General features: G+C 43.9%; 94 protein-coding genes and 5 pseudogenes (2 of these 99 running past the window's edge). 52 read left to right on the top strand and 47 right to left on the bottom strand.

Translation table 11 applies throughout. From position 1 onward, the window contains the following. Both MAS10914_RS0106370 and MAS10914_RS0106365 read left to right on the top strand, forming a co-directional pair. A protein-coding gene (locus MAS10914_RS0106370) for an HNH endonuclease (RefSeq protein ID WP_026082371.1) crosses the window boundary here: on the top strand, positions 1-277 show its 3' portion. The gene continues 242 nt to the left of window position 1, outside the view; only the last 277 of its 519 coding nucleotides appear in the window; the start codon falls outside the window, past its left edge; it ends in the stop codon at positions 275-277. A 16-nt stretch (positions 278-293) separates the two neighbouring features. Then, the gene (locus MAS10914_RS0106365) at positions 294-710 is read left to right on the top strand and encodes an alr0857 family protein (protein ID WP_017315074.1); all 417 of its coding nucleotides are present in this window, start codon (positions 294-296) and stop codon (positions 708-710) included. An 83-nt stretch (positions 711-793) separates the two neighbouring features. Here MAS10914_RS0106365 and MAS10914_RS0106360 read toward each other — a convergent pair whose 3' ends face one another. Next, positions 794-1,261 carry a hypothetical protein gene (locus MAS10914_RS0106360; protein WP_017315073.1) on the bottom strand — a complete coding sequence of 156 codons (468 nt, stop codon included), beginning with the start codon at positions 1,259-1,261 and terminating at the stop codon, positions 794-796. 147 nt (positions 1,262-1,408) lie between these two features. On the opposite strand from MAS10914_RS0106360, the gene MAS10914_RS0106355 reads away from it, so the two are divergent. From MAS10914_RS0106355 to MAS10914_RS0106330, 6 genes and pseudogenes are all read left to right on the top strand, one after another. After that, positions 1,409-2,197 (top strand): hypothetical protein, encoded by a 789-nt coding sequence (locus tag MAS10914_RS0106355; RefSeq protein ID WP_026082370.1) that lies wholly within the window; start codon positions 1,409-1,411, stop codon positions 2,195-2,197. A 44-nt stretch (positions 2,198-2,241) separates the two neighbouring features. Beyond that, positions 2,242-3,054, top strand: a complete 813-nt coding sequence (locus MAS10914_RS0106350) for an aminotransferase class IV (protein ID WP_017315071.1) — start codon at positions 2,242-2,244, stop codon at positions 3,052-3,054. A 113-nt stretch (positions 3,055-3,167) separates the two neighbouring features. Next, positions 3,168-5,012, top strand: coding sequence for an ATP-dependent zinc metalloprotease FtsH3 (gene ftsH3 / locus MAS10914_RS0106345; RefSeq protein WP_017315070.1), 1,845 nt, complete (start codon positions 3,168-3,170; stop codon positions 5,010-5,012). Positions 5,013-5,211: 199 nt separating this feature from the next. Beyond that, the gene (locus MAS10914_RS0106340; protein WP_017315069.1) at positions 5,212-5,466 is read left to right on the top strand and encodes a TIGR03643 family protein; all 255 of its coding nucleotides are present in this window, start codon (positions 5,212-5,214) and stop codon (positions 5,464-5,466) included. Positions 5,467-5,857: 391 nt separating this feature from the next. Further along, positions 5,858-6,391: a pentapeptide repeat-containing protein gene (locus MAS10914_RS0106335; RefSeq protein WP_017315068.1), complete on the top strand. Its 534-nt coding sequence runs from the start codon at positions 5,858-5,860 to the stop codon at positions 6,389-6,391. Between the two features lie 35 nt (positions 6,392-6,426). Further along, a pseudogene (locus MAS10914_RS0106330) lies at positions 6,427-6,798 on the top strand (hypothetical protein); the annotation flags it as partial. Between the two features lie 84 nt (positions 6,799-6,882). On the opposite strand, the gene MAS10914_RS35365 reads toward MAS10914_RS0106330, so the two are convergent. Beyond that, positions 6,883-7,287 carry a hypothetical protein gene (locus MAS10914_RS35365; protein ID WP_017315066.1) on the bottom strand — a complete coding sequence of 135 codons (405 nt, stop codon included), beginning with the start codon at positions 7,285-7,287 and terminating at the stop codon, positions 6,883-6,885. 2 nt (positions 7,288-7,289) lie between these two features. Further along, complete coding sequence (locus MAS10914_RS0106320) at positions 7,290-8,255, bottom strand: hypothetical protein (protein ID WP_017315065.1); 966 nt, start codon at positions 8,253-8,255, stop codon at positions 7,290-7,292. Positions 8,256-8,748: 493 nt separating this feature from the next. Here MAS10914_RS0106320 and MAS10914_RS0106315 point away from each other — a divergent pair, with 493 nt between their 5' ends. The 3 genes from MAS10914_RS0106315 (at position 8,749) to MAS10914_RS0106305 (ending at position 10,056) form a co-directional block, all read left to right on the top strand. After that, a complete protein-coding gene (locus MAS10914_RS0106315; RefSeq protein WP_017315064.1) occupies positions 8,749-9,105 on the top strand; it encodes a DOPA 4,5-dioxygenase family protein in 357 nt (118 codons plus the stop codon). A gap of 106 nt (positions 9,106-9,211) precedes the next feature. Further along, positions 9,212-9,610, top strand: coding sequence for a hypothetical protein (locus MAS10914_RS0106310; RefSeq protein WP_017315063.1), 399 nt, complete (start codon positions 9,212-9,214; stop codon positions 9,608-9,610). Next, the gene (locus MAS10914_RS0106305) at positions 9,610-10,056 is read left to right on the top strand and encodes an HNH endonuclease (RefSeq protein WP_017315062.1); all 447 of its coding nucleotides are present in this window, start codon (positions 9,610-9,612) and stop codon (positions 10,054-10,056) included. The genes MAS10914_RS0106310 and MAS10914_RS0106305 overlap by 1 nt, the downstream gene beginning before the upstream one ends. A 56-nt stretch (positions 10,057-10,112) precedes the next feature. Here MAS10914_RS0106305 and MAS10914_RS0106300 read toward each other — a convergent pair whose 3' ends face one another. The 5 genes from MAS10914_RS0106300 to MAS10914_RS0106285 form a co-directional block, all read right to left on the bottom strand. Continuing rightward, a complete protein-coding gene (locus MAS10914_RS0106300) occupies positions 10,113-11,684 on the bottom strand; it encodes an NAD(P)H-quinone oxidoreductase subunit 4 (RefSeq protein ID WP_017315061.1) in 1,572 nt (523 codons plus the stop codon). Between the two features lie 297 nt (positions 11,685-11,981). Further along, complete coding sequence (locus MAS10914_RS0106295; RefSeq protein ID WP_017315060.1) at positions 11,982-14,075, bottom strand: NAD(P)H-quinone oxidoreductase subunit 5; 2,094 nt, start codon at positions 14,073-14,075, stop codon at positions 11,982-11,984. A gap of 186 nt (positions 14,076-14,261) precedes the next feature. Continuing rightward, entirely contained in the window at positions 14,262-14,648 is a 387-nt protein-coding gene (locus MAS10914_RS0106290; protein WP_017315059.1) for a thioredoxin family protein, read from the bottom strand. A 151-nt stretch (positions 14,649-14,799) separates the two neighbouring features. Beyond that, positions 14,800-14,964 carry a hypothetical protein gene (locus MAS10914_RS35360; protein ID WP_232224119.1) on the bottom strand — a complete coding sequence of 55 codons (165 nt, stop codon included), beginning with the start codon at positions 14,962-14,964 and terminating at the stop codon, positions 14,800-14,802. Positions 14,965-15,256: 292 nt separating this feature from the next. Then, the gene (locus MAS10914_RS0106285; RefSeq protein WP_026082369.1) at positions 15,257-15,973 is read right to left on the bottom strand and encodes an NnrU family protein; all 717 of its coding nucleotides are present in this window, start codon (positions 15,971-15,973) and stop codon (positions 15,257-15,259) included. Between the two features lie 167 nt (positions 15,974-16,140). On the opposite strand from MAS10914_RS0106285, the gene MAS10914_RS32015 reads away from it, so the two are divergent. The 5 genes and pseudogenes from MAS10914_RS32015 to MAS10914_RS35355 form a co-directional block, all read left to right on the top strand. Further along, the gene (locus MAS10914_RS32015; RefSeq protein ID WP_017315057.1) at positions 16,141-17,163 is read left to right on the top strand and encodes a hypothetical protein; all 1,023 of its coding nucleotides are present in this window, start codon (positions 16,141-16,143) and stop codon (positions 17,161-17,163) included. Positions 17,164-17,291: 128 nt separating this feature from the next. Continuing rightward, positions 17,292-18,302, top strand: a complete 1,011-nt coding sequence (locus MAS10914_RS0106275; protein ID WP_026082368.1) for a LysR family transcriptional regulator — start codon at positions 17,292-17,294, stop codon at positions 18,300-18,302. Positions 18,303-18,399: 97 nt separating this feature from the next. Further along, complete coding sequence (locus tag MAS10914_RS0106270) at positions 18,400-19,821, top strand: serine/threonine-protein kinase (protein ID WP_026082367.1); 1,422 nt, start codon at positions 18,400-18,402, stop codon at positions 19,819-19,821. A gap of 324 nt (positions 19,822-20,145) precedes the next feature. Then, the gene (locus MAS10914_RS0106265) at positions 20,146-21,177 is read left to right on the top strand and encodes a PstS family phosphate ABC transporter substrate-binding protein (protein WP_017315054.1); all 1,032 of its coding nucleotides are present in this window, start codon (positions 20,146-20,148) and stop codon (positions 21,175-21,177) included. Next, positions 21,178-21,631 (top strand): annotated as a pseudogene (locus MAS10914_RS35355) (phosphate ABC transporter substrate-binding protein); the annotation flags it as partial. Here the strand turns inward: MAS10914_RS35355 and MAS10914_RS0106250 are convergent. Beyond that, positions 21,628-22,347, bottom strand: coding sequence for a Crp/Fnr family transcriptional regulator (locus MAS10914_RS0106250; protein ID WP_198015027.1), 720 nt, complete (start codon positions 22,345-22,347; stop codon positions 21,628-21,630). The pseudogene MAS10914_RS35355 and the gene MAS10914_RS0106250 overlap by 4 nt on opposite strands. A gap of 479 nt (positions 22,348-22,826) precedes the next feature. Between MAS10914_RS0106250 and MAS10914_RS0106245 the strand changes: the two genes are divergently transcribed. Beyond that, the gene (locus MAS10914_RS0106245) at positions 22,827-23,522 is read left to right on the top strand and encodes a DALR anticodon-binding domain-containing protein (RefSeq protein ID WP_332248795.1); all 696 of its coding nucleotides are present in this window, start codon (positions 22,827-22,829) and stop codon (positions 23,520-23,522) included. Positions 23,523-23,730: 208 nt separating this feature from the next. Here MAS10914_RS0106245 and MAS10914_RS0106240 read toward each other — a convergent pair whose 3' ends face one another. Further along, entirely contained in the window at positions 23,731-24,606 is an 876-nt protein-coding gene (locus tag MAS10914_RS0106240; RefSeq protein WP_017315050.1) for a Cof-type HAD-IIB family hydrolase, read from the bottom strand. A gap of 299 nt (positions 24,607-24,905) precedes the next feature. Between MAS10914_RS0106240 and MAS10914_RS33470 the strand changes: the two genes are divergently transcribed. Together MAS10914_RS33470 and polA are read left to right on the top strand one after the other, a co-directional pair. Further along, positions 24,906-25,049, top strand: coding sequence for a PEP-CTERM sorting domain-containing protein (locus tag MAS10914_RS33470; protein WP_017315049.1), 144 nt, complete (start codon positions 24,906-24,908; stop codon positions 25,047-25,049). A 116-nt stretch (positions 25,050-25,165) separates the two neighbouring features. Continuing rightward, the gene (gene polA, locus MAS10914_RS0106230; RefSeq protein WP_026082364.1) at positions 25,166-28,168 is read left to right on the top strand and encodes a DNA polymerase I; all 3,003 of its coding nucleotides are present in this window, start codon (positions 25,166-25,168) and stop codon (positions 28,166-28,168) included. Between the two features lie 234 nt (positions 28,169-28,402). Here the strand turns inward: polA and MAS10914_RS0106225 are convergent, their stop codons facing one another. Both MAS10914_RS0106225 and MAS10914_RS36605 read right to left on the bottom strand, forming a co-directional pair. After that, positions 28,403-28,678, bottom strand: coding sequence for a lipopolysaccharide assembly protein LapA domain-containing protein (locus tag MAS10914_RS0106225; RefSeq protein WP_017315047.1), 276 nt, complete (start codon positions 28,676-28,678; stop codon positions 28,403-28,405). Between the two features lie 66 nt (positions 28,679-28,744). Beyond that, positions 28,745-29,072 (bottom strand): annotated as a pseudogene (locus tag MAS10914_RS36605) (phosphoglucomutase/phosphomannomutase family protein); the annotation flags it as partial. Between the two features lie 310 nt (positions 29,073-29,382). Here MAS10914_RS36605 and MAS10914_RS0106215 point away from each other — a divergent pair. Beyond that, complete coding sequence (locus MAS10914_RS0106215) at positions 29,383-30,210, top strand: PD-(D/E)XK nuclease family protein (protein WP_026082363.1); 828 nt, start codon at positions 29,383-29,385, stop codon at positions 30,208-30,210. 145 nt (positions 30,211-30,355) lie between these two features. Continuing rightward, positions 30,356-32,536 carry a glycosyl hydrolase family 28-related protein gene (locus tag MAS10914_RS0106210; RefSeq protein ID WP_017315044.1) on the top strand — a complete coding sequence of 727 codons (2,181 nt, stop codon included), beginning with the start codon at positions 30,356-30,358 and terminating at the stop codon, positions 32,534-32,536. 89 nt (positions 32,537-32,625) lie between these two features. Here MAS10914_RS0106210 and MAS10914_RS0106205 read toward each other — a convergent pair whose 3' ends face one another. Next, on the bottom strand, positions 32,626-34,299 hold the full coding sequence (locus tag MAS10914_RS0106205) for a transglutaminase domain-containing protein (protein WP_017315043.1): 1,674 nt from the start codon (positions 34,297-34,299) through the stop codon (positions 32,626-32,628). A gap of 290 nt (positions 34,300-34,589) precedes the next feature. On the opposite strand from MAS10914_RS0106205, the gene MAS10914_RS0106200 reads away from it, so the two are divergent. The 7 genes from MAS10914_RS0106200 (at position 34,590) to MAS10914_RS0106165 (ending at position 45,316) form a co-directional block, all read left to right on the top strand. After that, entirely contained in the window at positions 34,590-37,514 is a 2,925-nt protein-coding gene (locus MAS10914_RS0106200; RefSeq protein ID WP_017315042.1) for a cation-translocating P-type ATPase, read from the top strand. Positions 37,515-38,016: 502 nt separating this feature from the next. Further along, positions 38,017-39,222, top strand: coding sequence for an AAA family ATPase (locus MAS10914_RS0106195; protein WP_017315041.1), 1,206 nt, complete (start codon positions 38,017-38,019; stop codon positions 39,220-39,222). Between the two features lie 26 nt (positions 39,223-39,248). Further along, complete coding sequence (locus tag MAS10914_RS0106190) at positions 39,249-40,112, top strand: GNAT family N-acetyltransferase (protein ID WP_017315040.1); 864 nt, start codon at positions 39,249-39,251, stop codon at positions 40,110-40,112. Beyond that, positions 40,099-41,064: a threo-3-hydroxy-L-aspartate ammonia-lyase gene (locus MAS10914_RS0106185; RefSeq protein ID WP_017315039.1), complete on the top strand. Its 966-nt coding sequence runs from the start codon at positions 40,099-40,101 to the stop codon at positions 41,062-41,064. Before MAS10914_RS0106190 ends, MAS10914_RS0106185 begins: the two co-directional genes overlap by 14 nt. 100 nt (positions 41,065-41,164) lie before the next feature. Further along, a complete protein-coding gene (locus MAS10914_RS0106180) occupies positions 41,165-42,247 on the top strand; it encodes a TIR domain-containing protein (RefSeq protein WP_017315038.1) in 1,083 nt (360 codons plus the stop codon). A 201-nt stretch (positions 42,248-42,448) separates the two neighbouring features. Further along, a complete protein-coding gene (locus tag MAS10914_RS0106170) occupies positions 42,449-44,332 on the top strand; it encodes a CHASE2 domain-containing protein (RefSeq protein ID WP_017315036.1) in 1,884 nt (627 codons plus the stop codon). A gap of 27 nt (positions 44,333-44,359) precedes the next feature. Continuing rightward, a complete protein-coding gene (locus MAS10914_RS0106165; RefSeq protein WP_017315035.1) occupies positions 44,360-45,316 on the top strand; it encodes a DUF928 domain-containing protein in 957 nt (318 codons plus the stop codon). A gap of 28 nt (positions 45,317-45,344) precedes the next feature. Here the strand turns inward: MAS10914_RS0106165 and MAS10914_RS0106160 are convergent, their stop codons facing one another. From MAS10914_RS0106160 to MAS10914_RS0106145, 4 genes are all read right to left on the bottom strand, one after another. Then, the gene (locus MAS10914_RS0106160; protein ID WP_017315034.1) at positions 45,345-48,209 is read right to left on the bottom strand and encodes a CHAT domain-containing protein; all 2,865 of its coding nucleotides are present in this window, start codon (positions 48,207-48,209) and stop codon (positions 45,345-45,347) included. After that, positions 48,194-50,263, bottom strand: a complete 2,070-nt coding sequence (locus MAS10914_RS29690; RefSeq protein WP_017315033.1) for a ShlB/FhaC/HecB family hemolysin secretion/activation protein — start codon at positions 50,261-50,263, stop codon at positions 48,194-48,196. Before MAS10914_RS29690 ends, MAS10914_RS0106160 begins: the two co-directional genes overlap by 16 nt. After that, positions 50,256-53,804: a two-partner secretion domain-containing protein gene (locus tag MAS10914_RS32005; protein ID WP_017315032.1), complete on the bottom strand. Its 3,549-nt coding sequence runs from the start codon at positions 53,802-53,804 to the stop codon at positions 50,256-50,258. Before MAS10914_RS32005 ends, MAS10914_RS29690 begins: the two co-directional genes overlap by 8 nt. A gap of 649 nt (positions 53,805-54,453) precedes the next feature. Next, the gene (locus MAS10914_RS0106145) at positions 54,454-55,824 is read right to left on the bottom strand and encodes a lipid-A-disaccharide synthase-related protein (RefSeq protein WP_017315031.1); all 1,371 of its coding nucleotides are present in this window, start codon (positions 55,822-55,824) and stop codon (positions 54,454-54,456) included. 151 nt (positions 55,825-55,975) lie between these two features. Here MAS10914_RS0106145 and MAS10914_RS0106140 point away from each other — a divergent pair, with 151 nt between their 5' ends. Together MAS10914_RS0106140 and MAS10914_RS0106135 are read left to right on the top strand one after the other, a co-directional pair. Next, positions 55,976-58,048, top strand: coding sequence for a BamA/TamA family outer membrane protein (locus tag MAS10914_RS0106140; protein WP_017315030.1), 2,073 nt, complete (start codon positions 55,976-55,978; stop codon positions 58,046-58,048). Between the two features lie 236 nt (positions 58,049-58,284). After that, on the top strand, positions 58,285-59,865 hold the full coding sequence (locus tag MAS10914_RS0106135; protein ID WP_017315029.1) for a serine/threonine-protein kinase: 1,581 nt from the start codon (positions 58,285-58,287) through the stop codon (positions 59,863-59,865). 376 nt (positions 59,866-60,241) lie between these two features. Here MAS10914_RS0106135 and MAS10914_RS29680 read toward each other — a convergent pair whose 3' ends face one another. Next, positions 60,242-61,255, bottom strand: coding sequence for an SGNH/GDSL hydrolase family protein (locus MAS10914_RS29680; RefSeq protein ID WP_017315028.1), 1,014 nt, complete (start codon positions 61,253-61,255; stop codon positions 60,242-60,244). Positions 61,256-61,499: 244 nt separating this feature from the next. Between MAS10914_RS29680 and MAS10914_RS0106125 the strand changes: the two genes are divergently transcribed. Next, complete coding sequence (locus MAS10914_RS0106125) at positions 61,500-61,712, top strand: helix-turn-helix domain-containing protein (protein WP_017315027.1); 213 nt, start codon at positions 61,500-61,502, stop codon at positions 61,710-61,712. 38 nt (positions 61,713-61,750) lie between these two features. On the opposite strand, the gene MAS10914_RS0106120 is transcribed toward MAS10914_RS0106125, so the two are convergent. From MAS10914_RS0106120 to psaA, 4 genes are all read right to left on the bottom strand, one after another. Then, the gene (locus MAS10914_RS0106120; RefSeq protein WP_026082362.1) at positions 61,751-62,659 is read right to left on the bottom strand and encodes a DNA-methyltransferase; all 909 of its coding nucleotides are present in this window, start codon (positions 62,657-62,659) and stop codon (positions 61,751-61,753) included. A gap of 224 nt (positions 62,660-62,883) precedes the next feature. Further along, on the bottom strand, positions 62,884-63,846 hold the full coding sequence (locus tag MAS10914_RS0106115) for a protochlorophyllide reductase (protein WP_017315025.1): 963 nt from the start codon (positions 63,844-63,846) through the stop codon (positions 62,884-62,886). 228 nt (positions 63,847-64,074) lie between these two features. Continuing rightward, positions 64,075-66,291 (bottom strand): photosystem I core protein PsaB, encoded by a 2,217-nt coding sequence (gene psaB, locus MAS10914_RS0106110; RefSeq protein WP_017315024.1) that lies wholly within the window; start codon positions 66,289-66,291, stop codon positions 64,075-64,077. A gap of 126 nt (positions 66,292-66,417) precedes the next feature. After that, on the bottom strand, positions 66,418-68,676 hold the full coding sequence (gene psaA / locus MAS10914_RS0106105; RefSeq protein WP_017315023.1) for a photosystem I core protein PsaA: 2,259 nt from the start codon (positions 68,674-68,676) through the stop codon (positions 66,418-66,420). 601 nt (positions 68,677-69,277) lie between these two features. Here psaA and MAS10914_RS0106100 point away from each other — a divergent pair. Continuing rightward, positions 69,278-70,816, top strand: coding sequence for a hypothetical protein (locus MAS10914_RS0106100; protein WP_017315022.1), 1,539 nt, complete (start codon positions 69,278-69,280; stop codon positions 70,814-70,816). A 6-nt stretch (positions 70,817-70,822) separates the two neighbouring features. Here MAS10914_RS0106100 and glsA read toward each other — a convergent pair whose 3' ends face one another. Continuing rightward, positions 70,823-71,740, bottom strand: coding sequence for a glutaminase A (glsA, locus tag MAS10914_RS0106095; RefSeq protein WP_026082361.1), 918 nt, complete (start codon positions 71,738-71,740; stop codon positions 70,823-70,825). A 379-nt stretch (positions 71,741-72,119) separates the two neighbouring features. On the opposite strand from glsA, the gene MAS10914_RS0106090 reads away from it, so the two are divergent. From MAS10914_RS0106090 to MAS10914_RS0106075, 4 genes are all read left to right on the top strand, one after another. Further along, positions 72,120-72,542, top strand: a complete 423-nt coding sequence (locus MAS10914_RS0106090; protein ID WP_026082360.1) for a KGK domain-containing protein — start codon at positions 72,120-72,122, stop codon at positions 72,540-72,542. A gap of 51 nt (positions 72,543-72,593) precedes the next feature. Next, positions 72,594-72,932 carry a DUF952 domain-containing protein gene (locus MAS10914_RS0106085; RefSeq protein ID WP_017315019.1) on the top strand — a complete coding sequence of 113 codons (339 nt, stop codon included), beginning with the start codon at positions 72,594-72,596 and terminating at the stop codon, positions 72,930-72,932. 152 nt (positions 72,933-73,084) lie between these two features. Beyond that, positions 73,085-73,273 carry a DUF4089 domain-containing protein gene (locus tag MAS10914_RS0106080; protein ID WP_017315018.1) on the top strand — a complete coding sequence of 63 codons (189 nt, stop codon included), beginning with the start codon at positions 73,085-73,087 and terminating at the stop codon, positions 73,271-73,273. Then, positions 73,270-74,658, top strand: coding sequence for an AtzE family amidohydrolase (locus tag MAS10914_RS0106075; RefSeq protein WP_017315017.1), 1,389 nt, complete (start codon positions 73,270-73,272; stop codon positions 74,656-74,658). The genes MAS10914_RS0106080 and MAS10914_RS0106075 overlap by 4 nt, the downstream gene beginning before the upstream one ends. Before the next feature lie 39 nt (positions 74,659-74,697). Here MAS10914_RS0106075 and MAS10914_RS0106070 read toward each other — a convergent pair whose 3' ends face one another. Then, positions 74,698-75,381, bottom strand: a complete 684-nt coding sequence (locus tag MAS10914_RS0106070) for a response regulator transcription factor (RefSeq protein WP_017315016.1) — start codon at positions 75,379-75,381, stop codon at positions 74,698-74,700. Positions 75,382-77,012: 1,631 nt separating this feature from the next. Here MAS10914_RS0106070 and MAS10914_RS0106065 point away from each other — a divergent pair. Continuing rightward, positions 77,013-77,360 (top strand): YbaB/EbfC family nucleoid-associated protein, encoded by a 348-nt coding sequence (locus MAS10914_RS0106065; RefSeq protein WP_017315015.1) that lies wholly within the window; start codon positions 77,013-77,015, stop codon positions 77,358-77,360. 54 nt (positions 77,361-77,414) lie between these two features. Beyond that, complete coding sequence (locus MAS10914_RS0106060; protein ID WP_071599801.1) at positions 77,415-77,900, top strand: low molecular weight protein-tyrosine-phosphatase; 486 nt, start codon at positions 77,415-77,417, stop codon at positions 77,898-77,900. A 153-nt stretch (positions 77,901-78,053) separates the two neighbouring features. Here the strand turns inward: MAS10914_RS0106060 and murB are convergent, their stop codons facing one another. Together murB and murC are read right to left on the bottom strand one after the other, a co-directional pair. Continuing rightward, entirely contained in the window at positions 78,054-79,055 is a 1,002-nt protein-coding gene (gene murB / locus MAS10914_RS0106055; protein WP_026082359.1) for a UDP-N-acetylmuramate dehydrogenase, read from the bottom strand. Positions 79,056-79,212: 157 nt separating this feature from the next. Next, entirely contained in the window at positions 79,213-80,676 is a 1,464-nt protein-coding gene (gene murC / locus MAS10914_RS0106050) for a UDP-N-acetylmuramate--L-alanine ligase (RefSeq protein WP_017315012.1), read from the bottom strand. Positions 80,677-81,018: 342 nt separating this feature from the next. Here murC and nadD point away from each other — a divergent pair, with 342 nt between their 5' ends. Continuing rightward, positions 81,019-81,639 carry a nicotinate (nicotinamide) nucleotide adenylyltransferase gene (nadD, locus tag MAS10914_RS0106045; protein WP_017315011.1) on the top strand — a complete coding sequence of 207 codons (621 nt, stop codon included), beginning with the start codon at positions 81,019-81,021 and terminating at the stop codon, positions 81,637-81,639. A gap of 115 nt (positions 81,640-81,754) precedes the next feature. Beyond that, positions 81,755-82,771 (top strand): type I glyceraldehyde-3-phosphate dehydrogenase, encoded by a 1,017-nt coding sequence (locus tag MAS10914_RS0106040; RefSeq protein ID WP_026082358.1) that lies wholly within the window; start codon positions 81,755-81,757, stop codon positions 82,769-82,771. A 49-nt stretch (positions 82,772-82,820) separates the two neighbouring features. Here MAS10914_RS0106040 and thiL read toward each other — a convergent pair whose 3' ends face one another. The 6 genes from thiL to MAS10914_RS0106010 all read right to left on the bottom strand — a co-directional run bounded on the left by thiL (position 82,821) and on the right by MAS10914_RS0106010 (position 89,127). Further along, on the bottom strand, positions 82,821-83,906 hold the full coding sequence (gene thiL, locus MAS10914_RS0106035; protein WP_017315009.1) for a thiamine-phosphate kinase: 1,086 nt from the start codon (positions 83,904-83,906) through the stop codon (positions 82,821-82,823). A 363-nt stretch (positions 83,907-84,269) separates the two neighbouring features. Then, complete coding sequence (locus MAS10914_RS0106030; protein ID WP_026082357.1) at positions 84,270-85,508, bottom strand: LL-diaminopimelate aminotransferase; 1,239 nt, start codon at positions 85,506-85,508, stop codon at positions 84,270-84,272. Positions 85,509-85,577: 69 nt separating this feature from the next. Next, the gene (locus MAS10914_RS0106025) at positions 85,578-85,907 is read right to left on the bottom strand and encodes a thioredoxin family protein (protein ID WP_026082356.1); all 330 of its coding nucleotides are present in this window, start codon (positions 85,905-85,907) and stop codon (positions 85,578-85,580) included. A gap of 165 nt (positions 85,908-86,072) precedes the next feature. Next, on the bottom strand, positions 86,073-86,849 hold the full coding sequence (locus tag MAS10914_RS0106020; protein ID WP_017315006.1) for a PspA/IM30 family protein: 777 nt from the start codon (positions 86,847-86,849) through the stop codon (positions 86,073-86,075). A 165-nt stretch (positions 86,850-87,014) separates the two neighbouring features. After that, positions 87,015-87,722, bottom strand: a complete 708-nt coding sequence (locus MAS10914_RS0106015) for a PspA/IM30 family protein (RefSeq protein ID WP_017315005.1) — start codon at positions 87,720-87,722, stop codon at positions 87,015-87,017. Positions 87,723-87,756: 34 nt separating this feature from the next. Beyond that, complete coding sequence (locus MAS10914_RS0106010; protein WP_017315004.1) at positions 87,757-89,127, bottom strand: superantigen-like protein SSL4; 1,371 nt, start codon at positions 89,125-89,127, stop codon at positions 87,757-87,759. A 122-nt stretch (positions 89,128-89,249) separates the two neighbouring features. On the opposite strand from MAS10914_RS0106010, the gene MAS10914_RS0106005 reads away from it, so the two are divergent. Together MAS10914_RS0106005 and MAS10914_RS35345 are read left to right on the top strand one after the other, a co-directional pair. Then, a complete protein-coding gene (locus MAS10914_RS0106005; protein WP_017315003.1) occupies positions 89,250-89,816 on the top strand; it encodes a DUF721 domain-containing protein in 567 nt (188 codons plus the stop codon). A 488-nt stretch (positions 89,817-90,304) separates the two neighbouring features. Beyond that, the gene (locus MAS10914_RS35345; RefSeq protein WP_071599800.1) at positions 90,305-90,604 is read left to right on the top strand and encodes a hypothetical protein; all 300 of its coding nucleotides are present in this window, start codon (positions 90,305-90,307) and stop codon (positions 90,602-90,604) included. A gap of 302 nt (positions 90,605-90,906) precedes the next feature. Here the strand turns inward: MAS10914_RS35345 and menB are convergent, their stop codons facing one another. Next, positions 90,907-91,740 carry a 1,4-dihydroxy-2-naphthoyl-CoA synthase gene (gene menB, locus MAS10914_RS0105995; RefSeq protein WP_017315001.1) on the bottom strand — a complete coding sequence of 278 codons (834 nt, stop codon included), beginning with the start codon at positions 91,738-91,740 and terminating at the stop codon, positions 90,907-90,909. Positions 91,741-91,845: 105 nt separating this feature from the next. Between menB and MAS10914_RS0105990 the strand changes: the two genes are divergently transcribed. Continuing rightward, a complete protein-coding gene (locus MAS10914_RS0105990) occupies positions 91,846-93,660 on the top strand; it encodes a KAP family NTPase (protein WP_017315000.1) in 1,815 nt (604 codons plus the stop codon). A gap of 63 nt (positions 93,661-93,723) precedes the next feature. Here the strand turns inward: MAS10914_RS0105990 and MAS10914_RS0105985 are convergent, their stop codons facing one another. Both MAS10914_RS0105985 and radA read right to left on the bottom strand, forming a co-directional pair. After that, the gene (locus tag MAS10914_RS0105985; protein ID WP_017314999.1) at positions 93,724-94,431 is read right to left on the bottom strand and encodes a Uma2 family endonuclease; all 708 of its coding nucleotides are present in this window, start codon (positions 94,429-94,431) and stop codon (positions 93,724-93,726) included. Positions 94,432-94,519: 88 nt separating this feature from the next. After that, positions 94,520-96,058 carry a DNA repair protein RadA gene (gene radA, locus MAS10914_RS0105980; protein ID WP_017314998.1) on the bottom strand — a complete coding sequence of 513 codons (1,539 nt, stop codon included), beginning with the start codon at positions 96,056-96,058 and terminating at the stop codon, positions 94,520-94,522. Between the two features lie 169 nt (positions 96,059-96,227). On the opposite strand from radA, the gene rpaB reads away from it, so the two are divergent. The 3 genes from rpaB to MAS10914_RS0105965 all read left to right on the top strand — a co-directional run bounded on the left by rpaB (position 96,228) and on the right by MAS10914_RS0105965 (position 98,271). After that, positions 96,228-96,956, top strand: coding sequence for a response regulator transcription factor RpaB (gene rpaB, locus MAS10914_RS0105975; RefSeq protein WP_017314997.1), 729 nt, complete (start codon positions 96,228-96,230; stop codon positions 96,954-96,956). Between the two features lie 93 nt (positions 96,957-97,049). Continuing rightward, complete coding sequence (locus tag MAS10914_RS0105970; protein WP_026082354.1) at positions 97,050-97,703, top strand: cofactor assembly of complex C subunit B; 654 nt, start codon at positions 97,050-97,052, stop codon at positions 97,701-97,703. A 49-nt stretch (positions 97,704-97,752) separates the two neighbouring features. After that, positions 97,753-98,271, top strand: coding sequence for a DUF456 domain-containing protein (locus MAS10914_RS0105965; protein WP_017314995.1), 519 nt, complete (start codon positions 97,753-97,755; stop codon positions 98,269-98,271). A 109-nt stretch (positions 98,272-98,380) separates the two neighbouring features. Here MAS10914_RS0105965 and MAS10914_RS0105960 read toward each other — a convergent pair whose 3' ends face one another. The 6 genes and pseudogenes from MAS10914_RS0105960 to MAS10914_RS0105930 form a co-directional block, all read right to left on the bottom strand. Next, positions 98,381-99,163 carry an LEVG family PEP-CTERM protein gene (locus MAS10914_RS0105960; RefSeq protein ID WP_017314994.1) on the bottom strand — a complete coding sequence of 261 codons (783 nt, stop codon included), beginning with the start codon at positions 99,161-99,163 and terminating at the stop codon, positions 98,381-98,383. A 503-nt stretch (positions 99,164-99,666) separates the two neighbouring features. Further along, entirely contained in the window at positions 99,667-99,831 is a 165-nt protein-coding gene (locus MAS10914_RS33950) for a hypothetical protein (protein ID WP_017314993.1), read from the bottom strand. 123 nt (positions 99,832-99,954) lie between these two features. Beyond that, entirely contained in the window at positions 99,955-100,389 is a 435-nt protein-coding gene (locus MAS10914_RS0105950) for a GNAT family N-acetyltransferase (RefSeq protein ID WP_017314992.1), read from the bottom strand. Positions 100,390-100,701: 312 nt separating this feature from the next. Next, the gene (gene nblB / locus MAS10914_RS0105940) at positions 100,702-101,367 is read right to left on the bottom strand and encodes a phycobilisome degradation protein NblB (protein ID WP_017314990.1); all 666 of its coding nucleotides are present in this window, start codon (positions 101,365-101,367) and stop codon (positions 100,702-100,704) included. A gap of 100 nt (positions 101,368-101,467) precedes the next feature. Then, the gene (locus MAS10914_RS0105935; RefSeq protein ID WP_198014964.1) at positions 101,468-101,938 is read right to left on the bottom strand and encodes a CBS domain-containing protein; all 471 of its coding nucleotides are present in this window, start codon (positions 101,936-101,938) and stop codon (positions 101,468-101,470) included. Positions 101,939-102,168: 230 nt separating this feature from the next. After that, positions 102,169-102,330, bottom strand: a pseudogene (locus MAS10914_RS0105930) (M42 family peptidase); the annotation flags it as partial. Positions 102,331-103,872: 1,542 nt separating this feature from the next. Here MAS10914_RS0105930 and MAS10914_RS0105915 point away from each other — a divergent pair. The 5 genes from MAS10914_RS0105915 to MAS10914_RS36110 all read left to right on the top strand — a co-directional run bounded on the left by MAS10914_RS0105915 (position 103,873) and on the right by MAS10914_RS36110 (position 110,783). Beyond that, positions 103,873-106,947: a peptidase domain-containing ABC transporter gene (locus tag MAS10914_RS0105915; protein ID WP_017314985.1), complete on the top strand. Its 3,075-nt coding sequence runs from the start codon at positions 103,873-103,875 to the stop codon at positions 106,945-106,947. A 74-nt stretch (positions 106,948-107,021) separates the two neighbouring features. Then, positions 107,022-108,587 (top strand): HlyD family efflux transporter periplasmic adaptor subunit, encoded by a 1,566-nt coding sequence (locus tag MAS10914_RS0105910; RefSeq protein ID WP_017314984.1) that lies wholly within the window; start codon positions 107,022-107,024, stop codon positions 108,585-108,587. 57 nt (positions 108,588-108,644) lie between these two features. Next, positions 108,645-109,427 carry a peptidylprolyl isomerase gene (locus MAS10914_RS0105905; RefSeq protein WP_017314983.1) on the top strand — a complete coding sequence of 261 codons (783 nt, stop codon included), beginning with the start codon at positions 108,645-108,647 and terminating at the stop codon, positions 109,425-109,427. A gap of 722 nt (positions 109,428-110,149) precedes the next feature. Beyond that, positions 110,150-110,431: a hypothetical protein gene (locus tag MAS10914_RS0105900; RefSeq protein WP_017314982.1), complete on the top strand. Its 282-nt coding sequence runs from the start codon at positions 110,150-110,152 to the stop codon at positions 110,429-110,431. A gap of 217 nt (positions 110,432-110,648) precedes the next feature. Continuing rightward, complete coding sequence (locus tag MAS10914_RS36110) at positions 110,649-110,783, top strand: hypothetical protein (protein ID WP_017314981.1); 135 nt, start codon at positions 110,649-110,651, stop codon at positions 110,781-110,783. A 428-nt stretch (positions 110,784-111,211) separates the two neighbouring features. On the opposite strand, the gene MAS10914_RS33945 is transcribed toward MAS10914_RS36110, so the two are convergent. From MAS10914_RS33945 to MAS10914_RS33450, 4 genes and pseudogenes are all read right to left on the bottom strand, one after another. Then, positions 111,212-111,421: a hypothetical protein gene (locus MAS10914_RS33945; protein ID WP_156818098.1), complete on the bottom strand. Its 210-nt coding sequence runs from the start codon at positions 111,419-111,421 to the stop codon at positions 111,212-111,214. A 47-nt stretch (positions 111,422-111,468) separates the two neighbouring features. Next, the gene (locus tag MAS10914_RS33940; protein ID WP_156818097.1) at positions 111,469-111,639 is read right to left on the bottom strand and encodes a hypothetical protein; all 171 of its coding nucleotides are present in this window, start codon (positions 111,637-111,639) and stop codon (positions 111,469-111,471) included. A 30-nt stretch (positions 111,640-111,669) separates the two neighbouring features. After that, a complete protein-coding gene (locus tag MAS10914_RS29675) occupies positions 111,670-112,530 on the bottom strand; it encodes a hypothetical protein (protein ID WP_017314979.1) in 861 nt (286 codons plus the stop codon). Between the two features lie 912 nt (positions 112,531-113,442). Next, positions 113,443-113,633, bottom strand: a pseudogene (locus tag MAS10914_RS33450) (insulinase family protein); the annotation flags it as partial. Between the two features lie 168 nt (positions 113,634-113,801). Here MAS10914_RS33450 and MAS10914_RS0105875 point away from each other — a divergent pair. After that, complete coding sequence (locus MAS10914_RS0105875) at positions 113,802-113,981, top strand: hypothetical protein (protein WP_156818096.1); 180 nt, start codon at positions 113,802-113,804, stop codon at positions 113,979-113,981. On the opposite strand, the gene MAS10914_RS0105870 is transcribed toward MAS10914_RS0105875, so the two are convergent. Next, positions 113,978-114,418: a hypothetical protein gene (locus MAS10914_RS0105870; RefSeq protein WP_017313973.1), complete on the bottom strand. Its 441-nt coding sequence runs from the start codon at positions 114,416-114,418 to the stop codon at positions 113,978-113,980. The genes MAS10914_RS0105875 and MAS10914_RS0105870 overlap by 4 nt on opposite strands. A 96-nt stretch (positions 114,419-114,514) precedes the next feature. Then, positions 114,515-115,343: the 3' portion of an IS1182 family transposase gene (locus tag MAS10914_RS0105865; protein ID WP_017313974.1), read on the bottom strand. The gene runs 824 nt beyond the window's last position; the window shows 829 of its 1,653 coding nt (coding positions 825-1,653); the start codon falls outside the window, past its right edge; its stop codon occupies positions 114,515-114,517.

Genomic DNA, 115,343 nt, shown 5'->3' with positions numbered 1-115,343 from the left:
AAATCGCCGGGAAGTTTTGCGGCGAGACCACCACAGTTGCCAGTATTGCGGTAGCAGCAAACATCTGACGCTGGATCACGTCCTTCCCCGTTGTAGAGGCGGTCAACATACCTGGGATAACGTAGTTGCTGCTTGTGAACGGTGTAACTCCCGCAAAGGAGACAGAACCCCTCAAGAGGTTGGTATGCCTCTGCGTACCAAGCCAAAAGCACCACTCCATCCGACTATTTCCTTTGCAGAACAGTTCTGGATAGATGTGCAAGCAAACCTGGAATAACAGGAGAGCATAAGGAATGTTGAAATTAACATACACCGAAACAAGCTTTTGCTTAGAGTGTTTAGCTCAATCGCTGGAAGAATGGGTGCAAGCGCGAGTGATTTTGTCACTGCGAGCGGGTCAATGTCTATGCGTTGAACCTAGCACTGCTTCCTTTTTGCTTCCTGTTAATTTGCCAGGAGTCGAGATGCTTAAGGCGCTGGTTCAAAGAGAGGATAGTGAAATTATTGCTTTGTGCGTTTGTGATAACGAGTGTGTGGAAGTAACTCTGCGGGGTTGTTGGCTATCAAATGGTTCTCAGGATGCTGATGGTGTGTTTGTCACGGCAATGAGCCATTCGCCTCAGGGCGATAGATCCGCCTCAGGCACTGAGTTCTTTCTCCACAAACTTTGGCAAGAAGCTCAACAGAAAACCTCTGTCATGAGCGAATGATGAGCTGTCAGCTATTAGCCTGGTTACTGATAGCTGACAGATCTCATTGATTTGTATTTTAGTCGTGAAGCGGCATCGCATAATCACGACTTAAGTCGAGTGGCAAGTTCATCTAAAATGTTTTCCACAATGTTTGTCAGCTGTTCGGTTTCTAGCTTTGGCAGTAGTCTGAGAATGAATGCCTCAATAGCTTCTGGTGATTCCGGTTCTAGTATCTCATCATCTTCATCGACTGGCTCAAGAAAGATTTCATCAGAGGAAAAGCTGTCTAGCCACTGATTCAAGTCTAGAGGCAAGTGGTTGTAATTATGTCTACCGTCTAAGATAGTCCGGTTAGAGGTAAAATCTAAAAAACAAATATCCCCATCCCCATCAAGGTATCCTCCCCAGTTTGTACCTTCTACTCCCCGAAGTTTAATAAGATACTGTGGCGAAGAGTTTTCTTCCCTTTGCTCAACATAAAACAAACCTAAGTCCCACCATTTCTCAGGCAAGTCAAAATCCACAAAGAATTTGTGTAGGATATCCCATTGAGTCATTGTCTCGGACATTGTTTAGCCCTCCAGTAGCAGCAGTAAAGATAGTCGCATAAAAGCTTTTTTATCTTTTGCACAATACAAGGAGAATCAGTGTTAATCTGGCGCGATTAGAGGGAACTATATACCTGTAGTACGGTGCTGATTTACTAATAAACCAAGATGTTCGCCCTATCTCGTCAAGGTGTCACTGCATCTTTTACAGCCTGTTTGTGTATGTTGGGAGTGAGCTTGCTCCAATTCCCAAAAATGCAAAAACTTCTTCACAGGAAAGAAATTGCTTCAATAGACACGATACAAAGAGAAATTAACTCAGAAAAGCTCCAGCTAAATTTCTTAAGAAAAATGCCATCGTTTGGTTACGATAATATCATTGCCAATTGGGTGTATCTCAATTTTGTGCAATATTTTGGCGATGATGAAGTTCGCGCTAAAACAGGTTACAGTCTTAGTCCAGAATATTTTGAAGTCATCCTGGAACACGACCCGCGATTTATACCTGCCTATCTGGGTCTTTCTAGCAGTACTTCTATGTATGCTGCTATGCCAGAACGTTCTATAAAATTAATGGAGAAAGGTTTAAAGTCTCTCTCTCCTTGGGTTCCCAAAAAGTCTTATTATGTGTGGCGCTATAAAGGAATTGATGAGTTATTATTTTTAGGAGAATCATCAATGGCTCAACACTCCTTTGAAATGGCAGCAGATTGGGCTAGCCACCATTCAGATAAGGAAAGCAAACAAGCAGCATCTGTTTCGCAGAAAACGGCTGAATTTTTGAGCCACAATCCTAACAGCAAATTTGCGCGAATTGCGACTTGGACAATGGTATTAAATCATCAAATTGATGAAAACACACGTCGGCGAGCAATCAATAAAATTGAAGCTTTGGGAGGAAAGATCATCACTAATCGTGACGGCACTCACAAAATTAAATTATCTGAAAATGATTAAATTGATAGGCTTGTAGTAAGCGCTTAAGCACTTACTACTAACCAATGCTCAGTGAGGTTGCGGTTATTTTCTGGTACAACGGTAAGTTAATCGAGTCTCAAACCCTAGAATTAGAAATAGATGACCCAGGGTTACTCTATGGAGCAACCGTTTTTACGACGCTGCGGGTTTATAATAATTCGCTTGATAGTAGGTTAACTTACTGGCGCTCCCACTGCGATCGCCTAAAATTTAGCTTGCAAACCTTTGGTTGGCGCATACCAGATGAAAAGCGACTGCGTCAAGGGGCACAAATTATCATGGCACACTTCCCCGTTCTCAGAATCGCCATCTTTCCTGATGGACGGGAGTGGATAACAGGCAGGTTTCTGCCAAATAACTTGACAAAATTACAAAATAATGGTATAGGAGCAATTCTTGCTGCGTCGGAATTTGTTCGCTGTCTACCCGCTCATAAAACGGGAAGCTACCTCAGTGCATGGTTGGCAAAGGCTAGCGCCCAAAAGTTGGATGCCCAAGAAGCGATCTTAGTGGATGCTGCGGGAAATTGGCTAGAAACGAGTACAGGTAATCTCTGGGGGTGGCGCGATGGCAGTTGGTGGACGCCGCCCTTAACAGGAGGAATTTTGCCGGGAATTGTACGAGGGCAGCTTGCAGACTGGCTGTTGAAACAGCAGGTAGTTCGAGAGGAACCCTGGACACCAGAGTTAGTCAAGGGATTTGAGGCAATTGCCTACAGTAACAGTGTAGTGGAAACCGTCCCGATTCATACCGTTATACAGCCTGTAGGAAAGCTAGAATATAATCCCCACCATCCCTGTTTTCAACAACTGCGGATGTTTTTTATAGCAGTGTAGGTGCAGAATTTGGTATACCTTAAGATAAGTTAACATAATTCTTAAAAAAGCCTTCTCTTTACAGAGACGCTACGCGAACGCAAAAGATAGAGATCTAGGAGGATTGACCGGGCGTGAATAACAAACGATGGAGAAATGCGGGGCTGTACGCACTGCTTTTTATTGTTGTCATTGCGCTGGGAACAGCGTTTTTTGACAAACAACCACAAAGCAGAGACACATGGCGATACAGCCAGTTTATTCGAGAAGTTCAAAGTGACAATGTAGAAAAAGTTAGTTTGAGTGCAGATAGGTCGACAGCTCTTGTGATGCCCAAGAACGACCCAAATAAGAAGCTGGTGACCTTGGTCAATGACCCGGATCTCATCAACACTCTCACCCAACATGGCGTAGATATTAGTGTTTTGCCGCAAACCGATGAAGGATTTTGGTTTAAGGCATTAAGTAGCTTATTTTTCCCTGTATTGCTTCTGGTTGGCTTATTCTTCTTGTTGCGTCGTGCTCAAAGTGGTCCTGGCAGCCAAGCCATGAACTTCGGCAAATCCAAAGCTAGAGTGCAAATGGAGCCGCAAACCCAAGTGACATTTAACGATGTGGCTGGGATTGACCAGGCAAAGCTAGAACTCAACGAAGTCGTAGACTTTTTGAAAAACGCTGATCGTTTCACTGCTGTTGGCGCAAAAATTCCCAAAGGCGTGCTGCTCGTTGGTCCTCCAGGAACTGGTAAAACACTGCTCGCTCGTGCTGTAGCAGGCGAAGCTGGTGTCCCCTTCTTCTCCATTTCTGGTTCTGAGTTTGTAGAAATGTTCGTGGGTGTGGGTGCATCCCGCGTCCGCGACTTGTTCGAGCAGGCAAAAGCCAATGCTCCCTGTATCGTCTTCATCGATGAAATTGACGCTGTAGGTCGTCAACGGGGTGCAGGTTTAGGCGGTGGTAACGATGAGCGCGAACAAACCCTCAACCAGTTGCTCACAGAAATGGACGGCTTTGAAGGTAACACTGGCATCATCATTATTGCGGCTACCAACCGTCCCGACGTTCTAGATGCAGCATTGTTGCGTCCTGGTCGCTTCGACCGTCAAGTCGTTGTGGATCGCCCAGATTATGCTGGACGGGGAGAAATTCTCAAAGTTCACGCTCGTGGCAAGACCTTGGCAAAAGATGTGGACTTGGACAGAATCGCCCGTCGTACCCCTGGGTTCACTGGTGCAGACCTTTCCAACCTACTGAATGAAGCTGCAATTCTGGCAGCACGTCGGAATTTAACCGAAATTTCGATGGATGAAATTAACGACGCCATCGACCGTGTGCTAGCAGGTCCAGAGAAGAAAGACCGAGTGATGAGCGAAAAGCGCAAAGAGCTGGTAGCATATCACGAAGCAGGTCACGCCCTTGTGGGTGCTTTGATGCCAGACTACGACCCAGTGCAGAAGATTAGCATTATTCCTCGCGGTCGGGCTGGTGGTTTAACTTGGTTTACCCCCAGTGAAGATCGGATGGACACTGGCTTGTACAGCCGTGCTTATCTAGAAAATCAGATGGCAGTGGCATTAGGCGGTCGCCTCGCTGAAGAAATCATCTTTGGTGACGAAGAAGTCACCACAGGTGCTGCTCAAGACTTGCAACAAGTCGCTCGTGTCGCCCGTCAGATGGTAACACGCTTTGGAATGAGCGATCGCTTAGGTCCAGTTGCCCTCGGTCGTCAGCAAGGCAATATGTTCCTTGGTCGCGACATCATGTCAGAACGCGATTTTTCAGAAGAAACCGCAGCTGCCATTGATGAAGAAGTCCGCAAGCTGGTAGAAACAGCTTACCAACGCTCCAAACAAGTGTTGGAGAATAACCGTCACATTCTCGACCTACTCGCGCAAATGCTGGTTGAGAAAGAAACTGTGGATGCTGATGAATTGCAAGAACTGTTGGCAAACAACGATGTGAAAACCGCAACGTTTGCTTAAATGTAGAGACGCGCTCTCATAAAAGCGTCTCTATACTAAATATTAAAAGTCAGGGTAATTCTGGAATTCTCCAAAGTTGCCCTGATTTTTTCTTATAACTATATCAGTATCAGTTCGTAGTTAGCGCTTCAGCGCTTATGACAAATTAAACTTATTCCTCAACTCAAAATTGACAGACTACCAAACTTATTAACTACCAATGAACTTACCAGAACTTAGTTCCGAAACAGTTAACCGCATCATTGAAATGGCATGGGAAGACCGAACACCATTTGAGGCAATAGAAAAACAATTCGGTTTGGAAGAAAAGCAGGTGATAGCCCTGATGCGCCGTGAAATGAAAGCATCCAGTTTTCGGATGTGGCGAGAACGTGTAAGTGGGCGTAAAACTAAGCATTTACAAAAGCGAGAGTTTACCGCAGGTCGATTTAAGTCAGACAATCAAAAGACTTGAAACTCCCTATTTGAGAAATGCTTAGGTCAGCGTCTTACAGCTTAGCTCTTTCTTTATGAGTATATCTATAGGCATAGTAGTAAGCATCGAAGTTCGTGCCAAGGTAAGAGGTGGATTGAGCAAGTGATGGGTGATCATGAACAGAATGCTTATTTAATCTAAAAGCAGCCAACTTAAATACTTGTCAATTCAATCTGGTTTAGATAAGACCAAAAGCGTTAGCAGAACACCAATGTAGAGACGTAATATGTTACGTTTGGACACATCAGCGAATCTCATCAAAAATCCTTAACTGAACCGTATTGAAATAGTAGTAAGAGGGATAATATGCCCTCAAAACGTCCCCTAATGTAGGTGGCAAAAGAAGTCTAGGTTTGTCGGAGGGGAAGCAATGAAAGCAAATGAACTATTGGCAGAATACGAGAAAGGCAAAAGAGATTTTACTGGGATAAATTTGAGTGAAGCATACTTGCAAGAAGCTAACCTGAGTGGAGCAATTTTAGACAAAGCCATTCTGGATGGAGCAGATTTAAGTAAGGTGAATCTTAGCCAAGCAAGCTTAATTGAGGCTGACTTAAATGGAGCAAATTTAAAGCAGGCAAATCTTACCCAAGCTAATTTGAGTGGAGCCATTCTAGATGGAGCTATTTTAGAAGGAGCCATTTTGGACGGTGCTAACTTAAGTCAAGCCGACTTAACGATCGCAAAGTTGATTGGCACTCAATTGCAAAATGCGGAACTGCAAGAGGCTAATTTGAATGCAGTTTCTCTAAATGAAGCAAACTTGAGCCATGCTGACTTAGCTAAAGCAGATTTAAGCCAAGCAGATTTGAGCCACGCCCAATTAAACGAGACTAACTTGAACCAAACTAACTTGAATGACGCAAATCTAGAAGGTACAATTCTCGACGTAGATAAGGCTTGATTTTTGGCAAGAAACTTTTGGTAGATTTTTTCAGTCTAAATCTCCAGTGGATCTTGCTACTGTATTTATCGCTACCCATGAACCTAAAAAATGTAGCGATCGCGGGTAGTATCTTCTTTGCTTGTTTGCTAAGTTTGACGTATCTGAGCCGCTTCATCAATCCTCAGTTCGCTTGGACTCTCATTTCGCTTGTCTTACTAGCATTGACATGGGGTTTAGGGTCAAAAAACCGCAGTGTTTCCCTAGCGGCTATTATTTGCACAATTTCTGGCGCTGTGCTACCTGTGTTTGGATTATTAGTTCCATTTAGTGGTCTTACCCTCAGCCTTACAGGTTTGCTTTCAGCTATTTGGCTTGGGGTGCGTCATTGGTACGGCTTGTATATGCAACCACAAGAGCGTAAATAATAGCAAAAGCCTACAGGCTGAAAGCCTGTGGCTATAAGAACAAAACCTGCCTACGCAGGTTTATTTAGTCACGCTGCTATCAAGTTAAAACGTCCATTCGTGGTTTGGATCATCCAGTGCGGCGCGGACAGAAGCTAAGTTAGCTAGTTCTTTAAATGGGCTGGCTTTAGCTATTTCTGTAATAGAATTCAAAGTAAGGGCTAGTTGTTCGTTATTGCCGGATGCGATCGCACTATCAACTACAGCAAATAAAGCACGAAAATTTTCTGCACGTTCATCAAACGAGCGTTCAAGATACGTTATCAGCCCTTCTCGCAGGGTATTAATTTTAGCTATTGTTGTTTTTTCCCAAGCCTCGATGTCACGTCGCTTTGTCTGTTCTTGTTCGGCAATTATCTTGTATTCTGAATAAGCTGATGTGATTTGCTGTAGGCATTCAGCAGGATTTACATTTTCAAGAACAAAAGCGGTTATTTTCTGTACTGACATCCCTAATTGCCTCCCAAAGTACGGTACTTGGCTTGGATGGTCGCAGTAGCTGGGTTTAGCTGCCCTTCACTATCCAAAACAGGAGTTTTCATAATTTCTGCAAGTGCCTTGACAAGAAGCGCTACCTGTTGAAACTTGCTAGCATCACGGTTACGCTCAAATGGTCGAGATTCCAAATTGTTGAGAGCTAAAACTGTACGAGTATTCAAATCTTCCACCAAACTGCTTAACTCAGTAATTCGCCGTCGAACCTGTCCCAGAAAATCTCTAGCAGTTTCAAGTTTCGCAATCTCACTATTGACCTGAGCTTCATATTCTCGTGCTTTTGTCAAAGCCTCTTCGCCTTTACCAGCAAGCATAAAGCCACCAACAGCTAAGGCTGGTCCAACCGTAATACCTCCTAGAACAAAAGTACCGAGTGCCATTCCACCCCCACCAGCAGCTAGTGAGCCACCACCAAGCCATGCCAAAGTGGCATTCGTAGCTGCAGCTCCACTAAGTCCTGAGATAGCAGCTCCCGTACTAGCAACTCCCACAGACGTGGCAAGACCTGTTGCAGTCTGACCTGCCGCCGCTCCTGCAAGGACTGCCTTAACTCCACCTTTGAAAAATTGTTCAGCTTCCGTAGCCGCAGCTTTATACTCTTGTAGCTTCTGGACTGATATTTCCAATCCTTCTAAAAACTGCATTTCACTTTGGGAGGCTCGCTGACCAATGTGTTCAATGAACGCCACAAATCGCTTAATTGTATGCATTTTGACATTCATCTGGAGTTGACCATAATTTTCTGCCAGCTTGTTTGTCGCTTCCCAGTCTGCTTTAAGCCTGTTGGCAGCATTCTCGTGCCAGTTTTGAGAACGCTTGCCAATCTCGTTTGCCTCATTCATATTGCTAACGCCTTCAGCGCCTTTTATAGCTCCGAAAGCAGCACTACCTAAAGCAACAGCACCCAGTATTAGTGGAATCATAAAATACTCCTGATTGTAATTAGTGGTAATAAGCTTCTACAGATTGCTAAACCAACTGTTGAGTAGCCTTATACACATACTTCCCTGTTATACGAAATAATCACCATTTTTTAAGTAGTAGAAATTTAAAACTTCTATGAATTTAATTACGAGTGTGCTTAAGTACTGTTTTTGTATGCGTCATTTATATTACATTGTTTGACATAGCCGATGCAGGTAGATTATGTACCCTACGGGAAACTGCCTAGAGAACGTCTACGTGTAGCCACGACTTCCAGTTATCGGGGTAAAAGTAAGCCCTCACCCGAACACCTTCACCCACACCATTGAGTACAATCGAGCTAGGCATAAGTTAATCCAGGTGTTCTATAACTGCACCAACAGAAATTCGCCAAAGAGCGATCGCGCAAAGCGCCCCTGTAGGCGTGGCGTAGCCATAGGAGCCGCCTCAGCTGTCAAAATAGAGTTAAAAGCGAAAAGTGGAGCGCAGGCAATGACACAAACTACTGTCAAGATTACTGGTTTTCATGCTCATATCTACTTCGATCCTGCCACTCGTGATGTAGCTGCGCGTGTCCGTGAAGGATTGGGCGCAAGGTTTAACGTGCAGCTTGGGCGCTGGCATGATAAACCCATTGGTCCACACCCAAAAGCAATGTATCAAGTTGCGTTCTTACCTGAGGAGTTTGCTAAGGTTGTCCCCTGGTTAATGCTTAACCGTGAGGGGTTAGATATTTTAGTTCACCCTGAGACGGGCGATGATGTCAAAGACCACATGGAAAATTCCCTGTGGTTAGGAGAGAAGCTAGAGCTTAATATAGACTTTCTTCAACGGATTGGAAAAACCTAGCAAAACAAGACAATGCGATCGCTGCATACAAAAAAGGGCAGGTACAAAAACCCAACTCATACCATTGAGTACAATCAAGCTAGGCATAAGTTAATCCAGGTGTTCTATGACTGCACCAACAGAAATTCGCCAAAGAGCGATCGCGCTAGTTGAAAAATTGCCAGCAGAAACTTTAACTAAAGCAGTTGACTTTTTGGAAGCTTTATGCAAAGAGACGAGCGAGGAGAGTGAAGCTACTCCTATCGCTCCACAAGAGGAAGCTTTGCTGCAAATCATCCAACGTCGCTTACCACCGGATGATCAAACCCGACTTGCTTATCTACGTCAGCGTAACGAAACAGGAGAAATCACTGAGGCTGAACATCAAGAATTACTCGCTTATGTAGACCGGGTAGAGCGTCAAGATGCTGAAAGAGCCGAAGCTCTGATAGAATTAGCTCGGCTCCGCAAGGTCGATCTGAAAACTCTACTTAACGAATTTTTACCAGCTAATACTAAAGCTTAATGCCATCTGAACGAGTTACTGAAGCGATTAGGCGTATTGTTGCAGCGCGAGCACAAAATTACTGTGAGTATTGTCGTTGTTCTGGTGAATTTGCGACTGAGAGTTTTACAGTTGAGCATATAAAACCCCGTCAAGCTGGTGGGGAAAGCACTTTGGAGAATCTAGCTTGGAGTTGCTTCGGCTGTAACAGTCACAAACACACAAAGACTGATAGCACTGACCCTATGACAGGGCAACAAGAACCTTTGTTCAACCCGCGTCAGCAATCTTGGAATGAGCATTTTAGCTGGAGTAGTGACTTCACTGAGGTTATTGGCAAAACGCCTTGTGGTCGAGCGACAGTAGAAGCACTCCGTTTGAATCGACCAGGGGTGGTAAACTTGCGTCGTCTGCTATTTATGGCTGGACTGCATCCACCAGAAAATAATGAGCCAACCACGCCATGAAAAAAGGGCAGGTACAAAACCCACCCTTAAAGTGATTTCGATTAGAAATCTACTACCTAATTGCCAATCTCTGGCGCACTTAAGGACAGCGCAGGCACTTTTTGCTCTGCCAAAGCAGGCACAGAGTCGCGCAGGCGCGCCGTGAGGTGTACAGTTGTCGCGTCATACACCTGAGTCAGCATCTTGGGATACAAACCAATCCCAATAATTGGCACCAACAAGCAGGCGATGATAAAGATTTCGCGGGGTTCGGCATCTATCAGGTTCTGGTGAGAAACTAATTCTTTGTTCTCTTCACCATAGAAAATCTCCCGCAGCATTGATAGCAAATAAATGGGAGTTAAAATGACTCCTATTGCCATTAAGAACACCACAATGACTTTGAAGGTTGGGTTATAGGCATCGCTGGTAGAAAAGCCAACGAACACCATCAACTCAGCAACAAAACCGCTCATTCCTGGCAAGGCTAAAGATGCCAAGGAACAAGTTGTCCACATGGCAAACATCTTGCCCATTTTCTTCCCAACACCGCCCATTTCATCCAGCATTAAGGTGTGGGTGCGGTCATAAGTTGCCCCTACCAAGAAGAACAAACTTGCCCCAATCAAACCGTGGGAAACCATTTGCAGCATTGCCCCATTCAAGCCTAAGTCGGTGAAGGAAGCAATACCAATTGCCACAAAGCCCATGTGAGAAATTGAGGAGTAGGCAATTTTTCGCTTCAGATTTCTCTGGGCAAAGGATGTGAGGGCGGCGTAGATGATATTCACAACCCCCAAAACCACCAAAACTGGGGCAAAATAAGCGTGAGCATCAGGAAGCATCTGGGCATTCATGCGAATCAGAGCATAACCGCCCATTTTCAGCAGAACACCTGCCAGCAACATATGCACGGGGGCTGTAGCTTCTCCGTGAGCATCTGGCAGCCAGGTATGCAACGGGAAAATGGGAAGTTTGACGGCGTAGGCAATCAAGAAGGCAGCGTACAGCCAAAGTTGGAGATTGAGGCTGAAGCCTTTGGCTGCAAGCGTTTGCATATCAAAAGTGATTGTATCACCATGAAACGCCATCGTCAAGCCAGCGAGCAAAATAAACAGCGAACCGCCTGCGGTGTACAAAATAAACTTGGTTGCTGCGTATTGCCGCTTTTTGCCTCCCCAAATCGAAAGCAGAATGTATATTGGCACCAGTTCCAGTTCCCACACCAGGAAAAACAACAGCATATCCTGGACGGCGAACACGGCGATCTGACCGCCATACATTGCCAGCATCAAAAAGTAAAACAGCCTCGGCTTGAGGGTCACGGGCCAAGCTGCTAACATCGCCAGCGTGGTAATGAATCCAGTCAAAATAATCAGGGGCATGGACAAGCCATCTGCCCCGACTGACCAATTCAAACCGATCTGTGGAAGCCAGCTATAACTCTCAAACAGTTGCAAATCTGGATTGGAGAAATCGTACCCTGTATAAAAAGCAGTGACAATCAGTGCAAAATCTAACAGCCCTATGGTCAGGGCATACCAGCGCACTGTTTTGCCATCTTTATCTGGAATGAAGGGAGTCAGCAGTGACGCCGCTATCGGAAACAGAATAATCGTCGTCAGCCAAGGGAAATTTGCTGTATTCATCACAAGTCGTTAGTCAGCAATATATAGTGTTCGGCTATCAACTACTAGCTATTTACTAGCAGTTTTTGCAGAGCTTGGTCTTCATTCTTAGGTTTATTTAATAAAAGTAAAGAAAGATGAAGGCAGGTAAATTCATTTACCTGCCTTCATACTCTGGCATAATTAGCCAGAAAACCACAAAAAACAACAGATTAACACCGATGTGTTTTTTCTATCTGAGTGCATCTGTACGCCAGTCGCCACAACGGGGGGAACCCCCGCAAGGCGCTGGCTCGTCCATCTGTGGTTCCATTTTTATCAAGTCACACCGAAAAAAATCACTAAGCCCAACACAGCCCCAAAGATAATCAAGGCATAGAATTGAGCGCGACCGTTTTCTAGGTATTTCAGACCTTCGCCACTGACAAGAGTGAAAAAGCCTGTGAGGTTAACAGCACCATCGACAACGCGGAAGTCAACTTCCATCACTTGTCTGGCTAAACGACGCAAGCCGAGGACAAAAACACGATGGTAAATGTCATCAAAGTACCACTTGTTCAGGGATAGCTCATAAAGCGGCTGGATTTTTTGAGCGATCGCCACCGGGTTAATCTTACCCCAGACATACATTAGGGAAGCTAGGGTAATGCCAATCAAGGAAATGCCCACTGAAGCGCCCGCCATAATGTAGAATTCATTCGGGTCGAATTCTGCGGCTTTTTCCACGACTTCGGCTAAGGTTTCGTTGGGTGAGAAGATAAACTCCTCAAAGTAGTTGGCAAAAGGTGTCCCTACCAAACCAATCAGCATCGAAGGAATTGCCAAAAGCGCTAACGGTAGAGTCATTGTCCAAGGCGACTCGTGAGGATATTCGCTATGACCGTGACCGTGGTCATCATGATGGTGTTCCTCGGTTGCTTCGAGTTCTCCTTTGGTCATCGCACCAGGACCAAAAGCAGGGGCAGTATCAAAACCTGCAACAACTCCCATTCCAGCTGGAGATTTGAGTTTTTGCCACATTCCACGTTGATTGCCCCGGAATTTTCCTTCAAAGGTGACGAAATACATCCGGAACATGTAGAAAGCGGTAATTCCGGCGGTTAGCCAGCCAACAGCCCAAAGAAATGGGTTCGCATTAAATGCCTTCCCGAGAATTTCATCTTTTGACCAGAAACCAGCAAAGGGCGGGATACCAGAAATTGCCACGCAACCAATGAAGAAGGTCGTTGCTGTCACTGGCATATACTTCCGCAGTCCACCCATCAACCGCATATCCTGCGCCAAGTTAGGGTCGTGACCGACGACTCCTTCCATGCCGTGAATCACAGAACCAGAACCAAGGAACAGCATCGCCTTAAAGTAGGCGTGGGTCATCAGGTGGAAAAGTCCGGCGCTGTATGCACCGACTCCCATTGCCATCACCATGTAACCGAGTTGGGAAATGGTGGAGTAAGCTAAGCCCTTTTTGATGTCGTTTTGAGTAATGGCAATTGTCGCGCCCAAAAATGCTGTAAATGCCCCAGTGAAGGCAATCACGTTCATTGCTGCTGGGACGTGTTCAAAGACTGGGTACATCCGGGCAATGAGGAAAACTCCCGCTGCCACCATCGTTGCCGCGTGGATCAGGGCAGAGATGGGCGTGGGACCTTCCATCGCGTCTGGTAGCCAGACGTGCAGGGGGAATTGGGCAGATTTGGCAACTGGACCGAGGAACACGAGAATTGCAAACAGCACGGCAAGTAAATTGCTGACAGCACCTGTTTGCACGAGTTCTGCTAGGCGGATGCCCATCACATCAAAATCAAAGCTTCCCGTTGCCCAAAAAAGTCCGAGAATGCCCAACAGCAATCCAAAGTCGCCTACACGGTTGGTCACAAATGCCTTTTGACAAGCATCTGCTGCTGCCTTGCGATCGTACCAAAAGCCGACCAGCAAGTACGAACACATCCCGACCAGCTCCCAGAAGATATAAATCTGTACTAGGTTGGGGCTGACCACCAGACCCAACATTGAGGAGCCGAATAAGCTGAGATAGGCGTAAAACCGGACATAGCCTGGGTCATGAGCCATGTAGCCATCGGTGTAAACCATGACTAAGAAGGCTACAGTTGTCACAATCACCAGCATTAGGGCTGTCAGGTGGTCAATAGTGTAGCCCATGCTCAGGTGAAAATTGCCTGCTGCTGCCCATTCCAAGGTATGGGTGTAAGGAGCGTGTCCTTGTATTTGACTCCACAGCAAGGCGATCGACAAACCCATTGCAGCTCCCATCAAGGAGATAATCAATGCCGAGTTTAGCTGCCGCAGGCTGTTTGTCACCTGATTCAACGAGATTAACCCTAGACCGACCAGCATTGCCCCAAGAAGAGGTAATACCGGAATCAGCCAGGCATACTGATAGATTACTTCCATCACTGACGCCTACTTTTAGAATTCTTGACTAATTTGTCGGAACTGTTAATAATTTTGACACACACCCTTTAGGATAAAATACCCCACCTGATGGTTATTCCGTGGGGTAATTAAGCTTGGTTTTATATTTGCTTATGAGTCAACACTCAATTGTCAAGAATCCAAAGTTTTTTGACTCTTGACTCTTCAGGCTGAACGACAGCCTAAATCCGCTGTTTTTGGGCTATGGTAAGTGTTAGGGCGGTTAGTATAGCTGAGTTTGATTTCTTCCAAAGCTAAGAGTAAATCTTCCCTTCCGCGAAAACCTTCCAAACGTACCCGGACTATACCATTTTCTATCAACACTAAAGTTGGCAGTGACTTGAGCCGATAAGTGGTAGCCAGTTTAAAATTGTCATCCGCGTTAACGCTAACTAATTTGATTTGGTCGCCGCATTGAGCTTTAAATTGTAACAATAAGGGCTGGATAATTCGACACAAGCCACACCAAGGTGCTCCAAAATTTACTAAAACTGGAATTGGAGATTCTAAAACTTCTTGAGAAAATGTCCGCTCACTAACCGACAACACCATGATGCCTCTAGAAATTATAAGTTTTTGATATCAAACTAGCTGTCAGCAGTAGGGAGTTATCTGCCAGAATTATGCTAAATTTCAGAGTTGATTGTGGCACTGACAAAAAAGCCAGCGCGACATTTTATGACAACCAACTTCTGTAGACTTTCTACTCCTGATAGCCGCTGCTGGAAAGGTTATTTTGATATAGCTGCCATTTACTGCTACGCAGAACTTCTCTATAAATGTCCATAACACCTATAGCGTCTACTTCCTGTGTCAACAAAGGATGCGTTTCCTTCTTTTCCACAGGCGTAACTTCGGAGCTAGCCACCCCTAAATATTTATTGAGACTTTTCTCAATGACTGGCTTAAGTTTGTTGGCTTGTTTTTCACCATTTTAACCAGCTTCAGTTGATTATAGAAAAGAAAAGGGCTACTTATCAAGTCTCTCCCTCATTTGGCAATTAAGGAGCAACTACCAAATATAAATTCTCAAAACAACTAAGCTGACCCCCACTGACAGATACTTCAATTCATCCTACATTGATTTGGTAGCAGTTGATGATATGAATTCGTCATCTCATTGTTCTTTCCTGTTACTGATAATTAGGAATGTGTCAAAATTACAACCTTACCTTAGTTGTTACCACCAGCAATAGGGGGTGTGACCACCAAAGCAATAACACAAAAACAGCGATCCCCAAATATGCTGGACGAAGAAATTCTTGCCATACGATAGATTGACGACCGTCGAACACAGCGGCAAAAGGCATGATAGAAGTGCGTTGTTTGACTTTTTCAAAGGCTTCTCCATAGCGGTAGCTCAAACGGCGATCGCCATGCCAAACCCCAAATAAATGGTGTAACACTAATCCTATTGAAGTGACAAGGGTAAAACTAGTACCCAACCAGAGAGTATGGGCAACACACCAGATGATCTGTCCCACCATCTGTGGATGGCGGGTAATCCGAATAATTCCAGATTCGTAGAGATGTACTTGGGGCTTTTGGATAGCGGCAATTTCTAGTAGATTGAAGGTAGAAGGATACAAAAACAAAAACGAAATAGCCGACAGCACCCAGACTAATTGCTGTACTCCCGGTACATTTTGGATGTACCAAAGTTGCAAACCATCGTAGCGGTGGTTAAAAAAGTAAATGATTAATATCACAGCCAACGGTAGGCTGGTTAGTGCAAAAAGAACGCGATAAAGCCTACATCCAATATGTTTTTCTGCCCAAGGGCGCAGGGCGGCACCTCCACTATGGACAAAGGCAAAACTAAATAGTAGTCCCAGCATGACAAAATGACTAAGGGTCAACCAAGCCGGCTGCATCATATACGCAAATGAAGTGAAGTATTTTAACGGAAACTTAATTTAGTACAACGAATACCACAAACTCTGTCAAAAAAATCTCTGGCAGGATATACTTCTTGGGGGCAGTATGTGCGTTAGAGGAACACCAGTTGATAACCTTGATCAGCACGAGAGAATAGTATCACCTGATGACAAAACTACCGTCTGATTTGAAGCAAGTTCTCACTGATCAGCTGAAGTTGATTGCGACTTCAGAAAAGGAAAATTTTTTACAGGAAATTACTCTTGCTGACCAAAGTTGTCTCAACTACACCTGGTGGGTAGGAATTGAGAACAGTAAACTGTCCTCAGATATTAGCTTACAAAAGCACCCATATCTCATCAAATCAGAAAAGGTGGTAACTCACAAAGCCTGTCGTTATCGCCACGAAAAAAAAACGCTACAGCACAAAGGCACTCCCTCTATCCAATGTAGACTAATGGCACGTTCTGGAAGAGGTAAAAAATTTACTACTGATATCAATAACCATATTACGAAACAAATTGTAACTTTCAAGCACCTCACCAACCTGGAGAAATTGACTTTATATTTGCGTATTTTACCTAATTATAGAAGTAAGGAAATATATAATAACAGGGGACAGATGACAGGGAAAAGGGGACAGTGCTGTCATCTGTTCGGTGTTCCTTATTACCTCAAGCGGCGAAAAGCAAATGTCTCTCAGTCCAAATGGTCGTATGCTGAATTAGATAACTTCATCCACTGTAAAGCTGTCATGAATAATTCTTCAGCCATAAGAGTGGATGCTGACTATTGCAGTCAGTTCCATCCTTGTTGTGGACATACAAATAAACACAACTGTCCAAACCAAGGATTAGCGATTCGCTGTAGTAGAAGTCGTGGGTTTGAGTTATGTGCAGATTTGGTTGGAGAACCAAATGTCACAATGAGAACGTTATTACTCCGGCACGACGGTTGTAATACGGGGCTTGTTGTAACAGCCTACTCCCCTAAAGTCTCCCTATTCCAGAGGAAAAACACCATTGTCTCCCCTTTGAGGGGAAACCGTAGAGGGGTGCATCGGATGCGTGAAATTAGAACTGAAAGGCTTTCAAGCTTTTTAAAACCAGGGTGGAGTTTAGACACAATTGCCCTAAAAATCCACTCATTAGGGCTGGAAAGTAAAAAAGAGGACTTTAGTCAACAATAATATGCTACTGTCTTTTTCGAGTAAAGCCTCCAAGTTTAAGATGCCATAAATCACGATCTGCCAGAAGGCTTATTACGCTGGTTTGTAGAAGACTGCCGCTCATGCTCAAAGTTTGTGGGTTTAGCCTTATGTCTGACCTTCCTTTCACTTTAGATCAGTTACGTATACTCAAAGCGATCGCCGCAGAAGGCAGCTTCAAGCGCGCCGCTGATAGCCTTTACGTCTCCCAACCTGCCGTTAGCTTGCAAGTGCAAAACCTAGAACGGCAACTAGATGTCCCATTATTTGACCGAGGAGGACGTCGCGCCCAATTAACCGAAGCCGGACATCTACTTCTAAGCTACGGGGAGAAAATTCTCACTTTGTGTCAAGAAACTTGTCGCGCTATTGAAGATTTGCAAAATCTCCAAGGCGGTACTTTGATTGTTGGCGCTTCTCAAACCACCGGTACCTATCTTTTACCCCGGATGATTGGGATGTTCCGACAAAAGTATCCAGATGTAGCAGTGCAATTGCACGTCCACTCTACCCGCAGAACCGCATGGAGTGTAGCTAACGGACAGGTCGATTTGGCAATCATCGGCGGCGAAATTCCTGCTGAATTAGTGGAATCTTTGGAAATTATTCCTTACGCCGAAGATGAACTGGCGCTGATTGTACCTGTAGCGCATCCCTTTGCCAAACTGGAAATGATTCAAAGAGAAGACCTATATAAACTACAATTCATATCTCTCGACTCTCAATCTACGATCCGCAAGGTCATTGACCAAGTGCTAGCACGCTGTGATATCGATACGCGGCGTTTTAGAATAGAAATGGAACTAAATTCCATAGAAGCCATTAAAAATGCCGTGCAATCTGGTTTGGGGGCTGCCTTTGTCTCGACTTCGGCAATTGCTAAAGAGTTACAAATGGGGATGCTTCACTGTTCCCCCATTGAGGGTGTCGTCGTCAAGCGGATGCTGAGGCTGATTTTTAATCCCAATCGCTACAGATCCAAGGCAGCAGAAGCGTTTAGTCGGGAAATTCTACCCCAGTTTGCTACACCTGGATGGAATATAGAGGTGTTAAAAACGTCGCACAAAGCCTTAGCGGTAAGTGCATTGGATGTAGGAACGCATAACTCTAATGAAGATTAAGATATAGTCATTTGTCCTTTGTCATTTGTCCTTTGTCATTTATCTAAGGATGAACGGCAAGGACTGATGACTCATGACTCTGGACTAATGACGAATCATGGAAGTTTATTGCACTCGTCCACACTGCCCTCGCCCGCAAAACCATTTTTCAGATTTAGATGATCATGCGACCATAAGAACGGTGCAGCAGAAATACTGCACTACCTGTGGAATGCCGCTGATTTTGGTGGGACGCTATTTACCAACAAGACTACTGGGACGGGGCGGATTTGGAGCAGCGTTTTTGGCACGCGATCGCCATACTCCAGGAATGCGGCTATGCGTGGTTAAGCAATTTCAACCAGCAGGCAATTTAAGTCCTACTCAACTGCAACTGGCGCAAGATTTATTTGAGCGAGAAGCAGTTGTTCTAGAGGAGATAGGACATCAACACGAGCAAATCCCTGACTTGTTTGCTTTCTTTGAGGTGACAGTTCCTAGCTTACAAGGTGGACAGCAAGAGCAGTTTTTTTATTTAGTACAAGAATATATTGACGGACAAGACCTAGAGCAAGAGTTAGCCCAAAAGGGCAAGTATTCAGAACAAGAAGTTTTGGAAATCTTGCGAGAAATTCTCAAGGTACTCAAGTTTGTCCACGAAAAAGGCATTATCCACAGAGATATTAAACCGTCTAACATCATGCGCCATCGTAATGGCAAACTTTACTTGCTAGATTTTGGTGCAGTCAAACTGGTCACAAACTCTCCAATTGGTGCCTCTGGCGCTTCCACTGGTATATATTCTATGGGTTTTGCGCCGCCCGAACAGATGTCTGGAGGTCAAGTCTTTCCATCTACAGACTTGTACGCTTTGGCTGTCACAAGCCTCATGTTATTAACGGGCGAAACACAGATAACTCAACTGTTCGATGCGTATAGTAACCAGTGGAAGTGGCGGGATCATGTGACTGTCAGCACACACCTTGCTGATATTTTAGACAAGATGCTCCTCAGCGCTGCCAATCAACGTTATCAGTCAGCGCAGGAAGTTTTAGATGCTCTCGACGCGCCTCAAAAGTCTACACCTCTTACACACATCAATCCCCGTCAGCCTTCTGTCACTCCACAACCACAGCCACAGCAAACACACACTCAACCGCAACAAAAGCAATCGATTTCTCGCACTCCGCTTGCACAGCAATTTTCCCTGGTAAAAGTATTAATTAGAGCAGCGTTTAGTGGGTTTGAAGGAGCATTGATTGCAATTGGTCTTTTCAGTTTGCTGAAATCGCCCATAATTACCTTGGCTGCTTCTTGTGTCATTTTATTCGGGTTGATTTTTGCCCAATGGAAGCGCTGGATTGGAGGATCTGATTTGTTCATTTTTCCGGCAATCACATTACCGATTGTCCTATTCTTGTTACGTGGAAGTCTTTCTATTGAACAAGTCGTTATCTTGTCTATTGCAGCTGCTTTAATAGCGATCGCAGTCACAGCAATCTTTCGTCTGATTTACAAATTGTTATCCTTGATACTTTAAAGAGAGTTTATAATTTAATTTGTTTACTAGAAGATATGGAATAAAACTGGAAGTTATCAAAGTTAATTATCTAGAGCGTAAGATGCATTTAAAGTAAGGCTTTATAGTTATTGCTAAATTATAATTCCTTCAATGAGGAACGAGAAATTATTCGTTAGAAATCTCTAAGTTTTGATTCAGAAGTTTTTTATTAAAAATAGGCAGTACGAATTAGTCTGAATTGGTGTCATCTTTATAAAAAAACGAGTTCACAATACAAAAGTTATAACCTAAAAAAATTATAGATACGCGAGATTTCTTTTAATTAAAAATAAAAAAAATATGATGTCACAAAAAAACGAAACTGCGGTTTTGGTTCTAACTTTGGTAATTACATTGGGATTAGTGGGTGCTTTCTATTGGTGGTTAAACCGTTCTGGTATTAATTTTGGTCCTTTAAGCAACAATCAATCACAACAAGTAGGACAGCCGAATATCGAACACTTTGCCCAACTACAAAATATCCCGTCTGGTTTATTTAGCTATGGTGGTAGCACCACTTGGGCACCCATCCGAAAAGAAGTTGATTCAGCTATTCAAACTGTTTTTCCTAAATTTCAACTACGCTACACCGACCCGACTTCAGGCGCACCTGGTTCTGGTAGTGGCATCAAAATGCTGTTAAATAACCAATTGGCTTTTTCTCAGTCATCGCGCTCAATTAAAGATGAGGAATACCAACAGGCACAACAACGGGGCTTTACACTCAAAGAAATACCTGTAGCGATAGATGGTATTGCGATCGCAGTGAACCCCAATCTTAACATAGCTGGTTTAACCATTGCCCAAGTCAAAGACATCTACACAGGTAAGATAACTAACTGGCAGCAGGCGGGCGGTCCCAATTTACCCATAATTCCTTACTCTCGGCGTGTAGAAGAGGGTGGCACCGTTGAATTTTTCAACGATAACATCTTAGGGGGTGAAAAGTTTGGGGTAAATGTACAATTTATTCCCACAACAACTGAAGCCTTGAGAGAAGTGGCAAAAAATACTGGCGGTATTTACTACGCCTCTGCTCCTGAAGTCGTTGGACAATGTACTGTTAAACCCCTGCCACTTGGAAAAATATCCGATAACCTGGTTCCACCCTATCAGGAGCCATTGGTTTCTGCTTCTCAGTGTTTACAAAAGCGTAACCAATTGAATGCCGTTGCTTTCCAAACTGGTGACTACCCCATCACGCGACGATTATTTGTCATTGTGAAACAAAATGGTCAAAGAGACCAGCAAGCAGGAGAAGCGTACGCTAGCTTACTGCTGACAAATCAAGGTCAGGAATTAGTTTCTCAAGCTGGATTTGTCAGAATTCGCTAAGTCAAACAATTTGTGCAAGACATCTTGGGTAGTCAAGCTTCCCTTGCTTGTTGTGGAGTTTATTTCCACGACCACCCAAGCGCTGCAAAAAAGTGGCTGGTAGTCCTACTAGCATCTACTACGCTTCTGCCCGGTGAGATTGTTCCTCAATGTTCAATCAAGTCTGTGCCCTTGGGGCAGATACAAGAGCAGTTCGTTGCTCCCTACCAAGAAACCATTGTCCTCCCGAATGTATATCTTGGTAAACGTAATAAATTGAACATTGAGGCTTTTTAATCCGGAAAGTACCCAGTTAAGTGCAATCTGTTTGTGGTGGTCAAACAGATTGGTCAAATCAAGCAGCAAGCAGGTGTCGCTTTCGCCAACTTACTGCAAAATCAGCAGGGACACCGAAGTGATTGCCCAAGTTGGGTTTGTCAAAATTCGCCCTCCACTGCATTCTGTGTTGCTTTAGCTGACTCTGTTAATAGACTCTGCTGGTAAGCAAATGAGATTATCGCCTTGAGTGAGAATTAAGCCGCGTTGACGTAATTTGCCCATCAAGCGGGTGACGGTGACACGGGTCGAACCGATCGCACTGCCAATTTGGGCATGGGTGAGGGGGAAGGGCAGGCAATAACCGCGAATTACGTCTGGATCGGTTTCGCTCATTGCCGGTTCTCCATATTCCTCAATCAACAATGTGAGGAATCCTAAGAGGCGGTCAATTGTGCGCCGTTGCCCCAAAGCACTCAGCCACAGCAGCTTGCGCTGGTGCTGATATCTAAAGGCATCCATAACTTCGCGGCGGAAGTGAGGCCAGTTATCTAAATCGTGCCAGTACATCCACAACACCGCTGTTTGGTCAACATGGGCGTAGGCCTGGAGCGTGAATGGTGACTGGGCAACAATTTCAAACGGTTGTCCTGCACCAACAAACCCTAAGAAAGCTTCTTCGGGCGTTCTGTTGATGCGTCGAGAGGTTAGCTGACTGGCAGTCGCACTAACTTGGGCGGTTCCCACCATGCGGATTGCACCTCTTTGCACCAAATACAGCAATCCAGGCCGGGCTGGAATGCGCTCATCTTTGCTAAAGGTGCGGCAGCGGTAGTGTTCCTGAGCCCAATCAAGAATTCGTTGCCAAGTCAAAAAAGGACGTGATGCCTCAGAAAAGGAGGATGGAGATTGCATAGGTAACAAAGAGCGTTCGGCTGAAGACAAAGACGTCAAAAAAAAAGGTGCAAGGAGTGTCTTCAAAGTTGGCACTTCAGGCATAAAACCTAACCGTGCCAGCCCTCCAAAAGGTAGAAAGCATAGCTCCTACTCTTTTGTTATACTTCTTACTGTACAATGATGGTAGTAAAATTTACCCCTAATTCATTAAATTTTGCACAATTCTAATTTTTCTCCCTGTAAATTAAACTTATATCGCAAGACAGATGACATGAAATCAAGATGTTCAGCAAAAGGTAGGTTGATCCGAGGATTATGTGCATCAAAAGTTACTGGTTAGTAAATACACAGCAATTAAGCAGTTAGTATACAGCAGATTGCTGACAATTATAAGTATTTATACTAGAGAGCAAGAGAGAGTATGCACAAGAAACATAAATATTCCTCTATCACAAGGTAGAGATGATATTAAAATTATTTATATTTCAGGTATAGCTTTGGGGCTGTCAAAATCTGAGAAATTTCCCCCTATAGACATAGCCCATGAGATTGTTTCTCATATATCAGCAAACTATGACAAAGAGTTCAAAATTCAAGTCGTTTCCCCTGGCTGGATTCATTTGGAAGTAACTCACCCGCTGTTGGCTGCTTGGTTGCAAGGTGTCGCTGTTGGGGGACTGGGGGGAGTAGGGGAAGCTGGGGGAGAAATGACTTCCTCATCCCCCTCCACCCCTTCGTCTTCCTTGTTTACCGTTCAATACGCTCATGCACGCTGCTGCTCACTGGTGCGGCTGGCTATTCAAGAGCGATTGATTCAACAGAATGATACTGAGAGTTCCAAGCAGGGGCATTTACTAGGCATTCTTACCCCCAATCCTATTCCTTGGCTCAACAGCGATGAAAAACTGCACTTCAATCACCCAGCTTCCTATAAGCTAATTAACGAGTTAGTACGAGCGGTAGACAGGCTAGAGTGTCCTGATTCTGGTCGCTCAGTTAACTGGGAAAAAGCTGCGTTGGATTTAAGTCGAGCCTTTGAAACTTTCTGGTGTAAATGCCGTATTTTTAGCGATGTGAAAACTGCCTCACCAGAACTAGCTCAAGCCAGAATAGGATTGGTCTTAGCTACACAGTCTGTGCTGAAGTTCCTGTTGGAAGAAAAATTAGGTATTTTTGCTTTATATGAAGTATAAACAATAAAAAAATAAAGTTTTTTAAAAACTATTGACTCGTCCAATCTACTAAAGTATAGTATCAAATGTGTGAGGAGCGAACCAGCAAGAGCACCGAGACGAAACACGGCCAGTCGTCGGTGCTCTTTCTGATTTTGTAGGTTGTTAGTAGAGACGTGGCATCGCACATCTGTCAATTTGTTGGTTCTTAAAAAGAACCACTAACCATTCAAGACAGCAAAAATTTTTCAATAGCCACAGCGGCTCCGTCTTGCTCAACGTCAGGAGCTACCCACTGAGCGATCGCTTGCACTGCTGCTGGTGCATTACCCATAGCTACACCAATACCAGCATACTGTAACATTTCCACATCGTTAAAATTATCGCCAATGGTCATGACGTTCCCTCCTTGCAGTCCCAGTAGTTCTTCGGCAAGGTAACGAACAGAGGCACCTTTATTGACAAAAGGGTGAGTCGCTTCAAAGAATGTGGCAACAGATGTGGTGAGATACAGTTCAGCTGGGGTGTATTGGCGGCGTAAATTTCCTAGTAACTGTTCAATGAGATCTGTGTCGTCGCACAAAGCCAAAACTTTTGTCGGTTCGTTGCTGGTGACTTGGCGTAAGTCTCCCACAGCAATCGGGGTAATTCCAGAACGTTCTGCGTAAAGTTCAGTTTCCCTTGTTATCTCGCGCACGTAGAGCTGGTCATTAATGTAGAAGTGAACGGATAACAGAGGTCGCAGTTCGGGTTGTTCAAAATATTCTAGAAGCTTGTGTGCCATTTCTCTAGACACAGGCAAATGGCGATGAATTTTTTGGGTAGCTGGGTCTTGAATCCAAGCTCCCTGGTAGGCTAACAATGGTAAGCTAGAGCCAATTTCTTGATGAAAACGCAAAGCTGAACGATACATTCTACCAGTGGCGATCGCCACCTGAACACCCCGGGAACGCGCCGCAACAATTGCCTGCTTCACAGCTGTGCTGATGCTGTTAGATTCTCCTGCGATTGTGCCATCGATATCTACAACTAGCAGTTGAATATCAAAAGTAGATACACCCTTAATACCAGGTGATGCCAATTCAGTGGTTGACACTTTATGCATAACTGATGAGTGATTATTGAAGTCCCAGTAAGAGATTAACAGGCTATCAGTCTGTAGAGAGTGGGAAAACCAATATTTATAAAATATGCCCACAGAGGCTACAGGGACGCTTGCCTGTTCCCGGGTGGCTTGGTTTGTGTGCCCGTAAACTCCCCACCACCTGCGGGTGACGGCTACTATTAAGCGAGAAGTATTGACCTACGACCTCCTACTTACTCGCAAATTCTGTAGAACTATTAGATAAAAAATTTATATCATTCTATCAAGTAGCTGATCGCGACTTCAACGACGTCGTTTTCTTGATTGATTTTGGTAAAGACAACATAGCTACTATTCCAGAACCTGCAAGTGCAATCGCTCTTATGAGTGTGGGAGCAGTTGGTCTAGTGCTGCGTCGCCGTCGCCAAAACCAAGATAAGGAAACAGTGACCACTGACCAGTGAACAGTGACCAAAAAACTGTCAATTGATAACTGGTAACTGATAACTGGTAACTGTTTACAGCTTAATTCTCTCTACAGCTTAGATTCGGAGTGGAAGTCGCTGGCTAGAATAGGTTTATGTCCCAAACAATACCTACAAACCAGTTGGCTTCCGATTCCTTGACGACAACACGCCCCACATTCATCGTAGTAGATGGGCACTCCCTCGCCTTTCGTTCGTACTTCGCCTTTGCAAAAGGAAGAGACGGCGGACTGCGGACAAAGACGGGGATTCCTACAAGTGTATGTTTTGGCTTTCTTAAATCCTTATTAGAGGTTATGGCAAGCCAACAGCCACAAGCAATGGCGATCGCCTTTGATTTGGGTTTGCCAACCTTCCGCCACGAAGCAGACGATACTTATAAAGCAGACCGTCCAGGGACACCAGAAGACTTTGTTCCTGATCTGAAAAATTTGCAAGAGTTGCTGGATGCTTTGAATCTGAAAATTGTCACTGCTGCTGGTTACGAAGCAGATGATGTCTTGGGAACTTTAGCACAAACAGCGACGGCTGCTGGATATAAAGTCAAAATTCTCACAGGCGATCGCGATTTGTTTCAACTTATCGACCCCGAAAAAGAAATCAGCGTTCTATATCTTAGTCCAGACGCGCTGAAGGGTTCCAGAGCAAATGTTACCGAATTTGGTCCAGAACAAGTTAAAGAAAAACTTGGTGTGACACCATCCCAAGTCGTTGATTTCAAAGCTCTTTGTGGCGATAAATCAGATAATATTCCTGGTGTCAGGGGAATTGGCGAAAAAACAGCCGTGCAGTTGCTGAACACCTATGGTTCCCTTAACCAAATTTACGACGCATTAGGTGAAATTAAAGGAGCAACTCAGAAAAAGCTAGAATCTGGGAAACAGGATGCTGAAAAATCTCGTTACTTAGCCGCAATCGTCCTTGATGTTCCCTTACAAGTTGATTTGGAAAATTGCATTCTCCAAGGCTTTGATACCAGCGTTATCACACCCATTTTAGAAAAGCTAGAATTCAAATCTTTTTTAGGCAAAATTAACGACCTCCAACAACGCTTTGGCGGAACAGTTGAGGAAAAATTAGACGCAGAAACACCGGAACCATTCAGCACTTTTGAGAGTGATGACTTGTGGTTTTTCAGTGCGGCTGATACAGCAGATCAACAGCAACCTACTGCATCTGTCATTAAACCACGCATCATTGATACTCCAGCTAAACTCACGAACTTGGTGAAGGTGCTGCAAAAATTTACCAACCCAGAGACACCCGTTGCTTGGGACACCGAAACCAGCGATTTAGAACCACGAGACGCTGAATTAGTGGGAATTGGTTGTTGCTGGGGAACAGAACCAGACGAAGTAGCTTACATACCCATTGGTCACAAAGTTGGGGACAATCTAGATAAAGACGTTGCGCTACAAGCACTACGCCCAATTTTAGAGAGTGCTGATTATCCCAAGGCTTTGCAAAATGCTAAGTTTGACCGCTTAGTTCTAAGGTTTCAAGGAATTAAGCTGGCGGGAGTCGTATTTGACCCCATGCTGGCAAGTTACATCTTAAACCCAGATAGTAATCATAATTTAAGTGAATTGGCTCTGCGTCACTTGGGTTTAACGGCGAAAAGTTATACCGATTTAGTTCCAAAAGGGAAAACTATCGCCGATTTGGACATTTCCAGCGTCGCAGATTACTGCGGTATGGATGTTTATGTCACATTCCAACTGGTGTCAAAATTGCGCGAGGAACTGGACAAAATTGATGTCCAGACGCGCCAAATTAATCATGTAGAGACGCGCCATGTAGAGACGCGCCATGGCGCGTCTCTACAAAAGCTACTGGTAGAAGTGGAACAGCCGCTAGAACCAGTTTTAGCGGAAATGGAATATACAGGTGTCCACATTGATACAGCTTATTTGCAAGAACTTTCGCAGCAGTTAGAAACAGATTTAGCCAAGTTTGAACAGAAAGTTTATGATATTGCTGGAGAAAAATTTAACTTGGGTTCTCCTAAACAATTGAGTCAGATATTGTTTGAAAAATTAAAGTTAAGCACTAAACATTCCCGTAAAATTCAAACGGGTTATTCTACAGATGCTGCAACACTGGAGAAACTGCGAGAAGTCGATACAAGTGGCATTATTGATGCCATCATCGAATATCGTACTTTATCGAAATTGAAGTCCACTTATGTGGATTCTTTACCGACATTGGTACGTCCAGACACTCAGCGAGTGCATACCAATTTTAATCAAACGGTGACATCTACAGGCAGGTTGTCTTCTTCTAATCCGAATTTGCAAAATATCCCCATTCGTACTGCTTTTAGCCGTCTGATTCGTAAAGCATTTGTGCCAGAATTAGGCTGGTTGATGGTAGCTGCTGATTATTCACAAATTGAGTTGCGGATTTTAGCTCATTTGAGTCAAGAACCTGTCTTGGTGGAAGCGTACCAAAACAATGAGGATATTCATACTGTAACAGCGCGGCTGATTTTTGAAAAAGAAGATGTGACTTCAGACGAGCGACGATTAGCAAAAACCATCAACTTTGGTGTCATTTATGGAATGGGTTCTGTGAGGTTTTCGCGTTCAACTGGTGTGGATAAAACCGACGCTGATGAGTTTATTAAGCGATTTAATAACCGCTATCCCAAAGTGTTTGAATATTTAGAGGGAGTCAAAAAGCAAGCGATCGCCCAAGGTTATGTAGAAACAATTTTAGGGCGTCGTCGTTATTTCGAGTTTACCAGCAATAACATACGCAAGTACAAAGGCAACAAACTCGAAGATATTAACCTGAAAAAACTTGGTAATTTAGGTGCTTACGATGCTGGGTTGTTGCGTGCTGCTGCCAATGCACCAATTCAAGGTTCCAGCGCTGATATCATTAAAATCGCAATGGTAAAGCTGCATGAAGTTTTGCACAGTTACCAAACGCGTCTTTTGTTACAGGTACACGATGAATTAGTATTTGAAGTCCCACCAAATGAATGGGAAGAATTACAACCGCAAATTAAGTCGGTCATGGAAAGTGCGGTATCGCTAAGTGTACCGTTAGTCGTGGATGTGCGTGTAGGGGAGAATTGGATGGAGACGAAGTAGGCAAGCGATAGTCAAATTTGCCTTTTCTACTTTCTTAGTACACGTCACCATAAGAGGGGGTTCGGAATTTGCCTGAGGGATGAATTATTATTGAGAGTTGTTAACATTTTGATTTCCGACCTCCATTAATGACGAGTTGTACTTAAGTGTTAGTAAATTCTTTTTGAGCAACAAAATATAAATAATTTTTACAATTTCATCCAAAATAATAAATAATTCTGAAAAAACTTACCCTTAAAACTCCTCATCCACAAAAAATTCGGTGTCGTCTTCTGATTCAGGATAACTTTGCCTAGAACCAGCAACACCCCAGAGGGGTTGTAGTATTGCTATGCCAATTATCCCCACGCCAGCACTGAAAGCTAGCACTAAACCGACTGGGATTTGAATGGACTCAAAAGTCAGAAATCTCAAAGAGACGGGTTCAGCGTTTTGTACTGAGAGGATGGCTATTCCCACCACCCATAAAGCCACAACTATCGATATCAGCAGATTAGCAAGAGTTTTCATGGCAGTTTTACACAAAGACACAAAGCAGTTTGTGGATAAGATTGTGCATCTAATGCACCTTCAGTAATTTGCCACAATAGTATCAGTAATTCCTGGAGTGGCTGAACCAGCATAGGTAGGAATATCTTTCATCCCACGATATAGTGCTCGATAGTGCTCGATAGTGGCTTGCGGTGAACATCAGCGTCCCAACTGAATTTAGGTGACGAGCATTGTCAGCAATGACTGGTGTGGGGCAATTTCGGTCGGTAATTTTTACCCCGTCCAACCTAAGTTGGTTAGGTCTTAGACTACTGTATGGGCAAACCGCAAGAGCTAGAAAGTCAGTATCGTAGACAACGAGAACAGGTTGGTCTTTTGTATAGGCTGTTTCAACGTGACTGGCGAGTGCGCGCAACGCAGCGTCCTTAGGGGCGATTAGGCGAGAGCGTGTCCCATCGGCGATGCTCGGATGAGGGAGCCACCCAAAAGGCGTTCGCTCATTTCACTTTTCACAACTTGGGGAAAGTGAAGTCATCGGCAATGATCGTTCGCCGTCCGTCAGTAGCCGTCGGTAGCAAATTTTCTCTTAGCGGAATTGCTACTGAAGCCCATTTTTGCTAATTTCCCTCATCTATTCTCAATACTACAAGCAAGAAGCTTTCTGGAAATAGAGTGTAGCCACAACTTTTCCCCATCGTATTTTCTCTCACCGATTCTGAACAATGTCAACCTCTGAGCAGCCCTTCGCCAGTTACCACCTTTGGTCTTTAGTTGCGCCATCTGTATGGCAACAACGTTGGCATTGCCAGATGAGAAGGGGTTTTGTTAAAGCACGACAACACGAACCACAAATCAAAGCGCTTTTGGCAAAAGCGACAGCATCGCAGCGCATTGGTTTACTGGCGCAAAAAGGCGTTTATGAATTTCATCACCATATCCATTTGTTGAACCAATCCGACGGCGTAGAAAAAGTTGGACAGCTTTTGAAATTAAGCAAATCAACTGATGAAGTTAAGCAGCGCGTACTGCAAATTTTGAAAAAATATCACGATGCTCCCTTGCTTTTAGACAAACACATTATCCTGTTAACTCGTGGCGATGAAGGTTTCCCCAAGCCGATTTTGATTTCACAGCAACATTATAGCTTTCGCCTCTATGCAGCTATGGACTGTGTATTTATTGAGTCCGATAGCACGTTGCATATTGTAGATTTTAAAACTGGTAAATCTGCTTTCGACCGACGACAGGCATTAGTTTATTTGCTTGCCGCTCGCTATCTTTATCCTAGACATCAAGCGATCGCTTCATTTTATAATTTGGAATTTCGGAAAAAATCCGAGATAATTAGCGTTACTAAAAGCGAATTAGATTCAATAGAAGGTGAGTTGGCTGAAATTGCCAGAAAGCACCAGTTGGATTTGCAAAAATATCAGGAAAAAAACAGTGACTTCAGCGAAATTTTTCCACCAAATCCAGGTTCTCACTGCCGATTTTGTCCATTTAACTCAATCTGCGAATTTTCTGCTTTTAAAGCTTTACCACCACATTAACAGCAGAGAATGACAGAACAATATAACCTGGCTAAAAAAATTATAAACAACAAGAAAATTTTTACCAAATCTTGACGTTTGGTATTTATCAGCGTAGTATCTGATACCAGGAACATCACATCACAAGATAAGGAAAGGGGATTCTATGGTGACTTCTTCTGAAGCGTTGCAGCAATTTTCTCCCCAAGCCTCAAACTCCACAGCCCTTGTTGGACTTGATGGGGGAACAAACCTGAAAGATTATGCGCGCATTCAGAAGGGAGCATCTACCAGTTTTGCTAATATCACCGATAGACTAATGGATACGAGCAACACGAGCAACCTTAATTCGCCCGTAAGCTCATCTATAGACCAAATAGGTCTTAGTAGGGTGTCCAATAGGAATCAGGGTCTGGTTCAAACTATTGCTCTATCAACTCAATCCAACAGCATCGATAGCATAGTTGGCGATAACAATAGACCAGTCGGTGATTTGAATGACTCTTTGCTCGCCAGCACCGCTTCTGTGACACAAGAGCCATCTCAATCTCAAACTATCGCATCAGCCTCAACATCACAAAGCGCTGACCTGATGACTTTTCCCACAGGGTACATGAAAAGCATCGAGGACTACGGGGCAAAGCCTAACGATGGTATAGACGATACTGCTGCTATCCAAAAAGCGCTTGACGATCAGCGGCGTGATGCTAACGGCAACTCCATATACGATGATTACTTTGGTCGCCCCAAAGCACTTTACTTCCCAGCCGGCACCTATGATGTGAGTAATACACTCAATTGGATCGGCAGCAGCGTGACCCTCCAAGGTCAGGGCAGTGGTGCGACCGTCATCCGGCTTAGGGATAGTGCATCTGGCTTTGACGACCCTGCTAACCCCAAGGCAGTCATTAAAACCCCGGATGGCAACACGTCTTTCCGCCAGAACATCTTCAACATGAGCGTCAACACTGGATATAACAACCCTGGTGCCATTGGCATTGACTACATTGCCAACAACGTGGGCGCGATGCGTGATGTGACAATTAAATCCGCAGACGGCAAGGGTTTTGCAGGTCTTGCAATGGATCGGCAATGGCCTGGTCCGTGTTTAATTAAGAATGTCGAGATTGACGGCTTTGATTATGGGATTCGGGTCTCATCTAGCGAGTATGGTCCGACTTTCGAGAACATCACTCTAAAGAACCAGGGGGTAGCTGGTATTAGGAACGTCGACGGCTCGCTAGCGATTCGTGGATTAAACAGTACCAACAGCGTACCAGTGATTAAGGGAACGAGCTGGGCTGGTATGGTTACCTTACTGGATGCCGACTTGCAGGGGGGAGCATCTGATGTTAGTGCAATTGATACAGCAGGCGAAGTCTACGTACGCGATGTCACGACTAGTGGCTACCAATCAGTGATTAAGTACAACGGCAAGATAGTTCCTGGCACATCGCAGACTGAGTACGCTACTAATGTTTACCAGTTGTTCGACGGTCCTAAACAGTCTCTCAAGTTGCCTATTAAGGAAACTCCAGAGTACCACGACAACAATATGGCTAACTGGGGACGCCTAGAACTTGGAACTCTTGACACTGGAGCCAAGGATATAAACCAGTTGCAGTCGGTGCTCAACTCGGGCAAGTCTACAATTTACCTCGACTTCGGTAAATACTTCTCTTACAACGAAACTGAGCTCACGGTTCCTGCAAGCGTTAGACGCATCATTGGGTTTTCATCAGTAGTCGATGGGGAGTCCGGTGGCATCAATGGCGGTGGCCTTAAGTTTAAGGTCGAGGGGAATAGTTCAGATGCTCCACTGATTATTGAAGGAATTGGCTATGGCGCGAAAGTGGAGCACGATTCATCACGACCGTTAGCGCTCAAGGATGGCTTCTACAACTACACTTCGACTGCTGATGCAGGTGAATTGTTCCTTGAGGATGTCAATATTGAACCCTTAAAAATTCAACCTAATCAGAAGGTTTGGGCACGACAGCTTAATAACGAATACGGTGGCGGTGCCAAAATCACCAATATCGGAGGCACTTTCTGGGTTTTAGGACTCAAGACCGAAGGTACCGGGACTGTTATCAAGGCGAAGAAGGGAGCAAACACTGAGGTGCTGGGAGGAGTGATTGTGCCAGCGCGACAATTCTCCGCTGAAGAAAAGCTGAAACCAGCCTTTATTAGCAAGAACTCAAAGACTTCGCTCATCTATCGGCAAATCGCCTACGATTCTAGCTACAACTATGACATTCAAGTGCAGGAAACGCGCAACGGAGAGACACGCAAGAAGATGAGTAGCGAACTCCCGCATCCGGTAACGCTATTCTCGGGATTTTAATCAAAACCTTTGATTAGGATGTACGAGTGTAAGGGTGTGAGGGATATTGTGAATTCTTATCCTTCCCCTTTTCCCCTACAACCCATCTTTCAAAGTGGCGGTAATTCTTGGAGGATCATAAACCGGATGTGATTAATTGCTAACTCCCCAATCGAGATATCTTCTTTTGTGAGCCGTAGACCCTTACTCGTCAAGGTTTCAAAGGAAATTCCTTTGCCAATTTCAATGTGATACCAGCATAAGCCCATAAAAAACCGTGTAGGATAAGGTCCACCGTTGCCGATATCATCAGGATTGGATTCCATTGGCAACCAACCAAAACCAGGTATGTAGAACTCCAACCAAACATGATTAAAGTCCGGTTGCAGAGGGACTTGCTGGTATTCGGCATAAGGGGGACATTTGTAGCGACCTACGGTACGACAGGGGATGTCATTTAAACGGCATAGAGCAAGCAAAACGCCTACATACTCGCCACAGGAACCAACTCCTCGTTCTAAAACAACATCTGGCGTGTCAATATGAGGTTTAATGCCGTAGGACAACTCATCGTAAACGTAGTTACGAATACCATACATTTTCCGCAGGAGATTGGTTTCAGTCCCAATGGCTTCACGAGCAGCGCGGCGGACAATGGTGGTATCCATTGCCAAATCATCATCATCCACCAGATAGCGACCTTGAAATTCTGGTGAGAGTTCGGATATATTTTCTACATCACTCGGTGTAATACGATACTTAATTCCCCGGACTTCCAAAACTGCTTTCCAGCCAAAAATATGCCGTTCGCCAGGAGTGAGGGCATCAAATTTGAACACAGCCACACGTTGCCCTTCTATCACTTCTTCTGTAAAAGGCAGACCAATAGGTTCAACGTGTTTGACCTTTTGGCGAGCAGTTTCCGATGGCAAGGCGATGCGCCATTCTACATCTGGTAAATAAACCTCTTCTAAGGGCGAAATTTCCTCCATATAAGACATCTCAACGAGATAGCCATTAGAGAGAGCATAGCGTTTATCTGGATTGTAATGGTAATTTAGCGGATGAATAAAGGTGCGATCGCGGTACGATAGTTCATGACTTGGGTCAGCATTGGGATTATCTCGGACATACGGTTCTTCAGAGGCGTAGGCAACGTAGAGAGTTTTTGTGCCCGTCTCACCATCTTTGTGTATTGTTATCCCCGTGGGAGAATCAAACGGCGTCAGCACGCTGAATTGAACTTCCCCAGTACCCCTGTCGATGCAGTAGACAGTTTGTTCCAATGTGTCGCTCACCCAAAGGGTTTCCTCGTCTACTACCAAATTTTCCACCCCAACCCCAGGTGCATAAAACTTAGTAATTTGTCTTCGTGTATCGCGATCAAAAATCAGAATGTCTCCCAGCTTTTGGCAACTGACATAGACAGTTGAATCCCAAACAGCAATGCCATCAGCCGGATAAGGCAAGGTGACAAAATGTTCCAAACCAAACGAACCCAGCTTGCATAAATAAACATTATTACCCCGAGTGACCCAAAGAGTATCTTCCCAGACCGCAAGACCCCTAACATCCATAAATTCTCTAACTTGATGAGGATTGAGAATTTTGGTGTTGTCAGAGTCAGGGTCAATTTGCAGCAGATGCCCTTTGGCTGTATCAATAGCGATGAGTGTATCTTTGATGAAGGCAATGCCACAGAGGGCGGCAGCACCAAGGGGTCGAATTGTCCTTTTCCCAAACATTTTGCTAGTGGATGGAAAACTGGGGAGTGCAAAAGTCATATTAAACTGATTTGGTCAACGGTGTAGCACGCCTAGAATCGAATGTGGAAGGTCTTGTGTGACAAAGTTCCCGACTTCTATTACTCATCATTATCAATATTTTGTGTGATGAAATTCTTCTTAAGTCGTAAGAACACCTATGTTAGCCGAAGGAAAAAACTGGGAAGCGTTAAGAATAACACCTGTCCTGTACAGCTGGGCGCTCAACCTAATGTAACTTTATATTGATGGTTTTCCAGCCATTGCTAAATTATGATCGAATTTTGTAACCATTCCCTGTGACCTACACGATGTCTGCTCATTCTCTACCTGAAAAAGCCGCCGCTGTTTGGCATAGTTTGGAAGTAGATAAATCATTAGAACTGCTCAACACAAACGCAGACACTGGCTTAACGCCTCAAGAAGTACAACAGCGGTTGCAAGAATATGGTCCCAACGAACTAGAAGAAACTGCTGGACGCAGTGCCTTGGAAATTCTGGTGGATCAGTTCAAGAACATTATGTTGTTGATGCTGATTGCCGTAGCCATAATTTCAGGGGTTTTAGACCTGATATCTTGGCAACAAGGCGACTTGAAACCTGGCGAGGTGCCCTTCAAAGATACAATCGCCATTTTAGCGATTGTTGTCCTCAACGGCATACTCGGTTATGTCCAAGAAAGCCGTGCGGAAAAAGCATTGGCAGCCCTGAAAAAACTCTCCTCGCCCAATGTGCGCGTCATTCGCGACGGCAAACCAGTGGAGGTAGTAGCCAAGGATCTAGTGCCAGGAGATGTAATGCTGGTGGAAGCTGGGGTGCAGCTCGCCGCAGACGGACGCCTAATAGAAGAGTCTAACCTGCAAGTGAGAGAATCGGCACTGACTGGTGAAGCCGAAGCAGTTAACAAACGGGCAAAACTGACATTGCCTGAAGAAACCTCATTGGGCGATCGCATTAATTTGGTATTTCAAGGAACTGAAATCGTCCAAGGACGGGCCAAGATTCTGGTGACCAATACTGGTATGCAAACAGAACTTGGCAAAATTGCCTCCATGTTGCAGGCGGTAGAAAGTGAACCGACCCCCTTGCAACAGCGGATGACCCAACTCGGTAACGTCCTGGTAACGGGTTCTTTGATACTGGTTGCAATTGTCGTTGTGGGCGGTCTTCTCCGTGGCGGTAATTTACAAGAACTGTTGGAGGTTTCCCTAAGTATGGCGGTAGCTGTGGTGCCAGAAGGCTTACCCGCAGTCATTACCGTGACTCTGGCATTAGGAACCCAGCGGATGGTACGCCAGAATGCTTTGATTCGCAAACTCCCAGCAGTGGAAACCTTAGGTTCTGTCACCACCATTTGTTCTGATAAAACAGGCACTTTAACTCAGAACAAGATGGTCGTGCAATCAGTTTATACGAGTGTTTCAAACCAGAATGGAAATTCAAACTTTCCGGATGCCAAAGCTACACAGCAATCTCTACAAAGTCCTAATAACCACTCGTTCAGCGTTACAGGTTCTGGTTACACCCCGACAGGAGAGTTTCAACTTCAAGGTCAAAAAGTTGACCCGCAAGCGAATCCAGAACTCCAGGTATTATTAGTTGCCTGTGCCTTGTGTAATGATTCGATTCTGCAACAGGAAAAAGGAGAATGGAGGATTTTGGGCGACCCAACAGAGGGCGCTTTGGTGACACTGGCGGCGAAAGGAGGAATAGAAAAAGACCAGTGGAACAGTAAACTCCCCCGTGTTGCCGAGTTCCCCTTCTCTTCGGAACGCAAGCGAATGAGCGTGATTTGTCAGGTTGAGGAAGTAAAGACAGGCGGATCGCCATTGACATCGATTGATCCTGTCCTCAGCAACTTGCTGCAATCTGAAAGATACTTGATGTTCACCAAAGGCTCACCAGAGTTAACTTTGGAACGTTGCACCCACGTTTATGTGGGCACTAGCTCAGTCCCCTTGAACGATGAACAACGCCGTCAAATTCTAGCCGAAAATGAAAGAATGGCGAGTAAAGGTTTGCGGGTACTGGGTTTTGCCTACAAACCCCTGAGCGAAATCCCGCCGGAAGGGTCAGATGAGACATCCGAGCAAGGGTTGGTGTGGCTGGGATTGGTGGGAATGCTGGATGCTCCCCGCCCAGAAGTGAGAGCAGCAGTGCAAGAATGTCGGGACGCGGGAATCCGACCAGTGATGATTACTGGTGACCACCAACTCACAGCACGAGCCATTGCTACCGATTTGGGTATTGCTCAAGAGGATGACCGTGTCCTCATCGGTCAAGAATTGCAGCGGATGAGCGACTCTGACCTAGAGCAACAGGTTGACTTGGTCAGCATCTACGCTAGGGTTGCTCCCGAACATAAACTGCGAATTGTCCAAGCACTGCAACGCCGAGGTAGATTTGTCGCCATGACAGGCGATGGCGTCAACGATGCGCCAGCCCTCAAACAAGCTGACATCGGTATTGCGATGGGTATCACTGGCACCGACGTGAGCAAGGAAGCCAGCGACATGGTGTTACTTGACGACAACTTTGCCACCATTGTCACCGCTACAAAGGAAGGTAGAGTTGTGTTTACCAACATCCGCCGCTTTATCAAATACATCCTTGGTAGTAACATTGGCGAAGTTATCACGATTGCCGCTGCACCCATAATTGGCTTAGGAGGGGTTCCCCTTAGCCCCTTGCAAATTCTTTGGATGAACTTGGTCACAGACGGTTTACCAGCGCTGGCATTGGCTGTGGAACCTCCTGAAGCAGATGTGATGAAACGTCCGCCCTTCAGTCCCCGTGAAAGTATTTTTGCTAGGGGATTAGGTTCTTATATGATTCGCATTGGCATTATCTTTGCCATTATCTCAATTGCCTTGATGTGGTGGGCTTATAACCATACCCATGCAGCTGGGTATCAAGGCGATCGCGATGCTTGGAAGACAATGGTATTTACTACCCTATGTCTCGCCCAAATGGGTCATGCTATAGCCATTCGCTCGAATACCCGACTGACTATCGAGGTGAATCCCTTCTCAAATCCCTATGTACTGGGGGCTGTTGTTGTGACAACGATTTTGCAGCTGATGCTAATCTACGTTCCACCCCTGAGAGCTTTCTTTGGCACTCACTTGCTTAATCTTACAGAGTTGGGAATTTGCCTTGGCTTTAGTGCCTTGATGTTTGTGTGGATTGAAATGGAAAAACTATTCTTACGGTTGATGGGTAAAAAAAGTATTTGATATCAAATCCACTCTCATTACCCACAATTCAGGCAAAATCCCTTTCATCTGAATGCAATTGCGGCTCGTAGTAAGCGCGTAAGCGCTTACTACAAACTTTTATCTACTACGAATTTATGCAATTGTGTACTAGGTGTTGAGTCTAAATAGCAGTCCTATTTTCATTCTCATTACTCAGGACTGATTGCTCATGACTCTATCAGGCTCAGGACTTTTTGCGAGAACTATTGCACATCTGAATAGTTTGTATTATACAATAATACAAACAGAACAAAGTATGGTTCAACACATTCCTGAATCGCATACTTCCCAGCGAAAAAGAGAGTGTGTCATCACTCAATTCCTTGAAGCCGCCCTAAGCATCTCTACGGTAAGCTTCCTTTCAAGTGATGGGCGATGAGTGTGGCAACTTGCACGCAAGTAGTTTATATTACGATAAAACTTTTGCCAACTCTCCTACATCGGGAGAGGATAACTCCACCACCCCTGCACAACTGACAATATGGACTTTGAATACTATAGAAACAACAACGAAGGCACTCCTGCCAATAGTAACCGTCAAAGCTTACTAGCAAGTGGCTGGCGGCCCTTTCATAGAGAGTTGGACTGGGGATTTGTTTGGCAACTGTTGTCTAACGATTCGCGGGAGTTGACACAAAAAAGTTTGAATTTAGCAAGTAATATTGCTGAGATTTTGGGGCGGAATAATTATACTTGGTGGGCTAATTTATTAAATATCGTATCTGATAATACGCGCTACGAAGTAGAAAAATTTTGGAATTACATTACACCCGATCCTCTGACACCAGACCATCGTTACAAAGACGTTTTAAGTACAGAAACGCCTATCGTCCAATTTGTCAGCCGTAACAGTATTCCAATTGATTATGTTCTTAATCGTCTGCAAGAGATTACTGTGTTACGAGTTTTGAATGTATTGGGGCGTCCTGACATCATCACTCAATATTATTTAGAAAGAGACTTTTATCTACCAGTAGAAAAGTTTGTGAACTGGGATCGTTTGGACGTTGTGAACACCGTCTATTCTTACTGGTCTAAGCATGACGTTTGGCTACAAATAGACTCCTTTGACAGGGGACGACGACAGTATACTTTAATGGCAAAAAATCTAGTTCCACTCATCAACAAAGCGACATACGACTTAGCAATTATGTTGAGTGGATATCAAAGTCGCGTGGGTAAAGTTCACAGTCAATTTCCCATTCGGAGTTTCCCTGCTGATATTCAAAGCTTTACTGACTCAGTCCAGCAGGCAATTCTTAATCAGCACCAGTTAGCGGTTTTAGTACATGGAGAACCGGGTACGGGTAAAACTGCATGGACGCAAGCAGTCGCAAAAGAAATTCTGGCGCCATTAGGGTATGTCATTTTTATTTTGGATCATGATGCGATCGCCAACTTTGTCCCACCATCATACTTAGAAAAAATTTGTATCATTATTAATGAAGCTGATAATTTAGCACAAAATCGTGCTTCTGAGGTAGCGCAATACAGTAACAAAACCGAACACATTCTGAGTTTGCTAGATGGCACTTTATACCAAAGTGTGATTGATGAGTCTGGTATTCAGATGCAGCAGCAGTTGGTTGTGTTGATGACGTGTAACACCACAGAAAGATTAGACCCAGCAATGCTACGTAAAGGTAGGGTGGATTTAATGTATGAGTTTACGCAGCGATTTGTTTGAAGGCGGCGAAGCTTCAGGAGTATGAGATGAAACTCCATCGGTTTGAGGATACCACCCAATTTTATCAGCGGGTGAAAAACTACTTGCTGAATCATGAAGCACTCCATAACATGCTGCTTGGACTTTGCAACGCCTTGATTCATAACCCCGAACGCTTCGACCAAAAGCCCTACTTGGCAACTGTTGAAGTAGACGGAGATATCGTTGCAGTCGTGATGAGAACACCTCTGCAAAACTTGCTGTTGTCAAAGATACAGGATTTTGTGGCTATTGAGGCAATCGCCCAAGACCTCCACCTGACCCAAGAGTCATTACCAGGAATCAACGCCCCTACCATTGAGGCAAAAGCCTTTGCAGAAGCTTGGCATTCCCTAACTGGTCAATCCTACCAACTAAAAATGGTACTGTGTGCTTTCCAACTGGAGCAGGTGCAAGCAATTCCCAAAGCTACAGGTTGCTTACGTATTGCTACCGAGAGTGACCGAGAACTTCTTATCTGTTGGTTTGAAGCCTTTGCCTTGGAAGCCTTGGGTCATGTTGAGCCAGGAGTTGAACGCACGGTAGAGCGCTATTTGCAGCGGAGTACTGCTTACATTTGGGAGGATGAAGTTCCTGTCTCGATGGCTTGCCGTGTTGGTGTCACGCCCAACGGTGCGAGGGTTAGTTTGGTTTACACACCACCAGAACACCGTAGAAAGGGCTACGCCAGTGCTTGCGTAGCGGCTTTGAGCCAAACCTTGCTCAATCAAGGATATCGATACTGCTTTTTGTTCACTGATTTGGCAAACCCAACTTCAAATCACATTTACCAGGCGATTGGTTACCAAGCTGTAGGTGATTTGTCTGATTACTCTTTCACCGAAAACACAGCCGTTGATGTCACAGCATAATTCCGTTACCATCACTGATGTAGAAGCCGCCGCCAAGCGTTTAGCTGGTATTGCTCACCGCACTCCCGTTCTGACTTCAAGAACTGTCAGCGATCGCACCAATAGCCAGGTGTTTTTCAAGTGCGAAAATTTCCAACGCACTGGCTCTTTCAAGTTTAGAGGTGCATACAACGCACTATCACAGCTAGCTGAAGAACAGAAGCAAAAAGGTGTTGTGACCTTTTCATCAGGAAATCATGCTCAAGCGATTGCACTTGCCGGACAACTGCTCAACATTCCTACTACTATTGTCATGCCAGACGACGCCCCAGCCGTCAAGCTAGCAGCAACCCGTGGGTATGGCGCTGAGGTGATTTTGTATAATCGCCAGCAAACCAATAGGGAAGAATTAGCCCAAACTCTATTAACAGAGCGAGGAAGTGTGATCATTCCTCCTTATGACCATCCTCACATTGTGGCAGGACAAGGGACTACTGCCAAAGAACTTATTGAGGAAGTTGGTGAACTAGATTTGCTGCTTGTTTGTTGCGGTGGCGGTGGATTACTTTCTGGTTGTGCCATTGCGACAAAAGCCGTTTTACCCAACTGTCGCGTGATAGGAGTAGAACCAGCACTTGCTGACGATGCAACACGCTCCTTTCACACCAAAACTCTGCAAACTGTAAACAATCCCGATACCATTGCTGACGGTGCGCGTACTCCTTATTTGGGTAAAATTACTTTCCCGTTGGTGCTACATTACGTCGATGATATGGTCACGGTATCTGAAGACGCGATTCTTCGCAGTATGTTCTTTTTGTGGGAACGTCTCAAAATTGTTGTTGAACCCACTGGAGTGTTAGCAGCTGCGGCTTTGTTGGAAGGAGTGGTGAAGGCACCAGGAGCTAGGGTTGGTGTCATTATCAGCGGTGGCAATGTGGATGTAGCGAAAGTTGGTAAATTGTTTATATAAGTTTTAAAATATTAATAGTATCAAAAGAAATCGCCTATCCTAGTTGGATTACGGATATACTTAATACATCTATAATAGCTAGATAAACAACGGTATTCCGATGAAAAAGGTGCTGATTCTAGCCGCAAATCCAAAAGGCACTTCACCATTGCGCCTAAATGAGGAGTTGCGAGATATTAAGGAAGGATTGCAACTTGCCAAACAGCGTGACGAGTTTAGTTTAGAAGAACAGTTAGCAGTCCGTACAAGAGATATTTACCGAGCACTAATAAACCATAACCCACAAATAGTCCATTTTTCTGGACATGGTGCAGGAGAAGAAGGATTAGTCTTTGAAGATGAAAGTGGGAAGCCCAAATTCGTTAGTGGAGATGCACTGGCTGGATTATTTAAACTATTTGCCAATCAAATTGAGTGTGTGGTGCTCAATGGTTGTTTTTCAATGGTACAAGCAGAGGCGATCGCTCAACATATCAATTATGTTATTGGCATGAGTCGGGCGATCGGCGATCAAGCTGCGATTGAATTTGCAGTGGGGTTTTATGACGCTTTGGGAGCAGGAAAGTCATTTGAATTTGCCTATGAACTCGGTTGTAGTGCTATCCAAATGGCGGGAATTGAGGAACACTTGACACCCGTGTTGCTCAACAAGACGGAAGTCGCAGATACTGCGACTCAGAAGAATTCCTGTGTAGAAACTAAGCCAGAACCTATGCCTCATCCTGAGAATAGAGCGATTGAAGTCTTTTTCTCCTACGCCCATGAGGATGAAAACTTACGCAATGAATTAGCAAAGCATCTCAAACTTCTGGAGCGACAAGGGGTGATTGAAGCCTGGTATGACCGCGATATTACAGCAGGAGATGAGTGGAAAACCGAGATTGAGAAGCAGTTGAACTCGGCTCAGATTATTTTGCTACTGATTAGTTCCGATTTTCTAGCTTCAGAATTTTGCTGGAGTGTGGAGTTAGAGCGAGCAATGAAACGGCATGAAGCTAAAGAAGCTCGTGTGATACCAATTATCCTGCGAGAGGTCGATTGGCACGAAGCCCCGTTTGGGAAACTACAGGCGTTACCCAGAAATGCAGAACCTGTAACAAACTGGGCAAATCGAGATCAGGCATTTACAGACATTGCCAAAGGAATCAGGAGAGTAGTAGAGGAATTAGTCCGAACATCTTAATCAATTTTTTCAATGGCAAGGGTATCAAACACATTATTATTCTCATTTGGCTTTCCAGCAAGGAAAGCAAACTGCATAAGTTCCATAGAGTTACACCTAATAATTCTGTAGTGCTAGTCTCATTAGGGACTATCGAAATAAAGATAACAGGAAAAGTCAGATATATTTTCTAATCTTTAAATACTAAGGGGTGTGACTAAGGTGGCACCAAATCAATCAAGTTCATCAATTGAAATTTTTATTTCCTATGCTCAAGAAGATAAGAAACTGTTGGAACAATTTACAGCACACTTGAGTAGCTTAAAGCGTGAGGGAGTCATCAATGCTTGGCACGATGGCGAGATTAATGCAGGAACAGAAGGTGCTAAACAGATAGAAGAGCATCTGAATTCAGCCGATGTGATTCTTTTGCTGCTAAGTTCAGATTTTATTGATTCAGAGGAACACTGGCAGCGTGATGTAACGCGGGCTATGGATAGGCACAACAAAGGGGAAGCTCGTGTTATTCCTGTACTCTTGCGCCCTTTTGATTGGAAAATTAAGCAGTTAGATGGTTTGCAAGCTCTCCCCAGAAATGGTGAAGCTATTACGAGTAAGAGTTGGTCAAATCATGATGACGCATTCAAAGAGGTTGCAGAAGATATCCGAAAGGTTGTTGAAGAATTAATTCCTAGGCAACTAGAAAAAGTTCCAGAAGAAACTTCTGATGCAGTAACAACAAGCATTCCCAAACCTCAATGGCTACCACTACTGCTAAAGCTACAGTCTTTTCATTGGCTCAGCCTGCTAAAGTTTTTAGGAATAAGCACAGGGCTTACTACTTTGGTCGTATTCATGCGCTTATGCGGAATATTTCAGGCATCAGAACTTTGGTTTTTCGACCAAATGATGCAATTTCAACCAACTGAATCGCAAGACGATCGCTTATTAGTTATTGAAGTCACTAAAGAAGATATTGATAAGCAGGAGGGAATAAAACGAGGCTCCCTAACAGACAAAACATTATTGACTCTTCTCAAAACACTGCTAAAATATCCGCAAAATCAACCTAAAACTATTGGGCTAGACATTTATCGTGATTTTGCAACAGAAACAAAGGAATTCTCTCAACCTGAAAACAAGAAATTATCTAATCTTCTCAAAACAGAATCTCGCATTATTGCCGTTTGTAACATAGGTGATCTCAGTCAAAACAATAAAGGTACTGCACCACCACCTGAAATTCCTACAAAGCGATTAGGATTTAGTGATTTCCTATCAGATAGTGAGGGAATTGTGCGTCGCCAAATTTTAAGCATTGAGACACCAAAAAGCTCCCCTTGTTGGTCATCTAAAGAGCCAGTGAGTAATGCCTTCAGCCTTGAGTTAGCTCAACATTATTTAGGCAAGCAGTATGAAGAAATAAAAGATAGAAGTATACGTTTGCGCTTAGGTGATACTACATTTGACTTGCTTGATGGTCGTCATCGAGGTGGATATTCATTCTGGACAGATTTAGAAGGGTATCAGGTACTACTAAACTATCGTGTTTCATGTTCAGAAAAGAAGAAAAACGATTGTTCTCCTCAATATGTTGCAGAAAGAGTTACGCTTGATGACGTTAACAAGTCTGATTTCCTGACAAAGTACTCTCTAAAAGACAAAATTGTTTTGATTGGAGTGAGTGATTATTCTTACGAAGCTCCTTGGTTCACTCCCTTTTCATCAAAAGGTCACGCACCAATACCAGGGGTTATTATACAGGCGCAGATGGTCAGCCAAATTTTAAGTGCAGTTGACACAAAGAATCCTCGTCCTCTATTAAGAGTTTTGCCTATTTGGTATGAGATACTTTGGATTTTATTTTGGTCACTGATTGGAGGAGCGATCGCTCTATTACGTTTTTCCAGTATCCCTCGGTTGCGTCTTTCAACCAAGGGTTTAATTATATCTGGAGGAGTTGTCTTCATTAGTTTGTACTGTTCCAGCTTAATTTATTTCATTACCCCTGTTAAGTATTGGGTTCCTTTTGTACCTTCCGCTTTGACTTTCCTTGGTACTGGAGGAGTAGTTTTGTATCGTGGGTTTAACCCTCAAAAATCGTAGTCCTCTTAACTTCATAAACTACTGATTATGTTTCAAAATTGGTCATCTACTATCAATTGGTCTTTCAAAGCTATTGTTAGTTTTATTCTTGCGCTTATCTTTTTTATCAGTTGTCCGTCACCAGTTTTAGCCCAAAACAAAAACCCATTTCAAGTTGTTTTAGAGGGAATACAATCTCTGTTTGCACCGCGAACGACAAAGGGAGCGCCTGTTGGGCGCGTGCGAGGAGGTGCAGGGCGGGGGCGCTGTCCTACGCTTGCTTCTCTCGAAAGTAACGAACCTGGAATTGATGCACTTCCGCTTTCTGCACTTGTACCTACAATCTCGAATCGTTTAAATAGAGATGTAGAACAATTAGCAAAATCAGTATCATCTGAAATTGTCTGGAGCAAGACAACTGAAGCCTATCCAAGCTTCTGGTTTTATATTCCCTATGTCTATGAAGAATCAGAACTTGAGTATGCAAAATTTGTCATCCTTGATGAGGACAAGCATATTGTTACTGGTCCAATATTTTTTCAGCTTCCTGATAAGACGGTTGTTGCAGGAAAACCCAGTCTTGCTAAATTTACTTTGCCAAGAAATGAGAAACCTCTAGTCATTGGCAAGCAATATAACTGGTATTTCTCAATTGTTTGTAATGAAAGAAAACCATCTCGTAACCCTAGCGTCACAGGCTGGATTCAAAGAGTTGGTTTGCGAATTCTAGCGCCAAAAGATTATATGTATTATGCCAAGCAAGGAATTTGGTACGATACTGTGACGCGTCTTGCAGAGAGTCGCTTGGCGACAACACAAGCTCAAACCGAAATCTTGTTTCCTAGCACAGAGAAGTCGCTAATAACTCCACAATCTGAAATTGAGGAAGATTGGGAGGCGCTTTTAAAATCGTTTCTGAAGTTGAGCGATGAGCAACTGAGCTATGAGATTGCAAATGCTCCTATGGTTGAGCTATCTCCTGTTTTAAAAGGAGAGGTACAGTAGCAACAATTTTGAACAGTCGGTACAAACCTCACAGCCAGTTCCCTAATAAAATGTAGGGCGCCCAATATCTTGGATGTTCTCGACCGTGTGAAGCCTTGAGTGCTTTTTGAGCTTCTTGCAAGGCTTTAGCTTTGGTCTGTCTTGTTTGGTTCGTCAGCTTAGTCAGCTGCTTGTACAACTCTCTGGTAAACTCAACGCTGATTTCATCATCCAGTGTCCATAAAGAAGCGATCGCACTTCGAGCACCCGCCCGGACAGCAACACCAGAAATTCCTAAAGTCGCGCGTTGATCACCAGCCGCAGTTTCACACGCACTCAGCACCAGCAATTCGATAGGTTCTGGTTGATTTTGTGCTTGCTTACGGAAGACGTTGTCAACTTCATTGACTTTAATCGGTTCATCTGAAGCCAAGATAAATGTTCTTTCTGGACTCGAACTGAACTCTCCATGTGTTGCTAAGTGCAGGACTTCAAAAATAGAACTATTAATCTTGTCTTTGAATTCTTCGACTTTAAACTCTTTATCCAAAAGTTGAGAAACAGAAACATTGAAACTTCCTACTTCTCTAATTGCGTCTAATTCTCTTTTGACATAACGCAACTTAGGAAATTGTCTTGGAGAAAATAGTTGTTGAGGTTCTTTTAATTCTGCTTCAGTTTGTTGTTGAGGTTCTTTTAATTCAGGTTCAGTTAGCCCAACTGCCAAAACTTTAAGTTTTTGATTTTGGATAATTTGAGGAGTTGGAATATCTAATCTGGGAGCGAGGGCGATCGCATACTTATCAACAAGATACTGGGGCGATTCTGATGTATCATCGTAAACCAGTGCTGCTAATGGGATATTTCGCAAAGTCGTATCTAGGGCAAACACCAATGTATCAATGTCTTTGCTGAGGTATTTTTCTGCACCTTCAATCAGCCATCCATACATCTCTCTTGCTTCGTGTCGAACATCATCAAACGTATACTCTTCTTCCAAGTCTACTTGCAACTTTCTGATTTTTTCTTCGACTGTCGCCCGATCAATACGCGTTCTGTAATGTTTCAGCCCTTTTGTCGGATCTTTCTGTGTTGGATTGGTAGGTAGTTTAACGATAGCTTCCACTCTATCATCTAAGAGAACTGGATAGAGAAAAGCCGCCTTATCATCAGGGGTGTTTGCTTGCTTATCAATAATTTCGTCAATCTGTTCTACATTATACTCTGGGCAGGCTTGACGCAGAAAGTTTTCGAGTTCTACCGCTTGCAGAGAGGCAAGAACTTCGCGAGCTTGAGACAGGTGTTCTATGGTAGGCTCTTCATCCAACAGAAGCAAATCAACATACTCTCGATAAATGCCGTCGATTTCCTCTAAAAAGGAAAATTGTGCATCAGAGCTACCACTTGCTAACTCCCTACGCAGAGATTCTAGGGTTTCAAATGCTCCGTTATAAGCTTTGCGTGCTTCTCCTAAGTCTTCCAAGTTGTTTTGTATGCTCTTTGCTTTCGCCTGTGCCCTTGTGATAGACTCAGGCTTGTAAATCCGCCCTAGTTGCCACTGCCACTGATACATAATTTCGGGCGCGGGAATGGATTGAGCTAGCAGCAGAGCTCGCTGAGTCTTTGTTTTCGCCAAATCCCATTGCTGAGTCTTTTCATAGAGCTTACCCAGATACCCGAGAGCGTAAGATTCTGCTCTTAAATCGCTTTGTTTTTGGGCTTGCTTGATTGTGGTATCGAAGAACGCTGCTATTTTTTGAGATTGATTAGATAAATCAAGACGTGCCAAGCTTTGGGCAAAGTTGATCCTAATATAAAGTGCTGTGTGACTTGGTGGTAACTGCTCAATTTGCTGCTGCAGATTCTCAATTTGTTGTGACTGAATCAGCGGATTTTTGTTTGACAGTTGCTGATAAAACCAATCACGAATCTCACCAGTAAATTGGAATTGAAAATTCCTCGGCTGATCCAATTTAGGATTAGTCAACTGGTTCCAGCAATTTTTTTCTTCATTAAGCAGAACTAAGCTACTCTTTCTAAAGAGCCGATCTAAGACATCGTTTTTTCCCTTCGTCTGTTGATTGATTTTACTATGCCAATCTTTTAAATCCAAAAGGAAGCTCACTTGGTTGAGCTGCGCCTGTATATTTATTGGAGATTGTAAGTCCAACGTTGATGCATTTCGATAGGCATCTGTCGCTGCGTAAGCATCTATAATTGCACAGATAATATTTTCCCGCTCTTGAGAGCGGTTGTATAAGTCCTGTTCCTTGTTGCTCAAAGCACGTCTGGTATTACCCACATCAAGCCAAATTGCTGCTTGCTCTCGCGGTTGAGTCATGTCCAAAGTTAGGAGCAAGACTTCATGAGACAAATTGAGTTCACCAAGTCCTCTCAGAACGTTGCCAAAGCTACGTAAGGCTACGATCTTGGCAGGAGAATTGACTTTTTCTTGTAGCTTCTCACGAAACTGATTACGCTTTTGTTCATCTTGTAGCAGTGTGGTGCAGTCTTCCTCACCATAAATTCGTATGAGCGTACTACAAGCACGTGGTAACAATCCTAGCGCTTGTTCGGCTTGCGCTTGATTAATTCGGTTATTTATGCTTTCAGTTTCATTTCCACTCTGACTGAAGGCAGTAGAGGCTTTTTGCCAGCAATCTATAGCTGTAGCGAATTGTCCTTGATCGTAACTTGCCCGACCCTGTATACTCAACTGTTCTGGGCTAAGTGTTGGTGTACTTGAGCAAATTAACTGAGGTGTAGTTGGCTCTTTGGCGATCGCCTGTTCTTTGGCAAATAAGTGAATGCCAAAGGCTGACATGAGTCCGATAACAGCTAACAAGAGTGTGATCACAAGGCGCTGATGCACCTTTTGCATCTGTGGAAAATAACGTTTTAGAAGGGGTTCCATATAACTGAAAAATATAAGCCGTTTTCTTGTAAAGTTCTGTCGTTTGAATCAGCAGATATAAGGGGAATTCCCCAATCAACGCGAGCATCAAGGCGATCGCTCATCTGAAATCGCAAGCCGAAACCAACAGATGCAAGCCAGCTAGGATCGGGGTCTGCACCTTCAAAGTTGTTCCAGCCAGTACCAACATCCACGAAGGGTATGAAATATAAAAAACTTCGGGCTTCACGGATACGTAAAATTGGCACGCGGAGTTCTATAGAGCCAAAGGCTCCATTGTCTGTCAGAATTTGATCCTGACGGTATCCTCTGACACTAGCGATGCCACCAACTCCAAATTGCTCTAAGGAGACGAGCCTTTGATCTGCCATTTGCACGTCACCACGGAGGACGAAAAGCATATCTGAGGGGAAACTACGCACCCATTGAGCTTGTCCTCGCCAAGCAAAAAAGGTGCTGTCAGGACCAACATCGTTAATTGTGGCTCCTAATGCACCAATGCCAAAACTGAATTGAGAACGGAGTGCCAGAACTGAAGTATTGCCTCGTTGAGTCCATTCCTGAAAAAAACGCACTGCGGTTATCCGAGTGCGTCCTTCGCTATCTGCTCCTGGTGAAATTGGATAGGCTCCAATATCTTGATATCCCAGAAAAGTTTGCGTTTTTTGATGTGAACCTGTGACTCCTACAGCGAATTCTTGCGTCGGAGTTTGAATAATTGGATGACGTAGGGTGATTAGGTATCTATTGGACTCCGAGATAATATCCAGTTCGTTAAAAGGTTCCTCAATAATATCGTTGGAGGTGTGACCGTAGCTGAAAGTCAAGGTTGTGTTTTGCGGCGTCAATGGTATGGTGTAGCTCACATCCACTTCATTGCTACCGTCTGTGTTGGCATAGAACAGGTTGACAGTATCACCAATTCCTAGCACGTTGTCTTGCCACAGTCGAACACTGCGCTGAAAACTACCGACACTGGGCGATCGGCTATTATCAAGGATGATTTGACCATGAAAAGTTCGGCTTTCGTCCACCTTCACTTCCAGCACGTTCGTCCCAAAGCGTGTACCAGCAGCCAACTCTGCTGATAAGCTATCGATACGGGGATTCTGTTGCAACAACAGTTGTAGTGCTTGGAGGAGGCGATCGCGCTTGAGAGGTGTTTTCCTAGCCTCTGCTAATCGACGACGAATATAGCTTTGCTTCAATCGCCGAGTTCCTGTGATTTTGAAGTCTTCTAAGGTACCTTCGACAATTTGAATCTTGACGACACCACCGCCTGGCGACAGGGTTTGTTCTGGAATCAACGCCCCAGAAGTGATGTATTCTTTACAGATATAAAGCTGCGTAATTGCCGAACGTGCCTCCAACAGTTGAGCAAACGTGAGTTCAACTGGAGGGTCATTCTCAGTTCTAGGCAGCTTGCGAGGTGGAGGCTGTTTCTCTAATTTATTTACGAGATCACATTTAGACTTTTCATCTAATTGTTCAGAACTATCGGAAGTATACAGAAACACTTCTATTGCTCGCAGGAGTTCTTCGTCCTTGAAGACTGTACTCCCCTTACCTTGTGTACCCCCGATAAATTCAAACTTGGTTACAAAAAATTTGTCAGGAACCACCGCAGGGAATTCTTGTTGTGGTTGCTGAGGCGGTTGGGTAGGGAGCAAATCTTGTGGAGAACGTGATGGTGCAGGGACTTCCTGTGGTTGAGGAGGTGGAGATGGTGGCGGTACGACATCGCGGGGAGGCGGTAGATTCGGAACATTTGTTCCAGGGACTTGAGCAACTTCCACAGCGTAAGCGCTGATTGGTATAGGTAGGCTGAGTACTAGTGTTGCGATGGTTAGTACCAGGCGACTGGAAGTCGCGGCTACACAGACAAAACTCGCCTGCGCGGGTTTCAAATTCCTAGTTTTCCGAGAGTCCGCGTAGGCGGACTTCGCTTGTATAGCCGCGTTCGCGTAGCGTGCGCTTTGCGCTTTTTCTAATCGCCAAGGCTGGGTGCAAGATCTGAGCAAACACTTATTATTCATTGCAACCTGTTTATTCATTGCAACCTGTGAATCTTTGCCAAGAGTTATAGGAACTGAGTTTGGATGGGTTCGCGGTGAGAATAATTTCACCTCTAGGTCCGATGGTCACACCTTGAGCTTCCACAGGGGTAGAACCTGTAGAATTGGTTTGCTCAAAGCTGTTATTTGGAGATGAGGATGCATTTCCTGCAAAAGCATCACCGCTGAGTGCAGAACTTGGGTTTGGTGGTAAACCGCCGCGTCCAGTGATAACAAAGCGACTCGCAGCTTGCGACACACCCACTGGACAACTTTGAGCAATTAATTTTGAGGAGTCACCTAAGTTTTCTGGTAATTGAATGATCCCGCGTTTGGGGTCTACGTCGGGTTGAGCGATTGACACAATGCCATCTGAACCTGTCGGTGAAGAGGCAGTGATATCATTGAACTTATTACGTTCTGCTTCATCAGAACTGATGTTTCGGAACTCGATATTATAGATGCCTAAAGGTCTAGAGTTGATTACGATTAAACCACCATTACCTGTACTATTGGCGTTCGCAGAAATGTCATTACCTCTGCTACCAGTTGGTGGAGCTGCAAGCAGCAGTCTAGTTTTTATGACAATGTTGCCACCATTCGCACTGTTATTAGCATTTGCCTGTATCAAGCTGTCATTTTCTAAAATCAGATAATTAAGACGAGAGCCAGGCACATTTTCGCCCCTTAGCTCACCCTTATTTAATTGTGAAGCTAATTCATTAATGTCATTCTGTAGTTGTTTACCATCCTCATTATTTCCTCTTAAAATAATATTCGCTCCCTCAGTTGGGGTGTCGCTTAGTTGTCCTGTTGTAGCAAGGATTTGCCCATTATTCAGACGAATATTATTTGCAAAAATTATAATGTCACCTGCCTGTCCATTTGGGCTCCTGACAGACACTTGGGCTCCATTCTCAATCCTCAGATCATTTGTCCTGATGGTTATGTTGCCAGCAACTGTACCTCCATTCTGTGCTTGAGCAAATATGCCTGTTGGAAATCTTTGACTTTTACCATTGCCACTCACACGTACAGAACGGGCATTTACAATTACATCCCCAGCGCTTCCTAAACTACTATTGGTAGTCGCACTGATTTGAGTTGAACTGTTAGATTCTGTAGAGTCTGTAATATTAACAGAACTACCTTTGATAGTGATAGTAGGAGTGAAATCAATCTTTTGTTGCGTTTCTTTTGTATCTTGCAGTACTCTAATGCTGATTGTGCTACCATTTTTGATGTCAATTGAGCCTTCAGCTATCAAAGATATAGAGCCAGGAGGCTCTTGTGAGTTAGTGTCCGCAGTCAGACTAGAAGTTTCAATTTGAATGTTTCCATTAGAGTTTATCTTAATACCAATCGGCGCAGGATCCAATTCACTGTTCACATTTCTAAGAACATTTACAGAGCTATTCCTAATAGTGACGTTGTCGGCAGATACCGTAGTAAGATCACGATTAATTCCTATAAAGACACGCCCACCCGCACCTTCGCTTTCAATATTACTGTTGTTAATAATCTGAATATCCCTGCCATTAATGAAGATATCGCCTGCATAATCAGAGCCAGTGTTAGTAGTACTTAATGTAACTCCATCTAAAAATACTGATCCTGTTGATGAGTTAAGTGTGATTGTGCTGAAATTCCTTGAATTACCACTACTACTATTACTAGAAGCAGTTATATCGCCAGTGCGAATATCGCGATCAGCAGTGAGAGTTACATTTCCAGCTACACCATTGCTAGACTCGGAGTTTATCCTCCCTCCAATTGTGATATTGCCCGTATTACTGGTGACTTGAATATATCCAGCATTTCCCTGACCGTTGCTATCTATAAAAGAAGTCAAACTGCCAGTATTTATATCACCATTAGCAGTAATAGAAATATTTCCTCCTTGGCCAAAAAATACTGTACTGTTAATGTCTCTTGTTGAGATAGAACCTATGCTACCGTTTGCCTCTAGTATGACGGTTAATGGACCACCAAAGTCAGAGATAATATCTCCATTAATAGTCAAATTTCCTGCTGAAGAAGGTGAGGAGGAGTAATTAACACTTGATGCGCCATCGAGAGGGTCAGGTTCTTGTACACTGCCAGAAAGAGTATCGTTGCCTGCTCGCAAAATCAAAGCTCTACCACTTGTCAAGGTTTGATAGTCTGGATCGTTAACGTCAATTGCAGCAGAAGTATCTGGGCTGTTGATTGTAATTGCACCAGTTGTAATATTCCCTACTGCCTCTATCTTGAGGGACGCCCCTGTATAATTACCAATGGTGACATCCCCGTCGCTTATGATAATCGGGTCATACAGACTCACAAAATTACCACCACTCCCAGATAAATTGAGAATCGAAAAATTGCCACCACTGGAAAAGTGAGCATCCCCAGAAATATTTCCATCGCTAATCAAACTTAGGTTTCCACCACTCACAAACGGTGTCTGTGAATGGTTCAAAGCTAAAATATCGATGCCTTTATTCCCTTGAATGGTCAAATTATCCCCGGCTTGAGCCACAAAGGGATTCGCCACGCTATCCCGCACTCGCACCGTATCCCCCGCCAGCAAATTCAAATCACCAGTCGTGTTGACCTGACTCTCCACCAGCGTCAAATTATGATTCGCTGTGAGTGTTGCAGTCTGGGCGGAAACATTCTTCGCCACTACATCGCCATCTACCACAGACAAGCCTGATCCCGTCAACTCGACTTGTCCGTCACTCTTCACCGTCAACCCGGAATACGACTTTTCATCAACACTTGTGAGTAACTCCCACAGAGACGATGTTCCACTCGCACCTGATGATGAAGTCTCAATATTGAGCAATTGTCCTGATGAATTCAAATTCACCACACTCTCACCAGGTACTGCTGCAACTGCAACCTGTCCTCCTGGTGCTGACAATTGCCCAGTACTCACAACCGTACCTCCCAGCAGCGTTAGGTTTTGCCCTGTCCCTACTGATAAGTTTGCTGAATTGACAATGGGGCTTGGCTGTGCTTGGTTAAATTGCACTCCGAAAGGAACTTTCACTGTGAGCAATGGTGCAGCGTTGGGATTGGTGGCGCTAAACTTTTGCCCATCCCCAAAATCCAAACTGTTCGCCGTACTAGCAAGAAACGATCCCCCAACATCTAACTTGGCGTTGGGACCAAAAATAATCCCGTTGGGGTTGAGCAAGAACAGATTTGCACTACCCAACACGCCGAGTGTCCCAGAAATATTTGAGGAATTGTTGCCTGTCACGCGGCTGAAAATGTTCTCAACCCCAGCCGGATTGCTGAAATACGCTCCTCGCCCTTCCCGCACGTTGAATTCCTGAAAACTATGGAAGAGGTTTGCACCGCGAGTTGTACCTCCATCAATGCGATCGCTCTGCAAACCCTTAATATCAACGTCACGCGTAACTTCAGTATTGAGGGTGCTATCAGGAACAATTTGTGCAACTGCACTATTGCAGTCAAAGAATGCTCCGGTAGTTGCTGCAAGCACAATCCCAATCTGCCACCACTTCCCATTTCTAATGTATGTTGTCATGACATTTGAATTCTCCAACACTTAACGGGAGTTTCATCAGGTTTTGTTTTGTATCTTTCCGGACAAAATGTTTCTACCAGATCACCGCATAAAATCCTGAAATAGCTTCTAAATATGCGGAATTTCTCTATTTTTTGAGTGATTTTAGAGACTTTTATGAGCTAGAAAATCTACTTTTTTCTGACCAAATTTACCTCTTAAGGTATAGGTAAAAATATGCCTTTAAAAAGTAGCGCCATGAGAAATATACCATCGGATGCCACAACTCGAAGGATAGAATCTATACATTTGTTATTAGTTAAAAAAAAATTAGCTTATGCACTTACTCAGAAATTGGTATAGTGCATCTGTACGATACGTAAGTCTTACAGCGTCTGTGCAAAAGTTGGCGATGGATTCCAGCCTTTAGCTTTTCTTGTAACCCAGAGGGATTATTCTGCTTGGCTTAATTTACTTGTGATTTCAATCACCATCACATCACCTCGCCGAAATCATGAGGGCGCAAATCTAATGAGCTAAGGATTCCACTAGATGCAGGCAGCATTTATTTTTGTTGAGCTTAAACCACAGATGGACACCAGTATTTATCTATGTCCATCTGTGTCCATCTGTGGTTCAAAAATTTATAAATCGTATTTTTACAAGAAGTCTAATACTCATTCCACAATAGCTCCATCAAATACTCAGCAATCCGTTTGGCTGCTCCTGGTTTCCCCATTCGCCGTATGCCATTTTCTGCAATGACTTGCACAGTGTCTGGGTTGGCAAGCAGTGACTTTAGCACGTTAGCAACTTGTGCTGGTTCTTCTACTAAAATCACAGATTGTCCTAAATGACGGCTTTGTGCTTCAGCAAAGGCAGGGGTAAACTGAGGACCTTGTCCGGGAATAGTAATTGCTGGTTTACCTAAACCCACAAATTGCTCTGTCGCCGTCCCTGCCATTGCGATCGCCAAATCTCCTAAATGCAAACAGTCGTTATAGGCATTTTGCGATACGATAAAATACGCATTTTTCTGCTTAAATGTCAAGGCATCTGGATCAGGAATTTTTGTTGGAGGTTCAGCGTGGGGACGCCAGCCTTGAGATTGGAGAATTTGACGTATACTCTCAAGGTGTAAGCTGGGTGCGATCGCAGCCAAAAACACGACTGTCCCAGAAGTGTGTCCGACTAAATCTCGCTCTCTCAAAAGCGCCATCATTGCAGATACAGCAATCATAATCTGTTGCCAGTTAGCATATGCTTCTGGGGGACGGGAGCCAGGGAGGAGAGTGATAATTAAAGGTCGAGCTAATTCTTGCTTTTCTACGTCAGCACTATAAAATCTTTGGCGTGGAATTGTTGGTTCCAAACCATCCATCATCGGGTTCCCCAAATCAAAAGCAGGGATGGGCCACCTTTTCAATATCTCTGTTGTCAGCGAGTCTCTGGGAAACACGACCTTGCAACGATGACGGCTCATCAACCAACGTTCCCAGGGGTGGTAAACTGAACCTGAAAAGCTTTCCCACCATGCGGCTCTATTTTTCCGTTTTAATAAACTGACTTCATCTCGCACGTAGTACTCTGATTTCGCTGTGCCTACGAAGCCATAGTTAGCACCACTCAACCACGCGAATAACAGTGGTACAATATCGCCCACCGCTAAGATAGCTGTCCTGTGTCCTGATTTTTTCTGAGTATTTATCCAGTGGCGTATGGCTTTAATTTGACTTGAGGTCAATTCTAACAAACCACCCTGTACATCTCGCACGAGTTGGCGTCCATCCATGTAAATAAAACCACCAGAGGGCATCGTGCGTACTGAACCAACCAGGGGAATATCCAACTGTTGGTAAGCATGTCCTTGTCCCACTAACGGCAAAGCAAAGATTTCCGGTGGGTTGGGTTGTTGCTGAAGTTCTTGCAAAATACGGACTGCGATGACATCCTCTCCATGTCCATTGCTTAAAACAAGTAACCGCAAGTGCGAATCTTTTGCGGAGTTAGAGGTTAGGGGGAACGGTGATGAATCACTCATGAGAAACAAAAACTCAAAAATAACTGTCTTTTGGCACAAGAGGAATGAATGGGGGTATCAATCGGCGAAGCTGCTGGAAGTTAGTATTATCCCCATTGCCTAACCTCAGTACGGAAGTACAAACTAACTCCCAGTTAATAAGACTACTATTATGCGAGTTTCTTCTGCTGCAATTTTTACTTTAGCGACTTTGGTCGCTGGCAATGCTAATCAGCAAGCATTGGCTGAACCCTCGAACACTCCTCATCAAGCTGAAACACCAGATACCTTGGTGGTGCCGGTGACTGAAGAAACACCTGCACGGATAGAGGCAATTTCCCCACCGGAAACAGTCGTTATTGGACAATTCTCCCAAAAATCGGGTAGCGTGCAAAGTAGTGGTAGCAATAATTCAGTCTTGATAGGTACGCAAAAGGAAAAGGGGAATTCTTCAGTAGTACTTCCTTCCTCTTCCACTCCCCCTCTCCCCTCCTCTCCCACTTCTGGTGACAGTGAATTAATAGTCACAGCTACAGAAGTGCAGATAGTAGGAGCCACTGAGGAATTGCAGCAGATCATTCGCGGCGTCATTAAAACTCAGGCTGGTGGAGAAACTAGTCAAAGTCAGCGACAGAACGATGTCGCAGCAATTTTGGAGACAGGTTTATTTACCAATGCTCGTGTGAATACTAGCACTACACCTGCTGGCTTAAATGTAGTGTATGAAGTACAACCAGTTGTTGTGCGCTCTGTGCAACTTTCAGGTGCTCAAGCGCTCACTTATCAAATCGCCTGGGAACGCTTGCAACCTCAAATAGGACAAGTCATCAGTCCCAATGCTCTCAAGGAAGCAGTACAACAAATTAATAAATGGTACGCTGACAATGGTTATAAAGTTGCGCGGGTGATATCAATCAGACCCAGCACTGAAGGCATCCTGACCTTGAATGTGGCTGAAGGTGTGGTGAACGATATCAAGTTTCGCTTTGTCAACGACGAAGGTAAGACAGTTGATGACAAGGGTAAGCTGGTGGAAGGACGCACCAAAACAGATTTCTTGCAACAACAGCTGAAGCTCAAGCCAGGACAAGTTTATCAAGAAAGTTTAGCAAAACAAGACTTACAGCAACTCTATAAGACAAGGTTGTTTGAGACTGTTAACGTTGCTTTTGAAGGAGATGCGACAAAACTGGATGTGATTTACGAAGTCAAGGAAATAGGGGCACGTTCTGTTAACGTAGGTGGCAATTACAATGCTGATCAAGGGATAGTAGGCACTTTAACTTATCGAGATCAGAATGTCGGCGGGGTTAACGATACTTTAGGTGTGAATCTTGAAGTCGGTAGGCGTGACTTTCAATTTGATTCCAAGTTTACCAGTCCTTACCGGGAAACTAATCCAGATCGCTTTGGCTATAGTGTGAATGCGTTCCGCAAGCGAGGACTTTCTGACACTTTTGATGGTGACATCAAACTGGCAAATGGCGACAGAGTGCGCGAAGGTCGAGTTGGGGGAAGTTTTAGCTTACAGCGCCCGATTGACGAGTGGGATACTTCCTTGGGATTCAACTATACCCGTGTCAGCATTCGCGATCGCGATGGGAAAATTACTCCAACCGATGAAAAGGGGAATTCTCTATCTTTGAGTGGGACTGGTATTGATGATCTGACGACTGTCTCCTTAAGCGCCACCAAGGACCAACGGGATAATCCCTTGAATCCGACTGCAGGTTCTGTTCTCAAACTCAGTACCGAGCAATCAATTCCCTTTGGACAAGGGGATATTTCGATGAATCGCATCCGGGCAAACTATAGCCAGTTTACACCCGTAAAGTTATTTGAATCTAAAAAACCACAAGTCTTTGCCCTGAATCTTCAAGCTGGTACAGTCATTGGCGATTTACCGCCTTATGAAAGCTTTAACTTGGGCGGTCCCGATTCAGTGCGCGGTTACGATGGCGGTGATATTGGTAGTGGTCGCAGTTATGTGTTGGCTTCAGCAGAATATCGCTTTCCTATCATCCAAGTTTTGGGGGGTGTGTTATTTGCTGACTTTGCCTCAGACTTAGGTTCTGGTGACACTGTATTGGGCGAACCTGCGGGAGTTCGTGGCAAACCAGGGACTGGTTTTGGTTATGGGGCGGGGGTGCGCTTTGACTCACCCTTGGGCTTAATTCGGGCTGACTTTGGCTTGAATGACCAAGGAGAAAGCCGTTTGCATTTCGGTATTGGTCAACGCTTCTAAATGTGCAGAGTGTTGAGTGGAGGGTGCTAAGTATATTATGGAGAGGAAAATCTTAAGAAGAGTTATCTGTGAGGTGAGGTCGTTTAAGAATGCTGAGTAATGAATCAGATGTGATATCTCTTAGGATTGGGGTTAGACTCAGGACTCAAGACTGGAGCTTTGAGGCTTTTAGATTCCGTTTATGACGCAGTCTCATTATAGATAGTTACTCAGCACTTCAATACTCAGGACTCTCTATGTTAGCTGGTAAAACTTTGCAGGGTGGGAAATATACTTTAGACCAGGAAATAGGTCGAGGCGGCTTTGGTATTACGTTCAAAGCGACTCATCATTTCTTGAATCAAGTGGTGGTGATTAAAACTCTTAATGAGAAGCTGCGGCAACATCCTGATTTTGTCAGGTTCGAGCGGCAATTCCAAGATGAGGCAAGACGATTAGCGACTTGTATCCACCCGAATATTGTCCGGGTGAGCGATTTTTTTATTGAAGATGCATTGCCTTACATGGTGATGGAATATATTCCTGGTGAAACTTTGGCAGAGGCATATATCTTACCCGGGATACCTTTACCAGAAGCGACAGCAATTCATTATATCCGCCAGATTGGAGCTGCGTTGCAGGTTGTGCATCAAAATGCTTTGCTGCATCGGGATGTGAAACCGGATAATATTATCCTCCGCCAAGGAACTCAGGAGGTGGTGTTGATTGATTTTGGCATTGCACGGGAATTTAACAATGGAGTCAGGCAAACTCACACAGGTATTGTTTCTGAGGGCTATTCCCCAATTGAGCAATACCTGTCGCAAGCAACCCGCACTCCTGCAACCGATGTTTATGGTTTGGCTGCAACACTGTATGCACTGTTGACAGCACAAGTGCCTATGCCAGCACTGCTACGCGATCGCGAACAAATGCCTTCTCCCCGCGAGTTGCAACCCCACTTAAGTGCTGCTGTCAATCAATCGATCATGCGTGGTATGGCAATTGAGGCTCGCTTTCGTCCGCAGACAGTTGCAGAGTGGTTGCTGCTGCTACCGGGGAATCTGGTGAGTGGTACACAGCAATCGGTGATCACAAAAACAGTGCCAACTATTAATTTATCTGCCCAAGCATACCCAAAAAATTTGCCTGGGGAAGTGGCGGCTGTCAGAAAAACGCCAACTCCATCACCTTTGGGAAATGTCAAGCTCAACAAAGTTGTGAACAAACTTTCATCACCTAAGGTGTTGATTGCTACAGGTGTAGCCCTTGTGGCTGCTACAGCAGGTTTTGCTGTCACAAGTGTGTTGACCAGAAATCAGCCACGCTCATTCCCTCAACCTGTTGTGGAAAAGCGTGATGTTAACGAGACACCTACAATAGATTTCACACCTTTGCCTTCAAATACAGAAACTAACACCACAGAAAAAGAGAATAGTGCATCGCAAGAATCTACACCTGCTTCTAGTTCAGTACGGCGTAGGCGTGTCCGTCGTGTTCCAACTGAACAATCTCCTGATAGCAATGTGACACAAGAATCGCCACAAACCAACTCCAGAAAATCCCAACCTCGCCAACCTCAGCAAGAATCGCAGGAAGCTTCTCCTTCGCCTAGCACTGCTTCCCCGCCGCCGTTAGTTGAGCGACTACGAGCAATACGTGAATCTCGCAGTACTTCCTCTTCACCGTCTTCTCGTGGTGCTTCTGAATCGTCGCCACCACCCAGTCAACCAAATAATTCTTCTGTTGTTGTACCAGCACAGCCGTCTACTGTGGAGTCGAATCAGTCAAATCCTCCTGCTGTCGTTGTCCCCACAATAGAACACTCCCCACAATAGAACACATGAAGCAAAATTCATCATCCGCTGAAACTCCAACCCAACTGCAACCTCGTCAGGAAGATTAAGGAGCAGGAAAAGCCACAAACTGATGACTAGTAGTCAATAGTCCAAAGTTTTTTGACTATTGACCGCAAGATTAAACTCAGAACACAGAACTCAGTAGTCAGTTAGCAGTGAACAGTGAACAGTGATAACTTATAACTCATAACTGATGTACGAGGAATACGGCGTCCTTGTTTAAATAAGCGCGCATTTATAGAGGTTTGCAATTGGGTAAGGTAGACAAAGAAATAATGAACCACAGATGCACACAGATGCACACAGATAAATTTGTACTTCATTCAAGTGAGAAGCGCTATATTTCTGGGGATGCTCAACTGAGTTCTGAGTTTTTACTGTGTGGTCTTCTAAAGACTCTTCTCGGATTGTGCTTGTAATCTACTTGATTTAGTACCGATTGCCAAACTTCATACCCTTCTCTACTCAGATGCAATCCATCTGTGGTCAATTCTTCTCGCAAATTCCCTTGAAAATCTACAAACCAATCATAAAGATTTAAATAATCAGCTCCTTCTTGTCTAGCAATGAGGGCAAGTTGATGGTTGAGATGACGAATACGGGTGTTGGGGATTTTTGACAAACGAGTTGGCAGAATCGATTGGATAAAAATTCTAGTTTTTGGATGAGTTTTTCGTAGCCTGCGAACAATCTGGATCTGATTGCGTAAGATAATTTCGTCTTTCGTACCTTTTCGCAAGTCGTTAATTCCAGCCATAACAAAAATGACATCTGGTCTGGTTTTAGAAAAAGCAGACAATCTTTTTAACACACCATTAGAAGTATCTCCAGATATTCCCTGATTCAGCCACAATCTACCTACAGGAAATTTTTCTCGAGGAAACCACAAACTTAAAGAATCACCCACTAGGATTTCCAGACGTTTGTCACCTTGACCTTGAGCCATGGCTTTGGCTTCCATAGCCAATAAGCTTTTCCAATCCTCATATGTAAGTTGAGTTTTCTTCGCAGATATCAATGATGACTTCATGTTGTCATCAGGTAAGCTGGGATATATCTGACCTGCTTTCAGGGCGGCTAACCTTTTGTAGTAGAGTTGGTTTCCAGTTATAATTTTGTGGGGAATTAGTTGAGTGTTTGAGTTGAGATATGGTTCTACTGGCTTTGACAACCCAGAATCCCTCAATTCTGGCGGAGAAATCTCCGCACTAGAGAATATTTTTTCACCTTTAGTTGGCTTTGTATCGTCTTTTAAATTCCAAAGGACTCCACTATTTTCTGACTTGACAATTGACAAATGTGGAAGAGTTGATGCTGGTATTACTAATCCTGTTAACAAGCCTGCTGCCAACAGATAAAGCTCCCTCATCTTGATATTTCTCCTCCACTTACTGCTTTTTCCTATTGACAGCATTGACTAGTTGAATTCAGGAAATTTTTTAGTTAGCTATCTCATTATTTTTATTGATCTACCTATTTCTGTAAAGCCTGGCACGACTGGATTTATAATCTCTTCAAGGTTTATGCATATTGCTTATAGCAGTTTTCATTGTTGTAAGAAATTAAGCTCATCACAAAACAATGATAAGATACTATCATTTGTCAAGTTGATTATGGGAATAGTAAGACTGCGGGTTAGGGAGTTTGCAGCCCAAAACGGGTGGACACTCAAGGAAGTTTCTGACCGTTCTGGAGTTGGTTACAGTACTGTCAGACATTATGCTCGCTGTCCGGGGATGTCAACAGTGGACTTTGTTTACCTACAAAAGTTAGCTCGCACCTTTGATGTCATGATTGAGGATTTGGTGGAAATTCTACAGGAGTAGGCGACAAGTTATTGTGTTTCTAAGTTGCTGATTTCAATTTATGAATCTTCAAATCGGTAACGACTGCCGATAATATAATCCTCATTCATTTCAAAAGAAATCCATTTACGTTGTAAGATTTCTGCAACGAAACCCGTTGTGTTGGAACCTGCAAATGGATCTAACACAATATCACCTTCATCAGTCAAAAATTTGATGAAGAATTCTGCAAAACTTTGAGGAAAACGTGCTGGATGTGGTTGAATTCCTGCAGCTTTACACCGTCGCAGGTAAGCACTATTAGATTCAGTATTGGCAAGTTCTAGTAAATTTGGTGGAATAGCGCCCTGATTATCCTTTTGAAATTTCTCAGAAATATCGTGACCACTGGGACGTATTTTTGCCTTATAGCCATTTTTAAGTAATTGTTTCATGCTTTGGCTATAAGGTTTTAAAACTTTTCTATTATCTGCTTTGGGGTGAGGTGTTTTGGACAACCACCAAACCACATTCACTGAATCTTTAACACGAATTCGCCTGATTGTCACCCACTCAGCAGGAGTTGGCAGTCGTGCAGGATTATAGTGATAAAATTCTTGAGCCAGAAAAAAGCCGACTTCCTTACACAACCTCAATAAAAGGTCATATTGGTAGATACTCCGCACAGGATGACCAGGAAGGTAAGCACCACCTAAATCTAAAATAAAAGAGCCATTCTCTGCTAAAACTCTTTTAAATTCGTAGGCAAAAGGAAGGAACCATTCTATATATTTTTCTGCACTTTCGTTGCCGTATTCTTTTTTGCGTGTCAGTGCAAAGGGGGGTGAGGTTAGGATTAAATTGATATTGTTGTCTTTGATAAATGTAAGTAGTTTTAGGCTATCACCTAAATATGCTGCCCCATTTTTTTGAAGATAGTAAGGTGTAAAATTTAGTGTTTTTTGTGGTGTTAGATGTTCTTGTGTCAAGAGTTCTAATGCTTCAGAAATAGGAGGACGACGGATTTGTGTCTGGATGTCATCTGCAACGACGAGGCAACCTTTCAAAGTTTCTAATGATTGCTTATCTATCGCGAGTTTCAATTGGATAGAATAGCTTCTGAAAGAATGCAGAACATAGAACCCAGAATAATTTCCAATTGCTGACTACTGAGTTCTGAGTTCTCGCTTATACTGGATAATTTGCGTGGGAGTTACGCAAGTCCAACCAACTTCGTACTCAGATCCCACATCCGCTCGGCTTTTTCATCATCGCGTGCTTGGGGAGAAACCTTTTGAACAAACGATTTGCCATCTTTCTTCTGTCGATTTCCCCAGCTCCAATAGACACCAGATTGATTGTATTCAGGATCAGCGACCACCGCCGCGACCCGCTCGCCAGACAACTCCTGGGACACGAAACCCCCAGTAATGTACTTCTGGAAAACTGGGAAGAGTTTCTGAAACAGGGGATAGTGGTTTCGGAATAGAGCCGTTGTTGCAACACACCCGGGGTAGAGAGAACTGAAGACGATGCCGGTTGACTCGTGATAGCGCCGATGTAGCTCCCTCATGGTCAGTACGTTGCAGACTTTGCTGTCTTTGTAAGCCTTGACAGGTTCAAACTTTTTGCCGTCAATCATCGCGATCGGCGCTTTAAAGCCCTCTGCAAAGCCCTTGAGATCACCCAAGTCTGGACGAGGCGGAATTTTGCCACCCAGTTCGTCCGGGTTGTGTGTCACGGTTCCCAAAATGACGAGCCTCCGCTCTGCAGCAGATGAATTCTTCAGATCCTCAAGCATGAGGTTACATAGGAGGAAATGTCCGAGGTGATTTGTGGCAACGCTTAACTCAAAGCCTTCTGGACTTCGCAACGGCTCCTTTAACAAAGGCATATAAATTGCAGCGTTGCACACCAAGGCGTCCAGGGATCTGCTGCTCGCCCTGAAGTTGTTCACAAACTGCCGAACGCTCTCTAAAGAGGCCAAGTCGATATGCATGATGGTGTAGCTGTCCTGCGGCATTCCCACCGTTTGGGCAGCTTTTTCCGCTTTCGATAAATCCCGACAGGCCATCACCACATGCCATCCCCTTTGGGAAAGAGCTTTTGCGGCTTGCAAACCGACCCCCGAGGAGGCACCCGTAATCACGACCGTTGACTTGCGACGTTGTTCCATTCTGTTCAAACTTCATTGACCGCCGTTGACTGTCTCCATGATCTCACACCACTGAGCCACCAGCTTCGCCAGTTTGACCTCAATTAACGGAAGCCCAAAAAGCCACTTTCAGATCATTGGGAGATCTGGAAGATTAAAGCAAGCTTTTAAGATTAACTGATCTAAAAAATCCCCCGCCTTGCGGCGGAGGATTTCAATGACTTACCTACTAAACTTCTAGTAGCCGAATTAACCGAACTTACCAGCAGTAGCAGCAATGAGGAACGCTGCGTAGGTGAGGACATAGCCAACAGTGAAGTGTGCTAGACCAACCAACCAACCTTGGACGATGGACAAAGCAACTGGCTTATCCTTCCAGCGAACTAGATTCGCCAAGGGTGTGCGTTCGTGTGCCCAAACTAGAGTTTCGATCAACTCTTGCCAGTAACCTCTCCAAGAGATCAGGAACATGAAGCCGGTTGCCCAAACTAGGTGTCCGAAGAGGAACATCCAGTTCCAGACAGACAGGTTATTCATGCCGTAGGGGTTGTACCCGTTAATCAATTGAGCAGAGTTAGCCCAGAGGTAATCGCGCAGCCAGCCCATGAGGTATGTAGAGGACTCGTTGAACTGTGCTACGTTGCCTTGCCAAATACCCAAATGCTTCCAGTGCCAGTAGAAGGTTACCCAACCAACGGTGTTGAGCGCCCAGAACAAGGCGAGGTAGAAGGACTGTTCCCAAGAGGAAGTTTGGCAAGTACCGCCACGACCAGGACCGTCACAAGGGAAGGTGAAACCGAAATCCTTTTTGTCGGGCATCAGCTTGGTACCACGGGCATCCAACGCACCTTTAACACAAATCAGGACAGTTGTGTGTATAGCCAGTGCGAAGGCGTGGTGTACTAAGAAGTCACCAGGACCAATGGTCAAGAACAAGGAGTTGGTGCCATTGTTGATAGCATCCACCCAACCGGGTAACCAAGGAGCGCCAGCGGTGGAAGCAATACTGTCAGGGTTGGACAGCAGAGTGTTCAAGCCGTACAGCACTTTACCGTGAGAAGCCTGAATAAACTGTGCAAACACAGGCTCAATCAGGATTTGCTTCTCAGGGGTGCCGAAGGCAACAACTACGTCGTTGTGGACGTACAAACCTAAAGTGTGGAAGCCCAAGAAAAGGGATACCCAGCTCAGGTGGGAGATAATCGCTTCTTTGTGCTTCAGTACGCGATCAAGTACGTTGCCCTTATTTTGGTCTGGATCGTAGTCGCGCACCCAGAAAATTCCGGCGTGGGCGAAAGCACCGACCATGAAGAACACAGCAAGATACTGGTGGTGGGTGTACAGACATGCCTGGGTGGTGTAGTCCTTAGCCATGAAGGCGTAAGGAGGCAGTGCGTACATGTGCTGCGCCACCAAGGAAAGAGCAGTACCCAGTGCTGCCAGGTGTATGGACAACTGGAAGTGCAGGGAGTTGTTATAGGTGTCGTACAGACCTTGGTGAGGCAGGTTGAACTGACCTTCGGTGTTGACGCCGAAGAAGTTCTTGGCATTCAGCATTTCTTTGATGCTGTGACCAATCCCGAAGTTAGTTCTGTACTGGTGACCGGCGATGATAAAGATAACCGCGATCGCCAGGTGGTGGTGAGCCATATCGGTCAACCACAGCGACTGAGTCTGGGGATGGAATCCACCCAAGAATGTCAGAATTGCAGTTCCTGCACCTTGAGATGTACCAAACACATGGTTCGCAGTGTCAGGGTTAGCAGCGTAAACGCCCCAGTTACCTGTGAAGAATGGTCCCAAACCTTCTGGGTGTGGCAGGGTTGTCAGGAAGTTATCCCAACCTACGTGCTGTCCGCGAGATTCAGGGATAGCAACGTGAACCAAGTGACCAGTCCAAGCTAAAGAGCTGACACCAAACAAACCTGCCAAGTGGTGGTTCAGACGAGGTTCAGCACTCTTAAACCAAGCTAAGCTAGGACGGTACTTGGGCTGCAAGTGTAACCAACCAGCAAACAAGAAGACCGCTGCTAACAGGAGAAGGAACACTGCTCCTTGATATAGGTCACCGTTCGTCCGCATCCCGATGGTGTACCACCAGTGGTAGACACCAGAGTAAGCAATGTTTACTGGATTGCTTGCGCCGCCTTGGGTAAAAGCTTCTATTGCTGGTTTACCGAAGTGAGGGTCCCAAATCGCATGGGCGATTGGGCGAATATGAAGAGGATCTTTAATCCACTGTTCAAAGTTACCTTGCCAGGCTACATGGAACAGGAGGCTGGATGCCCATAGGAAGATGATTGCCACATGACCGAAGTGAGTCGCGAAAATCTTTTGGTAAAGATTTTCTTCTGTCATGCCATCGTGGCTTTCAAAATCATTTCCCATAGCCATCGCATACCAGATCCGACGTGTAGTCGGGTCTTGTGCGAGATCCTGGTTAAATTTAGGAAATTTTGTTGCCATTGGTTTGATAAATCCTCTGACCTTCAGCCATCAGGGTTCTTAAAGTTCTGAGTTATGAGTTCTGAGCTGGTGAGTTTTTATCTCAAAACTCAAAACTCAAAACTCATAACTCGTAAAGCTAAATTTTTAGCCTAGTGAAATGATTCGTGCATGGAAGAACGCCCAGGTGGTGACAATTCCTCCCAAGAGGAAGTGAGCTACCCCAACAGCCCGACCCTGAATGATGCTTAGAGCGCGAGGCTGAATTGATGGTGCTACTTTCAGTTTATTATGCGCCCAAACAATCGACTCAATCAGTTCTTGCCAGTAGCCACGACCACTAAACAGGAACATCAAGCTAAATGCCCAGACAAAGTGAGCGCCTAAGAACAGTAGACCATACGCCGACAGCGCACTGCCGTAGGAGTTAATCACTTGTACAGCTTGTGCCCATTGGAAGTCACGCAACCAGCCGTTGATTGTGATTGCACTTTGGGCAAAGTTACCACCAGTGATGTGAGACACAACACCATCTGAGTCTACAGTGCCCCAGATATCAGATTGCATCTTCCAGCTGAAGTGGAAAATCGCAATAGAAATGGTGTTGTACATCCAGAACAAACCGAGGAATACGTGATCCCAACCAGATACCTGACAGGTACCGCCACGACCAGGACCATCGCAGGGGAACCGGAAGCCCAAGTTCATTTTGTCTGGAACCAGACGAGAACTGCGGGCAAACAGAAATCCCTTCAACAGAATCAACACCGTGACATGGATTTGGAAGGCGTGAATATGGTGGATCATGAAGTCCGCCGTACCCAGTGCCATGGGCATCATTGCCACTTTGCCGCCTACAGCTAGAATACCGCCGCCAAATACATAGCTAACGGGTTCCAGTGCATTGGGTGCGCTTGCACCAGGAGCGACCGTGTGCAAGTTTTGCACCCACTGGGCAAACACTGGCTGCAACTGAATTGCTGTATCCGAGAACATATCTTGGGGACGACCCAAGGCACGCATGGTGTCGTTGTGTATATACAGTCCAAAGCTGTGGAAGCCAAGGAACATACATACCCAGTTCAAGTGAGAGATGATTGCGTCTCTGTGACGAAGCACTCTATCTAGCACGTTATTCTGGTTCACCACGGGATCGTAATCCCGCACCATGAAGATGGAAGCGTGAGCACCTGCACCAACGATCAGGAATGCCCCGATCCACATATGGTGAGTAAATATGCACAGTTGGGTGGCGTAGTCTGTTGCTAAGTACGGATACGGAGGCATCGCGTACATATGGTGCGCCACGATGATGGTCAAGGAACCCAGCATTGCCAGGTTGACTGCCAACTGAGCGTGCCAAGATGTGGTGAGGTTTTCGTAGAGACCTTTGTGACCGTCACCAGTGAAGGGACCTTTATGGTTTTCCAGAATCTCTTTGATGCTGTGACCGATACCCCAGTTGGTACGGTATTGGTGACCTGCAATGATGAACAGTACCGCGATCGCCAAGTGGTGATGGGCAATATCTGTAATCCACAAGCCGCCTGTGACTGGGTTCAAACCACCTTTGAAGGTGAGGAAGTCCGCATACTGACCCCAGTTCAACGTCCAGAAAGGCGTTAAACCGTTGGCAAAGCTGGGGAACAGCTCGGTTATCAAGTCACGGTTCAAAATGTACTCGTGAGGTAACGGCACATCTTTGATGGAAACTCCCGCATCCAACAGCTTGTTAATAGGCGCGGATACGTGAATTAGGTGACCTGTCCACCCCAAGGAACCCAAGCCCAATAGTCCTGCTAAGTGGTGATTCAGCATCGACTCCACGTTCTGGAACCATTCCAGTTTGGGAGCACGCTTGTGATAGTGGAACCAACCAGCAAACAAGAACAAGCCTGCTAATACCAAACCACCTATGGCAGTGCAATATAGCTGGAATGAGTTCGTAATACCCCAACCACGCCAGATGTAGAAAAAGCCGGAGGTGATTTGAATACCATGGAACCCACCACCGACATCGGCGTTTAAAATTTGTTGACCAACAATAGGCCAAACAACTTGAGCGCTGGGCTTGATGTTGAGGGGGTCGCTCAGCCAAGCTTCATAGTTTGAAAAACGAGCGCCATGGAATATCATCCCGCTCAGCCAAATCGTCACTACGGCTAAGTGTCCGAAGTGTGCCGAAAATATCTTGCGGGATATGTCTTCTAAATCGCTTGTATGTGTATCAAAATCATGGGCGAGTGCGTGCAGGTTCCAAATCCATGTAGTAGTTTTGGGACCTTTGGCTAGGCTTCTGTCGAAATGCCCCGGCTTTGACCACAGTTCAAATGAGGTTGGTACCGGATCATTATCAACTATTACTCTTGCCTTTTTCTCCTCTCGCTCCGGAGGACTAATTGTCATTCGACCTCCCCTCTTTACCAGGATTGAGAAATCATGAATACCACATAGTGTCTTCGTAGCTTTGGTTAAGCTTTATCACATCCTCCAGAAATAGACTCTACTGGAGGAGCGACGAAGACGGTCTCGTGGAGATTGCTTTCTGTTGAATTATAAAGGCTTATCTCGTACACAGTTAGAGAGAAGTTAACAATAATTCAAAATCCTTGGATGAGTTGTCTAATCTACTTTTGGGTTTGAAATTTTTGGCAAAAAGTCAATACTTTCTTCATTTATTTTACAAACGGTAACAATTCGTAAATTTTCTGTGCTTACCACAAAAAGCTATTTTTTCGTTTTTCACTGTTTTTACTTAATATCACTTAATATATGGAGGCAATTTTGATTACCACACATATTTAAGCCTTAATTAAATTCTCCTCTAAAGATTTGTAAAAAATAATAGTAAGTACACCCCCATAACACGGGTGGATATTTATTTACGCTTAAGTACCTAGGGACAATAACTCTACGAAGATTTCTCCTTTTGGGCTATAGTGACCAGTGGACAGTTTGAGCCAAAATTATTCAGTCAGTTGTATAGGAGTATCACTGGGTGGAAAGCATGAACTTGTGGCGGAAGACCGCAATTGCTATCCTCAGGTTGCTGATGGCATCAGTACTTGTATTAAGTTTGACGAGTTGTGGAGAGAAAGCCGTTAGCCAAGAACCATATGGCAGCTTGCCAGAAAAAGCTCAACTTTCAAAGCAAATCTCAGAAGTTTCCCCACCACCAACAATCCAAGAACTGCGCCCAGCCTTGGAAATTTATCAGCCACAAGTAACAATAGTTACTCCAAAACCGGATGAAATTCTCCAAGACAACACAGTTACAGTCCGCTTTCAGGTTAAGGACCTACCTATCTTTAAAGACCCAGAACTGGATCTAGGTCCCCATTTACACGTCATTGTTGATAACGAACCTTATATAGCCGTATACGACCTAAATCAGCCCTTGGCTTTACCGGACTTGTCTCCAGGTACTCATACTTTACGTGTCTTTGCCTCGCGTCCTTGGCATGAAAGCTTTAAAAATGAAGGTGCTTACGCGCAGTCAACATTTCACATCTTGACTAAGACTGACGACAACAACCCCGGCCCAACCAAGCCACTTTTAACATACAGTCGTCCCAAAGGGAGCTACGGTGCAGAACCAATTTTACTGGACTTTTACCTAACTAACGCCCCATTACATCTAGTTGCCAAAGACAACCCCACTGACGACATAACAGATTGGCGGATTCGCTGCACAATTAATGGTGAAAGCTTTGTTTTAGACCGCTGGCAAGCCGTTTACCTTAAAGGCTTTAAGCCAGGGAAAAACTGGGTACAACTTGAGTTTCTCGACGAACAAGGAAACCCTGTGAAAAATGTCTTCAACAGCACAGTCAGACTTATTAGCTATGAACCCAAGGGGAAAGACACTCTATCTAAAATTGTTAGAGGAGAACTTTCAGCAGATCAAGTTCGCAGGATTGTAGACCCAAATTATACCGCCAAAGTACCAACTGCCGAACCTACTCCCACCCCAACTTTAACGCCTACTGTTGAAAAAACACCCCAAACACAACTGAAGGAAGAAAAGCAGCCCATTCCTGAACCTGAACCTACACCTACCCCAACCTCAACGCCCAGCGTTGAAAAAACACCCCAAACGCAACCTCAAACAGAAAAACAATCCTCTCCTGCAACTGAATCTCAACAACCGCCCCAAACACAGCCAGAAAAACCAAAATCAGGTGGCTATTTCAATCGTCGTGCAGGCAAGATATCAACGCCACAAACAACGGCTGAACCAACTCCTGGTTTAACTCCTACCTTACCAGACATTATTGAGACTCCGCAGCCAGAAACCACAGCAGAACCCAAACCAGAGGTTACGCCAGAAGCTGAAACAACATTACCCCAAAAAATTGCTCCCGATCCAGAAAAACCCGAATTAGGAAGATATTTTAACCGTCGTCAGTATCTGGATGCTGCGCCATCCCATACTTTGCCGCAAACCCCACCGAACGTCATTGAGCCTCCATCACCTCTTGAAACATTAGAAAAGGCAACCATACCCGAACACTCAACTGGGGAAACTAAAGACCAAAACGACTAATCATGACTATCCCCCAAAAATACTTAACTGTAACCCTCTAGATAAAGCCTCAACAAAAGCGATCGCCGCTACAGGATTGCCTATACTATCCAAAGCAGGACTGTAGCAGGCAACCGTCCCTTGATCTGGTACTATTGCAAGCAGTGCGCCACTGATACCAGATTTCATTGGCAAACCAATCTGTAAGGCATACTGACAAGAAGCCTCATACAGCCCACAGGTTAACATGAGCGAGTTAACAATACGACGGTGCTGCGGCAAAATCAATTCACTTTCAAAAGCCAAAAGTAAACCCAGACGGGCTAAGTCTTCCACGTGACCAGAGAGGCAGCATATTTCCTCATAAGTGTCAAGAGCTATCTCAGGATTCTTTATATACGCTGCATTGGTAAGATATTGCGTCATGGCTCGATTTACTTGGGAGCCAGCTGTTCGCACAGAAGCAAGCATAACTTCATCCAACTTGAGGTGACAACCTGCCAGTTGGTTCAACCATTGACAGAGCCGTTTACAGCGCTCTCTGGCGTTTTTTCCTGGCAACTTATCAGCAAGGGTAATTGCCCCACTGTTAATCATAGGATTGCGGGGTCGTCCATGATCAGCGACCAGTTGTTCTAGGGAATTGAAGGGAGCATCCGATGGTTCAACCCCAACCCATTGAAAAACCGTCTCTGCTCCCACTTGTTCTAATAGATACAGCAGTGAAAATGGCTTAATCGTACTCATCAGCGGGAAAATATAATCCGTATCGCCTTGGCTGTAAGTTTGCCCCGTTTCACAGCAGATGTAAACTGCAAACAAATGGGAATCAGCTAAAGCCAATTGGGGAATACGGTTAACAACTTGTCCTTGATATGCCAAGGCTTTGGCTTGTTGCACCCAAGCTGATAACTCAGTAGTGGTTAGTGTTTCCAGTCCGCCTATCACAGTTACTGACCCAAGCTATTTACAGGTAAGGTTATAGAAGGAAGAGAAAAATTGGGTAATCGCCTACCCTTAAGTGCAAAGGATACTGAATCCGCGCCGCATCACAGCGCCAGAACAACCGCAAAATACCTCTTAGTTTAACACTGAAAAACCCTTGTCTCTTCAACAACTTAAGGGTAGAGTCGTCATCTTGGACTTTTGGACATAGTGTTGTATCAATTGCTTGCACATCTTGACAGAAAGAAAAATCCGTTAGTACTTTTTATTATCAAGATTTTCACTAACTTGATGTCAGCAAATTGGCAGAATACGCTATGAAGTGAGGTTAAATTATAAGGTGGACATGACTCACTTGATAACTGAAACTGAAGTTGTTATGGATGAAAAATTTACACCACTAGAATGTGATGATGATGTCGTACTTCTGGGAAAAGATTCCTTTAAAGTTAGTAGATTAAAAGAGTTGATTGAGGAAGAAATTAGAAATAAGTTGCAGCAGCATATTTATGAATACACGAGCTTATATCCTGGGGTTTCAATGCTGGAATTTTTAAGTAAACTCTCTATTGGTCAAAAAAAGATAAATTTAAGGGAGATTCAACACAATTATGTGACAGATTGTCAGCTTCTAAAGGTTGCTGGGCATGCGTGGCAGAAAGGAAAACTGAAAATTCAGATATGTACATCATCAGTCACACCCTATCACAATAAACTCTATTTGGAATTTTGTCCTGATGAACCTATTGAGCATGACTTTCTTTTAGATGAAATTTGTAAAATTATACAATCTGATAAATAATGAGTAGGGTGGGCACTGCCCACCTTAAGAAAATGTATTACAAAAATCTCAATGAACCCTATCTTACACATCACCCAACACGAACAATGGGAACAAGCAAAATTCGTAGGAACATATCGCGGTGATACTCTAGAGTTGGAAGGTTTTATCCACTGTTCGACACCAACGCAAGTCATCAAAGTGGCAAATGACTTGTTTCCCAAGCAAAAGGGATTGATACTTCTTTGTATTGACTCGGAGAAAGTTCAACCGGATATTCGCTATGAAGGTGTCGAGGGAGGCGAAATATTTCCTCATATTTATGGTGCTTTGAATATTGATGCTGTGTTCAAGGTTATTGACTTTGAACCTGGCGAAGATGGCTTGTTTACATTGCCAGAAGAAATCTGAGTATACGAATGCAATTTTATAAAAAAAATAATTTTATATAACCCTAAAAAATAATAGGATAAAAACTATTGAAAATAACCGAAACTCTATTTAAATAGTGTATACATTCAGACATCCTCTAAGGTAGGACACGAAGGAAGAGAGGAGGAGAGATGGAAGAAAAGGGATTTGATGTGGGGGAATATGTGGATTTAATGGCTTTGTTGTTAGATTTGCAATTAAGGGATGAGTATCGAGATGGGGTAGTGGCAAATTTTGAGAGAATTAAAGTTATTGCCCAAGTTGTCAATGAGTTTCCCTTGCTAGAGACAATTGAAGCAGCGTCTGTTTTTGAGCCATGAATTTAGAACAAGCTGATGCAATAGCAATAGCTGCTGCTGTGCGGGAAGGTAAAGTTAGCGCGGTGCAAGTTGCCAAAGCTGCTTTGCAAAGAATTGCAGTACGGGACAATGAACTCAATTGTTTTACAACTGTAACTGGTGAAACTGCTTTGGCACAAGCAGAAAGAATTGATAGAGAAATTGCCCAAGGTAAAGATCCAGGTTCTTTGGCTGGTGTACCTTTCGCCGTCAAAAACCTTTTCGATATCGCTGGGTTAACCACTCTTGCAGGTGCAAAAATCAACGCAGAAAACCCTCCAGCAACTCAGGATGCAACAGCAGTCGTAAGGTTGAAACAAGCGGGTGCGGTACTGGTAGGCGCTTTAAATATGGATGAGTACGCCTACGGCTTCGTGACGGAAAATTTTCACTATGGTGCTACCCATAATCCCCATGATTTAAAGCGGATAGCTGGTGGTTCATCGGGTGGTTCGGCGGCGGCTGTTGCAGCTGGTTTGGTTCCGTTGACGCTAGGTTCTGATACTAACGGTTCCATCCGCGTCCCTGCGGCTTTATGTGGTGTTTTTGGCTTGAAGCCCACTTATGGACGATTATCTCGTGCTGGGGTAGCACTATTTTCCAGCAGTTTAGACCACATCGGAGCGTTTGCCCGTTCACTACGGGATATTGCTATCGCGTTTGATGTACTTCAGGGAGAAGATGAACGTGATCGAGTTTGTACGAAACACCCACCTATAGAGACATTGTATGCAACGTCTCTACACAATATTGATGGTATAAGAATTGCTATTGCAGGTGATTATTTCATCCAAGGGGCAAGTCCTGAAGCATTGGAAGCAGTACAAAAGGTCGGTGATGCTTTGGGCATAACTGAGTATGTCACAATACCCGAAGCACATCGCGCCCGTGCAGCAGCGTTTGTGATCACAGCTTGTGAGGGGGCGAATTTGCATTTGGAGAAATTGCGATCGCGTCCCCAAGATTTTGATCCGGCGACACGCGATCGCTTTATTGCCGGTGCTTTAATACCTAGTAGCTGGTACATTCAAGCGCAACGGTTTAGAAAATGGTATAAAGATAGAGTTCGGGAAGTCTTTCAAAAGCTAGATGTCATTCTTGCCCCAACGGCACCGATCTCTGCACCGTTTATTGGTCAACAAACCATGATTATAGATGGTGAAGAAATTCTCGTTCGTCCGCATTTAGGACTATTCACTCAACCATTATCTTTTATTGGCGTGCCTGTTTTATCAGTACCAATTCAGCGTCCAAATGCTTTACCTTTGGGCGTACAGTTGATAGCTGCACCATATAATGAAGCACTCATTTTACGAGTTGCAGCTGTGTTGGAGGCAAAGGGTGTCATCTCAGCAGTTGTTGTGTAATAACTCTGAACTCCTGAAGTACCACGTCTTTACAATAAGCTATTCCACCAAACCGTGCTTAATCGCAAAACGCACCAATTCCGCTCGGTTGCTGGTAACAGTTTTTCTTAATAAACTGCTAACGTACTTTTCTACAGTCCTGGGACTGAGATGTAACTGCTGACCCATTTCAGCATTAGAAAGACCATGAGTCAAAAGTTCTAGGACTTCCTGCTCTCTTGGGGTTAATTCAGAAAGCATTTGGGATTTCTGAATATCGGTCAACTGAGAGTGATGGCTATCTAGCGATTTTGTTGGGGTGGAAGTTCCCAAATTGTCTTGATGAGAAAAACGGTACTCCGATTGAATGATTTGCGCTCGCTCCAGAAGATTGCGAATTGCTGCTGCTAACTCTTCTAGTTCAAAAGGCTTGGGCAAGTACAAATCGCATCCTGACTGATAGCCTAGGATTCGTTCCTGGGTTTTGGTTCGCGCTGTTAGTAAAATGACGGGTAACAAACGGAACCCAGGTTGTTGACGCACTCGCCGCACCAGTTCATATCCATTCATTCGTGGCATGACGATATCAGTGACTATCAAATCAGGATGGTACTCCTCCACCATCGCCAATGCCTCTTGACCGTCATCAGCTGTAATCACCGAGTAGCCAGACAGTTCAAGATAATCGCTGATAGACAGACGAGTGCCCAAGTCGTCATCCACTACAAGGATCGTCAAGGGCATGGATCGTACACCCCTAGCATTTTTTACTAAGAAGTTTGCTTTTGTAAGCACTGTAACTAAACACAAGTAAGAATAGTACTCTTATGTCTCATACTATGACAGGATTACCAACTGATAACTCCCTAATAGCTGATTTAGAAAGTCAATGTTAAATCCCTATAGGTTAACAATATTAAACTCACCACCACCCGACTATACCTTAAGACACACCTAGCTGTATAATTAATGACATTTCTTGGTTAGAGTAGCATTGAATAGGATGTGAGTTGAAAAAAACCTAGATATAGAGTTTGGACAAATCAAAGATAGGACTTACGACGTGAGAACGAAATTGTGTGATTCTGAGCGTAGCAACAGTGAGGCGTAGGCATTAATGCTTAGATTTTCACCAAATGTTACCATACCCGACTCTTGCTTGAAGCCACGCTCCGCGCATCTATGCTACACGCAGCTTGCCTTCGAGTAAAGCGAAGGGTTTTGCTTAAAAGGACAATTTAGGTTTGTGTAAGTCAACAGAAACGACAAGAATCTATTTCTTATCGCTTTGAATGTTGTACATAAGAGGTAGCTCTGTCTTGTGAAAGTTTTTTCCTGGCTTTGCAAACCAACTATTGCTAATATCTCTCTAAAACTCTCTTGTTTACTACCCTCTATAGTCATATTTTGTGTTTTTCCTTAATAGTGTTCCAGTTGATCAACTTAAGAGATTTTGGATAGCTTTGTACATTCTGGGGCATAGGGTAAAGTAACAAAAGCTTTATGTCTCCCATGTAATCACTATAGCGGTTTGCAATTGGGTGAAGTACACAAAGAAATAATGAACCACCGATGGACGAGCCAGCGCCTTGCACAGAGAAGTTGCAAGGAGGGTTTCCCTCCTTTGCAAACTGAGCGCTTTGCGTACGCTGCGCGTTAGCAAAGCTCCTCCGCAGGATGCACGGGGGGTTCCCCCCCAACCCCCCGTTGTGGCGACTGGCGTACAGATGCACACAGATAAATTTGTACTTCATTCAAGTGAGAAGCGCTATATTATGTGGTTAAGACTCGCCTTTGTTTTACCGCTCCAAAATCGTTGACATGAAAATTCATGGATCGAAAACGCTGCTTGATATCAGTAGGCTATACCTTGGTAGGTGTGAGTTTATGAGTGCTTGGAAAAGCTACAAGATTTTTCTAAGTAAAGTTTCCCTCCTTTTATCAGCCGACAAGAAGATTACAAGGATAAATACTCATCGTTGTCAGAACAGAAATTCGGGATTAGCAACTTCTTCCCATATTTAACAGCAGGTGTATTATCGTCTCACCAAAATCAGAAAAGAGTGATATTTTTAGGTCAGACTGGGAGAATTTTCATAGCTTAAACTTTTATATGCTAAGGTTTTGAGAGTATTTCTCAATTGGCTACCCGACAAAAGTGTTCAGAGGTTGTCATCCTTGTAAAGCAAGCATTCTGAATTTTTTCATCACCAAAGGGACGCACAAAGGGATAACAAGATTGAGCTAGACCCGATCTGATAATATTTATGAAACTCCCCAGAGTAAATCACTTATGGGTAAAAAGTAGGCATTCTCCCCACCACATCTATAATTAAATGTGATTTGTCATTCAAAGCATACGTGGACAATAGATTATGACAGGAAAAGGACAGGGATTTGGCTTTGGCTTGGGAAAGATGAAAGAACTGGCTGACGCCTTTAAAAAAGCGCAGCAAGTTCAAGAAGGCGCAAAGCGACTCCAAGAAGAATTGGAGCAAATGGAGATTCAAGGAGAGGCTGGCGGTGGTCTAGTTAAAGTCATTGTTAGCGGTAACCAAGAACCTAGGCGTGTGGACATCTCTCCAGACGCATTAAACGAAGGAGCAGAAGTCCTTTCCGATCTCCTAACAGCAGCAATGAAAGACGCTTATAACAAGTCCACGACAACAATGCGCGAACGCATGGAAGAATTGACCAGTGGGCTGGAGCTTCCAGGATTTTAGTCATTAGTTATTTGTCATTAGTCTTATGCTAATGACAAAAGACTGTGAATATTTATGCCTTACAAGCTACTGTTTGTCTGCCTAGGGAACATCTGCCGCTCTCCAGCGGCAGAAAACATAATGAACTATTTGATAGAGCAGGCTGGATTGAGCGATCGCATTATATGCGACTCTGCTGGGACATCTAGTTATCATATTGGTAGCCCACCTGATTCACGCATGAATGCTGCAGCGCTTCAAAAGCTGCAAATTAAATTGCGTGGGAAAGCACGCCAATTTCAAAAGTTTGACTTTGAAAACTTTGATTTTATTTTGGCGATGGATCGAGAGAATTATGAGGCTATCCTCTATATTGACCCAACTGGAAAATATCACCAGAAAGTACACTTGATATGTGACTTTTGCACTAGGCACAACCTCAAGGAAGTCCCAGATCCTTATTATGGTGGTACAGAGGGATTTAATCTGGTGATTGACCTACTCGTCGATGCTTGTGAAGGTCTGCTAAGACACCTTTGTAGCCAACAATCGGACTTGTAAGAGCTTGCTGTTGGGATGAGAGGTTCGTTTTTGAATTTCCAAGGCAGGATATGACTGCACTCCTCTATAATCCCCCTTTTTAGGGGAGATTATAGAGGAGTGACCTTAGGGGTGTTATGGAAATTATCAGTAATTAATAGGACTTGATATTATTCAGCAAGCGGCTTGAAACTCTCCCATCATTTTCACTTCTGGCTCTAACACAATAGACCAACGTTCTTGTACCTGATGCTGGACGTGACGGATAAGATTGAAAATATCCCAAGCACTAGCCCCACCACAGTTGACGATAAAATTAGCGTGCCGTTGTGCAACTTGAGCTTTGCCAATTTGGTAGCCTTTAAGTCCCGTTTGTTCAATTAACCAGCCTGCGGCGTAAGGTTTGGGATTGCGGAACACGCTGCCACAACTGGGCAAGTGATAAGGTTGAGTGTTCAGTCGATGCTGTTTGTGTTGTTTAGTAGCTGCCAAAACTTTGACCGGATCTGCCCCTGGTTGGAGTTGAAAAGTGGCTTGGGTGAGTATGCGATCGCTTCCTTGCAGGCAAGAGGTGCGGTAGCTGTAGCTCAACTGTTCGCGGCTGAGAGTTTCCACTGAACCATTAGGTAAAACTACCTGAGCGTTGACTAAGATATCTGCGATACAACTATTGTGTGCTCCTGCATTCATAACCACAGCACCCCCAATAGTTCCAGGGATACCAACAGCCCACTCCAATCCTTGCCATCCCCGCTCTGCTGCCTCCCATGCCAAGGCTGGAATTGGTTCTCCTGCGGCTACAGTCAATTGACCTGTTTCTTGGTCAAAATGGCTATGGCGCAGATGACGAGTCACGATAACTAAACCTGGCATACCACAATCACTAACGAGCAAGTTAGAACCTGCTCCCAGTATTGTTACTGGTAATTCATGTGTTTGAGCATATTGAATACTTGCTTGCAGACCTTCTAGGTTTCGGGGGGCAACACACCACTGCGCCGGACCGCCAACCCTGTAGGAAGTATACGCTGCCAGCGAAACTTGAGATTTAATAACGCAATCAGTGCCTGATAAATAAATTTCCTTACTTTCGATGGAATTATTAGATGTTAGTTGTCTGCTGTTTGTCATGCCAGAAACTTTGCAGACATTTGCAACTGCCTGGGAGATAGTCATATTTTCTAAAATTAGCTGAATTTTGATGTTCATATGTCGTAAAAATACGACACTAGCGAGAAGCAATGTAACTATTGCTAGATGGACACTATGCAATTGAAGGAAATAATCTTGCAAAGCAAGCCCTACTCCCTCTCGCTCTTGTAAGAAACCTCCCTTAGGAAGTTGCCTTAGCTGGCGAGCATTGTGTCGCCATGACTTCGGGAATCACTTGATTGAGATTCCCCGCTCCCAGAAACAGCGCCAAGTCTCCATGATGCAGAGTTTGCTGTAAGTACTCGCAAACTGAGGCTAAAGTTGGTTGGTATATCACCTGCGAATGCTGTTTAGCAACTTCACTTGTTAGTTTTTCACCACTGACTTGCCCCAAATTTGGCTCGCCTGCACTGTAAATGTCAGTGAGGACAACTAAATCAGCATGACTAAACGACTGAGCAAATTCCTCTAGAAAGGTAAGCGTCCGACTATAGCGATGGGGTTGGAAGATGGCAACGACTCTCTGCCCTGGTCTTGCCTGTAGGCGTGCAGCAGCGAGAGTAGCGCGAATCTCACTGGGGTGATGGGCGTAGTCATCAATGAAAGTAATGCCATTGGCTTCACCCCGGAATTCAAACCGACGTCTTGCGCCTTCAAAGGTAGCAAGACCCTTAGCAATTTCTCCAAATTCTAAGCCCAATATCCGACCAACCGCCACTGCTGCTAGAGCATTGCTAAGGTTGTGCTTGCTAAGTAGGCGCAAGTTCAACACACCCATAGCCTTGCCCCTTTCCCATACAAGAGCTGTGGTGCCATCGGCTCTGTAGTCTACATTCGTGACGCTATAATCAGCGCCAGTATCAGGATATAGGCTATAGGTAATCGTTGGTTGTAAGCGATCGCGTACAGTCGTGCAATCAATGCTACCGATCAGAGTTTTACAGCCTTTTGCAAATGTCTGAAAGATTTCGACCACTTCTTCTAACGTACCGTAGTGGTCGGGATGGTCTAGTTCTATGTTGGTAATAATGCCTATTTCCGGGCTATGTTTGACCAGCGAACCATCTGATTCATCTGCTTCTGCCACCAAATATTGACTTTCCCCCAAGCGGGCATTCCCTTCCCAAGCTTTGACTTCTCCACCTACTAAAATTGTTGGATCAACACCAGCTTGGAGTAGCATATAGCCGATCATGCTACTTGTTGTTGTTTTTCCGTGGGTTCCTGCTACAGCAATGCTATTATATTCGGCAATTAAAGCTGCCAGTACATCAGACCGATGGAAAATTGGGCAACCTAATTCTAATGCAGCTTTGTACTCTAAATTAGTTGTGTTAATCGCTGTTGAACAAATAACTTGAGGTAGTTTTGCTTTATCAAAAGCAGGTAATTCTTCTTGAGTGTTTAATACTAATCCATTTGGCTGAGAATGAGGACGAAAGAATTCGAGATTACTTGCCTGTTGTTTACCAAAAATGTGAGTTCCGATAGATTCTAAGTGTCGAGTAATATGGTTTGGACGAAGATCCGAACCTGATACTGGCAAATTACGCTTTGTTAGCACATACGCTAAAGCAGACATCCCTATGCCGCCAATACCAATAAAATGAAACGGTCGACCGCTAAAGTCTACTATATTTTTCATTGATTTCTCCTCTATCACCACACCACACAATCATCTTAAATGACACGCGTATCATAACAGGAATTCGATTTTTACCGATACTGCCTCTGTATACCTTTCATAACTGATAAGTTGGTTTTTTCAATGTTGTTTTTCTCATTCAAATTGATTTTACCCTTGCTAGTGATTTTTTCTCTTTCTCAACAGATATTATGTTTATTCTGAAAATTTCTGCCAGATCGGGAAATAAATAAATGATTGTAATTGTAAATACATATTTTGACCTGCCTTGCCAAAATTAGCTACAATAGTCTATTGGTCGATAGACTTCTTTGAAATTGAATAAAGCTTAGGCGTGAGTGGATGCAGCGATTGGCAATTTTCGGTGGCACTTTTGATCCAGTTCATTGGGGACACCTGCTTGTAGCCCAGACAGCTTTAGAACAAGTCCCTTTAGAACAGGTCATTTGGGTGCCCTCACAAAATCCTCCTCATAAACAAGCGGCTTTATTTGAACATCGCGTAGAGATGGTGCAACGGGCGACCACCGACAACCCAGGGTTTAGAGTATCACACGTGGAAAAAAGTCGCTCTGGAGCTTCTTATGCCATCAACACCCTGATTGACTTGTCTGCTGATTACCCCAACACTCACTGGTACTGGATTGTTGGTTTGGATACTTTTCAAACCTTACCTCGTTGGTATCGTGGACAGGAATTAGCACAATTGTGTGATTGGTTGATAGCACCCCGGCTCCCAGGTGGTGAGAATATAGCTCAAACTGAGTCAATCTGCAAGCAAGTGGCACAAAAACTGACAAAGCAGACAGTTGACATACACTGGCAATTATTGAATATCCCTTTAGTAGGACTTTCGTCAAGTCTTATTCGTAACTTTTGCCGATCTCGTCAATCAATTCGCTACTTAGTCCCAGAATCGGTCAGGCTTTATATTAATAGTCAAAACCTGTATATAAACGGGTAGGAAGAAAATCTTGAGAATCTAACACTTTATAGTTATAAATACTCCCCCCTTTGCGGTATGATCTGGGTCATCAGTAGCATTTCGTAAGGTATAAATCTACAGAGGGCAAGACGCTGTGATTAGAGTTGCAATTAACGGTTTCGGGCGCATCGGGCGTAACTTCATGCGTTGCTGGTTAGGTAGAGAGAATAGCAATATCGACCTTGTCGCTATCAACGACACATCCGACCCCAAAACCAATGCTCACCTGCTCAAGTATGACTCGATGCTAGGGAAGTTAAAGGATGTTGACATTACTGCCGATGATAACTCTATTATCGTTAACGGTAAGACCGTTAAGTGTGTATCTGACCGCAACCCAGATAACTTGCCCTGGAAAGACTGGGAAATAGACCTTATTATCGAAGCAACAGGGGTCTTTACTGCTAAAGAAGGGGCAATGAGGCATGTCAAAGCTGGTGCCAAGAAGGTTCTGATCACTGCCCCAGGAAAGAACGAAGATGGGACTTTTGTGATTGGCGTGAATCATCATGACTATGACCACGAAAAACACCATATCATCAGTAACGCTAGCTGTACCACAAACTGCTTAGCTCCCATTGCTAAGGTGTTGCATGAGAAATTCAACATCATCAAAGGCACCATGACCACCACTCACAGCTACACTGGCGACCAGCGCTTGCTAGACGCTTCTCACCGGGATGTGCGACGGGCGCGTGCTGCTGCAATCAACATTGTCCCTACCTCCACTGGTGCAGCAAAAGCCGTGGCATTGGTACTGCCAGACCTCAAAGGCAAGCTGAATGGCGTGGCGCTGCGCGTACCCACCCCAAACGTTTCGATGGTGGACTTTGTTATCCAGGTTGAAAAATCTACCATTGCTGAAGAGGTTAACCTAACCCTCAAAGAAGCTTCCCAAGGTCAACTTAAAGGGATTTTGGATTACAGCGAACTACCCCTGGTATCATCCGATTATCAGGGTACTGATGCCTCTTCAATTATTGATGCCAACTTGACATTTGTCATGGGCGGCGACTTGGTGAAAGTTATGGCTTGGTATGACAACGAGTGGGGCTACAGCCAGCGAGTTCTTGACTTGGCAGAGTTAGTCGCCGAAAAATGGTCTAAATAGTCATTTGTCATTTGTCCTTTGTGATTTGCAAAGGACAAAGGACAAGGGACTAATGATTAAAATGTTGAAATCCCCGATCAAGATTTAGAACTTGGTCGGGGAATTCTTCTGTTTGGTCACGCAAAATTACGCTTGACCCATCTGTAATTGTTCCCACAACAGCCGCACCGTTGCCAAGCTGTTTCACAAGAGAATAGGCTGGTTCTTGTGGCAAGCACAGCACTAACTCAAAGTCTTCGCCACCATATAAGGCATATTCCAGCGCTTGTTCTTTTGTCAGCCAGTGATTGAATTGGGTTGGTAAAGGAATTGAAATGCGTTCAACGACAGCACCAACACCACTAGCACGACAAATTTGCACGACAGCATCTGCTAAACCGTCGCTGCTATCCATACCAGCTACGCGGATTTGGGATGGTGGAGACGCGCCATGGCGAGCCAGCGCTGCGGGAGGGTTTCCCGACCCAGGCGACTGGCGTCGCGTCTGTACAATTTCCCCAAGAATTGGTAACACATCTAATCGGGGTTGGGGTCTTTGGTGCGCGTGAATTAATGCTATGCGATCGCTTTCACTAAGGTTTTGCTCTAATTCGGGATGCAGCAGCAATTTTAAGCCAGCAGATGACGCCCCATGAACACCTGTGACAACTATGGCATCTCCCACCCTAGCTTGATTGCGGCGAATGACACGTAACGGGTCAACTTGACCGAAAGCACAGATGGCTATCGTGGTTGTGGGCGATCGCACGATATCCCCGCCGACAATTGGGGTGCTATACTTTTGCAGGCATTGTGTCATTCCCTGGTATAATTCTTCTACCCAACTTACGGCAACATCACCAGGGAGTCCTAGTCCCACAGTAATTCCCAATGGGAAAGCCCCCATTGCTGCAAGATCTGATAAATTGGCGGCGGCTGCTCGCCAACCAGCATCTTCTCCAGAAGTGGTAATTTCACTGAAATGGATACCATCCACTAATACGTCACTTGTGACCACTAAAGATTGCCCAGGTTCAGTAGAAAGCACAGCCGCATCATCGCCAATAATTTCTGGGGGACAAAAGCTTTGCAATCTTTTTAAAAGACCTTGCTCGCCAATATCTCTAACTTGCTGAGAAGATAATTCACTGTTCACACTAAACCTATCTTGAAAATATCAAGAGTAATCAAAATGAAACCACAGATTAACACCAAATCCACATGGATACAGCACCTTGCAAGTAAATGAAGTACAACGCTGTCGTCTAAAAGCCAGACAGAAAGCCCTTTTTACTTCTGAGTTCTGAGTTCTGAGTTCTGAATTCTGCTGTAATTTATCTGTGTTAATCGGTGTGCATCTGTGGTTTTAAATATCCTTATATGGCTTTTGCAAGAAGTCTAGTAGCCTTTCAAATTAGCACAATTTTTGTGATAATGTACTTTACACGTTATGATTAACGATACCGTTTAGAAGTCGGTTTAGTTAGCATGAATTTTCACTAAAAACTTGATAAATTTATTACAAAAACTTCGCTATTCTCTCTACGGCAGTTTCCAACACAGGTGTGTCATGCACCAAAGCAAAGCGGACATATCCTTCTCCAAATTTGCCAAAGCCGGCACCAGGTGAGGCGGCTACCCCTGTTTTTTGGACAAGCTGGGTACAAAACTCGATAGAATTTTGACTCCATCGTTCTGGTAACTTTGCCCAGACATACATTGTTGCCTTGGGCACAGGAACATACCAATCAATCTGATGCAAAGCGCTGACAAAGGCATCTCGGCGTTGGCGGAAGGTCTGAACAGTGGCTTTGATACCGACTTGTGAACCAGTCAGGGCAGCTATAGCGCCGTTTAAAATTCCCAGATACTGATTAAAATCAACAGCTGCTTTTATTTGACGTAAGGCACGAATCAACTCGGCATTACCGATGGCATAGCCAATACGAAAGCCGCCCATATTGTAGGACTTAGAGAGCGTGAAAAATTCTATTGAGACGCTTTTGTCTGGATCAGCTTGCAGAATTGAAGGAGCAAGGGATTGGGGAGATGGGGAAGATGAGGGAGTTTTTTCTTCCCCTAGTCCCCTAGTCCCCTTGTCTCCTATGTCCCTAATTCCCTCAAAGACCAAATCTACATAAGGGAAATCGTGAACTAAAACAAGATTGTGTTGCTGACAAAAAGCAACAGCTTCCTGAAAGAAGGACAAAGGTGCGATCGCGGCTGTGGGATTATGAGGATAGCTTAGGATCATCATCCGCGACTGTGCTAAGACAGGCGTGGGAATATCTGCAAACACAGGCAGAAAACCGTTTTCTGCCCGTAGTGGCATCGGGTAAATTTGACCGTTGGCTAAGTAGACTCCCCCTGCATGGGAGGGATAACCCGGATCAAGTAATAGGGCGAAATCTCCGGGGTTGAGGACTGCTAGCGGTAAATGTGCTGTACCTTCTTGGGAACCGATCAGGGGGAGTACCTCAGTTTCGGGATTGATGGGAACACCAAATTTTTGCTCATACCAACTGGCTACTGCTTGGCGAAAGGCTTGCGTACCGTGAAATAGCAAGTAGCCGTGGGTACTTCGGTTGTGTAAAGATTGGGCGATCGCCTCAATGACGTGCGTCTCGGCTGGTAAATCAGAAGACCCCAGTGACAAATCAATTAACTCTTGTCCAGCAGCCAAAGCTTTTGCCTTGGCTTTATCCATATCAGCAAACACATTTGATTGCAGGGGTTGTAAACGTTTGGCAAACTGCATTTTTAGTCCTTTGTCCTTTGTCATTAGTCATTAGTCCTTAGTCCGTTGCTTTTGACTAAGGACTAATGACTAATTTAGATGAGAATCTAAGATGCTGAGTAATTTCTCTTTGCTAATGACTCCCTCAGTAGATATCAAAAGTTTATCTCCTTCAATAAGCCTGAGGGCAGGTACGCCTTCTACCTGGTACTGCTTGACGGTGACTGGGTTAGGATCAACTTCCATTTTTACCACTTTGAGGCGATCGCCGTAGGTGGTGGCTGCTGAGTTTACCAGTGGCGACATCAATTGACAAGGTCCGCACCAAGAAGCCCAAAAGTAAATCAATACTGGTTGATTGGCTTGCAACACTTCAGTCTCAAAGTCAGCATCAGTTATGGATATAACACCCTTACTCATGGCTATCCCCATCAGGTGGCATCGTTCAAAGTAGGCATACAAAATACTTTATCCCAATCTGTTAGCAGTCAACTACCTCAATTGACGAGCTTAGTGATGACTCAGTAAGCAAAATCCCACAACCGAGTGGCGTGGGATTGGCGCAAAACTTGTTTAATAGAAATTCTACATTTGGTCCAATTGCTTGCGTAGCGTATCCAACTCGGCATCAACCACTTCATTATTATTTGATTTTGGAGCGGTTGTTTGTTGCGGTAGTGCTTGTTGATTGGATGTACCTCCTGGTAAAGACATCTGCGCTTTCAAAGCTGCCAATTCATCATCAACATCGCTACTACCTTCCAATTGTGCAAATTGGCTTTCTAAATCTGCACCCGCCAACTCAGCTGCTGATTGGGCGCGGGCTTCTTGCATCAGAACTTTGTCTTCCATCCGCTCGAAAGCAGCCATTGCACTGCTGGTATTCATACCACGCACTGTACCTTGGAGTTGCTCTTGAGCCTTGGCGGCTGTAATCCGGGCTTTGAGCATATCTTTCTTGGTCTTTGCCTCAGAAATTTTGCTTTCGAGCTGGATTAAGTTACGCTTAAGAGTTTCAACTTGAGCGCTTTGCTGATCTAGACTTGCTTTGAGCGCACTTGATGTGTCACTAAAAGTCTTTTTACGCTCCAGTGCTTGTCTTGCTAGATTTTCATCACCTTTCTGTAGTGCTAGTTGGGCATTGCGTTGCCACTTATTGATTTCGTTTTGGGCGTCATTGTACTGTTTCTCAGTACGTTTTTGGGCGGCTATTGCCTGAGCAACACCCTGACGGAGCTGTACCAAGTCTTCCTGCATTTCCAGGATAGCTTGTTCCAGCATTTTTTCGGGGTCTTCGGCTTTATTGACCAGGTCATTGAGGTTGGCACTGACAACTCGCCTAATGCGATCAAATAATCCCATAACTTTTGTTTTTCCTTCTTCGATTTACGCGCTTAATTGGGCAGTTACCTTTTTTACTATTTCGTGGCTACCTATTTCAATGTAATCGTTCCGGTTTGGATTCGTCTGACCTCACCAGTCCTTATTCTTTTAAGATACGCTCCAAATTCAGTCATTGCCCAATATTTATAAATCTGGAGGTTTGGGTAACGGGTACTGTTGTATTTTTGCGGAATCGCTGGAAAGCTGCGCTTTCATGGCTGCTATTTCTGCATCAACATCATTTCCCTCTTCCAAAGACGCAAATTGCTGTTGCAAATCATCTGTACTAGTCACAGCGATCGCTTCTGTTTGGGCTTCTAGCTGCAAAACTTTTTCTTCCATACGCTCAAAAGCTTTTATGTTATCTACGCTGGAAGTCCCACCCAACATTTCTTGGAGTTTATATGACGCTTCAGCAGAACGAGCGCGAGCAATATACATATCTTTTTTTGTTTTTGCTTCGGTAATTTTTAGCTCTAGCGTCCGCATATCCTTTTTGAGCCTCTCCACGACAGCGTTTTGTTGGTCTTTTTGAGTGGCAAGGGCAACAGATGTTTCTTGGTAGGCTCGGCGTTTGGTCAAAGCTTCCCTTGCTAGAGGTTCATTACCTTGTTGTAAAGCCAGTTGAGCGCGGCGATACCATTCTTGGGCTGTAGACTGAGCATTAGCCGTTTGTCGTTCGGTGCGCTTTTGGGTTGCGATCGCCTGGGCGACCGCTTGTCGCAATTGCACCAGATTCTCTTGCATTTCCAAGACAGTTTGTTCCAGAATCTTTTCTGGATCTTCCGTACCCACAACCAAACTATTGAGGTTTGCGCGAATTAAGCGCATCATACGGTCAATCAGTCCCATGTCGGCCCTCCCCTCCATTCATTTTCAACCGCTCTTAAGGCTTCTCAATCCTGGCTTTAATGCCTTCTGCTTGTATTTGTTCCAGCAGTTTTTGTGCTTTCTCTTTAGTCTTGAGGGCACCCAAATAAATTAATTTACCGTCGGGTGATAAATAAGCATCAGCAACGACGCGCCGTGCAGAGGCAAAACTGCGCTCTCCTTGATTATCTGTGATCACATGATAAAACCCATCTGCTGACGGTTTGATTTGCGGCTCCGGCGTTTGTTGAGTATCTGATCGCTTTTGAGGGGTTTTTGCCGTTGAGGGTGGCGCGGAATTCAGCCCTACTGGGGGCTGCACATTCGGTATTGTTATTGGATTGGTGGGGTTTTGATCCGTGAGTGGGTTAGGTTTGGGTTTAGGTTTTAAGCCAACAACATCATTTGGATCTCTCACCTCTGGAAACTCGTCAGTGGCTAGATTCGGATACTTAGGTATGGGCGTGAGATTGGGTTGCGCTACAGTTTTAACATTGTTGCCATCTTGTGCTGTATTTTCCGCAGTCGTTGGCGCATCTTTTTTAAACAATCTATCTAAACTAAATTGCGATAAGCTCTTGGGATTGAATACTACGTAGCCCAAGGTAAGACTTGCTAATAAGAGTAGTAGCATGGAGCCAATGCCCAAGGGTGATAGCAGACTGTCGTTAGAACTGGTTGATTTGTCAGTCTTTGGTTCTTCTTGTGCTAAACTTCGCAGCAGCGCTTCCGACGATTCCAAATAGTCATTTGGTTGTTTGCCTGTGTTATCTTCTGACTCTGTCAGATTTTCACTCTTACTCTGACTTTGTTCCTTTACTCCTGTAGGCACGATACTGGTACTTGGCGTTGGTGTGGTTTGTACTTCGGCAGAGTTGCTTAGGATTGAATCCTGATCAGGTTGCGGGTGTTGTGTTTTTGAGGAATCAGGTGTAAATGTCCTCTGTGAGGTTTGGGGTTGCAACAAAGTGTCCGGTACTGTAACTGATGCTGACACTTGATCTGGAGTCTCTACCACAGATTTCGGCGGATTGATTTTCGTTTCTGGGGTAACAAGAAGTTCCTCTTGCCCCAAAACACTTGGAGTGGAAGCTTTCGCCGTTGCTAACCCAAACTTCTGGGAACTACTTGCAAGAGTGTCTTCTATTGGTGAATGACTTCTGCCCCCTGTCGTACTCGTATCAGTTAATTGTTGAGGTTTACTACTGGTGGAAGTCCCTACACGGGGTTGGCTGAATGTTCTATATCCAGTTCGTGTGCGTCGGTATCGGGCTAACTCTTGATCTAGTTGTACTTCCAAACTAGCCAATGCTGCTGCTAGTGGTGGTTTCAACCCAGTTGTTTTGGAATATTTAGCAACCGAATCTACTAGGGGGTTTTGACTCATTGCCTGTCTGCCTCAAACCTAGACTGCCGGATTAATCTAAAAATATATTTGTGCCAATCCTAGCGAAAATTATCTTAGATATATTGCAGAAGCATACTGCAATTTTTGCCAAGGTTGGCTAGATGTCGTTTAAATCAGTTAATGATATTTTAGGTGTTCTGGAAACTCAGGCTAAATGGCAAGAGCAGCCATTTCAACGTTTGCTCAAGTGTTGGCCTGAAGTCGTAGGAGCAGTGATAGCCGTTCATACCCAACCGTTGTCAATTCAGCGCGATGTTTTGCGGGTGGCAACTTCGAGCGCAGCTTGGGCACAGAACCTGACTTTTGAGCGCCAGCGACTGGTTTTAAAGTTGAATGAAAAGCAGTCGCTTGGTTTAGTGGATATTCATTTTTCTACAGCTGGATGGCAGCGTCCTCAAAAAACTCACAAGACACAAGAAACAATGTCGCTGCGCGAACATCCTAGTTACGTGGGTGATGAGATGAAACTACCTCATGATCTTACACCGACAACTGGGAATGCCAATGGTGCTTTCCAAGATTGGGCTAGGACAGTGCAAGCGCGATCGCACGGTTTACCCCTTTGTCCTCAATGCCACTGTCCTACTCCACTAGGAGAACTTCAGCGTTGGCGTGTCTGTTCTCTTTGTGCTGCTAAACAATCTTCAAAAATTATAAGTGCAGAGTAATAGCACCTCATCAGTCTTAAGGCTTTCTTAAATTACTATCAAAATAGTTTTGCGATTAGTGTCTATATACACTAATTTCTTTTACCACTAACTTCCTCTTCTAAAGGATAGAAGAGTCCTACTTCTTTAGAAATTATCCACATTACTGTTCAATAATGTCAACTCTTTCAAAAGATACAGCCCATTGCGTCTGAAAAACTGTCCCTTAAGGCTGAAGTTGAAAGGCTAGTCAAATCGTTAAATTTGTAATTACCTTTGATCCCCATGAACTTTCAGGCAAAATTGGGTATGCTTAATCCAATGCAATTAATGTATCAGTTTGTTTACAAGAAAATTGAAAAATATGACACAAACATAAAAAAATTATAAAGTTAATTTTTTCCTTGGGATCGCCACAGCCTAGTAAATACAAGGTTTTTGGCGTAAATCCACAATTTATGTCTACACGCAAAATAAAAGAAGAAAATCAGCCCTAAACGCCAATAAATATGAAACAGATGAAATCACTGACTTCTGCCTGCAAATATTGTCGTTATTACAAGCCAGAAGGGCGTCGTGGCGGAGTCTGCCAACAGTTGGGAGCACCAGTTAGAGGCAATTGGAAAGCTTGTGCTTTGGCGATCCCACCGTTTGCTCCCTCGTGGGAAAGCTTGGAGGAAGTTTGGAGTTTGCCCAATACAACATCGGTCTTAGCTTCGGGTTTAAATAAACCTACGCCTGCTTCTGTGGAGGAAACAGCGACTACTTGCTCTTCTGAAAAGGTAAAAGCTAAGGCAGTACTAATATAGCCTTCTTGTGTTAAAACAGGAAAAGTCAAATTGCTGAAGCAACATTTTAATGCTGTTTTGAGCAAATTGGTTAAAGCCTCTTTTCATAGGAGCGAAATTAGACTTGAACCCTATAAAGCGCGAACATTTCACACTTCACTTTGTGAAAATGACATATATAGGGTGAGCTACCACTTATTACCAACTGACGAAAGCAGTTTCTCCAAAATAAAATTCACTTTTAATATTTATAGGTCTTAAAAAGACCTAGACATTTCAAATCAAAAATCGCACCTTTTATAAAAGGCGCGATTTTTGTGTTTCTAAGGCAGCCAGGGATATTGACGAAAGTTAGGTGGACGCTTTTCTAGAAATGCTTGTTTTCCCTCTCTTCCTTCTTCTGTCATGTAATAAAGTAAGGTGGCATTGCCAGCTAGTTCTTGCAAACCAGCTTGTCCATCACAGTCAGCGTTAAATGCTGCTTTTAAACAGCGAATAGCGATTGGGCTTTTTTCTAAAATCTCCTGCGCCCACTGGACACCTTCAGCTTCGAGTTGTTCTACAGGGACAACACAATTGACTAAGCCCATTTCCAGTGCTTGCTGGGCGTTATACTGTCGGCAGAGAAACCAAATTTCTCGTGCCTTTTTTTGCCCAACAATGCGGGCAAGATAGCTCGCACCAAAACCACCATCGAAACTGCCTACTTTAGGACCAGATTGTCCAAAAATGGCGTTATCAGCAGCAATGGTGAGGTCACAAATTAAGTGGAGGACGTGTCCTCCACCAATGGCATACCCAGCAACTAGGGCAATCACTACTTTTGGCATAGAACGAATCAGGCGTTGCAGGTCTAGTACGTTCAAACGCGGTATGCCATCATCATCTACATAACCAGCTTCTCCCCGCACGCTTTGGTCGCCTCCAGAACAGAAGGCGTATTTGCCATCAGTGTGTGGACCAGCACCAGTAAATAGGACAACGCCAATAGTGGTATCTTCGCGAGCGTCGCAGAAGGCGTCGTATAGTTCAAAAACTGTTTTGGGACGAAAGGCATTTCGTTTGTGAGGACGATTGATGGTAATTTTGGCAATGCCATCAGCTTTGTGATAGAGGATATCTTGGTAACTTTTAACTGTTTGCCAATTAATTTGCATGGCGACAAAAGAGTACTACTTCAGCTTAAAAATTCTATCCTTGGTAGGGCATATGCATACCTAATATTTGTGCCACGATTGCAGTACAAGTCAGAAAAGTTCCTCATGGCACAAACTAAGACTAATGATCACCTGCTGGATAATCCCTCAATTGATCCAGAAAAAGACCGACTTGGATATGCAACCTTTGCCCAGCATTTGGCAGACAGTATTTGCAAAATGACCGTTACTGAAGGGTTCGTGATTGCAGTCCATGGTTCTTGGGGTGCCGGTAAATCGACACTGTTGAACTTTGTCGTTCACTATCTCCAGCAAAAGCCAGATGAGGAGCAACCAATCATCGTCCCTTTTAATCCCTGGTTGTTTACTGGAAATCAAGACATTACAAGGCGCTTTTTTGACCAATTACAAAGCGTTTTAACTTCTCAAACAAATGTGCCGAGAGGCTTGAGAGAGCGAATAGCCAATTTTGGTAGAGTTATTTCTGAAATTCCCTTGCCTTATGCTCAAGCTGGCAAGGCAGTAGCAACAATATTTAACGATCAGGAAAAAGAAGCTTCCGAGTTAAAAGAAGACGTTCAAAACACTGTAGTGCAGCAGCAGCGGCGAATAGTTGTGGTCATTGACGATATTGATAGGCTTCCCTCAGAGGATATCAAACAGCTATTTCGCATTTTTAAAGCAATTCCGAATTTTACTAACGTTGTCTATGTTTTGGTTTTTGATAAAGAAGTTGTCAGCAAAGCACTTTCTGAAACTAAGGAGGCATCAGTAAAAACGTACTTTGAGAAGGTTATTCAACTTTCTTTTGAGTTACCTCCTACAGATAAAACATCACTCCGCAGACTACTTTTTGAAAAACTTGAAGGCATATTTGCTGATACACCAAAAGAACTCTTTGAGCCTACCTACTGGAATTGTGTTTACTTTCAAGGAATAGACCACTTTATTACTAACCTCCGCGATATTGTTCGTCTGACTGATGCCCTCACAGCGACATATCCGGTAGTGAAAGGTGAAGTAAACCCAGTTGATTTTATTGCCATTGAATCGTTGCGAGCTTTTTGCCCAACAGTATATGACATAATTGTTAAAAATAAAAATGCTTTTGTTGGAAAAGTAAATTCTTTAGACCAATTCAAACATTTTCATAACTCTTGGCTTGCTCAGTTGCAAGATGAAGACAAAGAACCTGTTAAAAGGCTTCTTATACAACTTTTTCCGAAGTTAGAATTTGTTTGGGGTAATAGTTTAGAAGAAAATGAAAAAGATTTAGAATCGTGCAATCAATTGCGTATATCCTGCCCTGAAACATTTCGCATTTACTTTCGTTTAACTTTATTAGAAGCTAATTTATCTAGTAATCAAATAAAAAATATCCTAGCTGTAGCTTGCAATGCTAAAGCGTTTGGGGAAAAACTTATAGAACTTGCTAATCAAATACGTCATGACGGCACAACCCAACTTAGGGAATTTCTGGAAAAAGTCGAAGATGATTTAGCAAAAGATATTCCAACTCGTTGTATTCCATCAATTGTGGAAGCTTTTTTTGAAGTTGGCGAAGATTTATTGCGTCCTGAAGATGAACCAAACAACAGGTTTGATGTTGGAAATGAAATAAGAATCCATCGTCTCATCGTAGAGTTATTATCTCGGCTTGACGAATCAGAAAGATTTGAATTATTAAAAACTTCGATGACTAAAGGAAAAGCATTATCAATAATTACAAGAGAATTAGAAAATTTAAATAAGCAACAAGGCGACGACAATTATAAATTTCAAGATGAAGGGTTACTTAACTCGCAACACTTGAAAGAACTTGAAGAAATTGTTGCTCAAAGAAAGCAGGCACAAAATGCAGAATCTTGTGAGGAAGCTAGTCCTACTGATAGCGATCGCGCACAAAGCAGGGCTGTATAGGGCATTCCACACAAAGCATGGAAATGAAAAACCCTTGTAAACAGACAAGGGTTTGGAGCTGAATCAAATTTCGGGTTCTATCCCTGCTGCTCGCAATTGTGCTGCTAGCCGTTCAGCACGTTGCCGTTCTTGTTCGGCTAATTCCGAACCCCACAGCAGCAATCCCTGTTCATCCCACCACCGCAACCAATATCCTGTGCGATTTTCACGGGTTCCTTGCCAAACACCAAGATAGAGGTTCATTTCTGGTATCCAGTGGTGGTGATTTTCGTCTGGTGCTTGCAATAAATACTGTCCGGTGTTATCAAATCGATAAGCCTCCAGACTGCCACTATCGGGTTCAAAGATGAAGTAGTTCGGTACTTTTAAGATGCGCTCGTAGAAAAACCATTTTCCAGGAGGATAGGTTGGTTTGATGGAATACTCTGTCCCATCTGTATCCGAAATAAATTCCATCACAACAACTGGCATATCTCCTTGCAGCTGTGGCGTGTAACTACGTTTTACTTCTTCCCGTGCAACGCGGATACTAGGCACATATGCCCAATCAGGAGCTTTGATGACAATTTTGCCATTTAAGGTAGCACAAATTCCGTAATTTGTTGGAGTCAGCGCATTATCAGGTAATCTGCCAGTTATTTCCAAACTTTCAGTTAAAGCTGCGGCTAGGGGAGGCTGGTTAATATTATCCACTGGATGATTTGGTAGTACGTAATCATCGGGTAATTTTTCCCAAGTTATCTGGTAATCCTGGGTAGAAGTGGCTATCATGGCTGATTTACCTCTTTGTATTTGGGGCTATTAATTCATTATTCGCCTATAACCCCTCTGTGCTTAGGGGGAGAGGCTTCAGGTAGAGTTACTCCTCATCCGGTGCCAAGTCTTCCTCCGTCAACCCCTGCTGAGGTATCGCCGCAATAATCGCATCTATGACCTTTGATACTGGCAAAATCTCAATGTCGAGGCTGGGGAATTTTTGCCCTTTTGGTACAATTGCCCTTTTAAATCCCAGTTTTGCCGCTTCTTTTAACCGCAGTTCCATTTGTGACACTGAGCGGACTTGTCCTCCTAACCCAACTTCCCCTATAAGTACGGTGCCGGGGTCAACAATCCGATCGCGGAAACTGGCAACAATTGCGATCGCTATTCCTAAATCCACCGCTGGTTCTCCCACATTCAACCCACCTGCGGAGGCGACGTAAGAATCCAGCTTGGACATTGGGATACCTACCCGTTTTTCTAGCACCGCCAAAATTTGCACTAAGCGGTTATAATCTATACCAGTGCCAGCACGACGCGGAGAGGGGTAGCTGGTGGGACTCACTAAGGCTTGCAACTCAACAACAATCGGGCGTGTCCCTTCACAAGCAACAACAATTGCAGTACCGGGAGCCGGATCGTCGCGGTTGCCCAAAAATAGCTCTGAGGGGTTGGGGACTTCTCGCAGTCCGTTGTCTACCATTTCAAAGATGCCGATTTCATGAGTTGCCCCAAAGCGATTTTTCACTGTCCGTAATAACCGATGGGATGCAAAGCGATCGCCTTCAAAATACAACACCGTATCAACCAAGTGTTCTAATACCTTGGGTCCGGCGATCGCTCCTTCTTTGGTGACGTGTCCCACGATTAACATGGTAATGTCCTCGTGCTTTGCCACCTTCATCAAAGCCGCTGTACATTCGCGCACCTGTGCTACAGAACCGGGTGCAGAGGTGAGAGCTGGAAAGAACACTGTTTGAATACTATCAATAACAGCCACATTTGGTTTGAGTGAGTCCATTTCCCGCAAAATTTCTTCCAAGTCTGTTTCTGGCAAAACGTATAAATCAGCACCTATGCCGTCAGTTTCTTCTACTTTAGGAGTTTCTTCGAGAGTTTTTATGACTACATTGTTATTACCGTTGTCATCGCCTACTAAACTCAAAGGTCTTCCCACTCCCAAGCGAGTGGCTCTCAATTTTACCTGTTGTCCTGATTCTTCTCCAGAAACGTAGAGAATGCGGTATCTCTGCGCCAGTTGATTCGATACTTGCAACAGCAGTGTAGACTTGCCAATTCCTGGATCGCCACCTATCAATACCATAGAACCGGGAACAACTCCTCCACCTAGTACCCGATCTAGTTCCTCATAACCAGAAGCCCAACGTGGGACTTGGCGATCAGTAATCTGGTCAAAGGTCAATGAGGCTCGTGGTTTGGCTGGTTTAGTTGCTGTAGGTTTGCTACCCGCCTGTTGATGCCATCCACTCATTCCGCGACTTGGTATATCGGTTGATGACTGAATAGCAATCTGCTCTTCTAGGGAGTTGTAGGTGCCGCAAGCTGCACACTTACCAAACCATTGGGGCGATTCTACACCGCATTCGTTACAAACGTAATATGTCTTCGGCTTTGCCATTCTTAATCTTATTAAATATTCTTAATTTTTGCTTAAGTTTTTGAGTAAACAAAAATCCAATAATCATAGTAGACGCAGGTTTTTTCCAATCAATTTGTGAAATGATATCTTAATAATATGGTAGTAAAAATTAATCATGAAAAAGTTTAGTTAAGGAGCGTTGAGAAACTTGGAAAGTCATAAAGAAAAAATCCTGGTGGTAGATGACGAAGCCAGCATTCGCCGGATTTTAGAAACGCGCCTTTCGATGATTGGCTACGATGTGGTTACGGCAGGTGATGGGGAAGAAGCTTTGGATACTTTTCGCAAAGCTGACCCTGATTTAGTGGTTTTAGACGTGATGATGCCGAAGCTAGATGGCTACGGCGTGTGTCAAGAATTACGAAAGGAATCAGATGTCCCAATTATTATGTTAACAGCCTTGGGGGATGTAGCTGACCGGATTACAGGTTTAGAGTTGGGTGCTGATGACTACGTTGTTAAACCCTTTTCGCCTAAGGAGCTAGAAGCCCGCATTCGCTCAGTGCTGCGACGGGTAGACAAAACAGGTGCCTCTGGTATTCCCAGTTCTGGAGTTATCCATGTTAGCACTATCAAAATTGACACGAATAAGCGGCAAGTTTATAAAGGCGATGAGCGCATCCGGTTAACAGGTATGGAGTTTAGCTTGCTAGAGTTGTTGGTAAGCCGCTCTGGAGAAGCTTTTTCCCGTTCGGAAATTTTGCAGGAGGTTTGGGGATATACACCAGAACGCCATGTGGATACCCGTGTCGTAGATGTTCATATCTCCCGTTTACGGGCAAAGTTGGAAGACGATCCTAGTAACCCAGAGTTAATCCTCACGGCAAGAGGTACTGGCTACCTATTCCAACGGATCATTGAACCAGGAGAAGAATGAAAAGATAGGGAGATAGGGAGATGAAGAGATGGACAGATGAAGAAAATACCCACTTACAGCTCTCTTCACTCAGCACTCAGCACAGTGAAAAGCATGACTAAATCCGATCCCAATAGAGTTTTACGGCGTCTACCCATCGTAGTAGGTGGTTTGGGCGCTGTACTTTTGCTGATTAACCGTTTACTAGCACCAGAAATCACACCATCCCAAGCGCGTGCAGATGTGCTGGGTGTTATTTTGAGTGCGGTGTTGATTTTAATTGGGTTAATTTGGCAGCAGGTACAACCGCGTTTACCTGAAGCGGTACAACTCATTGGCGAAGAAGGTTTTGTGCTTGCACCCGACTTGCCAGAAGTTGTGAAAACAGAACTAGCGTGGGCATCGCATTTGTTGTTAACTAATACGGTGACGCGATCGCTCGTAGTTTTCTATCAAGATAAAGTTTTGTTACGGCGGGGAATTTTAAGTTCTAAGTCACAAGTCCTACCAGGACCCATCTTAAAACGAGTGCTGGAAAAACAAAAGCCAGTTTATCTCGTAGATTTGAAAGTCTATCCAGGAAGAATTGAATTTGATTATCTGCCAGAGAATACTCAAGGTGTCATTTGTCAACCCATTGGCACAAAAGGAGTCCTGATTTTGGCAGCGAATGCTCCTCGTAGCTACACCAAACAAGACGAAAACTGGATTACGGGAATTGCAGATAAATTAGCTGTTACCCTAAAAGAGGGAATAGGTCATAGTTAGTGGTTAGCGGTTAGTAGTTTGTAGTAAAACCAACAACTCACGAATAATTATGCAAATTATTTACTGGTTACTTGTTGCCCTCATGGTTGTGGGTATTATTGGCGCTGTGGTTCCTGCGATTCCAGGAGCCAGTTTAATTTTAATTGCAATTATTAGTTGGGGATTTATTAGTGGTTCCTTCGCCGCTATAAAAATACCACTTATTGTGACAATAATTGTTTTATTACTGAGTGTGGGAATTGATTTTTTAGCGAGCTATTTAGGTGCAAAAAAAGCAGGTGCTAGTCAGTGGGGACAAATTGGTGCAATTGTTGGGTTTGTGGTAGGTTTTTTAGGATTATTGCCAACATTACCTGTTGGTGGTCCATTATTAGGAATGTTACTAGGACCACTTCTGGGTGCGATTATCGGTGAGTATCTTTACCGACGGGATTGGAAGGTGGCTATTAAGGCAGGTATTGGAATTGTAGTAGGTACACTCGTTGGAAATTTGATTCAGGGGTTGCTGGCGATCTCAGCTGTTGTTGTTTTCCTAGTAACAACTTGGCCACAGGTATTTGGGGCTTAGAATTACGTATAAACAGATAAAACCCGCCTTCGCGGGTTCCATGAAGCTTGCTGAAGCAGGCTTTTTTTGTTTAGCTCTAGACTTCTAGCCTATGAACACTTAACTTACATTAACCCAGTTGTGAAACCTTTTTACGTTGACGCAAGCCAAATAAACCAGCTACCGCCAACATTCCCAAGCTTACAGTCGTTCCTGGTTCAGGTACAGTTACCCCAGACAACCTGACACCATCACCAGTTTTGTCAAATGTACTGTCGGGACCAGGCTTACCCAACTGAACGACGAAAGAACTTACATTTTTCAATGTTATTGATTTAGTGTTACTGTTAGATTCCCCTGCAAGCAGCTGCTCAACTGGGGTTCCATTGACTTCTAAAACGCCGCTAACATCGCTATCTTCCACATCAAAGAAGTCTAATGTGACTTCTGAATAAGTGCTACCCAGATCAAATAAGAACCGACCTACTTCCAACTGACCATTTTCTGCTGCAGTACTTGTTGCTGTGGGGGCAGCATCTGCTGATGTAGCCTCGTAAGCTACAGGACGATACGAATATTCATTAGCAGGTGGGTTGGTTCCTGGATCTTGGATGCCAAATTTAATTCCAAAACCCCAATCGTTTTCTGTCACGCCCTCATCAACAAACAAACGGCTCAGTCCGTACTGTGGTTCTTTACTATCAAAGTCATACGCTAGACTTGTCACTTTAAAACCAAAGTCTTTCTCTAAGTCTATACAAGTGCTGGCAATGCAATCTATGTTGGTAAGTTGAATTTCGCCTTCTTGCTGAGGAACCAGAGAACTAGCATCAGCAGCAGGCATACTAGTAACTACACCTAAGCTCATGGTTGTTCCTAAAATTGTCGCCGCTACAAAATTAAACTTTCGCATGACTTGCTTCCTTCCCATTTCTGATATTTAAGGCAGCAATCACAATTGTTTTTGCCTCTGCCTTCATCACTACTTTATTTACTCTTTACGGATTCTGGGAGTCAAAAAAATCAGAATTGATACAATCTTAATTTTGATGATTCTGAAGCTATTTTTATCCGTATAAATATTGAATGATTGACTAAGAAATAAGAATGCAATATTCAAAATAATTTTGATATTTTTACTGAGAGTAAGTGAATTAAAAATTTTTTTAATGAATTTTGATAAAAATCCAATAATAATTTAAGTAAAAGCACTGAAAACAGTCATAATTTTTATCAGTAAAATTCCTTAGTTTCTCAAGAGTTGCTACATACAATTCTCCAGTACGGATATTTTCCCAACGAGAGAATGAGAAATCGTTAAAATCAGGAAGCTTTGGGGTGACGCGGCATCAGAATATTCTTAATACTCATTTCCAAGAAGTTAACCCAAGAAAATCTGCCACTGTCCCTGACTGTCTAATTAATATAGCGCTTCTCGTTTGGATGAAGTACAGGTAAGAAAACAGGCTTTAAGTTTCCTTTAAAGCCTTCCAATCTTTTTTTTTCAATTGCCAATAAGTTTTCTTCCACCCACTCGCCGCGCTTTTGAAAACCCTGTGGGATATAGCGAACAAATTTCATCCCAATCCTTTTTAATACTTTCTCGCTACCTGTATTCCATAAGGCGTGGTACGCTTCAATGCGGTCGGCTTCTAAGGCACTTACCAGTAAATAAATATCCAGCCGTAGTATGGTGGGTTGCGACTACGACGAGAGATCTAAGTTTGACGGCTGGATATTTATTTTTATGGATCTCCCTAAAACTGTGAAACCAAACTCGACAATAGCAAGAGCCGCCTCTGTCATGTAACCTTTGCGTTGGTGTTCTGGGTGTGTCCAAAACCCAAGATTCCAAACATGGTCTACTTTGTCATGTTTTCTGATGGAAATTCTGCCGAGAAATGTACCAGTATTGGCGCATTCAATTGTAAATGTATAAGCAAAACCGGACTCCCAAGTTTGAAGATTTCGTTGAAGGGGTTCGTGAAGTTCTTCGATGGATTGTGGAGCTTCCCAAAGCATACCATCGTTAAACCCCTGAAACCGTGTAGCTGAAAACACGTATGGAATATCTTGTTCGCAAGGGCACCTCAGGATACAGCGTTCAGTCTTAATTCGGTATATCCAAGGTATTCTCATGTGTTCAAACAGCAACTTACTTTGCTCTTGCTTGCAACAAACGCAGCGCCGTTCATTGTTTGGACAGTTTTTCTCATGTACCAGAGCTTACGAGTAACTAATGGACTGCCACAATGGGCACACTCGTTTAGCTCACATTCCACAATTATTGGTTTGGCGTCGGGAAAGTACCGTTGTGGAGGGCGACGAGGTTTCTTTTCTATCAAGGACTTTTTGCTGCTGGTAGGATACTTTTTTCAGCTTCCCTGCAAAGCGTACTAATTAGATAGTCAGGGGTCAGTGTTGGTTAAATTCCCAGTAAACCCTGACTTTTTAAGCTTCGTTTAGACAATTTCTGGCTTCAATTGCAACAGCCTCTACTTCATCATTCGCCAAACTTTCTAATATGGATTTGGTCTGTGTACCGCCTAAATGACTCAAGGCTTGCACGAGTCTATAGCGAACTTGCCAATCTGGATCTGCTGCATAGGGAGCTAAGAGGGGGATAGCCTGAGTATCTCCCAACTCGCCGAGAGAACTAATGGCTGCAGTCTTAACTAAGTCATTGTCTGAAGAGAGTGCTTGTTTTAGTAACTCAAAGGCTCTTGGATCAGCTAACTCTCCTAATGTAGCAATAATGCTGAATTTTACAATCCACTCGTTGCTGGTTTGGTAAAGTTGTTGTAAATCTTCAAAAGCCTCATGCAGTTTAAGAGCACCCAAACAATCTGCTGCTGCTGCTTGCACGTCAGCTTCGGGGTCATTGAGCAAGCGATCGCGCAATATATTTAAAGATAAGTCTAAATTTTGTCCGCCTAAAGTATCCAACTGGCTCACAGCCGAGTACCGCACGCGGGAATTACTATCATTAATAGCATTTTGAATCAACTCAAAACCTACAGATGGTTCTAGTTGACGGATTTGATTAACTGCTCGCAAGCGATCGCCTAAATCTTGGGAATTAAGCAGTTGCTTTACAGATTCAGGAGTAATACTCATTTGATTATCCCAATTTTCAAAGATTTAAAAAAAAACAATCAACAATCAACTGTCACTAGTCACATACGCGACTAATGAGTCATAACTCATAACTCATAACTTATGACTCATCTTGGCTGGCTGCCATTGCCCGAATTATGTCACCACGGGTGAGAAGACCAATAACTTGACCCTCGCTGTCAAGTACTGGCAAGCGGTGAACGTTGCGATCATGCATCACTCTAGCAGCTTCTGTGACAGTTTTGTCAGGAGTAATGGTGATAGGGTTTTTGCTCATGACTTCGCCAACAGTTTGCCCTAGGGCTTTGTGCAGCCCACGTTCATACTCGGCGGGATTTTGCAAATAAATAACGCTATCAAGAAACATGATGTAAGCCGGAGGAGTCACACCAGTTTCTTGCCACATCAAGTCCGTTTCCGAAATAATCCCTACTAGGTTACTACTATCATCTACAACAGGTAGCCCACTGATGCGCCGTTCTGCCAAGATTTTAATGGCTTCCTGTAGAGGAGTTTCAGGTCGGACGACAATCGGGTCATGGCTCATGATGTCGGCAACGGTCTTAGGCATTGGCTTGCTGTCACCTTTTATAAACCTATCTGGGATTATTGTAAAGAATTGCGGGTATGAACCTGATAAGGTTCATACATTGTTACCAAAAAAGAACTCAGAACACAGTTGTCAGAACTCAGAATAAAAAACGCGCAGGCGTTGGTCGGTATAAGTTCTGTACAACTGGGTGAAGAGTATTGGTAGAAAGCCGAATATATTTATTTATGGATCAAAAAAGAATTCTTTTTAATTTTAGCAATGATATTGTCGGCACGGTCTTGCCAAACTTCCACTTCCAACGCCGCAAATTGCTGCATCAAGAATTGGTTAATTTCTGCTTCTGCACCACTAGGAGAATGGTGCATAACCAATTGTTCAATTGTTGTGAATAAGTGGTCGTAATTCCACATTAGTTATTTTAATTTAACCAAAAATCTTACTGGCTTTTTTATCTAAACAATTATATATAGCAATCCTTTCAGAAATTGTGAATTTATCGTTAAGGCAAGTCTTGAGTCCAGAGTCACTTTTGACAACCCAGACCGTGGGTTTCACAATTTAAATAGGACTGCTATATCAAGACTGTATTATCCAACCTTTAGTGCTGTAGGAAATTTGTTTGCAGACTTATTTTTAGTTCGATAGTTCCAGATTATATATAAAAAATTGTAAATTCTTAATAGTAGTTTGGATGAAGACTATTCATACGGCTGAAAACAAGATTTTGATACAAAAGTTAATGTTAATATTTAATGAGCTAATTATGAATTTTCTATGAAGATTTAATCTTATGTGGAAAAAAATTGACAGAATACTAATATATAAGTATTGAATTAAAGATTACTGAATATTCAGTAATCTGTGGAAGTTAGGATGTATTGCTCAGGATTTGAAATTATCTTCTAGGTAATTTCATATTTACAGCAGTCTCCTGATTAGAAAAGAGCTAGTATCAAACTAATGCAACAAGTAGGAATTGCATTGACTCTTGAAGTTAGCTACGAAGTAGGTTTCCAGCCATCAGACAGGTTTCTCATCTTTCTACAAGCCAATTCAACCAAACTGAAAATTTTGAGGTTAAGTTAGTTATTCGTTTGGCAAAGTTCATTAAAATTATCAACTATATGTTGATTGCCAAAAGGTTCCTGTGAGTTTTACGATTTTTATCAGGTTTAGATAAAATAGTATAAAACGATACTATTTCTCTAGACAAAAGACAAAGGCTTGGAATACTCTAATTAACCATTGACAAGTTCACTGCTTTTAATAGCTTTGCCAAATACTGTTGTTTATCATGGACAAAAAAGCCATGCTGCACGCAGAATTCACCAGGGATGCTTACTACCGCTTGGTAACTAAGTACTATGATTTCTTGAGCACAAAATTCCGAATACATATAGATTTTCCTGATCTTATAAAATCAACAAAGACGTGATGTACCTGCAACTTTTTGATGACCCAGTTCTCTAAAATTTGGAGAACTAAAGTCTCGTAAGACTTAAGAATCGCCCCCCTATACTCCTAAAACACTAGGGGGAGTTTCCGATGGTCTAAGATAACCCAGGAATCACCCCCTTATACTCCTAAAACACTAGGGGGAGTTTCCGATGGTCTAAGATAACCCAGGAATCACCCCCCTATACTCCTAAAACACTAGGGGGGATACTTCCAGGGCTAGTTGCACATCACTTATCAACTTCGCAGCTGTCAATCCTTTACGCTTGGGATTTTGCCAACAGCTGCGACGGACGCATTCGCCCACGTTTTTATGACGCCAACTGGCAACAATTATGTCACACCAAACGAGTCAACAACAAGCTTCTGTTAAGCCGCTACTTCATAAGCAGCAAGCTTTGGTGGCATCAATCGGTAATCCAACCGAGAACTAATTTTCATTGGTCAACAAATTTTAGTTCAGACCAAAGACGAATTGTTTCGGTGGAGGAGAAGTCATGCCATCAGAATTTTCGCAACAGAAGCTATATCAACTACTCATCACAGCTTTAGGTGAGACAGTTTCACAACAGGAACTGGTAAAGTGGAGCGCACACGCAGAAATCGTGGAACCAGCACCCACAAAGCAGTTTTGGCAAACAACAGATAGTCGAGCCGGAATATATTTAGTTCTTCGTGGCAAGGTCAGACTGTTAGACAGCGCAGAGAACTTAATCACAACTCTAGGTTCAGGCTCCTGGTTTGGAGAAGCAACACTGTTTGCACAAGACTTTGTGCCATACGCCGCCAAAGCTTCGAGCCACCTCAAGCTTTGCTATCTCAAACAAGAGATACTGCAAGCATTGATGGACAAATACCCCAGCATTTACGCTCACCTACTGCGACGCGCACAACTGTGGGATTTACTACTGTTATGTCGGCAACACTCGCAACTTGAGTGCCAGCCATCGGATGTGCCAGGGATGCTCGCAGCCTTATCGCTATTTGAGCAGCACCACCTAGACACCAATGAGGAAATATCTCCACTACCAGATGGTAAAGTGTGGCTGCTGCACAAGGGACAACTGCGACATACAGATGGTCAGTGTCTAACACCAGGCAAAATTTATTCAGACCTAAAACAGGGTCTTTGGCAGGCGACACAGCCAACCATTGCTTACATTCTCCGCTCTTCACATTGCCAAACAGCCTGGGAACACTGGCAGCAGCTAGGGGAATTGGTCGCACCTCAACAGCGGCCTTTGGTATTGGAAGACAGCCAGCGATACCCTAGCAGGTCTAGACCAGAACGAATAGCCACTTCTGGAAACGTCATTCCTTTTCCCCAACGAGACTCTGCATCTAAACAAAAGCAAAAAAAATCACGACCTTACTTTCCCAGTCCTCAAGTCCGAGCAGGGCAAGTGTTGGGACGCTTCACCAAGCGCTATCCATTCTTCGCACAACAAAGCGCCTCTGACTGTGGGGCAGCCTGCTTAGTAATGATTGGTCGCTATTGGGGCAAGCGCTTGAGTGTAAATCGCCTGCGGGATTTAACCAACGTCAACCGCAGTGGTGCATCACTGCGTGCTCTAGCAATAGTGGCAGAAAGTATTGGCTTTGTAACTCGACCTGTGAGAGCCAGCTTCGATAAATTGGCAGAACAACCCTTGCCTGCCATTGTTCACTGGGAAGGCAAGCACTACATTCTTGTCTATGAAATTAACAAAAAGCAGGTCATTGTAGGCGATCCTGCCATCGGTCAACGCATCCTTACCCCTGCTGAATTCAAAGAAGGTTGGACTGGGTATGCATTGTTACTGCAACCCACAGCCCTACTGACAGAAGCCCAAGAAGAAACTACAGGCTTTTGGAAGTTTTATGAGTTACTCAAACCTCACTCTTGGGTACTGCTAGAAGTCTTCTTGGCTTCGGTGCTCATTCAGGTGTTTGGACTGGTCACGCCGCTATTCACCCAGCTGCTGCTAGACCGAGTGATTGTGCAGGGTAGCACCTCCACATTACACGCTGTCGGTGTGGGGTTAATAATTTTTGGCTTGTTCAGCATTGCTGTGAGTGGAGTGCGCCAATATCTTTTGGCTCACACTGCTAACCGTGTCAGCGTTGCTCTGCTAGTAGGTTTTATTAAACATACCTTCCGCTTGCCCTTATCGTTCTTCGAGTCCCGCTACGTCGGGGACATTGTTTCCCGGATTCAAGAAAACCAGAAAATTCAGCGCTTCCTCACCGGCGAGACACTGTCAATCATTCTCGATTTGCTGACAGTGTTTATCTATGTGGGATTGATGTTCTGGTACAACTGGAGTCTGGCATTACTGGCGCTGTTGATTGTGCCACCATTTTTTATCCTGACGCTGGCTTCCACAAATATCTTGCGCCGTATGTCCAGAGAGATTTTCAATGCAGGAGCAGAACAAAGCAGCTATCTGATTCAATCCCTCACAGGAATTCGCTCTATCCGCTCAATGGCAATTGAACACACGGTGCGCTGGCATTGGGAGGAACTGCTGAATAGTTTGATTAAAAAAACCTTTACCGCACAGGTGATTGGCAACAACTTGCAAGTGACTAGTGCCGTCATCGACACCGTGATGAATACAACATTGCTGTGGTATGGCTCATGGTTGGTGATTCACAACGAACTCACCATTGGACAATTAGTTGCCTTCAATATGTTGTTGGGCAGAGCGATCGCTCCTTTCAAGCGACTCTCAGTAGTGTGGAATCAATTCCAAGAAATCGTCATTTCTACCGAACGCATTAATGATGTCCTTGAAGCCGAACCAGAAGAAGACTTCTACTCGTCACCCCGCAAGCCTCTACGTAAACTTCACGGTCACATTCGCTTTGAGAATCTCACTTTCCGCTATCACCCAGAAAGCGAGATAAATGTCTTAGAAAATCTTAGCTTTGAAATCCAGCCCGAACAAACAGTAGCGGTCGTAGGGCGGAGCGGTTCTGGGAAAACCACCCTTTCTAAGTTAATTTTGGGTTTATATCCCGCCACCGAGGGCAAATTGCTGATTGATGGTCACGATGTCAGTAGTATTGCCTTGCGATCGCTTCGGTCTCAAATTGGTGTGGTAGACCAAGATACCTTCTTATTTGGCGGCACGATTCGGGAAAATATTAGTATTGCTCACCCAGAAGCCTCTCTAGAAGAAATTATTGAGGCAGCTCGTTTGGCAGGAGCAGACGAATTTATTCAGCAACTACCAATGGGTTATGAAACCCAAATCGGTGAAGGCGGGGGAATGCTGTCTGGTGGACAACGCCAACGCCTAGCCATCGCCCGTGCTTTGCTAGGTAATCCGCGATTTTTAATATTCGATGAAGCGACCAGTAACCTGGATGCGGAATCTGAACGCATCATCCAGAACAACCTAAAAACAATTCTCAAAGGGCGGACAAGTCTAATAATTGCCCATCGCCTCTCTACTGTGCGTAATGCTGACTTGATTCTAGTTCTAGACCGAGGAGTCTTGGTGGAAAGCGGGACTCACGATGAATTAATCGCCAAAAAAGGGCATTACTACTACCTCAACCAGCAACAACTCGCTCATGCAGGTTGAGTTAGGGAAAACTCAAGAGTCAAAAGTCAAAAGTAACTTATTTCCCCCTCACTCCCTATTCTTGAAATGGAATTATGCCAAACCAATCTCACAATTCATCATCCACACTCCCCAAACCGGAGCCGGATGAGGAGCAAAGTTATCTTTCTGCTGAACCTCAAGAAGTCAAAGAATCTACTGATCTGGAATATCAAAAAGACACACAAGAAGCAAAAGATTGGTTCTACGGAACCGAAGAACTGCTCGATGCCTTACCGCAAGCATGGACGCGCTCGTTGCTGTATCTGTTGGTAGGCTTTGTAGCCATCGCCTTACCATGGGCAATGCTCTCGAAGGTGGATGAAACAGGAAGCGCCAGAGGGCGTATCGAACCATTAGGCGCAACCCAAAAACTGGACACTCAAGCCGAAGGCAGCGTTGTTGCCGTCAAGGTCAAAGAAGGCGAAACCGTCAAAGCTGGGCAGGTGCTGCTCGAACTCAAATCAGATGTGTTGAAAACTCAACTCGAGCAAGTGCAAGAAAAACTCGCCGGGCTGCAAAATAAGCGGCAGAATTTAGAACTGCTGAAAAATCAATTGTTGCTGAGTGTGCGTACCCAAGAGCAACAAAACCAAGCTCAACAATTGGCAAAACAGTCTCAGGTGCAACAAGCGCAACAGAACCTCGATGGTCTCAAAACTACTCTTAACTTACAAAAACAAGAAAAACTAGCGAAAGTTAACCAGATGCAGCAAGCTCTCGAGTCCAGTCAAGCTGCACATCAGTTAGCACAAGTTCGTTTACACGCCGCTCAAGAAAAAGTCCCACGCTATCAAAAAGCCTATGAAGACGGTGTGATGTCACTAGACCGCTTCAAGGAAGTGGAACAGTCTGCTAAAGAAAACCACGAACGCCATGTGCAAGCTCAGTCTGATATTTCTCAGGCTCACTCTAGCTTGCTTGAACACCAGAGCAATTATCACAAGAGTGTTGAGCAAGCTAAGTCTGATATCGAGCTTGCACAACTGCGTTTGCAAGAGGAACAACGCAGCTATCAAAGCCTGATTCATACTGGTCAACTGGCTTTGTTAAAAAGTCAAGAACAACTTAAAGATATGCAAACACAAATCAACTCCCTGCAATCGGAAATTGCTCAAACACTCAGCCAAATCACATCCTTAAAGATTCAGTTGCAACAACGAGTGGTGCGTTCGCCAATTGATGGTGTGATTTTTGAGTTGCCGGTGACTAAGCCTGGCGCTGTGCTACAAGCCGGTAACAGAGTTGCCCAAATTGCACCTAAGAATACTGAGTTAGTACTTAAGGCTCAGATGCCTAGCCAAGATAGTGGTTTCTTAAAAGTGGGGATGCCTGTCAAACTCAAGTTTGATGCTTATCCTTTCCAGGAGTATGGCATTGTCTCTGGGCGTGTTAGCTGGATTTCTCCTGACTCTAAACTCACTCAATCTCCTCAAGGTAACATCGAAAACTTTGAGTTAGAAATCACCCTAAATCAGCAGTTCATCCAGAATGGTGACAAACGTATCTCCATCACTCCCGGTCAGACTGCTACTGCTGAGGTTATTGTCCGCCAGCGCCGCGTTATTGACTACATTTTAGACCCGTTTAAGAAGTTGCAAACCGGCGGTTTAGAGCTTTAATAAAAATTCCATTATCTCAAATCCAAAATCTAAAATTATCAGAAGAATTGCATACATATGTCAAACCGTTTGACCATTTCCTACGAAGATATCATTCGCAACCTTAAACTTTCTTGTCAGATTCCTACTGTCATGGAAGCTATAGCAACTCAAAAAATTATTACTGAGGCTGCTCAGAAAGCAGGAATTAAAGTTTCGGACGAAGAACTACAGCAGGAAGGAGATAGACTACGATTCGCTAAAAAGCTCGTAAAAGCTCAAGACACTTGGGCTTGGCTAAAAAAACATCATCTTGCTCTAGATGAATTTGAAGAGTTAGTCCATGACAGCATTCTTTATAAAAAGTTAGTTAATCATTTATTTGCGGATAAAGTTGAACAGTTCTTTTACGAACATCAACTTAATTACGTCGCTGCTGTCACCTATGAAGTTATCTTTGATCAAAGAGACTTAGCTTTGGAATTATTTTATGCCTTGCAAGAAGGTGAAACCAGCTTCCAAAGTATCGCTCGTGAGTATATTCAAGAACCGGAATTGCGTCGTTCTGGTGGATATCAAGGAACGCGACGCCGCACAGATTTTCGACCGGAGATTGCATCCGCTGTATTTGCAGCCAATCCACCAAACATTCTCAAACCAATTACGACTCCAAAGGGAGTGTATTTAATTTGGGTAGAAGAAATTATTCAACCTAAATTGGATGAGCAGTTGCGTGCCACGATTCAGCAAGAATTGTTTTCTCTATGGTTAAAACAACAAATTCAAACAATGGAAATTATCACACAGCTAGATTTATTTCATAATTTACGAACATCTAAAGAGTTACGAAAAAAGGCTTAATTATGTTATTAAATAAAAACCAGGCTTTCAAAAGAAATAACCAATTTTTGTCATAGATACTCCTCCTGCTCAAAGAGAGGATATAAGGAATTGTTGGGGTTCAATAATGTTTAAAAAATACATTTTGTTAAGAAGAATTGGTAATCAGTAGGAAGTAAGCTGTTACAGCACATTGCAAGTAAATGAAGTACAACGCGCTTTGTCTAAAAGTCAGACAATGAGCCAATTTTACTTCTGACCGGAGGCGGAGCATCTGGTGGCTCCGCTTCTGACAACTGACGCCTTTATTCTGCTGTATGCACTTTTTGTAGGCTGTAGTCCTTACATCAAGGCTATCGGGCAGGAAAACCCTATAACCAACAGCTTAACAGCATGACAAACTTGAGTAATATTTTCTCTATTTAAAAATGTCGAGGTGTTTTTTATGGATATTTTGAGCTAATTAAAAGTTGATGTAATAATATCTTTTACAGTAGTCAATATAAAGTTTTGTATTGATTAAATCCTCATATTTTTTTATTTAAAAACTGACTAAATATAAGTCACAAGTCACAATTATCGAAATGCAATATTAAAAATATTTATCAAAAAAATACAAAATAATCTTGTTTTTTAAAGTAAATATTGTATATTGGTAAATGTAAGCAAAAACAAAAAGCTTACATCAGTAATTCCCAAACCAAAGTGAAAAGTAAAAACAAGTAAATTCCCAGGAGAAACCTATGATTATCTCTGATTTGAATCTTTTGGAATCTGTTGAAGGCGCAGATGTTGTAGGAGGAGGAAGTTTTGACTTTTACAAAGATATAAAGGTCGATAAAGATATAAAGGTCGATATCTACAAGGATATCTATGCTAAAGCCAAAGTATATGGCAATATAGCTGAAGCTGAAGCAGCAGCTGAAGCAGTTGGTTACGATTCCTTCACCAACACTTTGACCGCTACTTATACCGACTATTATTCGTCTGTTTCTCTCTCTGAATCAGACTCTGCAACCTACTAATTCCAATTCAATAACCTCTTTGTATGAAGTGATTTGTAAAGTTTTTTCATCTCGTTATTGATGAGATGAAAAAATTACAAAAAAATACTTCAAAAGGTTGCTAAAATCGCCGAAATCTTTTTAAAAGATTTCGGCGATATAGGTTTTTACCATGGTTGTGTCATGAGTAGATTGAAAATTTGTGACCTGAGTTTTTGTAAAGCTGAACTTTCTAGTTATGGGGAAGTGCCAGGATGGCGAAAGCAGTGGTAACTATGGATATGTGCTTTCAAATCAAGAGGACAATGTTGTAGCAGGTACAACTGTTGGTGACTTGAGAATGGTGGTCAATATGCCACAAGTTTTTCAATAGTTAGTTAGCACCTAGCAGTTCCTTAAGCTTCGATAAAAATGATAGGTGGTAGCAAAATGGCTCGTTATCAACTTATCATCAAAAGGATAGTCTCGCTAGATGACAAGATTATTGCTGAAGCAAAAAGCATCTGGCAATAACCAAAGTCAAGTTAATCAAACCGTTTCAGTCAATATTTCTTCTGGCAACAGTGGTAGGGGTCACTCAATATCTAACTCTATTAGTTATCCCAAGTGGGAGGGCAAAAATTAAACGACCAGACGCTATATTTCATTGCGTCTGGTCACTGCTAATATAGCGGTTCTCAGTTGAGTGCAATACATCAAGAAATAAGAACCACAGATGGACGAGCCAGCGCCTGGCGGTGAACCAGCGCTATGCAGGAGGGTTTCCCGACCTAGGCGACTGGTGTAAGTCCTGCGGACAGGCTACGCCAACGCCGTCAGGCGTGCCGCAGGCATACCCGGAGGGGGGTCTCCCCCCAACCCCAACGCCAGTCCGCTCAAGTCGGGAGACCCGCCCACGCGGCTGGCTCCTCCGTGGGGACCCCGAAGCCCCCCGTTGTGGCGACTGGCGTACAGATAAACACAGATAAATCTGTACTTCATCCAAACGAGAAGCGCTATAGTTAGGGGCACGGGAAACCCGCCGGAGAGCGCTTACTCACCGCAACTCACTGGGGAGGCTACACAAACAAGCGTCCGCAAGGCAAGGACTGATGTTGAGCCAGCGTCAGCAGGCTTTGTTTTTGTAGCCCCAGACTTCCAATCTGAACGCGAGTGCGTGCGCTGTCTTCGCAGGGCGATTCGCCTTCAGGGGATGCTCCCTCTATGGAGTTAGGCGACTCGGCAAGCACTGAACATCGCTCACTGAAAAGTATTAGGTCTCAAACCTCAGTGGCTACGATTCTACCTAACAAGCAAACTGAGGTTTTTTCTTTGCGTTTACCTTTTAAAACAATCCCTATGACGCTACTAGAAAAGAGTATAGCTAGGCAAGTTGAACAATTAGAAGGTTCAGGTACTGTAGCCACTCTAGCCTGATTCCTCTTAACTTCAATTAAGGTTAGATTTGTTGTATTAGCAAAAGAGCTTTGTAGAGATCCCTGAATAGAAACTGTGGCAGATTCCTGATTTCCTTCAAAATCAGACGTAGTGACAAGATTGCTCAATGTAATACTATCACTTTGTTGGTATGCGATAAAGTCGTCATCACCTGGGGTGTTTAAATTACCTGTGAGGTTGAAGAAGTCCAAAATACTATCATCAGCGTTATTGATTAACGCCAAACTTATATCTCCAGCTGCTCTGGCATTTTCCTCTGATGGATTATCTGTTGATGTTGCTAGGGTTAAATCAGCTGTAAAGTCAAAAGAAAAAGGTGTACCTGCATCTACATCAAAGCTACCGATAACTGTAGCCTCACTTTCTGCTAATCCTAAATAATCTCTACCTTCACCAAAGCTGAGGCTCAAAGATGAATTGGATGCTGTTGGTGAAGTCACTATAAAAGTTGCTTCTGCGTTGGCAAAAGCATCTACCATACCATCATTGGCTATGGTCACGGTGTTACTGTCAGTTTCAGTCCCAGTGACTGAAGGGTTTTGACTCAATCTTGTAAGCTCTACTTCTCCTTCAGATAGTGCCAAGCTAGCAGCCTGACTGGGTGACGCTGCTAACAGTGAGCTAGCTATCCACGGAGTAAGCAGTAGTAAGAAGCGCTGGGTAAATCTCTGATATTGCTTCATAAACAATCCTCTTTTTATATTTTTTTTATACTTGTCCCGTTTTCAGCCCATTCACTCACCTAACTGCTTAGATGAGTACAAAAATTAACAGCAGACATGACATACATCGGAAATCTCCCAATCTACTTTTGCAGTGCTGAAAGAAAATTTCTTCTTCAGTCACAGAGGAAGCTTTTAACCGTTTTGGCAAACAAAGATCCCTAGTCATCGCATCAGTAATGTTGCGATAACTCTCTAGCAGGTAAATTATTACCCAAGTATCAATACTAAGACTCTTTTGGAAGATTTTTTGCCAATTTGTGTAAGCCATCGTCAAAATTTAACATCATACGATACTTTAATGATAAGATTGCAAGTATACGCAGTTTTACTAGATGTAATTACTATAAATACGCTATTATACAAAATTAACTTACAGCAGTTTTCATGTATTTGAACCACAATCGAACGTAAGGGCGAACCGCCGTTCGCCCTTACAGTGTGGTCTATTTACCTGAAAATAGCTGTAAATTTGGTGCAAGCACTCATCTTACCCTTGCGTGTTCTATTTGTAAGGCGATTCAGCAGCCTTGTTGAGCCTTAATCTAATCCTCTTTGCCATACTTGTTCTGAGAACAAACGACAATGAAAGTCTAGCTGGTTTGTACTAATTCTCGCGGTTAGCATTTCCCTGGCTCAACACCAGGAAACGAAATATTACTGTAGCATCGGAGCGCATTTGTGCCCTATCAATGAATACTTCAGGGTAGTCATGGTGGAGACTCGAGACACTCTATATCGAATAAGCTAGACCTTGGTGGGGCGGCTCCTCCAGAGGAGCATCGCCTCAAGGGTGGTGTGCTGCACGCAATCGTACTTGATTAAACAAGCCTCTGCCAAAACCATGCAACACATCCAATTGCAGATATCTTAGTCGTAGCCAATCACCTGAGCTTGTAGGGATGAACTTTATGAGCAGTATCAATAAACTTCTCTAACATCAGTCCAATGGGCAAGTTTTCCACCCGCAGGTGTCGCTCCTCCAAAATCCGCTCTTTTTCTTTATAAAAGCAAAATATAGATTCCAGAAATTGATCTAACTCCAGCGGCATCCACATTTCTAACTAACTTATTTTATTTAAGAGTCACGGCTATAACTTTAGAAGGAACTCAGGTTTCTAGCAACTTACGAATTACCTTATTATTTTCCTACTTTATATAGTTATTAATACAGTAGGTATTTTAAAGAATTCTATATGTATAGCAATCCTATTTGATTTGTGAAATTTTTCGTGTTCGCGCAGCGTCTGGGGCAGGAGAAGGCTGTCCTTAGTGAGCCAGCGCAGCCAAGTTGGTTTCCTTCTGTCACGGCGACTGGCGTAAGCGCAAAGCGTGCCGCAGGCATAGGCGTAGCCTCTCCAAAGGAGATACCCAATAGCCGGATACCGTTGGCGAATTCCCAAAACATCTAAACTGAACGGGTCAGTTCAACAATGAAACGATTGAGAGCTTTTTGAGCAGTTTTATACCCAGGTGCTTGTTTACCTAACTTCAGTTCAGACAAAACACGGTCACGTAAAATTTCAAGTTCTGCAACCATTGGCAGAGCAATAGACTGTTCTGTAATAACGGGATTAGATGTTTGATGAAAATCCTCTTGTCGTGTATTACACGGAGGAGGTTCGTTTTCTGGTCGAGTCTGAGTGAAATTTTCTGAGTCTAACCGTGTAATACTCGGTAGATTCTTATGCCTAGTAATGTGTTCTAAATAATCAGCCCTGGTTAAGCCTAAGCATTCAGAAGCAATACCAATAGCCTTCCAGGTTTCATCAGTTAATCTCAATGAACGAACTAGACGATAATCTTCATTCTTGAGAGCAAATTTCCCCTGAATATCTCGTTTTAGCATCCCAACTTCCGTGTATGACACCGTCTTAGTTTAACCTGAAAACCAGGTCTCTCACCGAGTAATACACGGAAAAAGCAACAGATTATTTCGTAGGATTTAAATGTTTGGTTCTGCCAGAAGCGCAAAGTGTGAGGAGCGAGTTTTAGCCCGTGGTATCTCCTCCAACCAAGCGAAAACTCGACCTAGATTGATAGCGGCTGCCGTCAGGATATGCTGTAAGTGAGTTTTAGCTAGCCCAATATAACGGCAGTCGCGCATTTCAAATGCTCGGATTCCTTGAGAGATAGTTCCTTCAATACCTGAGCGCAGCCCATACTGTTTTTGAAACTGTTCAGTTTTTTGTCGTTCCCTGGCTTTTTGAAGAGCTTCGTAATCGGATTGCACCTGTATGGTTAACCCACGAGGGTTTGTTTTTGCACGAGTGCATTGAGACCGAACCGGACACGCTAAACAATCACGCTGCCGAAACTCGACGTAAATTACGGGTTTTCCATAAACGTCTTTATTCTTTTTCCAAAGGTAACTACGCTTACCTTGAGGACAATATACGGCTTTATGCTCCCAATCTATTTTAAAATGAGATAAATCAAATCCAAGACCTGCTTTTGCTTGCCATCCAACGTTGAGGGCTACTGGCCCGAACAAATCAATGTTATAGTCTCGCTGTGAGCTAGAAAGCAATTGGGAAGAAGTATACCCTTGATCAACCAAATGCTGTTGAGGTAAAAGGTCTTTCTGCTCCAGAGCTTGATGAATTGAGGGAACAACCGTTTGGTCTTGACTTGTAGCAGGAGTAGATTCTACATGAGTAATGATATGAGGTAAATTTTCATCACAACTTTCTGTTAGATGCACTTTGTACCCTGTCCAGTTGGTAGTGCGCTTAGTACTATTACGCGCTTCTAAGTCGTAGGGTGAGCGAATT

The organism is Mastigocladopsis repens PCC 10914, assembly GCF_000315565.1.
In the GTDB taxonomy this organism is placed as follows: Bacteria; Cyanobacteriota; Cyanobacteriia; order Cyanobacteriales; family Nostocaceae; genus Mastigocladopsis; species Mastigocladopsis repens.
The sequence above is the reverse complement of the archived record's forward strand: the minus strand, read 5'-3'. Positions and strand labels throughout refer to the sequence as shown.

Coding starts and splice junctions, on each gene's coding strand:
- MAS10914_RS0106365 (WP_017315074.1), top strand. CDS start 294: ATGTTGAAATTAACATACACCGAAACAAGCTTTTGCTTAGAGTGTTTA.
- MAS10914_RS0106360 (WP_017315073.1), bottom strand. CDS start 1,261: ATGTCCGAGACAATGACTCAATGGGATATCCTACACAAATTCTTTGTG.
- MAS10914_RS0106355 (WP_026082370.1), top strand. CDS start 1,409: ATGTTCGCCCTATCTCGTCAAGGTGTCACTGCATCTTTTACAGCCTGT.
- MAS10914_RS0106350 (WP_017315071.1), top strand. CDS start 2,242: ATGCTCAGTGAGGTTGCGGTTATTTTCTGGTACAACGGTAAGTTAATC.
- MAS10914_RS0106340 (WP_017315069.1), top strand. CDS start 5,212: ATGAACTTACCAGAACTTAGTTCCGAAACAGTTAACCGCATCATTGAA.
- MAS10914_RS0106335 (WP_017315068.1), top strand. CDS start 5,858: ATGAAAGCAAATGAACTATTGGCAGAATACGAGAAAGGCAAAAGAGAT.
- MAS10914_RS35365 (WP_017315066.1), bottom strand. CDS start 7,287: ATGTCAGTACAGAAAATAACCGCTTTTGTTCTTGAAAATGTAAATCCT.
- MAS10914_RS0106320 (WP_017315065.1), bottom strand. CDS start 8,255: ATGATTCCACTAATACTGGGTGCTGTTGCTTTAGGTAGTGCTGCTTTC.
- MAS10914_RS0106315 (WP_017315064.1), top strand. CDS start 8,749: ATGACACAAACTACTGTCAAGATTACTGGTTTTCATGCTCATATCTAC.
- MAS10914_RS0106310 (WP_017315063.1), top strand. CDS start 9,212: ATGACTGCACCAACAGAAATTCGCCAAAGAGCGATCGCGCTAGTTGAA.
- MAS10914_RS0106305 (WP_017315062.1), top strand. CDS start 9,610: ATGCCATCTGAACGAGTTACTGAAGCGATTAGGCGTATTGTTGCAGCG.
- MAS10914_RS0106300 (WP_017315061.1), bottom strand. CDS start 11,684: ATGAATACAGCAAATTTCCCTTGGCTGACGACGATTATTCTGTTTCCG.
- MAS10914_RS0106295 (WP_017315060.1), bottom strand. CDS start 14,075: ATGGAAGTAATCTATCAGTATGCCTGGCTGATTCCGGTATTACCTCTT.
- MAS10914_RS0106290 (WP_017315059.1), bottom strand. CDS start 14,648: ATGGTGTTGTCGGTTAGTGAGCGGACATTTTCTCAAGAAGTTTTAGAA.
- MAS10914_RS0106285 (WP_026082369.1), bottom strand. CDS start 15,973: ATGATGCAGCCGGCTTGGTTGACCCTTAGTCATTTTGTCATGCTGGGA.
- MAS10914_RS32015 (WP_017315057.1), top strand. CDS start 16,141: ATGACAAAACTACCGTCTGATTTGAAGCAAGTTCTCACTGATCAGCTG.
- MAS10914_RS0106275 (WP_026082368.1), top strand. CDS start 17,292: ATGTCTGACCTTCCTTTCACTTTAGATCAGTTACGTATACTCAAAGCG.
- MAS10914_RS0106270 (WP_026082367.1), top strand. CDS start 18,400: ATGGAAGTTTATTGCACTCGTCCACACTGCCCTCGCCCGCAAAACCAT.
- MAS10914_RS0106265 (WP_017315054.1), top strand. CDS start 20,146: ATGTCACAAAAAAACGAAACTGCGGTTTTGGTTCTAACTTTGGTAATT.
- MAS10914_RS0106250 (WP_198015027.1), bottom strand. CDS start 22,347: ATGCAATCTCCATCCTCCTTTTCTGAGGCATCACGTCCTTTTTTGACT.
- MAS10914_RS0106240 (WP_017315050.1), bottom strand. CDS start 24,606: ATGCATAAAGTGTCAACCACTGAATTGGCATCACCTGGTATTAAGGGT.
- polA (WP_026082364.1), top strand. CDS start 25,166: ATGTCCCAAACAATACCTACAAACCAGTTGGCTTCCGATTCCTTGACG.
- MAS10914_RS0106225 (WP_017315047.1), bottom strand. CDS start 28,678: ATGAAAACTCTTGCTAATCTGCTGATATCGATAGTTGTGGCTTTATGG.
- MAS10914_RS0106215 (WP_026082363.1), top strand. CDS start 29,383: ATGTCAACCTCTGAGCAGCCCTTCGCCAGTTACCACCTTTGGTCTTTA.
- MAS10914_RS0106210 (WP_017315044.1), top strand. CDS start 30,356: ATGGTGACTTCTTCTGAAGCGTTGCAGCAATTTTCTCCCCAAGCCTCA.
- MAS10914_RS0106205 (WP_017315043.1), bottom strand. CDS start 34,299: ATGACTTTTGCACTCCCCAGTTTTCCATCCACTAGCAAAATGTTTGGG.
- MAS10914_RS0106200 (WP_017315042.1), top strand. CDS start 34,590: ATGTCTGCTCATTCTCTACCTGAAAAAGCCGCCGCTGTTTGGCATAGT.
- MAS10914_RS0106195 (WP_017315041.1), top strand. CDS start 38,017: ATGGACTTTGAATACTATAGAAACAACAACGAAGGCACTCCTGCCAAT.
- MAS10914_RS0106190 (WP_017315040.1), top strand. CDS start 39,249: ATGAAACTCCATCGGTTTGAGGATACCACCCAATTTTATCAGCGGGTG.
- MAS10914_RS0106185 (WP_017315039.1), top strand. CDS start 40,099: ATGTCACAGCATAATTCCGTTACCATCACTGATGTAGAAGCCGCCGCC.
- MAS10914_RS0106180 (WP_017315038.1), top strand. CDS start 41,165: ATGAAAAAGGTGCTGATTCTAGCCGCAAATCCAAAAGGCACTTCACCA.
- MAS10914_RS0106165 (WP_017315035.1), top strand. CDS start 44,360: ATGTTTCAAAATTGGTCATCTACTATCAATTGGTCTTTCAAAGCTATT.
- MAS10914_RS0106160 (WP_017315034.1), bottom strand. CDS start 48,209: ATGGAACCCCTTCTAAAACGTTATTTTCCACAGATGCAAAAGGTGCAT.
- MAS10914_RS29690 (WP_017315033.1), bottom strand. CDS start 50,263: ATGAATAAACAGGTTGCAATGAATAATAAGTGTTTGCTCAGATCTTGC.
- MAS10914_RS32005 (WP_017315032.1), bottom strand. CDS start 53,804: ATGACAACATACATTAGAAATGGGAAGTGGTGGCAGATTGGGATTGTG.
- MAS10914_RS0106145 (WP_017315031.1), bottom strand. CDS start 55,824: ATGAGTGATTCATCACCGTTCCCCCTAACCTCTAACTCCGCAAAAGAT.
- MAS10914_RS0106140 (WP_017315030.1), top strand. CDS start 55,976: ATGCGAGTTTCTTCTGCTGCAATTTTTACTTTAGCGACTTTGGTCGCT.
- MAS10914_RS0106135 (WP_017315029.1), top strand. CDS start 58,285: ATGTTAGCTGGTAAAACTTTGCAGGGTGGGAAATATACTTTAGACCAG.
- MAS10914_RS29680 (WP_017315028.1), bottom strand. CDS start 61,255: ATGAGGGAGCTTTATCTGTTGGCAGCAGGCTTGTTAACAGGATTAGTA.
- MAS10914_RS0106125 (WP_017315027.1), top strand. CDS start 61,500: ATGGGAATAGTAAGACTGCGGGTTAGGGAGTTTGCAGCCCAAAACGGG.
- MAS10914_RS0106115 (WP_017315025.1), bottom strand. CDS start 63,846: ATGGAACAACGTCGCAAGTCAACGGTCGTGATTACGGGTGCCTCCTCG.
- psaB (WP_017315024.1), bottom strand. CDS start 66,291: ATGGCAACAAAATTTCCTAAATTTAACCAGGATCTCGCACAAGACCCG.
- psaA (WP_017315023.1), bottom strand. CDS start 68,676: ATGACAATTAGTCCTCCGGAGCGAGAGGAGAAAAAGGCAAGAGTAATA.
- MAS10914_RS0106100 (WP_017315022.1), top strand. CDS start 69,278: ATGAACTTGTGGCGGAAGACCGCAATTGCTATCCTCAGGTTGCTGATG.
- MAS10914_RS0106090 (WP_026082360.1), top strand. CDS start 72,120: ATGGATGAAAAATTTACACCACTAGAATGTGATGATGATGTCGTACTT.
- MAS10914_RS0106085 (WP_017315019.1), top strand. CDS start 72,594: ATGAACCCTATCTTACACATCACCCAACACGAACAATGGGAACAAGCA.
- MAS10914_RS0106080 (WP_017315018.1), top strand. CDS start 73,085: ATGGAAGAAAAGGGATTTGATGTGGGGGAATATGTGGATTTAATGGCT.
- MAS10914_RS0106075 (WP_017315017.1), top strand. CDS start 73,270: ATGAATTTAGAACAAGCTGATGCAATAGCAATAGCTGCTGCTGTGCGG.
- MAS10914_RS0106070 (WP_017315016.1), bottom strand. CDS start 75,381: ATGCCCTTGACGATCCTTGTAGTGGATGACGACTTGGGCACTCGTCTG.
- MAS10914_RS0106065 (WP_017315015.1), top strand. CDS start 77,013: ATGACAGGAAAAGGACAGGGATTTGGCTTTGGCTTGGGAAAGATGAAA.
- MAS10914_RS0106060 (WP_071599801.1), top strand. CDS start 77,415: ATGCCTTACAAGCTACTGTTTGTCTGCCTAGGGAACATCTGCCGCTCT.
- murB (WP_026082359.1), bottom strand. CDS start 79,055: ATGACTATCTCCCAGGCAGTTGCAAATGTCTGCAAAGTTTCTGGCATG.
- murC (WP_017315012.1), bottom strand. CDS start 80,676: ATGAAAAATATAGTAGACTTTAGCGGTCGACCGTTTCATTTTATTGGT.
- nadD (WP_017315011.1), top strand. CDS start 81,019: ATGCAGCGATTGGCAATTTTCGGTGGCACTTTTGATCCAGTTCATTGG.
- MAS10914_RS0106030 (WP_026082357.1), bottom strand. CDS start 85,508: ATGCAGTTTGCCAAACGTTTACAACCCCTGCAATCAAATGTGTTTGCT.
- MAS10914_RS0106025 (WP_026082356.1), bottom strand. CDS start 85,907: ATGAGTAAGGGTGTTATATCCATAACTGATGCTGACTTTGAGACTGAA.
- MAS10914_RS0106020 (WP_017315006.1), bottom strand. CDS start 86,849: ATGGGATTATTTGATCGCATTAGGCGAGTTGTCAGTGCCAACCTCAAT.
- MAS10914_RS0106015 (WP_017315005.1), bottom strand. CDS start 87,722: ATGGGACTGATTGACCGTATGATGCGCTTAATTCGCGCAAACCTCAAT.
- MAS10914_RS0106010 (WP_017315004.1), bottom strand. CDS start 89,127: ATGAGTCAAAACCCCCTAGTAGATTCGGTTGCTAAATATTCCAAAACA.
- MAS10914_RS0106005 (WP_017315003.1), top strand. CDS start 89,250: ATGTCGTTTAAATCAGTTAATGATATTTTAGGTGTTCTGGAAACTCAG.
- MAS10914_RS35345 (WP_071599800.1), top strand. CDS start 90,305: ATGAAACAGATGAAATCACTGACTTCTGCCTGCAAATATTGTCGTTAT.
- menB (WP_017315001.1), bottom strand. CDS start 91,740: ATGCAAATTAATTGGCAAACAGTTAAAAGTTACCAAGATATCCTCTAT.
- MAS10914_RS0105990 (WP_017315000.1), top strand. CDS start 91,846: ATGGCACAAACTAAGACTAATGATCACCTGCTGGATAATCCCTCAATT.
- MAS10914_RS0105985 (WP_017314999.1), bottom strand. CDS start 94,431: ATGATAGCCACTTCTACCCAGGATTACCAGATAACTTGGGAAAAATTA.
- radA (WP_017314998.1), bottom strand. CDS start 96,058: ATGGCAAAGCCGAAGACATATTACGTTTGTAACGAATGCGGTGTAGAA.
- MAS10914_RS0105970 (WP_026082354.1), top strand. CDS start 97,050: ATGACTAAATCCGATCCCAATAGAGTTTTACGGCGTCTACCCATCGTA.
- MAS10914_RS0105965 (WP_017314995.1), top strand. CDS start 97,753: ATGCAAATTATTTACTGGTTACTTGTTGCCCTCATGGTTGTGGGTATT.
- MAS10914_RS0105960 (WP_017314994.1), bottom strand. CDS start 99,163: ATGCGAAAGTTTAATTTTGTAGCGGCGACAATTTTAGGAACAACCATG.
- MAS10914_RS33950 (WP_017314993.1), bottom strand. CDS start 99,831: ATGAAATTTGTTCGCTATATCCCACAGGGTTTTCAAAAGCGCGGCGAG.
- MAS10914_RS0105950 (WP_017314992.1), bottom strand. CDS start 100,389: ATGAGAATACCTTGGATATACCGAATTAAGACTGAACGCTGTATCCTG.
- nblB (WP_017314990.1), bottom strand. CDS start 101,367: ATGAGTATTACTCCTGAATCTGTAAAGCAACTGCTTAATTCCCAAGAT.
- MAS10914_RS0105935 (WP_198014964.1), bottom strand. CDS start 101,938: ATGCCTAAGACCGTTGCCGACATCATGAGCCATGACCCGATTGTCGTC.
- MAS10914_RS0105915 (WP_017314985.1), top strand. CDS start 103,873: ATGCCATCAGAATTTTCGCAACAGAAGCTATATCAACTACTCATCACA.
- MAS10914_RS0105910 (WP_017314984.1), top strand. CDS start 107,022: ATGCCAAACCAATCTCACAATTCATCATCCACACTCCCCAAACCGGAG.
- MAS10914_RS0105905 (WP_017314983.1), top strand. CDS start 108,645: ATGTCAAACCGTTTGACCATTTCCTACGAAGATATCATTCGCAACCTT.
- MAS10914_RS0105900 (WP_017314982.1), top strand. CDS start 110,150: ATGATTATCTCTGATTTGAATCTTTTGGAATCTGTTGAAGGCGCAGAT.
- MAS10914_RS36110 (WP_017314981.1), top strand. CDS start 110,649: ATGGGGAAGTGCCAGGATGGCGAAAGCAGTGGTAACTATGGATATGTG.
- MAS10914_RS29675 (WP_017314979.1), bottom strand. CDS start 112,530: ATGAAGCAATATCAGAGATTTACCCAGCGCTTCTTACTACTGCTTACT.
- MAS10914_RS0105870 (WP_017313973.1), bottom strand. CDS start 114,418: ATGCTAAAACGAGATATTCAGGGGAAATTTGCTCTCAAGAATGAAGAT.